Source organism: Pseudoalteromonas sp. H103 (genome assembly GCF_001469205.1).
In the GTDB taxonomy this organism is placed as follows: domain Bacteria; phylum Pseudomonadota; class Gammaproteobacteria; order Enterobacterales; family Alteromonadaceae; genus Pseudoalteromonas; species Pseudoalteromonas carrageenovora.
Window position 1 is genome coordinate 1 of sequence record NZ_LOFG01000005.1, and the last position, 115,343, is coordinate 115,343.

Here is a 115,343-nt window from a genome sequence, read left to right on the forward strand (position 1 = left end):
CAGTCGTTTCCAACTGTTGTCCCCCACCTCAAGGCATGTTCCCAAGCATTACTCACCCGTCCGCCGCTCGTCAGCAAAGTAGCAAGCTACTTTCTGTTACCGCTCGACTTGCATGTGTTAGGCCTGCCGCCAGCGTTCAATCTGAGCCATGATCAAACTCTTCAATTAAAAAGTTTTATGTCTTTCGACAGCTCAATGAATTCTGAATTTATTTAATATCTTTCGATATTGAATTGACTGTGCTGAATAACTACCTAAGTAATTATTCTGTTGGTCACTCAGTTTCAATTGAGACTCTAATTTGTTTGCCTCGCTACCTAAGTAGCTTGGCTGTTAGAACTCAATCTGTACGAGTGCCCACACAGATGATTGCTTTATATTGTTAAAGAACGTTGCGATTAAAGCGTTAAACTTTATCTCGCTAGGGCTGCGCATATTACGCTTTCCTATTTTTTTGTCAATACTTAATTTTGTTAAACTTGAAAGTTTTCAGAACTAAGTTTTACTCGACTCACTAAGTGGTTTGCTTGCCTCGCTAAGCGTTGCCTGCTCTGCCGTCTCAGTGGGGTCGCATTATAGGGAGATCCGAAAACAGATCAACCCTTTTTTGAAGAAAACCTGAAATAAATGACTGTTCGCTGAGTATTTGAACTAAACGCTCAAAAACACAACTAAAAGTAAGCTTTATTTATCTAATAACGTTATTTAACCTGAATTCTTGATGGTAAATCTATTACCTGTGCCTATCTGATAGGTGATTACTGTAAGAACTCTTGTCAGCTTATGAATTTATTGTGTTACGTGAATGCTAACGTTGGCGCTTATGCAATAGTGCTCTGAATCATCTAGTAATACAGCTGGATTTTGAGTGACTAGAGAATTAGGCCTAGTTAAATAGGTAATAGGTAATAGGTAATAGGTAATAGGTAAATATAATTATTTCAGAAATGTTATTTGTAAATTTTAGGCATTAAAAAGCCGAGCATAAGCTCGGCTTTTTGGTGTCTCTTTAAAGACTTACTCTGCAGACTGCGCGTCTTCTTGAACTTCTTCGTTTGTCGCTGGGCGACCTACTAGTTCAATATAAGCCATTGGTGCATTATCACCAGCACGGAAGCCACACTTAAGAATACGAGTGTAACCACCTGGACGATCCGCATTACGAGGACCGATTTCGCTGAACAATTTACCAACTACTTCATTATCACGCGTGCGAGCAAACGCTAAACGGCGATTTGCTACACTGTCAGTCTTAGCCAGTGTGATTAAAGGTTCAATTACACGGCGTAACTCTTTCGCTTTAGGCAAAGTAGTTTTGATGATTTCGTGTTTCACCAAAGAACTTGCCATATTGCTGAACATCGCTTTACGATGGCTACTGTTACGGTTTAATTGACGACCACTCTTACGATGGCGCATGACCCTATCCTTCTAACTAAACTAATATAGTGATTTAGATTATTCAGCTAGGCTTGCAGGCGGCCAATTTTCTAGGCGCATGCCTAGAGAAAGACCACGTGAAGCTAGCACGTCTTTTATTTCAGTTAGAGACTTCTTACCTAGATTAGGCGTTTTAAGAAGCTCAACTTCAGTGCGCTGAACTAAATCACCGATATATTGAATTTGCTCGGCTTTCAAACAGTTTGCTGAACGTACTGTTAGTTCAAGATCATCAACTGGACGAAGTAGAATAGGATCGAATTCTGGCTTCTCTTCTTTCTCTTCTGGCTCAGTTACATCACGTAAATCTACGAATGCATCTAATTGCTCAGCTAAGATAGTAGACGCACGGCGGATCGCTTCTTCAGGATCTAAAGTGCCGTTTGTTTCCATATCAATGATTAACTTGTCTAAGTCTGTACGTTGCTCAACACGGGCTGATTCAACCGAGTACGCAATACGTTCAACTGGGCTGAATGATGCATCAAGCAACAACCTACCAATTGGACGCTCATCGTCATCAGAGGATAAACGACTAGATGCCGGCACATAACCACGACCACGTTCAACACGAATACGCATGCTGATCTCGCTGTTGTTTGTCGTTAAATGACAAATAACGTGATCTGGATTAGCAATTGTTACATCGCCATCGTGCTGAATATCAGCCGCAGTCACAGGGCCTACACCAGATTTAGTCAGGGTCAGAAAAACTTCATCTTTGCCTTCTAACGTTACTGCTAAACCTTTAAGGTTTAATAGTATTTCAATGATGTCTTCTTGTACGCCTTCTTTCGCGCTGTACTCATGCAATACACCGTCGATTTCAACTTCAGTTACTGCACATCCAGGCATAGATGATAACAGTATACGGCGTAAGGCATTACCCAGAGTATGACCGAAGCCACGCTCTAGTGGTTCTAAAACTACTTTAGAACGCGTTGGGTTGATAGCGTCGATGTCGACTAACCTTGGTTTTAGAAATTCTGTAACAGAACCCTGCATTTTATCCTCTCTTAACTCTTAACTTTACTTAGAGTAAAGTTCGACGATTAGTTGTTCATTAATGTCCGCAGACAGATCTGAACGCTCAGGTAGACGCTTAAAGCTGCCTTCCAATTTCTTACCGTCAACTTCAACCCAAGTCGGCTTTTCACGTTGCTCAGCCAACTCTAGAGCAGCGATGATACGTGCTTGTGTTTTAGACTTCTCACGGATTACTACAGTATCTTCTGGAGTAATTACGTATGAAGGAATATTCACAACACGACCATTAACTAGAATCGCTTTGTGGCTTACTAACTGACGTGCTTCTGCACGTGTGCTAGCAAAACCCATGCGATATACAACATTGTCTAAACGTTGCTCTAAAAGCTGTAACAAGTTTTCACCTGTATTACCTTTAAGGCGAGCAGCTTCTTTGTAGTAGTTACGGAATTGCTTTTCTAATACACCGTAGATACGACGTACTTTTTGCTTTTCACGTAATTGTAAACCGTAATCAGATAAGCGACCTTTACGAGCGCCGTGCTGACCAGGTGCAGTCTCAAGTTTACACTTAGAGTCGATAGCTCTTACGCCGCTCTTAAGGAACAGGTCAGTACCTTCACGACGACTCAGCTTGAGCTTAGGGCCCAAATATCTTGCCATGTTATTTCTCCTAACCTATTGTTAAACGCGACGTTTCTTCGGTGGACGACAACCATTATGTGGTATTGGCGTCACGTCAGTAATGTTGGTAATACGGTAACCAGCAGCATTCAAAGCACGTACAGCAGATTCACGACCTGGACCTGGACCTTTGATGAAAACTTCTAGATTTTTTAAACCGTATTCTTGAGCAGCAGTACCTGCACGCTCTGCAGCAACCTGAGCAGCAAATGGTGTAGATTTACGTGAACCACGGAAACCTGAACCACCGGCAGTAGCCCATGATAGTGCATTACCTTGACGGTCGGTAATCGTTACAATAGTGTTGTTGAAAGACGCATGAACATGAGCCATACCATCAGCAACTTGCTTTTTAACCTTTTTACGACGAATTGGTGTCTTAGCCATAATACTATCCCCTTATCGCTTAATAGGCTTACGAGGACCCTTACGGGTACGCGCGTTAGTCTTTGTTCTTTGACCACGAAGTGGTAAAGAGCGACGGTGACGTAGGCCACGGAAACAACCAAGGTCCATAAGGCGCTTGATATTTAGAGTAACTTCACGACGAAGGTCACCTTCTACAGTGTACTTGCCAACTGCATCACGCAGTACGTCAAGAATTTCGTCTGAAAGTTCACCGATTTTTGTGGTTTCGGCGATACCAGTCGCTTCTAAGATAGCCTTAGAGCGAGTCTTACCTATGCCATAAATAGCTGTTAAACCAATAACTGCATGTTTATGATCAGGGACGTTAATGCCAGCGATACGGGCCACTAACACATCTCCTATATTTGAATTTGGTAATCATAAGTTTGAAAAGCCCGTAAGGATACTCAAACGAAGACCAAATCACAACTAAAAACACAGGCCGAGAAACCTCAGCCTGCACGACTGTTTACTTAGCCTTGCCTTTGCTTATGCTTAGGCTCACTGCAAATTACGCGTACTACACCAGCACGTTTAATAACTTTACAGTTACGGCATATTTTCTTAACGGAAGCACGTACTTTCATTGCTCAACTCCGTAAACTGACCTTATCGACCGTAGCCTTTAAGGTTCGCTTTTTTCAGCACAGAATCATACTGATGAGACATCAGGTGAGTCTGTACTTGTGCCATAAAGTCCATGATTACTACAACGATAATCAAAATTGATGTACCGCCGAAATAGAATGGCGTTTGCCATGCCATAGTCATGAATTCGGGCACCAGACAGATAAAGGTTATATACAAAGCACCTGCCAATGTCAGGCGTGTCATCACTTTATCAATGTATTTAGATGTCTGCTCACCTGGACGAATACCTGGGATAAATGCGCCAGATTTCTTCAGGTTATCTGCTGTTTCACGCGGGTTAAAAACCAACGCTGTATAGAAAAAGCAGAAGAAGATTATAGCCGCGGCTAGTACAAGTGAATACAACGGCTGACCTGGGGTCAACGTAGTTGCAACTGCTTGTAACACATCAGCGACCGGACCTTCACCCTGGCCGAACCAGCTGGCAATAGTACCAGGGAACAGAATTATACTGCTAGCGAAGATTGGTGGAATAACACCCGCCATGTTAACTTTTAGTGGTAAATGCGTGCTTTGAGCAGCAAATACTTGACGACCTTGTTGGCGTTTAGCGTAGTTAACAACGATACGACGTTGCCCACGTTCGAAAAACACTACAAGATAAGTAACAGCGAATACTATAACCGCAACCATCAACAGTACAAAAACATTCAAATCACCTTGGCGCGCCATTTCGGCTGTCGAACCAATAGCAGACGGCAGGTTAGCTACAATACCAACAAATATTAAAACTGAGATACCGTTACCGATACCGCGTTCTGTTATTTGTTCGCCCAACCACATAAGGAACATAGTACCAGTAACTAAACTCACCACTGCGGTGAAATAGAAACCCATACCAGGGTTAACAACTAACCCGTCCATCATGCCCGGTAAGCTAGTAGCAATACCGATTGATTGGATAGTAGCAAGCACAAGCGTGCCGTAGCGTGTGTACTGGCTAATTTTTTTACGCCCTTGCTCACCTTCTTTCTTAAGCTCTATAAACGGAGGATACATATGCGTTAATAGTTGCGTAATAATCGAAGCCGAGATATACGGCATAATACCCAGTGCTAACACTGAAGCTCGCTCAAGCGCACCACCGCTAAACATGTTGAACATCTCAACAATGGTGCCCTTTTGTTGCTCGAAGAAATCGGCAAGTACAGCGGCGTCAATCCCAGGGATTGGCACAAATGAACCTAGACGGTAAATAATGATAGCACCTAAAACGAATAGTAATCGACGCTTCAATTCCGAAAGTCCACTTTGTGCACTTTGTGTATCTTGACCTGGTTTAGCCATTAGTACTTCCTTAGTCTTCTACCTTGCCTCCGGCAGCTTCAATAGCTTCGCGAGCACCTTTAGAGGCTTTAAGGCCTTTAACGGTAACAGCGCGTGAAACTTCGCCAGATTTAACAACTTTAACGAACAGAACGTTCTTTTTAACTAGACCAGCTGCTTGTAACGCGCTTAGGTCTACCACATCGCCTTCAACTTTAGCGATTTCAAAAAGGTTTATTTCTGCAGATACTAAAGATTTGCGAGAAGTGAAACCAAATTTAGGTAGACGACGTTGCATAGGCATTTGACCGCCCTCAAAACCAACGCGTACTTTACCGCCAGAACGTGATTTTTGACCTTTGTGACCACGGCCACCAGTCTTACCAAGACCAGAACCGATACCACGACCAACACGTTTTGGAGCAGTTTTAGAACCTGCAGCAGGTGAAAGTGTATTCAAATGCATCGAATTAACCCTCTACCTTAACCATGTAAGAAACCTTGTTTATCATACCACGCACACATGCTGTGTCTTCTAACTCAACAGTGTGATTGATACGACGTAAACCAAGACCGCGTAATGTAGCTTTATGTTTCGGTAAACGACCGATAGAGCTTTTTACTTGTGTTACTTTTACAGTTTGATTTGCCATGGTTACCCCAGAATTTCGTCTACACGTAAGCCACGTTTTGCAGCGATTGACTGTGGAGAATTCATATTCTCAAGAGCCGAAATCGTTGCACGTACTACGTTGATTGGGTTAGTAGAACCGTAACATTTAGAAAGTACGTTCTGCACACCAGTAACTTCTAGTACTGCACGCATAGCACCACCTGCGATGATACCAGTACCTTCAGATGCTGGTTTCATGAACACTAGTGAGCCAGCATGACGTCCCTTAACAGGATGCTGTAATGTGTTGCCATTTAGGTCTACGTTGATCATGTTACGACGTGCTTTTTCCATTGCTTTTTGAATAGCAGCTGGAACTTCACGTGCTTTACCATAACCGAAACCTACTTTACCTGCGCCATCACCAACTACAGTTAGTGCAGTAAAGCTAAAGATACGACCACCTTTAACTACTTTAGACACACGGTTCACCGCGATTAGCTTTTCAGCTAGATCAGGCTGTTGTTGCTTTGCTTCTACGTTAGCCATAGTCTACTCCTAGAATTGCAAACCGGCTTCACGCGCAGCATCAGCTAGCGCCTTCACACGGCCGTGATATTTAAAGCCACTGCGATCAAAAGCAATCTTTTCGATGCCTTTGTCAGCCGCACGTTCAGCAACCGCTTTGCCAACTGCTTGCGCAGCTTCAACGTTACCGGTGCCTTTAACTGTTTCGCTAATAGCTTTCTCAACAGTAGAAGCAGCAGCCAGTACATTACCCTCAGCAGTAACTACTTGAGCATAAATGTGACGTGGCGTGCGGTGGATAACAAGACGCGTTGTGCCTTGTTCAATATAATTTCTACGAGTGCGTTTAGCACGACGTAGACGAGCTGTTTTTTTATCCATCGTCTTACCTTACTTCTTCTTAGCCTCTTTACGGCGTACATTCTCATCTGAATAACGAACACCTTTACCTTTATAAGGCTCAGGTTTACGGTATGCACGAATGTTAGCAGCTGTTTGACCAACTAACTGCTTATCTACGCCCTTAACTAGAACTTCTGTTTGGCTTGGAGTTTCAATCGTAATTCCTTCTGGAACTGCGAAATTAACTGGGTGCGAGAAACCAAGTGTTAAGTCTAAAACTTTACCCTTAGCTGCTGCACGGTAACCAACGCCTACTAACTGAAGTTTCTTCTCGTAACCTTCATGCGTACCAACAACCATGTTGTTGATTAGAGCGCGAGCAGTACCTGCTTGAGCCCATGCATTAGCTACGCCTTCACGAGGTAAAGTTGTAATAACGTTGTCGTTAACTTGTACTTCAACAGCGTTGTTGATAGTACGAGTAAGTTCACCGTTTTTGCCTTTAACTGTGATTTCCTGGCCTTTTAATGTAACTTCTACACCGGCAGGAACATTAATTGGTGCCTTTGCTATGCGAGACATAGTTCCCCTCCGATTAAGCTACAAAACCAATGATTTCACCACCAACACCAGCACTGCGTGCTGCGCGGTCTGTCATTAGGCCTTTAGAAGTTGATACGATAGCGATACCAAGACCACCCATTACCTTAGGTAATTGGTCACGTTTCTTATAGATACGTAGACCAGGGCGACTTACACGCTGGATATTTTCAATTACAGCTTTGCCTTCGAAGTACTTTAACTCGATTGAAAGCTCAGGTTTCGCTTCGCTGTTAACAGCGTAATCTGCGATGTAACCTTCGTCTTTTAGTACTTTAGCTAATGCTACTTTCAGCTTTGAAGTTGGCATCGTTACAGATACTTTCTTCGCTGATTGACCATTACGGATACGTGTAAACAAATCCGCGATAGGATCTTGCAAGCTCATAGTCTTACTCCCATGATTCTATTACCAGCTAGCCTTTTTAAGGCCAGGAATTTCACCGCGCATAGCTGCTTCGCGAACTTTAATACGGCTCATGCCGAATTTGCGAAGGAAACCATGTGGGCGGCCCGTAATGTTACAACGATTACGTTGACGTGCAGGGCTAGAATCACGAGGTAAAGCTTGTAGCTTAAGTACCGCGTCCCAACGATCATCTTCAGATGTATTAACATCACTGATGATAGCTTTTAGTGCCGCACGCTTTTCAGCATACTGAGCAACTAGTTTTGTGCGCTTTGCTTCGCGCGCTTTCATAGAATTCTTTGCCATAACCCTACCCTTATTTCTTAAATGGGAAGTTAAACGCTTCTAACAACGCACGGCCTTCCTCATCAGATTTCGCAGAAGTAGTGATAGTAATATCCATACCGCGTACACGGTCTACTTTATCGTAATCGATTTCTGGGAAGATGATTTGTTCACGTACGCCCATGCTGTAGTTACCACGTCCATCAAAAGACTTAGCACTTACGCCACGGAAGTCACGAATACGTGGGATAGCGATTGATACCAAACGCTCAAAAAAGTCCCACATACGCTCGCCGCGTAGGGTTACTTTACAACCAATTGGGTAACCTTCACGCACTTTGAAGCCAGCAACAGATTTGCGTGCTTTAGTGATTAGAGGTTTCTGACCAGAGATTGCTGCTAGATCCGCTACTGCGTTATCTAAAATCTTCTTGTCAGCTAGGGCTTCGCCCACGCCCATATTCAATGTGATCTTTTCGATCTGAGGGACTTGCATGACAGAGCTGAAACCAAACTTCTCTTGAAGTTCAGAAACTACTTTGTCTTTATATACTTCATGCAGTTTCGCCATCATTCTACTCCAACTATTAGATAGTTTTACCAGTAGATTTAAAGATACGTAATTTCTTACCATCTTCAATCTTGAAACCTACACGATCCGCTTTACCCGTTTCCGAGTTGAAGATCGCAACGTTTGATGCGTCCATTGACGCTTCTTTCTCAACAATGCCGCCAGCTTGGTTCAATTGAGGAACCGGCTTTTGGTGTTTCTTGATCAAGTTTATGCCTTCGACAAAGATTCGACCAGATTCAGTAACAACTGAAAGCACTTTTCCGCGCTTACCTTTGTCTTTACCTGCTAGTACGATTACTTCGTCATCACGACGTATTTTTGCTGCCATGATTGGCTCCTTACAGTACTTCTGGGGCTAGTGAAACGATTTTCATGAACTTATCATTACGAAGTTCACGAGTCACAGGGCCGAAAATACGTGTACCAATTGGCTGCAAGTTATCATTTAAGATAACAGCCGCGTTGCTGTCGAAACGGATCAGAGAACCATCTGGACGGCGAACACCTTTTCTGGTACGCACAACTACCGCGTTTTTAACATCACCTTTCTTCACTTTACCGCGAGGAATAGCTTCTTTTACAGAAACTTTAATGATGTCGCCAATCGCTGCGTAGCGACGGTGTGAACCACCAAGGACTTTTATACACTGCACTTTGCGAGCGCCGCTGTTATCAGCAACTTCCAGCTGAGTTTGCATTTGGATCATGTTAATGACCTCCGGTGTAGTAATTACAACGTGTCTAAAATTTGTTTAAAAATCAGACATTTCGATTAAATCCCATTCAAAAACAAACGAGTTGTCTCTTAAGGGCGGGCAATTGTACCAGCATTGAGGGGGTAACGATAGGTTATTTTTTAATTAATTTAATCTAGATGGGAATTAAAATTGAGTAATTACGGCTATGTAGCTATTTTACAGGTGGTTACAAAACAAACAAGGCGCAAAAGCGCCTTGTTTGTTTATTATTTACGTTTTTTAACCGAACAAACCTTTTAGTTTATCTTTTACCTTATCTTTAGCTTTCTCTTTTGCCTTTTCTTTGGCGTCATCTAGCTTTTGCTTTGCTTCATCTTTAAGCGCATTACTCACGTCTAATTTAATACCCACATCGTGGAATGGGCCTTTTATACGTAGAGGTATTTTAAAGCCAGTACTATCATCAGTAGTACCTTGCCCTTCAATAGAATCAACAATCCCTGTAACTAAGCGATAATCTACATTTGTTTTTGGTAAATCTACGTCGCCTTCACCAGAAATACGTATTAATGGGCTAATTAGTGAAAGGTCAGTATTGTTCCCCACACCATTAGTGAAATTAAAGCTACCTGTAAGCGCTGAGAAATCAGTTTGTTCTGATTCTTCAAAACCGGTATCTAACCCTTCGCTTACTGTACTTAAATTACCCGATATAAGCTCTTTTCCCTTACGTACCATTTCAGCTATGTTTGCGCCTTTTACAGCCCCATCAGCAAATTCAAAGCCTAACTTACCATTCAATGCAGTAATAAATGATTTTTGACTTTGCCCTGTGGTCGTCAAATTCCAATTTAATGAACCTTTGCCCATTAACTTATCGAATCCTCCTGCATCAGTTAATAATGGCTGTGCATCTATGCCTGACAAATCAAAATTAGTGGTTATTTTATAAGGTGTATTTTGCGCATTAATATTAATAACCCCTTTACCAGTGCCCTCATATGCAGAAAAGCTATCAAGGCTTAATTTAGCCACACTATTTTTGAGAGCCACTGTAAACTGGTTTGCCCCAAGCTCAATATCGTTAGCTTTTAAACCGCTTGAACGAATAACTACATTAGCATCAAGTGCATTTAATGCGCTCAAATCAATGCTAGTATCGTCCCACACAATTGGTTGAGCAGCAGTAGATTCTTCACTTACAGGTTCTTGCTGTTTTGCTACAGCTTCTGGTAGGTAAGGGTTTAAATCGAGCATGCCTAAGTCAATATCAGCGTTAACGGCCAATCGGCTTCCTAAATTAAGCTCACTCTTACCTTTTATTTCTAGCTCATCTAATGTAGCGATTAACTCTTCAAGGTTAAATGCCTCACCCGCAAGGTGCATTTTACCGTTAACACTAAAGGCGTTAAACGCGTTTTGTTTAGCATTTAAGTCTACGCCCTGCCATGCTGCAAGCTCTTTGACTGAGTCACCGCTGAGTGCCAGCTCACCCTTAATATCTTTTCCTTGCTGAGCAATGCTGCCATTAAACGTTAAATCGACTAAACGAGAGTCAAGGCTTTGCGTAACATCAAATGTAGCGCCTTCTATCGCTTTTGCCGGTGTATCTAGTGTTATATCAAGCTCAAAACGCTCTTGCATATAAGTGATCCCCCCCTTTACTTCTAATGTTTTACGAAGAGAAGGAAGTAAAATAGCCAGCTCTAAATCACTAATTTGCTGCTTAGCGCCTGTTTGCCCATCTAGGTAAGTAAACGTACCGCCATAAATAGCGACCTCACCCAGCTCTATATCAAAGTTCTCTGGTAGTTTAACAGCCTCACCTGATTGAGTTTGCTGTGTGGGCTGCTCTGCTACAGCATCAAATAATTGCCAATTAGCTTTACCGTTTTTATCGGTTTCTAATAAAATATTGGGTTCATTAATTACAAATTTATCAAGCTTAAACTCACCACCAAATAACGACATCCAAGGTATATGAACTGCTAGCTGCTGCATACTTGCCATGTCATCTCGCGAACCAGACTTCATGTTCGCAAAGTGCACGTCGTTAAGTTCTAACTTTAACGCAGGAAATACGCTAAGCGTTTTATCGCCATTTATAGTAAGTGTGCGGCCAGTTGTGCTTTCAACCTGCTGCGAAACTTTGTTAAAAATGGTATCAGTAGGAATTAAAAATGGCGCGGCAACAATTAATGCAATACAAAGTAGGAGTATTACACCAACAATTTTAAGTAAGGTCTTCATGATCATCCTTTCAAACGTGCAAATAATGTTCTTATCATAGCGAGTGTTAGCTTTAAAATCATTGTAGTTATAATAAAAAAGCGTTTTATGGCAATTTATTTACCTAAAAATGAATTTGTGCTGAAAAACGACTTAACTGACACATACAACTTTAAAAAAACGCAAGTTAATATCTATCGTACTTATTGAAGTTCTTCAACATTGCATACATTAATTTCTTAAGTATGATGCACGCCCCTGTTGCTATTGGTGTATTTACGCTAAAATGAAGCAGCTAAAAAATGTATCTAATCGGAGAGTCTTCAAAGCATGAAAAAACTGCTAATTTCACCGTCAAAAATGGCGCTAGGCGAGCAAGAAAGTCAAATTTACCAAAATATTTTGAAGCAAGCTTCAGAACTTAGCCTAAACCTAATGGCCGTGAAAGTAGAAAACCACCCAGAAGATTTTTTAGGTTGGTGCTACGAGTTACTGAGCGCAAGTAAAGATCGTATTAATTACGACTTGCTTGAAACGCCACAGCTCCCCATTTTAAAAAAGTTACACGATCAACTCATATCAGCAATTAGCTTTTTACAGGTTAAAACTTTACGCGTTGCGCCTTGGCCAGTAGTAAGTATGTTTGTAGAGCAACATAAAGAGCTTATTGCTCTTGAAGAACAGCTTCGTTTAACGAATTACATAAGCAGTATTCGCCAGCAATCACTAAAGGAAATGCTCCCTGAAGATTTACTTACCTTTAGTGGTAAGCATACATCTGCCCTAGACCCAAGTACGTATAACTTTGATGTTGAATGGTTCGCCTCAACTAAAAGCGCTAAGGGTTTTCATCAAATGCTAGCAGACTTACCTGGTGCATTTGATGATGCGCTAAGTAACATTCCTCTCGAAGGTGATGTAGAGCAAAATGACTACCAACAATTTGTTGTAGGTTACTTAAGTGCATTTAATGCCACTGATGAAAAGCCAACATTAGCGCCAGCTACTCGCTTGTTAGCTATGCGTCGCCCTGATGTATTTACCCCAATTAGTAATAGCCGACTTGATGCCCTATGTGGCGCACTTGGTATTACTAAATTAAATAATCGTGATTTTGAGCGCTACTGGCAAGATATTGTGCAAAGCATACACGCTATGTCGTGGTTTAAAATGGCGAGTGGTTCAAATGAATTAGAAACACAACTTGTGGGTATTAAAGCACTACTACCCTGCTTTTTTTACTACGCAGATAAAAGCACAGCCGATAGCTCTAACTACATAAAGTTACTGAGCAAGCCTAAGCGAAGCACATCAACTACTGGAAAGACGCAGCGTAGAGGCAAAGAATCTGCAGAGATTTTAGTAGATCGCGCCCTTGCCGCCGATGATATCCCTGAACATATTCGCACTAAGCGTGATTCAATTATTAGCGAAGTACAAAAAGGTCGCGGTGTAAACGAAACAATTAGCCTTATGCGCACTATATTTGGCTAAAAACTTCTAACCTAACTGTATTTATCTGGTGCAGTTAGGTTAATTTATGCACCAGCAGTGTGCGCAACACTTCCTTCCTCATAATACTACGCTTTAATAGAAAACCTTCAAGCATCTGTTTTATATAAATAAAAAACCATTTTAAAGATAATTTAATTGAGCTGGCACATACAGTGCAAATATACCGTTAGTTAAACAATAAAAAGCCGCCAGCCAAAAGGGTTGCGAATACATAATAAAAACCTTGGCGAGCAAAAAATCATATAACGGGAAATGGACATGTTAAAACTAAAAAAAACCATCGCTATTAGCGCAATAGCATTAATGGGTGCAACATCTTTAACGTCAACAGCTGTACATGCTGAAGTAACAGCAAACGCTGCGGCAACATCTAACTATTTATGGCGTGGACAAGAGCAAACTGGTGGAGATGCTGCTGTTTCTGGTGGTATTGATTACGCAAATGAGTCTGGCTTTTATGCTGGTACTTGGGTATCAAATGCTTCATGGGCCGACGAAATGACTTATGAGCTAGACCTATACGCTGGCTTTGGTGGCGATATTAATGAAACAGTTAGCTACGATGTAGGTTACATTTACTACGCATACCCAGATGCAGCGTCTGAAGCAGATGCTGATTTCTCTGAAATTTACGGTAGCATTAGTGTAGAAGGTTTTACCTTTGGCGCAGCAATACTTGCTACTTCAGCGGCTGATGGTGATGGTACTGACTTTGGTGATTCACTTTACTTAACTGCTGATTACGGTTTTGCTGTTGGCAGCAATGGTACAGAAATGGCTCTTCACTTAGGTCATTACTCTGGTGACTTTATTGGCGACGATAATATTATTGATTACGGCGTATCAATTTCAAAAGATGGCTTTACCTTTGGTGTATCTGATACCGACATGGACGAATCAGATGTTAAAGTTTACGTAGCATACGCAGTAGACTTTACGCTATAAAAAAGAATGTGTTACTTGCTGCAACACGAAGGGCCTTTTGGCCCTTTTCTCGTTTTAGGATAGCCTAAATACCCATAACGCCCTCTAAGGTTAGCAACTAATACGCTCAACTATACGTCTTGTTTAATCAATCACTATCTCCCTGCTGTTAAATCACTTACCTGTTATACCAACTCGCTTAATTGACTAATCTGTTTTGGGTAAGAGAAACGTGCCTAAACTAGACAAAAATTCGCTATTTAGTTGTTCTAAACCAGAGGTTTTAACGCAGCAAGCTGCCACGTTTAGCCCTGAAGTAATTAAGTATTATTGAGGGTTAGTGTTATACACATTAGGTAAAACAAAAAAGGCCGCACTAAATGCGGCCTTTAAGTTAGTAGCTAACCATTAAAACTTAGCTAGGTTGTTTTTACTGTCTTTATCTACAAGCTTAATGTACGGGTCTACCCCTGCGTACACTGGCTTTTCTTTTACTTTTAGCTCAATAGTATTAGTACCAGAGACTATTTGATGCTTTTGCGAGTAAATAACAAAGTCTTCAGCGAGTAGGTTTTCAGGGTCATCGCTAAATAATGCAATATCAATTAGCTCATCGAGTGGCTGCTCGGTTTCTTCACCTTGTCCATCGGCATGCTGCTTAGTTGCTTCAACGCTCAGTGTTACTGTATAAAAACCTTCGCTATCAACATCATCTGTAACCGACACTGCTTTCATTTCAAGCTCATAAAGCGTTATATATTTAAACTGATCATCAATAAAACGTTGTTCAGCTTGTGTTGCATCTCGCTTTAAATAACTAAGTAAATCAAGTGTGGTTGGGTATGGCGTTGCCTGGTATTTAAACTCATTCAAAAATGCTTTAAGTGCGGCATTTAAGCGCTCTTCACCTAAGCGGTCATACAAAGCCATCATCGCAACTGAGCCTTTATTGTAATGAAGATATTGTTGAGACTGCGTTTTATACAGCGGCATTTCTTCAAAGGCTTCGCCAGTACGGCCCATTAAGTATTTATCTAACTCGTACTTTAAGAATTTACGAAGCTTCTCGGCGCCAAAGCGTTTTTTTAGTACCATAAGCGCACTGTATTGGGAGAGCGATTCAGAAATAACGGCACTGCCCTCTACATTAGCCCCCGATACTTGATGCCCCCACCATTGGTGTGCAACTTCATGTGCGGTTACATAGTAAGGTAGGTCAACTTTACTCTCATCTCTTAAGTCTGTAATAAAGCCAATACTTTCTGAGTAAGGCACCGTATTAGCAAAACTTTGCGCAAACGAGCGATACTTAGGAAACTCAATAATACGAAGCTGCTTATGCTGATACGGCCCAAATGCTTGCGTGTAGTAATCTATTGAGTCTTGTACTGACTCAATCATACGGTCAACATTCCATGCATGATCTTTGTGGTAGTACACCTCAATGTTTACACCGTTGTGCTCAACCTTTTTACTTTCAAGCTCTGCCGAAAGCACAGAATAAAAGTTTATAATAGGGGCATCCATTTTATAAACAAAAGTACGTCGTCCGTCTTTTACACTCTCACTTTTTAAGTAACCAGGTGTAATAGCAAATTGTGACTCATCGGTGGTTACCGTTGCCTTATAGTTTATAAAGCCATTAGCAGGCCCAAACTCATTTTGCGTATAATAGCGGCTGTCGTCTAGTTTATGTGCGCGCTCAAGCTCGGGTAAATCGTGCTTACGGCGCTCATACTTATCCGCAATTTGAAAATACTTTTGATAACCAAAATTTGGTAATAATTCTCTATTATTTACAAATGTACCGTTGTGCACGAGTTGAGTATCAGATCCTCTATCAACAAAACCGTCGTGTTCACGAGAGACAGAAAGCTCACCTTCGCGTACTTCATTAGGCATTAGCGGTTGTTCAAACTCAAACCATACCATGTCAAAATCGGTCAAACGCTCAACTATTTTTCCGCCCGCCATTTTTACATCCCAGCTTTTAGATTGGCTAGGCTCGATAATTAACACACGGGTTATTGGCTCGTTTGCGGTATTGGTAAACTTAATTTTAGCCACGGCATTTAAAGCACGTTTTTTAGGGTAAATATCAATGTGTAAATCAACATCAGTTATTATAGGCAGTGGCAAGTCTTTGTATTGTGAGAACTCTTGCTCATACCTTACTTGTAGCGCTTCGTTATCATCACTTGTTACAAACTCGTTGATCACACGAGTGTTGTAATAAATGTTATAACCCGCGCCCACAAATACCAATAAACTTATAACGGCTGCAACCTGGCCTTTTAAAGACATGTTGTAACGCACTAAAGATAAACGCGTACGCAATGTTTGCGATGGACCACGGTGCCATAAAGAAAACCCTACAATAGCTAAAAACACACTCAATGCACCCCAATATAGGGTATACCAATGCGCGCCTTGTAAAAAATGCCCGTAACCGTTTATGTCTGAATACGGTACGCTGCTGCTTTGTGAAAAATGATACATATGATGCTCAAACCCGTAAGCACCCATTACCATTTGAGCAATGTAATACAGAATAAATAAACCCATACCTATGTATTTATTAGGGCTAATTATTTGTAAAAAGAACGCCAAAATAGCCATCATAATTAAAGGCAATAATGTAAGGTAACCCAACCTAAATAAGTACTGCCCAAGCTCTAGGTTAAATTGCCCCTTAAATAGTTGCACTGCAATGGTAAACATCATACCTACTAAATAAAGGCCACAAACCGCAGTGATTAGCGCAAGAATTTTAGATACCCAAAACACACTGTTATGCACTGGGTAGCTGTCAACAATATCACCCATACCACTGTGGCGTTCTCGCCAAACCAGCTCTGCGCTGTAATAAGCAATAATAATAAACATAAATATAGCGGAGGCGTTTTGAATAATGCCCACCATGTTTTGTGTGAGCGGCCAATCTGTTGTGCCATATGCGCCAATAGGCGCAAAAAGTGGTGCGAGTAACGTAATAATACTGACACCCGCTAAAATCATAAAAGGAGCACTTAATATAACCTGCTTAAGCTCAAATAAGCTGCGCATTACTAATTGTGATTGTGTATTGACCCCTTTTGACTTGTAATTTTTAGCGCTGCTAATAAGTGCTGCTTGTTTATTTTTTACAAACGTAGAGACACCAAATTGCTTTTTCTGTTTTTTAGTGACTACGCGATTACCTAACTTTCCGAGGCCAAAAAACATCGCTAAACTTATTGCCACCCATAAAATACGGTTAATTAAAAAATCGCCCGAAAGCGTTAACACTTCAGTATTTTTATCACTTACAGTCCAGTAACGGGTTAAGTCAATTAACGACCCTGTGCCAAATGGGTCTGCGTACACAACAATATTTCTAAACGCTAAATCGTCAAAATAGATACTCGCCAATTGGTAGGTTATATAAACCACCACGGCCGTTACATATACCGCCATCATGGTTTTAAAGTAAACCGCCACACTATTAAAAATAGCACTGAGCACCAATAAGCTTGGCACTGCTAAATATAAAAAAGGCGCTGCGTAATATATAAACTTATTAGGGCCTACTAGCTCACTATCAAGCCAGCCAACCAACAAACCAAATTGAGTTCCCAAAAACACGCCTAATGGCACAGTTAAAAAAACAACGAGCACAACCAAGTAAGCACCAAAAAAACGTCCTGATTGATAAGCAAGCGGGTTAACGGGCTTACTAAAGACCAGCTCATCCATTTTGGTCTCGCTGTTGCGAATCGCTGAGCTTGCAACAAAGTTAACCACTAAAAACATAGCAAGCGTACAAAAGGTAACCGTTAAAAGCATAATGGTATAAGGCGAGTTCATATGAACATTAGCCCCACCTAGCGGAAACTTACTACTGGAGCTTATAAAAAACGCCATAAAAAAGAAGATTAATGAGGTCACATAAAACGAAGGCTGACGCACAAAATAGCGCAGCTCAAACGCGAGCATATTAAAAAACATAGCGCCCCCTTATACTACTTGGCTGTTACGATGATTAAGCAATGTAGAAAAATACACATCTTCTAGGTTTGCACTGCTGAGTTCAAAACCTTCAGGGACTTCATTGGCTAATACATGTAATATGGTTTGCCCAGCAAATAAGCGTTTTGAAATAACAGGCAGTTGCGGTTCAAGCTCTAGCGCTTCTTCTTGGCTCATGGCTTTGCGCCAAATTTGCCCTTGGAGTTTATCGGTAAGGGCAATTGGGTTGCCCTCTAATAGTATTTTTCCGCCTGCCAGTACGGCCATGTTTGGGCAAAGCTCTGCTACGTCTTCAACTATGTGGGTCGATAATATAACGACTTTTTGCTCGCCTAAGCTTACTAACAAGTTATGAAAGCGATTTCGCTCTTCAGGGTCTAACCCTGCAGTTGGCTCATCAACGATTAGTAAATCAGGGTCGCCAAGTAAGGCTTGTGCAATACCAAAACGCTGGCGCATACCGCCCGAAAAGCCACTTACGGCTTTTGAGCGATGTTGATATAAATTAGTATGTGCAAGCAAGCCTTCCACCGACTCTTTACGCTCGCCTTTGTTATGAATGCCCTTCAAAACAGCCATGTGGTCCAGCAAGTCGTAAGCACTAACACGTGGGTATACACCAAAATCTTGCGGTAGATAACCTAAACGTTGACGCAGAGCCTGTGGGTCTTTAAAAACATCAATACCATCAAAAGTAATTGAACCCGAATCGGCAAATTGCAACGTGGAAATAGTGCGCATTAGTGATGATTTACCAGCGCCATTTGGACCAAGCAACCCAAACATCCCTTTTCCTATTGATAAATCAACACCTTGTAGTGCATGTACGCCATTATCGTAGGTTTTAGATAACCCTGTTATTGATAGCATTTTTACTTCCTTGAATTCTAATAGTTTTTTTATTGCGTTTTTATACCACATAAAAAAAAGGAACATAAGTTACCGCCTGGTTAATTTTGTAACAATAAATAAACAAGACAAGTAAAAATACTTGCCTAGCATTTATTCAGTCGGTATAAAAACCACACACACAATTTATAAGAAGCGTAAAGCCATGCAAAAACATCAAAGCCAACCACTAAACGACTTTATCGAATACCCTCACGATGAAATGCTAAAGCGTGCAAATGAGTTTTTACAAACTAGTCAGCGCCGCCATAGTATTCGCAGCTTTAGCGACCGTCCAGTACCTAAAAATATAATTGAAGCATGTATTAAAGCAGCTGGTACTGCGCCAAGTGGGGCCAATCACCAACCGTGGCATTTTGTGGCTATTAACAGTAGCGATGTAAAAAAACAAATAAGAGAGGCCGCCGAAAAACTAGAGCGTTCTTTTTACGAAGGCAGAGCAGGAGAAGAATGGCTCGATGCGCTAAAACCGTTAGGCACCGATGCTAGTAAACCTTATTTAGAACACGCGCCTTGGCTTATTGCTGTATTTAGTCAAAAAAAGGGCGGCGTAAACACCTATGATAAAAACACCAATTATTATGTGCATGAGTCTGTTGGCTTAGCTACCGGCTTTTTAATTCAAGCCTTGCATCGTTCGGGCTTAGCTACCCTTACCCATACTCCAAAACCAATGAGCTTTTTAACCGATATATGTAAGCGAGATAAAGACAACGAACGCCCTTACATGCTACTTATTGCAGGCTACCCAAGCGATGATGCAACAGTACCTGCCCATGCACTTGATAAAAAATCGCTTAATGAAATTGCGACCTTTATTTAGGGTCGTATTCAATAGCAAGCTTATCGCCGGGATTGAGCCCTGCGATAATATGCTGCCGCCCGTCTATAATGTCTCCTAAACGTATAAAGCGCCTTTGAATATTTTGGTTTTCTATAACGTACACCATATTTAACTCACCAAAATTATGCACTGCCTCTTCAGGCACTAATATACCTTGGTGCTTATTCAATGGTAAAACTAGCTGCGCATATAAACCAGGGATCAAACCTAACTGTAAATCAAAATCGAGCCTAACCAATAAGCTTCGTGCAGCTTTATCGGCCACGGGAATTATTTCACTTACTATCGCTTGGCTTTGAATATTTAAAGAAGGGAAAAAAACGGATAACCCATCCCCAGTTTTAAGCTTTACAGCTTGTCGCTCTCGTATGTTAAATTCTACTTGTAACTGAAGTGGGTTATAAAGTGCCATAAGTGCAGTACCTGGGGTTACAGTATCACCGGGCTCTGCTAATCGCTCTACCACTACACCAGCAATAGGCGCAGTAATTGACGTAAAGTTTAGTGCTATTTTAGCTTGCTCTTGCTGCTGCTCAGCTACAGCTAACTTAGCTGTTAAGGTATCAAATTTAGCTTGTGCATCATCGAGCTCACTTACCGACACCAACTTTTTATCACTCAATTCTTTTACGCGCGCAAGCTGGTTCTTTGCCTGAGTGAGAGAGGCTTGAATTGCACTGATTTGCGCCTTACTTTGTGTAACCTGTGCTTTAAAGTCATCTTGTTGCAGCGTAATAAGCACATCCCCCTTTGATACTCTGTTGCCGGCGCGTACGTTAAACTTTTCTATTTGCGCCATAACCCGTGAGGAAATTTGCGTATTTTGCTTTGCAATTACACTACCAGGTACACGCTCTACTAGCTGTATAGGTTCAAGTGCTACTGTTATTTGTTTACCACTATAGCTTTGCGCTTCAATATTTTTTAAACCCGCTGTTTGCTTTTGTGTAAAGCTTCCTGCCATATATAACACTGCAATAATGATCACAAATAAGGCAAACACTAAACCTAAAATTTTTGATTTACCCTGCATGAGTATTTTCCTCTGTATTTGCAAACACTAAATAGTAAACAAGGGGAACTACAAATAACGAAAATAATGTAGATGCCACAATGCCAAAAATAATAGCTATTGCTAGCCCACTAAAAACTGGATCGAGGGTAATCACTAAATTACCTAATAAAGTTGTGCCTGCAGTTAAAAGGACTGGGCGCATTCGGTGTGTGCCAGCCGCTATAAGCGCCTCTTTAATTACCATACCCTGTACGCGTGCTTGGTTTATAAACTCGACTAAAATAAGTGAATTACGAACCACAATACCAGCCAGTGCTATCATGCCTATCATCGCAGTGGCGGTAAATAAAACCGGCTCTGGGGCTTGTGCAATAGTGCGCTCACCAAACTGATTTAATAACCAAAACCCTGGCATAATACCAATTACCGTTAGTGGAATAGCCGACATTATAATTAACGATAAACTCACCGATTTCGTTTGTACGCGCAAAATAATAAAAATTGCGCTCAGTGCGAATGCAAATGCAATGCCCATATCTCTAAATACATCAATGGTTATACGCCACTCACCTTCGCCACTAAAGGTAACATTTGTACCCTGTGGTAATTGCCAAACAGCGGTCCCTCCGTTATTTAAAAAGTGCCTATTAGGCCAATCGTTTTGCAAAAATGATTCTTGGTTTGCATTAAAGTCTGAATTTACATCGGCAATAACAGCGGCAGGAGTACGACCATTTAACTCTGCAAAAACGTAAATCAAATCTCGTTGATCTTTTCTAACAATAGGCTTAGCAACCTCTAAATTGCTAAACTCACCCACTTCCGAGAGTGATACTAAAGGCCGCGCCGCACTTGTTAAGCCAAACTCACTACTGCTTTTAACTACATCCCTATCACCTCTAATTTGTAGAGCTAATAATTGTGAAAACTGATTTTTTTGCTGGTATGGAAGCTGTAAGTTAATAGCAACTGGCTTGGTTTCGCCGCTTACATACATAACACCTACTTCCATACCCTGCGATGCAATTTGTAAGCTTTGTACAATGTCTTGGGTTGATATTGCCGATAACGCAGCTTTACTTTTATCTGTAATAAATCGTTTTAGAGGTGCGCTTTGAGCTATTGAGGTATCTACTTCAACAACATGTGGCTCTTGCTGAAGTCGTTTAGCTACTTGCTGTGCGGCTAAAGTGTGCGTATTTGCATCAATAAATGGGTCTTTATAAACCTCGGCAACTAGAGTGCTTAATACTGGCGGGCCAGGAGGAACTTCAACCACTTTTATGTTTATACCATTAGCGGCTATAGGGCTTAGTTGTTTACGTAGTCGCATAACTACACCATGCGACTGCTGCTCGCGATCAGCTTTATCAAGTAGTAATACTCTAAGCTCTGCTAAGTTGCTAGCGTCTCTTCGGTAATAGCCTCGAACCATTGCGTTAAAGTCCATACTTGAAGGCTTACCTATGTAGGCAGCTATTTCGTCAACCTCATTCAGCTGCCATGTAAGTGCTTGCACTTGTTGAGTAAATGCAGCTGTTTGCTCTAAACTTGTGCCCTCTGGCATGTCTATTAATACTTGAACTTCATTTTTGTTGTCAAAGGGTAAAAGCTTAAGTGGGACTAAGCGTAATACAGGTAATAATGCACTAATAATAAAGAGCAATAGCGTGATCCAGAGTACCCACTTAGCACGGGTTTTAGTATGTAATAAGGGCGTGAGTACACGTGTATAAATACTTACTTTATCTGCTGTTAAAGGCTTGCCGCTGTTTGGCTTTAAGAGTTTAATTGCAAGCCAAGGGGTGACTAAAAATGCCACCAAAGTAGACACCATTACACTTATTGGCACATTAAACGCCATCGGTGCCATGTACGGCCCCATCATTCCACTTATAAAAGCTAAAGGTATAAAAGCAAACATAATAGTCAGCGTAGACATTAATAACGGTGTACGAATTTCGCTGATTGCCGCCACAATATTGCTTTTTTTATCACCTTTTTTATTTATAAAGCGGCTCATGTTATCGATGCCAGTAATAGGGTCATCAACTAGCAAACCAAGTGATAAAATAAGTGCAAATAAGGTCACGCGGTTAATGCTATAGCCAAATACATAATCAAGCGAAAGCGTAATCCCATAACAAATAGGTACCGCAAGGCCCACTACAATAGCCGCACGCCAGCCTAAAAATACACCTACAAATAATACAACTGTAAATACCGCAAATACTAAGCTAGAGGTTAAGTTATTTACCTTTTCGTTAGCTGTTTTTCCGTAATCTCTTAATACCGTGTAATCAATTTCATTTGGTAATAAAGTACTTTTAAGTTGCGCCATTGCGCTATGTACATTATCAGCAACTGTAACAGCGTTAGCACCCTCTTGTTTGGCCACACTCATTGTTACCATAGGTAAACTTTGATGTTTATTTGATTGGGCTAACCATTGATAATTAGTAGGCTCAGTGGGGCCATCAATTACGTTTGCTATATCACTTATGTATACACTTTTACCATTAACAACATTAACGATAAGCTGTTCAATGGCTGTTTTATTTCTAAGTACATCACCCGCTTGCAGTATTATTTGTTGTTGCCCATCAATAACACTACCTACTTGCGCCAACTGATTAGAGGCTTGCAATGCAAAGTAGACGTCGCTTAATGTAGTTTGGTGCGCCGCTAATGCAGCTGCGTTTAGGTTTATAGTTAAAGCCCGTTCGCGCCCAGCTATTACTTTAACCTCACTAGTGCTAAGTATACGCTGGAGGTTATTTGCTATCTCATTAGCAAAACGTGTGAGTTCATAGTCGCTATAAAGTTTTGGATCTTTACTGTACAGCCCAAGCATAATAATAGGCACATCATTCACTTCCACCGGGCGCACTTGCCAACTACTTATAATAGGGGCCATTGTATGTTCATAGCTATAAAGCTTTGCATATGTATCGAGTATGGCTTGCTCTCGGTTATGGCCAACTTTAAAACGAAGTGTTACTACTGCACCATTAGTTTGAGTAGTAGAGTAAATATGTTTAACGCCTCGCAATTGCGCTAGTAACTTTTCAAGCGGCTCGGTAGCTAAGCGTGCCACTTCGGGGGCTTCTACATTTGGGGTAGATAAGTAAATATCGAGCATGGGCACCACAATTTGTGGCTCTTCTTCACGGGCTGTTTGCTTTAGCGCAAATAACCCGAGCACAACCGATAACACAAAAATAATGACCGGCAAACGGCCACTCAAACTACTTTTTACTGCGTTATCAATTATGCTCACAAGTATTAATCCTTACAAAACAAGCCATATAACATGCCGAGTAATTGCACCGCATTATCGTCAATAACCCGGTAATAAATGGTTTGGCTTTCGCGGCGAGTAGCCACTATTTTAGCTTTCCTAAGTGCAGCTAAATGTTGAGAAAGTGCCGATTGTGCCAAGGGTACAGCCTCGTTTAGTTGCGATACGCTCATTTCTGTATCTTGCAATGAACATAAAATCATTAAGCGATTTTTATTAGCCAAAATTTTTAATAGCTGTTCGGCTTGCGCTACATTGCCAGCCATTGCCGTAAAGTCGATGTTCATAACATGCTCTTATTATAAGAAGTGAATAAAGTATAAATATATATATTAGAAATGTCTAATATTAGAATTTACTAATGTAATAAAAAACAATATAGTAATTAAAAGTCAACACGAGCGGCTACAGTTAATTTTGGCTATCTGAATACTTATACCTTTAGTGACGAACGAAATATGCCTAACTATTTTTACTACACTAAAGTATATGTAATCAGCCTCTAGCTATAGGCGCTCAATGATCAAACTACTACGCAATTTGGCGTTAAGGAACGAACACATGCTTACCTCAATCCCTGATTTATTAAAAGTTATCACGCCTAACCAGCGCCGCATTGATGCAGCTCAAGCAAAGCAAGAGCTTGAGCAAAATAAAGGGCTGCTTATTGATGTGCGCGAACCTGCTGAGCATGCCAATGTAGCTGCGGTTGGGGCAATTAATATTCCTCGCGGATTACTTGAAATGAAGCTAATGGAAATAGAAAAAGACGCAGCCCGCCCTATTTACTTGCATTGTGCCAGCGGTGCGCGCGCCACATTAAGCGCAGAAGCACTAACTCGCGTTGGCTACGAAAACGTAACGGTTATTACTTGTAATGTAGAAAAAGTGCATGAGGTCTTTTAAGTTAAAATTAGCTAGGCGGTCAGTCATGATCGCCGCAACTTTGTTTACACAGCGATTTACTTAAAAGCATCTAACAATCGCCATTACTCTTTTCATCCCCCTATATATAATATTTTTAGTCCGCTTCAAAAAATGTCGAAAAGCTGCGCTACTTTTCAAATACCACATTAACTGAATCTAAACAGTACAACCTTTATTGCTCTTGATGTAAAAAGTACTTATTAACAAGATTGACTATTAGTATTTGAGCTGCCAAGGTTTAACCGAAAAAGGTACGAAATTAACATCTAAGGAAAGAGAAATAAATGAAATGTTTAATCACATTTGTAGCCTTGTTGCTTATGTTTGCAAATATTGCAGAAGCAAATGATAACAACGTTACTTTATTTATGTGCGAGGGCTGTAATTACGATGAAGCCTATCAGTTAGCAAAAGATAACCCCCCATTAACTCAATGCTACTCATCAGACCCAAACGAAATAATCACAATTGATAATCAGGTATGCTACACAACGCCTAAAAAGGTTATAGTTGCAGATTTACTTGGTAAAGAGCATTTTGCATTTATGGTTAGGCATCATAATCAAGGCTCAAGTAAGCTTTATCTTAATAAATATGCTGAATCGATATCTTTGAACACCAATGATAAAACCGCAATATTAAGGTTAAAAACAACTTTTAAAAATTTCTCTACATTTTTAAAAGAAATGCAGACAGAGATAAGTGCATCACCGCTCAAAGTGAGTCAATATACTTCACTTAATATGACTAGTCCAAATACGGCAGACAGCTGCCCTCCACATATAACCGATGCAGTAAAAGCAGTACTTGAAGGACGAACCGCATCCCAATTACAGAATAGGCTAAACAATAAAGCTAAAACTGATTTTAAATACCCAGAACGCTTTTTTCTTGCTAAGGAATTTAGTAGTGAAGGTTTTTCAATTGGTGTAGGCGGAATTTTGTACCAAGGCACTTGGGGAAAAGTAAGTAAGAACTTCAATACACGCGTACGTTTTACTCAAAACCAAGAAGCTCCCCTGAGTGGTACAAGTCAGTACAACGTCGTTTTCTCAGTAAAGTGGATTAAAGAATTTGGTGCACTTAGCGTATCAGTGAACCCCTATTTAACTTATTTAGATGGGATTACCTTAAACCAGCTTAAAACAACATCGATTAATACTGTGGACCAATGCCTTCAAGATGCTTTAGATCAAACACTACCATCAAACACCTCTCCACCTAGCTCTGGAGGTGGTGACGGCTGGGATAATCAAGTTTGCGAAAAACATTATTATATCAATGAAGTAAAAATACTTACAATTAAGGTATCTTGTTAAATCTTCTATAATCATTTCGCTAAATGACGGGTAGCAATAACTACCTGTCATTCAAGCTTTAATAATTAAACACGCCCCTTTTTTCTTCTATTTCTTTACTAAAGCTATTAAATCTCTTACTTTTTCTCATCTAATAACGTGCTTAACATTTGCTCGATATTTTTTACGCTATAAGTAAGTGCGCGTATTAGCTCTAATTGATTTTTCGGGCTTTCTGCATTTGAAAACTTTGCCGGTGCTTGCGCAGCTAAGTTATCTTTTTGCTCAAGTATGGCTTCTCTAAACTCACTGGCGTTTACAACACCAAGTAATGACACCAATGCACCATGACCAGATTGCCCGGCGGTTTCAAAGCTTAAGCGGTATAAGCCAAATAAACGCATAAGAGGCCCTTGGCTCAGCCCAACATCGGTTATTTTTTCAAGTGGTATCGATTTTTCTTCTTTAAATAAAATACCGCGTTTAACAACCAGTTTTTGCGTGAGTAATTGCGCCGACATAGCCGCTAAAATTTTACCTGCCACCAGCCAAACAATAATTAACACCACAGGTATGAGCGGAATAGTCACCAAGGCTAAGGCGCTAAAAAGGCATGCCGTAGTCATCCAGTATTGCTTCACTTTGGGATCAAAGCTGGCACTTTTTAAAATAGGGTTGCTCATTGGTTTATCCTCATACCCATTTTATTAAATCTAGGGAGTGTGTCTTTATTGATTGAGATAGTTAAACACGCTTACTGTATTAAACTTACGTGATCAACGGCTTCAATGCAATTTAGCCACTTACATGCAAATATACTTTCACACACTCTATTACAAACACCAACAGTAAATATAGCTACACTAAAGCCTATTAGTTTTGAGATGCACTTAAATTGTCTCAGCAATTTATCTTTTTACTTATTTAACACCTAAGGCTTTTAATGAACACTTATATTAAAAACTCAATACGGATATTAGTTGGCACTCTAACGCTTTGTAGTATTGCTGCTCAGGCTGAGTCGCAGTTTTCATTAGGGGGCGGCGTTATTTCTACCAGCTCCCCTTATGCGGGAACCGACAGTGAAACACTTTTTTTACCTATCATTACCTATGAAGGTGAAAGACTTAGTTTTAGAGGTTTGTCACTTGATTATAAATTAGTGGAGGAGCAAGGTTTTAATTGGTCATTAGTTTTAGAGCCTGGCGATAACTTTGATACCTCAGATTCAAACCTTGCAGCCATTAAAGCCTTAGACGACAGAAAACTGCCTCTTTATGCTGGCACTAAGGTTAGCTACTCTGCAGGTTTTGGTAAAATAAGTGCAAGTGCTACTCATGATGTAATAGGCCACGGTGATGGCGCTAAATTTAAAACCAATTACAGCTACCCAATTAAGTTATCTAAGCAATTAATGCTTACTCCTTCTGTGGGTATTGAGCTAAATAGCAGTGATGTATCTAACTATTATTATGGTGTAGCAACCGGTGAATCTACCACCTATGCGCCTTACGAACTTGGTTCTACAGTAAACTACAATGCGGGTTTATTTTTGATGTATTACATTAATAAAAACTGGAACGTAAACGCTATGGTTAACTATCAACAGCTCGATTCTGACATTGAAGACTCACCCATTATTGATACCGATAACACTACTACCGTTATGATGTCGGTTAACTATCGTTTTTAATATTATTAGCGTGTGACAAATATTTACACGCTAATAATTACTTTAACAGCAAGGGCAATAAATATAATTCCTAGTATTTTATCAAGCCATGGGTTTTGCTTGGTAAAACCCAAGCGGTTTTTTGAAACCTCTGTCAGTAACGCCACCAGTAAATACCAGCCGGTATCAATTACAAATACCGTTAAGCACATAATAATACCAATGCTTAAAGTAAGGTTTTGCGGGTCTATAAATTGCGAAAACAACGCTAAAAAGAAAATAGCGAGTTTTGGATTTAAAAACGCAATGGCAAAGCCATCTTGTAATGCTTTAGCTGCACTTACCTCACTTTTATGTATTTCAAGTTCGTCATTACTTGGTTTTGCTAGCAATATTTTTATGCCTAAATACGCCAAATAGGCCGCACCTAAGTAAACGAGTATTTGATAAACTGTTGGAAACTGCGTCATTAAAGCGCCTAACCCTAATAACGATGCACCGGCATACAAGCCAACGCCAGTGCCATGACTGAGTGCGGCAAGCATACCGTTTTTCATACTGCCGTTAAGTGAGTGCTTTAAAACCACCGCCAAACTTGGCCCTGGCGACATTGCGCCCATCATGCAAATAGCCGCTAGGCTTAACCATACTGAAAATGTCATTTAAAGCTCGTCAGTTTCAATAAGTAACGTATAGCCGTGCACTTGCCCATAAAAACCTGCCAATGGCACTGCGTTTAACACTTTCCAACCATCTTGGTTTAATTCCTGTATGCGATCATTCAGTGCGGCTATATCTACGCCACCCAAAAAACGAGTCTTTCTAAATTCGATTACTTTTTGCATCTTAATCCTTGTGTAACTTATAACGTGTATTCAAAATCGTAGTAGTGAATCCCTTGCTCAATACGTATTTTCATACTGCCCATTAACCCTTCTAGCTCATGAGTGCCTGAGTCGGGAATTACGTTTAAAATTAGGCTATCTTGGCCTTTATCCATAGTACCAAAATGCTGCAATACAAAGCTGCCTTTTTTGCCTTCAAGTTCGCCTATTACTTGCTCTATAGCAACATAACCGGCACTGCCTTGCGTGGGTGTCATGGCGCTTAGCATTTCGCCTTGGCTGGTGGCATTTAAGCTACCTTTAAAAGTTTTATCTATCGACATACGCCCTAAATTAATACCATTTTGGCCGCTTGCGTAGCCTTCTATAGGGGCTAGGTTTACATTAAATTCTCCACTTACGGTTGCTGTAGTCATAACGTTTCCTTATTGAGGCTAATATTTAAAAGTATTGATTTTTATTATCTTAGTGCCATATCTATACCTTAACATTTAAAAAGAATCCACTATGTCAAAAACAACACCTAAGCCCGAAAAAGCCGCCTTTAGTAGTTTATTACCTATTTTTGCGTTTATTAAACCGTATAAATGGATGGTAGTAGCGGCGCTTGCTGCCCTTTTAGTCACAGCAGGTGTTAACTTATCATTAGGGCAAGGCGTTAAATTTGTCATAGATCATGGCTTTATCGCAGGCTCCCAAGCCCAGTTACAACAAGCTGTATTGGTACTTATTGGTTTGATTAGCTTATTAGCCGTGGGCACGTTTAGCCGCTTTTATTTAATGTCGTGGATTGGCGAACGAGTCAGTAACGATATTCGCAAAGCCGTGTTTAATCGCATTGTTACCTTGCACCCAAGCTACTTTGAAGAAAACCGCAGTGGCGAGCTTATGTCGCGTTTAACAACCGACACCACTTTATTGCAATCGATTATTGGCTCATCGTTTTCTATGGCACTGCGTAGCGCATTAATGTTGGTGGGCGGCTTAGTAATGCTGTTAGTTACTAACTTAAAGCTTACCCTTGTCGTTGTTGCTTGTGTGCCGCTGGTATTAGTACCCATGATGGTATTTGGTAAAAAGGTGCGAAAACTTGCAAGTTCTAGCCAAGATGCAATAGCCGACATAAGCACCTATGCCGGCGAGATCATTCAAAACATTAAAGTAGTACAAAGCTATAGCCATGAAGCGCAAGAGCAGCACGCTTTTGCACTTGAAACCGAAAAAGCCTTTAGTGTGGCCAAAAGCCGTATTAAGCAACGCTCATTTTTAATTGCAGCGGTCATATTTTTAACTTTTAGCGCTATTAGCGCAATGCTTTGGGTAGGCGGTAGTGACGTATTGGCAGGTACTATGACTGGCGGTGAGCTAGGCGCCTTTGTGTTTTACGCTATTATGGTGGCTATGTCGGTGGCAACCGTTGCAGAGGTTTACGGCGAGCTGCAACGTGCAGCAGGTGCTGCGGCGCGCTTACTAGAGCTACTTGCAGTTAAAAGCGAAATAGAAAACCCAATCACTTCACAAGACGATAAGCTATTAGTAAACACTAATAGCCCGGCTATCGAACTTGAAAACATTAGCTTTAACTACCCATCTCGCCCCGATGTAAGCGCCCTTAACAAAATAAGCTTAACTATAGAGCAAGGTAAAACCGTTGCCATTGTTGGCCCCTCTGGCGCAGGTAAAACTACGTTATTTGAATTACTACAGCGCTTTTACGATCCAGCAAATGGCGCGATTAAATTTAATGATGTAAACATTAAAGACTTATCGCTTAATACCCTCAGAGGTAAAATGGGCATGGTGGCTCAAAACCCTATTTTATTTAGTTCAGACGTAATGCATAACATTCGTTACGGCAACCCAAATGCCACTGACGAGCAAGTATACGCCGCTGCAAAACATGCCCATGCTGATGAATTTATTAAACAATTACCGCAAGGTTATAATAGCTTTTTAGGTGAGCAAGGGGTAAGGCTATCGGGTGGGCAAAAGCAGCGAATTGTACTGGCGCGCGCTATTTTAAAAGACCCTGAAATACTGCTTTTAGATGAAGCGACCAGCGCACTTGATGCGCAAAGTGAGCATCATGTACAAGCGGCGCTTGAGCACTTAATGCAAAATCGCACCACGTTAATTATTGCCCATAGGCTAGCAACGGTTAAGCATGCAGATGTAATTGTAGTAATGGAAAATGGGGAGATAAAAGCAACAGGGAGCCACCAGCAATTGCTAGCAAGCTCCCCTTTGTATCAGCGTCTTTGTGAATTGCAGTTCAACAAAAATTAATCTTCAGTGTTTGGCACTATTTGAATTTCTACACGGCGGTTTTGAGCACGGCCATTTGCGCTATCGTTAGTCGCAATTGGACGTGTTTCGCCATAACCCATAGTACTTACACGCTCAGCCATAATTTGCTGATTAACTAAGTAGTTTTTAACGCTTTGAGCACGCTCACGCGATAGGTTCATGTTGTAGCTATCTTTACCTGTGCTATCTGTGTGGCCTTCAATACTTAGGTACGTTTTTTCGTATTTGTTCATCACTTTAGCAATCGCATCTAAGGTGTCGTTAAAGCCAGACGAAATATAAGATTGATCAGTCGCAAAGGTAATATTAGATGGCATAACTAAACGCAGGTTATCGCCTTCGCGTACAACTTCAACACCCGAGCCTGCAAGTTCATCACGAAATGCTTCTTCTTGCTTATCCATGTAATTACCAACTGCAGCGCCAGCTAGTGCGCCAATGGCTGCGCCTATAAAAATACGCTTATCTTTATGGTTACTTGTTGCTTTGCCTAATACGCCACCGGCTGCTGCGCCAATAGCCGCGCCTTTGCCGGTATTATTCATTTCACAGCCGCTTAGTAATACTGCGATAACTGATGCACTTATTAGTGATTTAGTTAATGTCATGATGATGTCCTGTTCGTTCTAGAATTACCAAGAGTATGCAAATACATCTATGAACAAACTATGAAGTGTCTGTTAATTTTTAAGTAAAATTAACTTTAGCAACGCATAAAGCGGTAAACTCAGCAGTGTGTTTTTAATAAAAATGTCATACTAGTTTGTGACAATTTAATGAATTTTGAAAAAGGACTCTAGCTCAATGTTATTAGCTATTTTTAGGCAGTTTTTTTTGCTTGGGTGTATGAGCTTTGGTGGCCCAGCCGCACATTTAGGCTATTTTAAACGCCATTTTGTAGATACATTAAACTGGCTAACCAACACTCGTTATGCCCAGCTTATTAGCTTAAGCCAAGCTCTTCCAGGGCCAGGCTCTAGCCAAGTAAGCTTTGCTATTGGTGTAGAGCGAGCGGGCGTACTTGGCGGAATAGCTGCGTTTATTGGTTTTACACTGCCTTCATTTTTAATTATGGTGCTACTTGCTATTAGTGCGCATCAGTTTGATGCCGTTTACTTTGCAATTATTGCCGGTTTAAAGCTATTTGCAGTGGTAATTGTTGCCGATGCCACGCTAAGTATGGCTAAAAGCTTTTGTACAAGCATTACTTTAAAGTTACTTGCAGTACTAAGTACGCTTGCCTTAATACTATTGCCAATGATGGGCACCCAAATCGCTATTTTAGTAATTGCTGCAACAATAGGCGCGGTTTGGCCTTTATTAAAATTAAACACAAGTGCGGCGCAAACAAGTGATTCCAAAAACACTGTAAATTGGCTTCCACTAGGCTTATTTGCTTTATTGCTGTGTATTAGTTTTATTCCTTTAGGGCGAGAATTTGCTTTGTTTACCCCTTTTTACCAAGCGGGTGCCATGGTATTTGGTGGCGGACATGTTGTGCTTCCTGTTCTGCAGGCAGGTGTACCAGCACTCAGTGATGAGCAGTTTTTAAGTGCCTACGCCAGCGCTCAAGCTGTACCTGGACCAATGTTTACAATAGCTACTTACCTAGGCGCGCAACTCACTTCAGAGCAACCCTTAATAGGGGCCATAGCTGCAACCCTACTTATTTTTACACCGGGTTTTTTATTAATGCTGGCGTTTCAAAAAAGCTGGTTAAACCTGGCAAGTAAACCTCGCTTTGCAAGCTCTATTGCTGCGCTTAACGCTGCCGTAGTGGGCTTTTTAGCGGCGGCTTTGTACTCACCTATTTGGACATCGGCCGTTCACAACCTATGGCAGGTTGCACTGGTTATTGCTGCTTTTGCATGGCTAAGATTTAAAAAGCCACCTATTTGGTGGCTCTTAGCTTTATTTATTGCTGTGGGCCTTGCTCAGCACTATTTGCCACTACTTTGAACGTAGGCTTATCTGTTTGTTGAGCGTTAGGTTGGCTTAATTGCCCACTTACGCTCTGATATGCTCTAAGGCCAAACACCGGCAGTACCGCAAGCAAGTGGTCCATAATTTCGGCTTGTAAGTGCTCATAAGAAATCCAGCGTTTATCTTCGCTAAAGCAGTAAAACTCAATAGGTAAGCCATGGTTTAATGGCTGAAGCTCTCGTACCATTAACGTGAGCGATGTATTAATTTTATTATGTTGCTTTAAGTAACCCTCTGCGTAACGACGAAATAGACCTAAGTTAGAGACCGGATCAGGTAATGACGCAACACGTATATACTCATGCAGCGGAATAGCCGCATCTATTTGCTTTCTAAACTCGTCGCTTACTAAACAAATGCTATGCATGTCTATGTTTAGTGAGCGCTTGATACGTCTACCGCCTGATTCTTGCATTCCACGCCAGTTTTTAAACGAACCCGCAACCAGCATATAAGTAGGAATAGTAGTAATGGTGTTATCCCAGTTGCGCACTTTTACAGTATTTAAACCTAAATCTATAACCTCACCATCTGCGCCATAGTTTTCTACTTGGATCCAATCACCGTAAGTAACTAAGCGATTTGCCGCAATTTGAATACTCGCTACAAAGCCTAAAATAGTGTCTTTAAATACTAATAAGGTAACAGCGGCTATTGCACCAAAACCAGAGAGAATATACGTAGGTGATTTTTCAAGTACGATACTCACTATTAATATTGCACATACAATAAACGTAATAAGTTTTACGACTTGTAGTAAGCCCTGAATAGGCACTTCGCGTGCAAAATCTAGCTGGTTATAAATAGCACCAGCTATACTCACTATACTGCTAAAAATAAAGCCTACGTGAATAATCAGTATGCCTTGCCCAATCGTTTTTAAAATTTCGGCGGTTAGCTCATTGACTGGGTACACGCTATCAAAGGTTGCTAAAAAAAGTACACTACATAGCATACCTGCAATACGTTTATTGAGTTTATTAAGCAACGGGGAGAGTAAACCAATACGCTCAGGAGATAACTTAGTAACAACCTTTTGAATTCCCGGAAGCATCAATCGGCGTGTAAATAAATACACAATTAATAATGATAAAATGCCAATTGAAGCTGCCGTAATTGAGCTAAGAAAATTAGCATCGGGGACTTTTTCAAACCAAGGGGCAATTAAATCCTGAAGGTGTGTGTTGGTCATAGTGTTTCAATTTCCTTACTGACTTGTGGTTCAGGTAAATCTTGTTGAGCATAAATGCCGGTGAGCTGCCTATCTTTAGCAACCCATAGCTCATTAACGTACTTTTGAAAATCGCTTCTAAATGCTTTGTCGTGTTGATAGCTGCCTAGCATTTGCTCATTGATAGGTGTCACATCAATAGAGACATAAATTGAATTAAGCTCACCTGTTAAAATATTACGACACACATGGCTGGTTTTACCGCTGTACACTACGCTCGAATTTAACATAGCGTCAAATTGTTCACCCAGTACCTCAAGCGCAAAGGCGATGCCACCAGCTTTAGGTTTAAGCAAATGTTTAAAAGGACTTTGCTGACTTGTATGTTTTGCTGGTGTGTAGCGGGTGCCTTCTACAAAATTGATTATTGTAGTGGGGTTTCGTCTAAAATTACGGCAACTATGTTTTGTACGCTCAACATCTAAACCTTTAAGTTTTGGGTTTTTAGCGAGCTGTGCTTTACTCACGCGCTTCATAAATGGCATGCCCATAGCCCATGCACCTGAGCCAATAAAAGGCACATACTTTAATTCATCTTTTAAAAAAAACTTTGGGGCAGGTAATTTATGCAATGAGCTAAGTACGGCTATATCTAACCAGCTCATATGATTACAAATAAGTAAGTACCAACTTTGCACGTTTAAATCGCCATTTATATTTACTTCAATATTAGGGCAACCTAACCATAAGCCAAACCTATTACCATTACACCAACCACGATAAACACGGTGTAAAATAGTATTTATTACACCCAAAGGGAGCAGCATTTTAACCAGCCCAAACAGTAGCACTAAGGTGCCAAAAATAATCACATTAGAGAACAATACACAGCCTACAATTAAGCCATTAAGCCAATTTGGTAACCACTTTTTTAGCATAACTGTAAGCTCATTATATTTGCCTTATTATTTATGGTTTTGCTCAAGCTGCTGTAGCGTTTGCTCTTTTTCTTCCCATAAACGGTTTAGTTCACTTTGAAAGCCCACTCTAAATTCAGAGTCGCCAGTGTAATCACCAATTAGTTCTTCGCTTACTGGGCGTATATCTACGTGTACGTTAATTTGCTTCACTTTACCACCTGCAAAATCCATAAACGTAGGTATGCCATCTGGGTAATGTATGGTTACGTTAACCACTTTAGAAATTTGCTCACCCATCGCCTGCATTACAAATGCAATACCGCCCGCCTTTGGTTTTAACAAATGTGGGAAAGGGCTACTTTGACGCGCATGTTTTTGCTCTGTAAAACGAGTACCCTCTACAAAGTTAACAACGCTTACTGGCATTTCTTTAAATTTTTCGCAGGCTTTACGGGTTGTTTCTAGGTCTTTACCACGTAATTTAGGGTTCTTTTTTAACTGACTTTTACTGGTGCGAGTCATAAATGGAAAATCGAGCGCCCACCAACACAAACCTAAAATTGGCACGTAAATAAGCTCTTTTTTCAAAAAGAAGTTTAAAAATGGAATTTTGCGATTAAACACTCGCTGTAGTACTAAAATATCTACCCAGCTTTGGTGATTGGCAATGACTAAATACCAATCTTTAAGTTTGGTTTCTTCAAGGCCAGTTACATTAATTTTAGTGGGTGTAAAAAGGCTCTGATTTAAGCTATTAAACGACACCCAAATAGTGGCACATTGCTTAGCAACCCAACTTAAAAGTTTTTGTAAGGGTTTGATAGGAATTAACTTTAATAACCCACAAACAAAAATGGGCACAAACCAAATAAGCGTGTTTATTGTGTAAAAAATAATACTAAATACACTGCGAATAACTGACATTACTTCCATTCCTTTAAACAGTGCGCAGCAACTAATACTGCGCTTATATTTACGTATAAATTAATCTTCAAAATAGGTATAGCCTTCAAGGCCTGCATTAAGCTCTGCTAAATATCCCTCTTTGCATTGCTCGGATACAGTTAACTTATTAACCTGATAAGCAAAGTTATCCGCCAAAATGGCGCTATCATAGTCAACAAACTTTAATACATCCTTAACGCTATCACCTTTAATGGCATTGGTTAATACATAACCTTCATCATTTAGCTCAACATGTACTGAGTCGGTATCACCAAATAGGTTATGTAAATCACCTAAAATCTCTTGGTACGCACCCACCATAAACATAGCAATGTGGTATTGCTCGCCGGGTTTGTACTCAGGAATAGGTAGGCTGGTTTCTATACCTGCACCTTCTACGTATTCACGAATTTGTCCGTCAGAATCACAGGTTATATCTTGAATAATTGCGCGCTGAGTTAAAGGCTGATTTAGGCTTTCTATTGGCATAATCGGAAATAACTGCTGAATGCCCCAAACATCAGGTAACGATTGAAACAGTGAAAAGTTAACAAACAGTTTATCAGCAAGCTTTTCGTTTAAATCGTCGAGTACTTCGCGGTGTGCGCGGGCATTATTGCTAAGCGATGCACGTACGCGATGTAAAATAGTAAAGTATAACTGCTCTATTTTTGCCCACTCTAACATGCTTACTAAACCATGCACGTATTGATCGTGTGCTTCGCTAAATAGGTGCATCGCATCGTGATAAATTTCCAGCGCCATACGCGGGTTTAATCGTTGTAAACACTGCCACATTTCATCAAGTACTAGGGCACTATTTTCAATAGGTGGCTCTGGGTTTAAATGATTAGGTGCTTTTTCTACATCAATTACATCAGTAATTAACACAGCGTGATGAGCCGTTAAAGCGCGGCCCGACTCAGTAATAATGGCCGGGTGTGCAAGGTTATGTTGGTCGCACACTTCAGCAAAGGCATTTACTACGTTACGTGCGTACTCTTCTACTGTGTAGTTCATCGAGCACGCACTGCGAGAGCCTGAGCCTTCGTAATCAACGCCTAAACCACCACCGACATCAACCGTATTAAGTGGCACACCTAACTGAGTAAGTTCCGCAAAGTGACGCGCACATTCGCGCAGGGCGCGGTGTATGTCACGTATATTGGCAATTTGAGAGCCAATATGAAAATGCACCATTTGCATTAAATGCAACTTATTATGCTGCTTAAGTACTTCAACAGCACTAAGCACTTGCCCTGCAGTTAAACCAAACTTACCTTTTTCACCACCGGTATTTTGCCACTTACCTTTACCCACTGAGTTTAAGCGAATACGAATACCAATAGCAGGCTCTATGCCTAAGTTGTCTATTTCTTCAAGTAAGGTAGTGAGTTCTGATAGTTTTTCTACCACTATTTTAACGCTGTGCCCCATAGCTTGACCAATACACGCTAAACGCAAAAACTCACTGTCTTTATAGCCATTACAGACAATAGTAATTGGCTCTTTTGCAACGCCTAAAATAGCCATAAGCTCCGGCTTTGAGCCAGCTTCAAGGCCTACTAAACCACTAGGATGGGCAAGTAACTTACTTACCACAGAGCGTTGCTGGTTTACTTTTATTGGGTATACACAAGTATATTTACCTTGGTATTCACGGCTGCTTTGCGCAAGCGTAAAAGCATTGGTAAGTGTATCAACGCGGTTTTTTAAAATATCAGTAAAGCGTACAAGTACAGGCAAGGTTAAACCTTGTTGTTTAAACTGCTCTGTTAATTGTGTTAAAGAAATAGCGCTTTTGGTTTGGTCACCATCTGGGTAGGCTACCAACTCGCCTTGTGCGTTTATATCAAAATAACCATCACTCCAATGAGCAACGTTATAAGTAGCGCGTGCTGTTTCTAAACCCCAGGTCATGGCAACTCTTCTTTAGTCAATTTAGCTATAAAGGCGCATTTTAATACGTCAGTACTGGCTAGGCTAACAAAAATTGAACTTTCACTCACCCCTAGCTAACTTTATTCGTTAAATAGGTTAAAATTTCATTGAGCAAAACGACAAGCACTGGCAGAATTGCCCCTTTTTCATACTCAACCAAAAAAGTGTAAAAGCAACTATGGCAAATTTAGATCAAAGTAAGTGGTTTACTGAAATTAGCGACCGCGATGGCAGCGCATTTTCATTACGTATTAACAAAAAGCTAGACGAAAAACAGTCTCCTTTTCAAAAAGTAGAAATGTTCGAAACCACAGACTTTGGTAATTTAATGATCATCGACGGCTGTACAATGGTTACAACCCGCGAAAACTTTTTTTACCATGAGATGATCAGCCACCCTGCACTTTTAGCGCACCCGAATCCTAAAAACGTAGTGATTATAGGCGGCGGCGACTGCGGTACATTACGCGAAGTATTAAAACACCCAGGTGTAGAAACCGTAACGCAAATAGATATAGACGAAGTAGTCACGCAAATGTCGTTAAAGTACTTCCCAGAACTTTGCGAATCAAACAACGACCCTCGTGCTAATGTTATGTTTGACGACGGCATTAAATATATGCGTGAAGCCGCTGGAGAGTCTATCGATGTTGTTATTGTTGATGGCACAGACCCAGTAGGCCCAGGTGAAGGTTTATTTAACCATGCGTTTTACACAAGTTGCCTAAATGCACTTCGCCCAGGCGGTATTTTAGTACAGCAAAGTGAATCGCCACTTATGCACATGCCATTGTTAGTTGAAATGCGTGAAGCTATGTTAAGTGTAGGATTTAATGATTTACAAACACTGCCATTCCCACAACCAATTTACCCAAGCGGTTTATGGTCAGTAACACTTGCTCGTAAATCAGAGACATTTAACGGCTTTAGAGAAGACGGCGCAGCACAAATAGCCGAGCAAAGTGAATACTACAACAGCGGTATTCACCATGGTGCACTAGCTACACCTAACTACATGAAACGCGCGTTTGATAAAAAGTAATGCTAATGCACTTTAGGCTTTGTTGACTTTCCAGGGTTAAAATTGCATTAAAAAAGGGACTTTTAAAGTCCCTTTTTATTTTTATAATGACGATTCAAGCAGAACCCTAGCTAGCAAATAATATAAGTACAATTATATTTCAAAACCTTAAAGAGTTATCTAACCAGATAATCAGCTTATTTAAACTTTAAATCGATGCACTAAGTGATTTAACTCATCAGTCAATTGTTCCATTTTTTTAGATACATCTTCAGTAGTTCGAGCAAGCGCTCCCCCTTCTAAAGTTTGATCGTTTAATGATGATAGGTTTTGACTTATTTCATCTGCAACCGTTGTCTGCTCTTCAGTCGCTTGCGCTGTTTGCATCGCCATATCATTTACTTTAGTAGACGAGCTTTGCATTGCATTAAGCACATCATTAGTTTGACTAAACGAGCCAACCGCATCATCTGCAAATTGCTTGCCTTCATCTATCGCTTTAATTGATTGTTCTACGCTCGTTGCAAATTGCTCTATCATTTTTTGAATATCGTTTGTGCTAACTTGCGTGCGTGTAGCCAATGTTCTTACTTCATCTGCTACCACAGCAAAACCTCTGCCATATTCACCAGCTCGCGCGGCTTCAATAGCAGCATTAAGCGCCAGTAGGTTTGTTTGCTCTGCAATGGCACGAATAACCTCAAGTACTTTGGCAATGTTATCAGAGCTTTGTTGTAGCTCTGTAGAGCGCGCCATAGCTTGCTCCATATTTTGCGACAAAGAAATAATACGAGAACTAGAGTGCGCAACCGCTGTTAATCCTTGCTGAGCTAAATTTAACGATTTATCAGCTTCTGTTGATGATTGCTGAGCAACACCTGCAACTTCTCTACTTGCTACACTCATCTCATGCACTGCACTTACTATCGACTCAGAAGCTTGGCTGAGCGTTTGATTTACCGCATTGTTTTTATTTGCAACCTGACTTAACTCACCACCTAATTCACTTAGCTCTTTTGATTGCTCTAAAATATCGCGAATTAATTGCTGTAAGTTGTCGAGAAAACGATTGAACTGCGTTGCAAGTTCAGAAAACTCATCTTTAGACGTTATAGCGATCCTACCAGTTAAATCGCCATCACCAGAGGCTATATCGTTAATACGAGAAGTTACATAGTTAATTTGCTGTGTTAATTGCTTAGGAATAAAGTAACTAAACCAACACGCCACCAATAAAATTAATATCACAAAAATAAGCATAGTTAACTTAGTTGAGGCAATTGTGTCTGATAGTTTTTGAACTTCTTCAACCGATGTTTGCTCTGCTAATTCACCGGCTTGATCAAGCGTAGCTCTTAATTCGTCAAATGCTTTTTCTGATTGAGACCGTTTTTTTAGATTTGTCTTATCATTCATATAGGCCAGTGAAGCGCTTAACCAAGTATTATAAGCACCATCAAAACCGCGAAGCCCATTTATAGCTTTTGGATAATCCGATAACAAAGCTAAGTACTGATCTAATCTTTGCGTTACTTGTTCAGTATTTTCTTTATGCTCTTGCAAATAAGCTTCTTTATTGTCGTTATGTGCGACTAAATTTAACTCAGCAACCTTTGCTTGATACAAATCCCTGTCGGCACTCAAAGCAAGAGACACAGCCTTAATAAATTTATCCGATTGCAAATCTAATGCATTTTTTTGTAAGTTAATTAAGTATGAATACCCAATAATTAACGACAAGATAGCAATACCTAAAATAACAATAGGAAAAGAGACTTTGACGCGGATACTATTCAAATTCATTAATTACTCCAAAAAAAATCATATTTAATACTTTCCTTTTTGATAATAAATCTAGTTTATAAAACCTAAAATCGCCATTGAACGTTTAGCATAATTTGCTGCTGCGATATGCGCTGTGCAAAGCCGCTGGCGGCTCTATTTTTTATAAAACTTTTAAGCGCAGAGCCTTCAACACCTAATTGCCAACTATTACTGAGCTGGTAGCGCCACGTTGCGGTTACCCCCTCCCCATGGCTGGTATTAGGATCAAACGCAGTGGCGTCGTTATCTGTCACTTTAAAGTAATCATAGCGTACTGAAACTCGATGCTTACCTTCTTTATGGCTTAGCATTAAGTAATGGCTGTAAAACGCATTATCAATTAGAGCATTCGCACCCATTTCGGTTTCACCATTGAGCACCTGTGCTATAAAGCGAGTTTTGCTATTAAATTTATATAGCCAGGCAACGCTCGTAAAGCGAGTGTCCCATGCATACTGCCCAGAGCTATAATTTACGGTACTGGGATCGCCGTTATTATCGTAGTAATAAACACGAAATTGCGATTTTTTTAAGTAATCCCAATGTACACCTGCATAATAGCCAAATCGCCCATCTACTTCTTCAAAGGGCAAAACACGGCCCGATTGCCAGCGTAAATCAAACTCATTTAATGAGGCTATAGGGCCAATGTTAACCCCTTCATTAAATGTGGTTTGTCTATCGTGCAATGCAAAGCCACGCCAAGCGAGTAAAGTACCGGTAGGATCATTGCCTTTAAACGTAGCGCCTACAAAGCTAAAACTATGCTTAGAATTAAAGCGTTTAGCTGGGCGTTTAAGAGTTGCTTCGATACCAACGGTACGTAACTCTTCGCCTATCCAGCTATTAATGGCTGAGTTTGTGTAGTTATAAGGAGAGGTCCAGCCAATATCGGGGTTTTCAAGCGACATGAGCGGATAAAAACCACCACCGCGCACATGCCATTTGTACTTACTATCAGTAAGAGGCTGATACTTAATATAAGCTTGTGTTAAACCTAAGCCAACATCAGGATCCTGATTTAAATTTAATACCCCATGAGCCGACCAACTAGATGCTAAATCAACATTAAAATCTAAAATCCCTTGCGATAAAATAAGCTCATCACTTTTTGTATCATGGCGATAGAGACCAACTCCACCATCTTGAAAGCTTGTATTATCATCACCTTGTACAGCTCTAACTTGTATCAAACCTTTAACCTGCGCATGTAGCGCAGCACTAAAAAATAAAATACTAACTAAAAATACAAACGTTAAAGTGCGATTAATAATCATCAAATTCATCCGTTGCAAAATCAATTTGCGCGGCTACTTCCTGTTTAACTTTATATTCAAGCGATTCCGTACCTACAATCACATCTTTAGTTTCAACATTACTTATATCACTAAACCCTGAATGCCAAACACTTAACGTATATTCGCCCGCGCCGGTCTGTAAATTAGCCTTACCGTTTTCATCTGTAATTGCAAACACAGTGCTATCGACGACCACTATATAACCTAGCATCCAATCGTGAATATTACAGCCAAGCTCAACCACACCCGTTTGGTCAAAAATAATCGGTGCTTTTGGCTGCTCTTTATATAGCTTTAATTCAAATGTTTTTGCTTTAGAAAATGAATAAACGTGGTGCATGATAGAATCCGCATTTGGAAATTCTACTTTTGCATTTTGCGGAACAACTAATATTCGCGGAATAAACTCTCTATTCTGTTGGCTCATTGCATAAGGAGCTTCAGGCGCGGTAATCTCAGTAGAACCGCTAGCAGTTAACCACACAACGGCATTAGCTAAGGGCTCATTACTTGAATTTTTTATCGTTATATTGGCGGTAAAGCCCTGAGCACTGGCACATAATAAAAATACATAAACTAAAACTTTGATCATATTAGTCGTCGCTATTATCAATTTATTTACATTATAGACCGAAGAAGTCGTTAAATTCTTTCTATTTTTTAAAACATTGAATACGTATGTAATCAGTCGTATTAATAGCCAACAGTCATTATCCTTAAATTTCACCACCGACTCATCTAAGGACACACAATGAGAATACCAGCACTTGTGCTTTTAGCCTTTGCTAGCAACAGCTACGCACAAACGGTAGAGCTAAAATCGCCAGACACACAAATAACGGTCATCATTTCTGATGAAAACACCACACCAAGCTACTCAATAGAATTTAAAAATAATCCTGTTATAAATAAATCACTGCTTGGATTTGAATTTAAGACTCAAGCTGCGTTTAGTGATGGCTTTAAAATTAAAGATATCAAGCAGCAAAGCGTAGACTCACAGTGGCAACAGCCATGGGGAGAGCGCCAAACAGTCACAGATAAACATAACGAAGTAGCTGTTACCTTTACAAAAAAAGAATCTAACTCAGGCACTTATACTATTCGTTTTCGCGCATTTAATAGTGGTGTAGGCTTTAGATACGAAGTACCTAAACAAGCAGGCTTTGAGCAAACATATATAACTAAAGAACTAACTGAGTTTGCAATAAATGATAGTCAAAATGCTAAAGCTTGGTGGATCCCCGCTCGTGGTTGGAACCGTTATGAGTACGTTTACAACACCACCGCGCTTAACGAAGCGGCGTTAGCCCACACACCATTTACGTTTAAAACAAATGATGGCACTCACGTAAGCATTCATGAAGCTGCCCTTGTTGATTACGCAGGTATGGTACTAAATCAGCGCCGCCCAGGTACGTTTACGGCTGATTTAACACCCTGGTCAGACGGTATTGGGGTTAAAAAACAAGGTGCGTTTAATACTCCTTGGCGTACCATTCAAATTGCCGATAGCGCCGTGGGTTTAGTTAATTCAGACATTATATTAAATTTAAATGAGCCTAATAAACTCGGTGATGTCTCGTGGGTAAAACCAGGAAAATACGTAGGTATTTGGTGGGGCATGCACATAAACACACAAACCTGGGGCAGCGGTAAAAAACACGGAGCTACAACACAAACCACTAAGTACTACATGGACTTTGCGGCTGAGTACGGATTTGACGGTGTGCTAGTAGAAGGTTGGAATGAAGGCTGGGACGGGGATTGGTATTTTAACGGTGATGTATTTAATTTTACAAAGCCTTACGATGACTTTGACATAAAAGCCCTCACTCAATACGGCAAACAAAAAGACGTACAACTCATTGGTCATCACGAAACATCAGGTAATGTAAGTAATTACCATGACCAAATGGAAGATGCTTTTGCCCTTTACGAAAAATCAAACGTAAGCCAAGTTAAAACAGGTTACGTAGCCGATGGCGGTAATATAAAACGTATAGACAAAAACGGTATTGCACGCCATGAATGGCATGATGGCCAATTTATGGTTAACGAATATTTATACAACGTAAAGCTGGCTGCTAAACATAAAATTAGCATAAACACCCACGAGCCTATTAAAGATACTGGCCTGCGCCGTACCTACCCTAATTGGATTGCGCGCGAAGGTGCACGTGGGCAAGAGTATAATGCATGGGGGTCGCCTCCTAACCCACCTGAACACGTACCAATGCTTGCTTTTACACGTATGCTTTCTGGCCCTATGGACTTTACACCGGGTATTTTTGATATGAGCTTTAATGGTTTAGGGGATGATACAAATCGCCCACAAACCACGCTTGCAAAACAGCTTGCGCTTTATGTTGTGCTATATAGTCCGATTCAAATGGCTGCTGATTTACCTAAAAATTATTTAGCTAAGCCTGACGCATTTCAATTTATACAAGACGTACCTACAGATTGGCAGCAAAGTATTGCCCTTGATGGCGAAGTGGGTGACTTTATTGTATTTGCTCGTAAAGAGCGAAAACGCGACAAATACACAGGTAATGATTGGTACTTAGGCGCCGTAACTGACGAAAAAGCCCGTACTATTGAAGTAAAACTCGACTTTTTAGAGCAAGGTAAAAAGTTTGAAGCGCAAATTTATCAAGACGGTAAAAACGCAGAGTGGAAAAATAATCCATATGATTTAAATATCGAAAAGCGCGTAGTCACCACAAACGATAAACTAACGCTTAAACTAGCTACCAGCGGTGGCACAGCCATTCGCTTTAAAGCACTTTAAGTAATTGAGTAAGTAACTCTGCACAGTTTACTGTGCAGAGTTAAGCGCCTTAATCGGTAAATAAATTTGTGCACTTAAGCCACCCTCAGAGCGGTTTTCTAATTTCACTTTACCGTCGTGCATATCAATAATGCGTTTAATAATGGCAAGGCCTAACCCACTGCCTTCGCTGCCACGCGCTGCATCCCCTTGCTTAAAAGGTTCAAATACAGATTCAAGCTCGCTTTCAGGTATACCAGGACCCTTATCGTTAACTGCAATAACTACGTATTTTTTATTTGAATTAAAGTAACTCAGGACTTCAATATCATCCTCAGAGTAACGCAATGCATTACCTATCATATTTGTAATTACGCGCTTAATAGCCACAGAGCTCAATGGAATTTTGCCTATGCTTGGGTTGCTCTTAAATATGATTGTGCGCTGGTGTTGTAGCTCTGAATGGACAACCTCAGCAACTAAGGCATTTATATCTTCGCAGGCGAGTTCTTCACGCTTATGGTGGCGTAAGTACTCAATAAACTGATCGATAATACCGTTCATGTCTTCTATGTCGTAAATAATACCTTCACGAAGGTAATCATCTTCATCAACCATCATCTCAGTTGCAAGGCGAATACGGGTAAGTGGCGTGCGTAAATCGTGAGATACGCCAGCCATTAATAAGCGGCGGTCGTTTTCAAGAGCGGCGATACCGCGCGACATTTGATTAAATGCACGAGTAACTTCAATTACTTCGGTTGAGCCTTCTTCATCAAGCTTAGAGCTAAAGTCGCCTTTGCCTACCTTTACCGCAGCTTGTTGTAGTGCTTTTAACGGACGGTTTAAGTGCCTAGCAAATAACCAGCCACCTAAAACACTTAAAAAGCCGATGCTTGATAAGTAGAAAGTTAAAAACTCGAGGTTGTTTTCTTGATAGCCTGATAGCGGCACTTTTACCCAATAGCCTGGTGCTTGCGGAGCTTCTACCCAATATATTAATGGATCGGTTTGGCTAATACGCACTCGTGCAGAGCCATTTAATTGCTCAGACATACTACGTGAAAGCATTGAATACTCGCGAGTTTGACCAAGCCCTTGGCGCATTGCTTCGCGTTGAGTCATTACCTCAATTCCGGTAATTTCAAAAAACTTAGCCGACACTTCGTCGTTAATTTCGACCCCATCTTCCCAATCAATAAATACTGTTTTAATTTGCTTTGCGAGCATTAAATTAACTTGCTCTATAGTGGGTTTTACAACATAAAAGCTCACCGTAACATACGACACAATTTGATTTATTAGCAGCAAAGCGGCCACTAAAAAAACGGTTTGTCCAAATGCACTACGCGGAAAAAATCCCATATAAATTACTTTTCACCGTCAGGAACAAACACGTAACCTAAACCCCAAACGGTTTGAATATAGCGTGGATTAGCCGCATCTACTTCAATCATGCGGCGAAGTCGTGATACTTGTACATCAATGCTGCGCTCAAGCGCACTGTAATCACGCCCGCGAGCAAGATTCATTAATTTGTCGCGGCTAAGTGGCTCTCTTGGGTGCGAGACCAAAGCTTTTAACACTGCAAACTCGCCGCTGGTTAGTGATATAGTTTTATCGCCTTCGCTCATTTCGCGTGTTGCCAAATTAAGTGTAAATTTACCGAAAGCTATTAAGTTTTCTTCAGCAGCTGGCGCACCGGGAACCTCTTTTGCTCGACGGCGTAAAATAGCTTTAATACGCGCTAATAATTCGCGTGGGTTAAATGGTTTTGGAATGTAGTCATCGGCACCAAGCTCAAGGCCAATAATGCGGTCTACTTCATCGCCCTTTGCAGTAAGCATAACAATAGGAATTTCGTTTTCTTTTTGACGTAAGCGGCGGCAAATAGATAAGCCGTCTTCGCCTGGGAGCATTAAATCGAGAACCATTAAGTGAAAGTTTTCACGTTCAATGAGTCTATCCATTTGCTCTGAGTTTGCAGCCGTCCTAACAATAAAGCCTTGCTCTACTAAATAACGCTCTAGCAGGCTGCGCAAGCGCATGTCATCATCGACAACCAATACTTTTGTGGTTTCGTGTCCCATAATCTCTTTCTTATTTTTATCTCCAATTAATAGTTAATATAAATGAAAAACTTAATAATCAAAAACTAATTACAAGTCTAGATTGTTACTGAACATTTCAAAGCTATATTATTAAAGTTTACGCTCGACAAATTTTGGCAAGTTTAATAACGTGCACACCATTAGAGTTAATAAAGAATTCATCATGAAAACAAACTTAGTGACCCGTGAAGGGTATTTGCAACTGCAGCAAGAGCACGACCATTTATGGAACGTAAAGCGCCCTGAAGTAACCAAAATTGTAAGTTGGGCAGCAAGCTTAGGTGATCGCTCTGAAAATGCAGACTATCAATACAATAAGCGTTTACTTCGCCAAATTGACCGCCGCGTACGGTACTTGCGAAAGCGTATTCCTGATTTAAAAATCATCGACTACTCTCCCGTTCAAGATGGAAAAGTATTTTTTGGCGCATGGGTAGAAATAGAAAACGAACAAGGTGAAATTAAAAAGTTCAGAATTGTAGGCCCTGATGAAATTTACGATCGTAAAGATTACATATCAATCGATTCACCGATGGCTCGCGCACTTATTAAAAAGCAAGTAGATGACGACTTTGAAGTAGTTACACCTCAAGGTAAAAAGCAGTGGTATGTGAATAGTATTGAATATCAAAAATAAAGCCCAATAACAGTAGTTATCAATAAAAACTTTGATTCAGATCATATTAACTTTTTATTGTGTATTCTATTTGAGTAGGATATAAGAGAGTTAATCAGGTTACTTGGTTAATCTGAATTTTTTAAGGTAATGGCCATGTCAAACGTAGTACAGCGCATATTAAATAATGCCGTATTGTTTGCACTTTTAATGAGTGTAAGTTTGTCGTTGCATGCCAATACCACTGAAGTAAACATTGATAGCGCTAAGCTAGCTAACCACTTTATTGCTTGTGATGTTCCTGACCAAGCTAACCTCGATCTTGACGTAGACTCTCACGTTAATGCATTTACCTTTAGGGCGCTTCAACCACTTCCTAATGTCGTAAACTCTTTTTATAAGAGCACTAATTTAAACAGACCTTTTAGCACTGCATACCAACGCGGACCACCTAGCTATTTAATTTAATTCATTATTTTACAACTTAATTAAATTTTATAACGACTAAGGTGACTATTATGTCTAACTTTAAAGAATTACGTACCCTAAATGTATCTCACGGTGTTATTGCAAGCACATTTGCAGACGATCAACCATTAATTGACTTATCATCACCTGCGTTAAAAATGGTAAATAACTTTACCCATAAAACGCCAATTCGTGCTCAGTACGGAACAACGATAACTGAAGCACTAAAACAAGTAAGTGCACAACAATCAGACTTTGTTTTAGTCACTGATGAAAATCAAAAATTAATTGGGCTGGTTTCTAGTGCTGATTTACAAAGCTCTAAAATCACTATTATTGCCCAGCGTTTAAATACACCAAAAAGCGAAGTGAGCTTACGCGACATCATGACCCCTATTAGTAAACTTACAGGTGTAAGCATGCAAAGCTTAAGCTACGCATGTATTGGTGATGCGCTTCAAACAATGGAGCACCAAGGCACAATGTTTTTATTGGTAACAACAGCCAGCAGCGAAATTTGCGGCTTAATTTCAGCTCGCCAAATAGCTAAAACATTACACATACCAGTACATATTACGCCAATAGCCCACTCTTTCAGTGAAGTATTAGAAAACATTGAGCACCCTCACTAGGGCGCTCTTTTAACCGCAGTAATTTACTCCCAACCCAACCATCTTAAAGCAAGTAAAATAGCTTGCTTTAAGAGCTTTTTATTACTACCTCCTGTGATATTATTCAAGCAATTAACGACGCCAGTAACACGCTTCTGGTCTTATTTTATTGTATAAAAAGGTTTTTGCATGAGCGATATCTCTGCACGTTTAGCCTCAGAGCTAAATGCACAGCAGCAACAGGTTGTTGCAGCAACAAAGTTACTTGATGAAGGCGCAACTGTTCCTTTTATTGCACGTTACCGTAAAGAAATCACTGGTGGATTAGATGACACCCAACTGCGTCTTTTAGAGCAACGCTTGTCGTACTTACGAGAACTTGAAGAGCGCCGTGGTTTTATTTTATCGACGATAGAATCGCAAAATAAACTCACCGCCGAGCTAAGCGCCGATATTGCCAGCGCACAAAGTAAAACAGAGCTTGAAGATTTATACTTACCTTATAAAGCTAAGCGCCGTACTAAAGGCCAAATAGCAATTGAAGCTGGTTTAGAGCCTCTTGCCGATGCACTATTTAACGATGCAAATTTAAACCCAGAGCAACAAGCTGAACAATTTGTAAATGCCGAGAAAGGCATTGCAGATACCAAAGCAGCACTTGATGGCGCTAAATTTATTTTAATGGAGCGCTTTGCCGAAGACGCTAAATTGCTTGCTAAATTTAGAAGTTACATAAGCCAAAACGGCGCTATAGAAAGCGCTCTTATTAAAGGACAAGAACAAGCTGGCGCTAAGTACCGAGATTACTTTGAGCATCAAGAAGCCCTTAAAAAAGTTCCTTCTCACCGTGCACTAGCTATGTTGCGCGCTCGTAACGAAGGTATTCTACAGTTAAATGTAAACCCAGAGCCTAACTCAGAAAATTCAGCGCAACTATGCGCACAAATGATTGCCGAGCATTACCGCTTAGACATTAAATATAAAGCTGCAAGCGAGTGGCTTTTAAATGTTGTGCAATGGGCATGGAAAATTAAACTCGGCTTACACCTTGAGAATGAGTTTTTAGCAGCAATGCGCGAAAAAGCAGAAACTGGCGCTATTGATGTATTTGCTAAAAACTTAAAAGACTTATTGATGGCGGCTCCAGCAGGCCCGCGAACTACTTTAGGGCTCGATCCTGGCTTACGAACAGGCTGTAAAATTGCCGTTGTAGATAGCACAGGTAAATTGCTTGCCACACAAACTATTTTCCCTCATGCGCCACAAAATCATTGGGATAAATCACTTCGCACATTAGAACAACTCTGTCGTCAACATAAAGTAGAGCTGATTGCGATCGGTAATGGCACGGCTTCTCGCGAATCAGATAAATTAGTTGCCGAACTAATTAAAGCCAATACCGAGCTTAAAATTAATAAAATTATGGTGAGCGAAGCAGGTGCATCGGTTTACTCAGCCTCTGAATTTGCTGCTAACGAATTTCCAGATTTAGATGTTTCTATACGTGGTGCTGTATCTATTGCTCGTCGCTTACAAGACCCTCTTGCTGAACTTGTTAAAATTGAGCCAAAATCAATTGGTGTAGGCCAATATCAACACGATGTGTCACAAAGTCAATTGGGGCAAACGCTAACAGCCGTAGTTGAGGACTGTGTAAACTCAGTAGGTGTAGATTTAAATATGGCCTCAGTGCCATTACTTACTCGTGTGTCTGGCTTAAACAAAACACTAGCGCAAAACATTGTTAATTACCGCGATACTAACGGCGTATTTACTAAGCGCAGTGAACTTAAAAAAGTTGAACGTTTAGGGCCAAAAGCCTTTGAACAAGCAGCCGGCTTTTTACGTATCAATAATGGAAGTGACCCTCTAGATAATTCATCTGTTCACCCTGAGGCTTACCCAATTGTTAAACGTATTTGTGAGCGTAATAGCCTTGATGTAAGCAGCTTAATTGGTAACAGTGACTTTTTAACTAAACTTGCGGCTAACGATTACACCGACGAGAAATTTGGTTTACCAACAGTGACTGATATCATTAGTGAGCTTGATAAACCTGGTCGCGATCCGCGTCCTGAGTTTAAAACTGCTGAATTTAAAGCGGGCGTTGAAAAAATTAGCGACCTTAAACCAGGTATGATTTTAGAAGGTGTTGTATCTAACGTTGCTAACTTTGGTGCGTTTGTTGATGTAGGCGTTCATCAAGATGGCCTTGTACATATTTCAGCTATTACTAATAAGTTTATATCAGACCCTCGCGAAGTAGTAAAAGCTGGCGACATTGTAAAAGTAAAAGTAGTTGAAGTAGACGCAGCTCGTAAACGTATTAGCTTTACTATGCGCTTAGATGACGACATAGACACAAGTAATAAACCCGCTGCTGCTCCTCAAAAACAACGTAACAGCAACTCACAGCAACCTCGCACAGCTAAGCCAAAACGCGATAATGGCAATGCGATGATGGGTAATGCATTTGCAGATGCATTTGCAGATGCATTTGCTAACGCAAAAACTAAAAAGTAAACGCTGTTAACTTACTAAACTAAAAAAGCCGCTAATGCGGCTTTTTTATTATTTATATTGTTTTAATGCTAACTAACCTAAACCTAATCAACCATACGCCGAAAAGCCACTTTCATTTTGTGGAGAGCTCGTCATTTGATAAAAATTAGCAATACGACCGGCTCGTGCGTCTACTTCAGGATCGCGTGATTGCTCTGTATTAGTATCGCTTTGTGATTCTGCTGTGCTGGTTTCGTTTGATGAGAGTTTAGTGCTTTGCTCACTTTCTTCAGTTTGCTCTTCTTTAGGAGCTGAAAGTTCAGCTTGGGCAGCCGCCATTTTTTGTGTTGCATCGGCAGCTATGGCTCTGTCTGCACTTGATGGCTCTGCTGGGGCAAGTGCCGCTGCACGTACCGTTTGCATTTTATCTATTGTCGCTTGCGGATCATCTGGGATTTCAGATACATCAATTTGTACCTCACCGCCAATAGCGTAATTTGTGCCATCTGGACCGCGCTGGTATTCATAACTAGGAGAGCCAGCATACTGCCCCCCTACAGAGGCGTGCGCTTGCTCATGAACTCGCACTTCGGTATCGCGCGCTTTCAGTTCTTTTATTTGTTGTTGCTCTTGTTCGAGCTGTTGCTCTTCTTGCTCAGTTTCTTGTTGAGACGCTTCTTGCTCGGCCTCTTGATCAGCACTCTCTGAATTTTCTGAATTGCCTTCACGCTGATCAATTGCTTTATCGTCAGCTAGTTTACCGGTAGCATCATAAGTCGATACATCACTATTACTGCCTGGAAGTTTAGCTTTTTCAGCGTCGCTTTGAGCTTTAGTTTCAGTATTGCTTGCGCTACTTGAAGCTGGAGCAGGAATAACTTCCCGAAGTTGATTGTCGCGCCGTGCAGATTCCGTATAAACATTTGCGGTGTTTATATTGATTGACGGAAATGGCGTGACAATATTCATTATTGCTACACTTTAATATCTATTAACGTGCCTAATACGTCATCGGCCGTCTGAATAGACTGCGTATTAGCTTTGGCGTTAAACTCTTCCACTTTTAAATTTACAAGAGCTTCGTCAACACGCGCGGGCTGTGCAACGGGTGCGGTAACCGCTTCTTCTGGGCGTGCGGCTGTTAGCTGACGCTGCTGCGCTAATTGCGCATCATCTTGCTGCTCTATGCTGGCACGGTTAATCTCAGCGCTTGCCTTTTCTATACCTTGGCTTGCACGATTAAACCCTTCAACACCACTATTAAATACAGATCCTATTGGCATAATAAAACCTCCACCAACTAAACATTGTTTAATTATCGCTCAGGTTATATACAAAATAAAGCTTTAAACAACGTTAATATTTTCTCTATTTTAAAGCATTGATTTAACGGTAGATAAAAACTCATCTTTATGAGAAATAAACGGCGCATGTGAAGATTTATCTAGCACCTCGTATTCAAAGTCAGTATTTAGTGCTGCCATTTTACTAACCGCTTTATAAGGCACCAATGCATCTAACCGGCCAAATATAGCTTTAATAGGCACAGTGCAATGTGCAAATAAATCACGTAAATCGTCATTTTGTAAAATTTCTAAACCAGCACTCAATGCTTCACTTTTTGGTGCGTTGTACTGATTTAGTAATTGTTTAAGCTGTTTTATATCATCACGCGCCGACTCGCTACCCATTGCTTGAATGGCTAAAAAGCGCTCTATTGTTTTTTCTCGATGGTTAACTAACTGATCTTTAAACTGCGCCAATACATTTGCTTTTATTCCCGGCCAATTATCTGACTCAGCAAAAAAAGGGGTTGAGGCAATTAAAATTACTTTTGATACTTTTTCTGGCCAATGCTTAGCAATATAAAGAGCAAATAAGCCACCTAACGACCAGCCCATTAAAATAGAATGTGGCTTTAGCTGCTCACTTAAAAGCGCTGCCGCATCATGTAAAGTATAGGGCGTTGGGCAAACAGAACTATTACCAAATCCAGGTAAATCAAGACTACGTACATTTGCTGAATATAAAGACTCTAGCTCAGGCTTTATTAATTGCCAAACGCCTTGGTTCATTCCCCATCCGTGCAATAGCACTAACTCATTTTGCATATTTACCAAACCTTTACCAAACTTAGGCTCATCATAGCGTTTAAAAAGGCGATTGCAATGCGAAGGTTGTATCAATGAAACAGACGGTTTTAAATTGGTTATTTCCTTCATACTGCGTGCAATGTCAAAGCCCTATTACTGCTAATTTAGGGTTATGTAGTTTTTGCCTTGAAGACTTGCCATTATTTGATTTTACAGCTCATAAAAACTTACTGCATCGACCTGATATTGTTGAAATGTTTCCTAATTGTGAGTTTGATATTTTATTTGCTTGTGCGTTTTATCAAACACCTTTTGAACACTGGCTTAAACGGCTAAAATTTAATAACCAAATTCATTATAAAAAGGCATTACAACAAATCATTGAAAAGCAGCTCAAGCAGTTTTTTGAGCAAAGCCCTACTCTGCCAGATTTCTTTATTATTTTACCGTTACATAAAAGTCGATTTGTTACTCGTGGTTTTAATCAAGTAAGCCAAGTGTGGCAACCTTTATTGATTAAAGTTGCACCTCTAAATAACAGCCTTATTCGCAATAAAAAAACGCAAGCGCAATCTGAACTTTCAAAAGCTAAGCGAGTTAAAAATTTAAAAAATGCCTTTGTTTGTACACAAGATATGAGCGGTAAAACAATTGCTATTATTGATGATGTTATGACAACAGGCGCTACACTTAATGCTGCTACACAGGCTTTAAAACAAGCGGGCGCTAAACATGTGTGGGCATTTACCACCTGTTTAACGCCGCTTTAATTATTTCAATTAAAAACGAGCTCTTACGCCTAAACTAACTGAGCGTCCAGGTAAAGGGGCTTCGTCTTTTAAGTACGATGAATGCACACGCCCTTCTTGATCAGTTAAGTTATCGCCTTTTATATAAATGGTCATATCTACATCGCCTAAATCTAGGTAATAATTAGCTGAGGCCGATAGCATGGTATAACCTTTTGTTGAAGTTTCGTTATCCGCTATTTTGTCTTGTTTAGCGTTACGAATGACTTCGACTTCGGTGTGCCAATTTCCATATTCATAATGTACTGACGAGCCCACTCTCATTGGTGGTATTCTTGGTACATTACCGCCTGAGTCTAATTTAGCGCGCGTATAATCGGTAAACACTTCTAAGCGCCAATCATCGTTTAAATGCCAATCTACCTGCGCTTCATATCCATATAAACGAGCGTCTTGCTGTGCAAACAACACGACAGGCAAGCCATCAGCTTCGTCGTCAGGTTCACCTGAAACAGCCACTTGGTTTTCGTAATCGACTGAGGAAATAAAAGCACCATCACTGATAACTAAATCAGTGAAGCTTTCAAAAACATAGTCACTAATATCATTATTAAAGATGCTAACGTTAGCGTTCCATGTATCACCGGTATATCTATATGTAAGGTCTAAATTATTTGAAACCTCTTTACCCATACTTTCATTAGATTGAACAACACTATATTGACCGGCGTTGTTACTAAGCTCAAATCCACCGCCAACTTCGTAAGTACCAGAGCCAATATGAGGCCCATATGCATATATTTCTGAAGCTGAAGGTGCACGCTGTGAATATGCGTAATTAAAAGCTAATGAGTGTCTATCATTGATACTCCATACAACACCAGCAGAACCTGAAACCGCGTCATAATCTTTATCGTTAAACGAAACTGAGTTGGACGAACTAAGGGCTGTAAAAAAGTCATTGTCTACATTATGTGTTGACTGCTCAACACGAGTACCTACTTGCCACAATAGCGAGCCTACTTTTTTCTCTTCCATTAAAAATGCAGCAATGCTGTCTGTTTTGGTTGGAGGCGTAAATGCTTCTTCACCAATCGCTTCAAAATCGCTATGGTTATAATGTAAGCCCACAATCCCTTTCCAGCCATAAACAGGTGCATGCTCAGCCCACAACCTTGACTCTATACTTTCGTTTTTAAAAGTTGTGCCAATTTCAGCCCCTTCAATTTCAGAGTGCTCATAATCGGTATAAGCGTTTTGCCAATGCACTGCTTGTATAAAGCCATCTAAATTATTCCAATCCACTACGCCTTGATAGCGATCTTGGTTAAGCTTTATAAATACGCCCTCTTCACCCGGTAAGCCATAGTCAGAGTCCATATGCCCATACGAAAAAGCAACGCGCATATCATCAGTTATCCAGCCTGCGCCTAGGTTATAGCCACTTGCGTCAATATCTGAGTTTGCAAGTGTTACTTCCACCTTCTTCATCAATATCTGCTGGTACAGGGATTTTGTAATCATCGGTTTTACGGGTATATCCATCAATATGAAAAGCAAAATCACCGGAACCTGCGTTTAAATCTGTTGAAAGAGTTTTAGCATCTGCAACATTATCGTACTGCGCAAATACTTCACCACTTACGCCTTCTTGCCTTTGCGTGGGTAAGCGGTTATCAACCACATTTACTACTCCGCCAATAGCACCACTGCCGTATAAAAGCGTAGCTGGGCCTCTTAAAACCTCAATTTGGGTGGCTGTAGATGTTTCGGTTGAAACCTGATGATCTGGCCCTACACGCGATGCATCTGATGCACCTAAACCATTTTGAACCACTTTAATTCTTGGTCCATCTAAGCCTCTAATAATAGGGCTACTTGCCACAGGTCCGTAATAAGAGCTGTGTACCCCGGGTACACTTTTTAACGTATCGCCTAAGGTTGCAGCTTGATTTTGATCTAACTCTTCGCCGCTTAAAATTGTTACAGGAGTGCTTGACTCAAGCACTGTACGCTTTATTGGCGACGCTGTAATTAAGACTCTTTCAATGGCTGTTTCGTCTTTTTGAAGGTTTTTTCATCGGCATACGCCGTGCTACTCATTGCTGCTAATAAAGCGATTACTAAAGGTGAATAGTTACTTTTCATTTTGTTATCTCTAAAGTACACAATAAAACACACTCGTTATTATTAAGAGTGCTAAGGATGTTTTAACTGATGAACTTAACCAGATCTCTGAATCATAAATTTATTTTGCGCACTGAAAAGCCCTCGCTAGCAAAATAATTTAAATATCAACACTACTTTAATTGGTTAGAAGTCGCTTAAATAGAGATCTGGTTAATTTAAGATAACAGTTGGAGGGTCTCTGTTTCCTGCAATAGCCACAAATTCACTGTAAAAGTGCTGACTACTAAATTGTATTGCAGAAAAATTATCTGTGCTTAGCGCAAACAGGCTTACTTTGGCAGGTATAGAATGTTCTAAATCAAGGGAGCTTAAGCACAGCTCACATTCTTGCTCAGTTTTTAAGGCATGTGCAGTATCGTGCCATACAGAAAAAACACTGAACAACAAAAAAAACACCGCACTGTAGTTTAATAGTGCTTTGTGGTTTCTAAGTGAATGTAAAACAGATGCTTGCATAATGGATATACTATAACGTTACTATAAGGTGTGTCGATAGAATAATTTATTATTTATACGCACAATAAACCTGTTAAGCATTATAAATATAGGCACTTAACAGGTTGTATAGCTATGCTTTAAAGCTAGCCCAAGGCCCAGTAATGGCGAGCGTTTTAGTTGGTGAGTATACATTTACAAATAAAGTAGTTCCGTCGGGTGAAAAACAAGCGCCGGCAAGTTCTGTTTGCTCAGCTAAACGCGCAAACGTATACACCTCTCCGGTGGGTGTAACACCGCGTAAATGGTTATCTACTATATCTGTATATTGGTCTTCACAAACAATAAGGTGTCCATTAGGTGCAACAGTTAGGTTATCACCAAAGTTAAATAATGACTCGTCTTCGCTTTCTACAAATAATTCTATTTTACCTGGTGAAGAACTTTCATTATTAGCACCTTCAAATTCCGATGGCTGATATTTCATTACTTGGCCAAGCTGCTTTTTACCGCCGTTAGTGCAGCAAAAATAAAGCTCGTTATTGCCCCAGTGTATACCTTCTCCACGGGCAAACAGTGCAGCTCCTTGTTTGTAACCTCTTATTCTTAAATCATCTTTTAGGCTCTGTGGATCATCTAAGTCAATCCACTCAACTTCCATTTTTGTGTGTTTAAGCATTGCAGTTTCACTCCAATTTCGGGTATCAAACTGAGCGTGTTTTTTAATGACCATAGCCTGCAACTGGCCACCTTTATTAAGTTTGCCATATTCATTAGGAATAAAACGATAAAATAAACTATCACCCCTATCCTCAGTAAGATAAACAATGCCTGTACGTGGATCTATTGCAACGGCCTCATGATTAAATCGGCCCATTGCAACAAGTGGTTCTGGTTTTACCAAACCTTTTGCCTTAGCAGGTACTTCAAATATATAACCATGAGATTTGCCTAATCCATCGACCTGACTAGCGACTGTTTCTTCACAAGTAAGCCAACTACCCCATGGAGTAATACCACCAGAGCAATTGCGTATTGTTCCACATAAGGATAAGTATTCTTGCTCTTTTTTATGCTCTTTAATATTGTAAATTATATGGCTCGTGCCACCAGGTAACGCCACGCCATCTTCAAATTCATCATACGCTAACGGTGTTTTATGCGATTGAATACTAGTTGCTGCGTGCTTAATATTTTTAGGTGAAAGTTCATGGTTACGAACTAACGCTACAGTGTCATCGTCAAGTGCAATACAGCCCATGCCATCGGCCTTATCTGGTACATTTAAGCCATCATCCATAGTATCGCCCAATTGAGAAATAACCTTGTAGCTAAAACCAGCAGGTAAATCGAGTAGTTTTTTTGTATCAGGAATTAAACCACCGTATGCATATACGCTATCTACTAAGTTAGCTAAAGTAACTTTACCAAATGCGCTTTTAGAAAGGCCGATAAATGCAAGCGTACCTGCACTTAAAAGAAACTGTCTTCTGGAAACCATAATTAAACCTATAGCGATAATGCTTTTTAAAAGAGGGTAGATAGTAAATTAAAATGACGGACTAAAATGCATCTGTATTGTAAATTCATAGAAATGTCATATTTAAAACTAACCACAAATGTATAAAACTCTGTGGCTTAAAACAGGCCTTAACAGCCTGTTTTAAATATAAATAGTATTAGCCGCCATTAACTCTAAAGGTATGACCAAAAAACAAAGCGTTACTAAGTAAGCGGCTTGTACCATACCAGTACCCTCTAAACACAGGGTCATCGGTCATGCCAATAACAGTACCGCGCCCGTATGAATGTGCTATTAGCCCTGCACCACCTGCAACTTGCTCTACATTTACAGCATCGGTAAAACCAGCTAGTAAAGGCTTTTTGGTATAGGTGAGTATATTTACAAATGGCGCCTGTGAAGCTTCGAGCAACCAAGTGCTATTTTTAAATACAGGCAGTGTTTCGCGCTTGAGCGAAAAAGTAAGTGGGTGTGTTAAATCAACATTTGTATTAAAAATAGCTCCCGCAATACGTTGACGCCCAGCGAGGTGATCTTTATCTGCGTAGTTTAACCCTTGCGTATTAAACGCACTTGCTACATCTTGACGCGATAAGTAGCTGGCTTTTAATAATTGCTGATCAGCTAAAAATTTTGCGCCACCTTTGTGGCCCCAAATAACACCGCCTTTTCTTACCCATGTTTTTATAGCTACTTTTTCGGCATCTGAGAGACTGCTGTAGTTACCATGAGCCAATACTATATGGCTGTAATTACTGAGCTCAACAGTACTTAAACGCTGCATTTCTACTATAGTTGGCGCCACACCTACAAAACGGTCTAGGTAATACCATACTTCTCCCGCTTCGTATTGGCTTATGCCTTTTCCGCCTATTAACAACACTTTTGGCTCGTTCACTACTGCCATTGTACGAGAGCCTAAATCTGCGCCTTCGCTTGTAAGGCCTGAAGTAATAGGTTTAATAGCGATGCCAAACTCATTTTGTGCATTGTTTAACAGGCTAACCCAGTCTTTATTTGTTTGCAGCCCTGCTGGTACAATAATACTGCCCGAATCAAATTTCACTTCGCCTGAAGGTGTTTTAGCTTTTAATGGGCTTAATGCAACACGCGCTTTTATGCCTTGCTTTAAAAGACTATTTAGCATTTTTGGCGCTAGGTAGTCATCCCACGAAAAACCAAACGCATAGCCTTGTTTTAATGCAGCAAAAGAAGGTTTAACTGCTTTTTTCCATGCTGTATTAGCAATTTTTAAGCCCCAGCTACTTTTTACTTCAGCAAACGGTAAATTAAATGCATGAGCAAGCGTCCACCCAGACACATCGTAAAATGTATTGTCGGCAAAGTTTTTTTGCTCGCTAAAAATAGCTTTTATTAAACGATATTGTGGTTGAGCTAAAGGTATAAAATAGCTATTAGTGGTAAAATTTTTACCTTTGGCTTTAAGTGGTTTTGTTAGTGCAAACGCATCTATTTGGTGCTGCTTTAACAGCCCTAAAAAGTGCTTAATGCGGGTGTTGTCTTTTTCACCTTCAACTACGTAGCCTTCAAAGCTCTCTTCTTTTGCTAAATCAATTGCTTGATTATAAAACTGAGCTTGGTACTCAAGTAATGCCACGCGGTTATCTACAGCTGCTTTAAAGGTCGATAGACTCGTTAAAAGCTGATTTTTAATAGTAAAAGGAAAAGTAAGCGTACCGTTTATGGTTTCTTGTACATGCCCGCGCGAGCTGGCTTGTTCAAATAAAATACCTACACCGCCGTTTACATCGGGGTAGGTTGAACCTTTTCCGTAATAAAAATCGTCAAAGCTTTCTTCTGTAAAATAAAGTGCGTTATTTTCATCAAGTGTTTTTGCATGATAGTTTGCGATGGCTTTAGTTAAACTAACATTTTCATCCGGTGTTATTGGGTGCTTACGACTAGGAATACCCGGCTGAAAAAAGTAGCTACTGTTAGGCCCCATTTCATGAAAATCGGTTAAAATATTAGGCTTCCAAGTATGAAACTTTGCAATACGCGCACGTGATTCTGGGTGCTGTAGTAATAGCCAATCGCGGTTTAAATCAAACCAGTAATGATTAGTGCGGCTACTAGGCCAACCTTCAACATGTTCACGGGTTTTAGGATCGCTCGATAAGTTCATACCTCGGTTGCTGTTTGCCCAATTAGCAAAACGAGCTAAGCCGTCGGGGTTAAGCGAAGGGTCGAGTAAAATAACGGTACTGTTTAGTAACTCTTCTATTTCAGCACCTTGTGCGGCTGCTAAATAATAAGCCACCAGCAAAGCTGAATTACTACCAGATGACTCGTTACCATGCACACTGTAGCCCATCCATACAACGCTAGGTGGCACTTGTGAATTTGTTTTGTTGCTTGTTTTATTATCTAGGCGTGCTAAATGATCTTGACGAATTTGCTCTATTTTTGTGAGCTTATCAGCGGCAGTAATGGTTAGCATAACTAGCGGGCGCTGCTCATGTGTACGGCCAATAACTTCAAAATTTATTCTATCGCTTTTATCAGCAAGTATTTCCATATAACGCACGAGTTGGTCGTGCCTTACATGCCATTGCCCAACTTCATAACCAAGCACTTGTTCAGGCGTAGGAATTGCTGGGTCAAATTTTACATCTTGTTCAAAATAGTACGAAAGTGGTTTTGCCATACTTGAAAAGCTAAGCATTGCCACCATTATTGTTATTATCCACCGCATATAAATCACTCTAAAAATGTTTGTTATTTGCACGCTAGCATTGCTTAAAATAGATGCCAACTTTTTACGCTCAACACTAGCCGCAACACGATGAGCGGAGTATGATATGCAGTATCCGAGTAATTTAGTCAAGTATAGACGGTTTTATGATTTCTATTTCCGAAACAGCACAAGCGCATTTTGCTAAACTTTTAGCAGATCAATCACAGCAAACCAATATTCGTGTGTTTGTTGTAAACCCTGGTACATCACAAGCGGAGTGTGGTGTTTCTTATTGTCCAGAAGACGCTGTTGAAGACAGTGACATTCGCTTAAACTTTAATGGTTTTGATGCCGTTGTAGATACAGAAAGTGCACCTTTTTTAGAAGAAGCTGAAATTGATTTTGTTACCGACAAAATGGGCACTCAATTAACGCTAAAAGCACCTAATGCTAAAGCACGTAAAATTGGCGAAGACGCTACATTAAACGAACGTGTACAACACATGCTTGAAACAGAAGTAAACCCACAACTTGCTAACCATGGTGGTCAAGTAAGCCTTGTTGAAATTACAGCCGCAGGTATTGCTGTACTTCAGTTTGGAGGTGGTTGTAATGGGTGCTCTATGATCGATGTAACGCTAAAAGAAGGCATCGAAAAAGAGATGATAGCTAAGTTTGAAGAAATCACTGGTGTTGCCGATATTACAGAGCACCAAGCAGGCGATCACTCTTACTATTAAGCACTATTGATGCTAAAGCAGCTTATTTATCGCTTAGGAAGCAATCCTAAGCTGAGCTTAAAGCGCTTTTTTCGCGGCTTAGCACTGTTTGTGCTAGCCGTGATTTTTATATCTATTGGGTACTATACCCACTTCAGTTTACAAATTATCGGCATTGTTATTTTAACCCCTGCACTTTTCTTTGCTGCTTGGGGCTATAGCGGTATTTTTGCCAATCGCTTTTCTCAGGTTTTAAAAGATATGGGGCCTAAAAATCACGACCCTGACCTGTGGAAGTAAGCTTAATCCAACAGTTGATTATTTGCTTTTAAGCGCTGATACTTAATAATTAATGTAACTCCACGCATTAACATAAAGCAGCTCATTGCAAGCCATAGTCCATTGTTTTGCCAATCAATAAATACCCAAAACACACCATAAAAACCTACTCCAGCAGAAAGTATCATACTGTTACGCATATTTTTAGCTCGTGTTAAGCCTACAAATACGCCGTCAAACAAAAAGCAGCTCATCGCTAAAATAGGCAATACAATTACCCAAGGTAAATAGTGAGTAGCCTCTTGTATTACTTCTGGTACATTAGTTAAAAGCTTGATTATAGTGCTGCCAAATAATGCAAAAAAGGCACTGTATAAAATGCCAAAAAGCATTCCCCAAAATACACTAATTTTAACCCACATCCTTATTTTTTTAACGCTTTGTTGGCCCTTCGCCTGCCCTACCTTTGCCTCTGCGGCATACGCAATTCCATCTAGGGCAAAGCTCACCAACATTAAAAAGTTGAGTAAAACAGCATTGGCCGCTAATGTGGTTTCGCCAATACGCGCCGCGTAAAATGTCATAAAGCTAAAACATACTTGCAGTATTAAAGAGCGAATAAATATATCGCGGTTTAAACTTAGTAACTCAGCCATTTTGCTAATACTAAGCCAATGCGGCGTGCTTAATTCGATCCCTTGTTTTTTGGCTAGTTTTACAACCAAAATTAAGGCAAATGCTAAAGCAGTATAATCGGCAATAAGTGATGCCCACGCAGCCCCTGCAACCGCCCAATCTAAGTACACAACAAAGTAAATATCAAGCACGATATTAGTTATATTAGTCACTAATAAAAGATAAAATGGCCCTCTGCCATAGTGCACACCAAGCATCCAACCGAGTAACACTAAATTACATAATGCTGCTGGAGCACTAAAAATTCGAATGCTAAAGTACTGATAGGCTTGAATAAGTACATCGTTATGCGCAGCTGAAAGATAAGCTATAGCGTGTTTTATTAAGGGGGATAACACAATTAATAACACAGCAACTGCACTTGCAAGCAATAAGCTTCGTTTAAGTAAAGCAGCAAGCTGAGTTAAATCGTTTTTTCCATATGCTTGAGCAACCAGTCCCGTGGTACTCATTCTTAAAAAACCAGCGAGCCAGAATAAAATAGAAATAACAGCGGAGCCTAAGGCAATACCCGCTAAGTAATGAGCGCTACCTAAGTGGCCTATTACGGCGGTATCAACAATTCCTAACAATGGCACTGTGATATTTGATAGTATCATCGGACCCGCTAACAACAGCAAGCTTTTATGGTGTGCCTTATTATGTATAAGAAATTGTTTCATTTAGTATTATTTATCCTCATTAGTGTATCTGTACGTGCTCAAGCAGCCGTAATTTTACAGTATCATCATGTTAGCGAAACTCTACCCGCTGTAACAAGCGTTAGTGCAAATACATTTACTAAGCATTTGAGTTATTTAAAAGAGCATGACTTTAAGGTTATTGCGCTTAATGAGTTGATTAGTGCTCTAGAGCAAGGTGAAACCCTGCCCGATAAAACCGTTGCCATTACTTTTGATGATGGCTACAACAATAACTACGAACAAGCAGCGCCTATTTTAGAAAAGTTTGGCTACCCATACACTATTTTTGTAAACCCAAAATTAATAGATGAAGGCATGAGCTACGTTATGGGTTGGGATAAACTAAGAGAACTCGCTAAAAAAGGCGCTTTGATTGCTAATCACAGTGGGCAACACGATTACTTACATCGCAAGCTTGAAAACGAAACAAATGCTCAGTGGCGCTCTCGTATTAAAAAAGACATTCTAGATTCGCAAAAACGCATAAAAGAAGAAACCGGACAAGATTATAAATACTTAGCCTATCCGTATGGTGAGTTTAATAACGAGCTACAAGCACTGGTAACAGAGCTCGGCTTTATTGGTATTGGCCAGCACTCAGGGGCGGTAAATAAAGATTCTAACTTTAGCCGTTTACCGCGTTTTCCGGCATCTGGTTTTTATAGTAAATTAGAAACACTTATTACTAAGCTTAATTCACGAGCTTTTAATATTACTAAACTAACTTACAAAGACAGCGTGACAGAGCAAAACCCACCTATGCTTACGGTGACGTTTAATATGGGTGATTTTCATAAAAGCCAATTTGCTTGTTACGTATCAAGCGTAGGCCAAGCAGATTTAAACTGGATCAGTGAAAGCACAGTAGAAATAACCTCACCAAAAGTACTTAATAAAGGCCGTTCACGCTTTAATTGTACTGCGCCTTCTATTTCAAACCCAGGAAGTTACTTTTGGTTTTCACAACCATGGGTTATCGAAAACGCTAAACCTTAATAGCTTGGCTTAAAAGGCGCTGGGTAACTTTATCTAGCGCTACGACTTCGTTTTCAGCCCCAATATCAATTGCTGCCTTAGGCATTCCCCACACAACCGATGAATACTCATCTTGCGCCATTGTATATGCCCCGCTTTGCTTTAAACCAAGTAAGCCTTTCGCACCATCACTTCCCATGCCAGTGAGTATTGCCGCAACTACGTTTTTTGCACCTGTTTGTATTAATGAGTTAAATAAAACATCTACCGCAGGTTTATGCCTATTTACGGGCTCGTTATCATCAAGCTGGCAATATAAACCCACCCCTCGCTTAACAATACTCAAGTGTAATCCACCAGGAGCAATATAGGCGTTGCCTGCTGTTAGCTTATCCCCTTGTTCTGCTTCTTTCACATTTATGGTGCATGTACGATCCATTCTTTGCGCAAAAGAAGCACTAAAGCCTGGAGGGATATGCTGCGTAATAACAATGGGTGGGCAGTTTTTTGGCATTTTAATTAACACCTCTTTAATAGCCTCTGTACCACCGGTAGATGCTCCTATTGCAATGACCTTGTTCAACAAAAACTGCGTGTTAGCTGCAATAGGCTCATTAGATATAGGCTTTTTAAAACCTCTTACCCTTGCACCTGCAGCGACTCTTACTTTTTGTTGTACTAAAGCACTGTAATGGCTCATGTGTTCTTTAACATTAACGGTGGGTTTAGCTATAAAATCTACTGCACCGAGCTCTAATGCCTCTAACGTAATAGGTGAACCTTTTTTTGTTAAAGTAGAAATCATCACTACGGGCATTGGCCTGAGCCGCATTAAATTTTTTAAAAAACTAATACCATCCATTTTTGGCATTTCAACATCAAGAGTCAGCACATCAGGGTTAAGCTTTTTTATCATTTCCCGCGCTTCGTAAGGATCCTCAGCACAACCTACAACTTTTATGTCGTTAGCTTGGCCTAAAATCTCGGTAAGTAACTGCCTAATTAATGGAGAGTCATCAATTATTAATACTTTTATCATATGCACCCCTAAAACAGTTCAATATCTGTTTTTTTATCTTGCTGTTGAAGATTTTGTAAGTATTTAACTTCGCGTTTTTCAATTGTATTGTTATGAAGATTTTTAAGTTTTTTTACGTGCACTTTACCAGTATGCGGATGAAAAAAAATTTTCCTAGGCCAAGGTCCACCCATATCATGAGCAACTAAATTAAGCGCTTCTTCTTTTATGTAGGCATTCGCAAAACTTATATTACCCAACCCAATATCTGTCATCGCACTTATTATTCGCCCGCCACCAAAGAGTTTAATTTTTAAATTTTTGCGTGATCCGCCATTTTTGAGTACTTCGTTAATTAAATACTCCATAGCCCAATTGCCGTATCGCCCGCTTAAGCTATGCGCACCTTCTACATGCTCACCTTTTTTTACCGGCAACATAAAGTGATTAACGCCACCAATTCCTAATTTTTCATCGTATACACATGCCGCAATACAAGAGCCTAAAACGGTTGATATCAGTTCATTATTTTTTGATACATAAAACTCACCCGGTAAAATTTTAGCGACCACGCTTTCTCGCCCAGAGTCCCAATAACGCTTTATATGCTCAAACCCAGGAAGAACCCCTTTAAACTGTGCGTGCATCGGCGGCCTTTTGGTACATAGTTTTGCCTAAATTTTTAAACTCAGTATGCTCTTTGCCCATGGTTTCTGAGTGACCTAAAAATAAATGCCCATGTGGAGCGAGTATTTTTGCATAACGTTTAAATAATAAATCTTTAGTGTCTTTATCAAAGTAAATAACAACGTTACGGCATAAAATTAAATCAAAGGGCCCTTTCATTGGCCAATCTTGTAATAAATTTAAGCGTTTAAAAGAAATTAACTGCTGTAGCTTTGGTTTAACCTTATAGCTTTCGCCATCTTTACTTTTTAAAAACCAACGCTTTAACAACGCATCATCTAACCCATTTACATTAGCCGCGCTATAGACACCTGTATGTGCTTTTTTAAGTACATTAGAGTCTAGGTCTGTCGCTAAAATCTTAACGTCCCAGTTGCTAGGAAATAACTCATGTAACGCCATTGCTAGGCTATATGGCTCTTCTCCTGTTGAGCATCCAGCCGACCAAATTCGTACTCGTCGACTGTTTTTATTTTGTACTAACAAAGCGGGGACTAATTGTTTTTTTAGATAATCAAAGTGATGGGATTCACGAAAAAATGAAGTTAAGTTAGTTGTTAACGCATTAATAAATGCATCAAACTCCTGATCTTTATGGCTATTTAAATAAGCTAAATAAGTACTAAAATCTGTTAGTTTTCTTTCTCGTATGCGCCGTGCAATACGTGAGTACACCATTTCACGCTTATGCTCACCAAGCACAATACCGCATGCGTTATACACTAAAGCGGCAATTTCTTTAAAGTCGCGCTCAGTAAATAAAAACTCTTTCATTGGCTACTCTCAAATACAGAACAAGCGGCGCTTAGCGCAATTAATTACGCTAAGCTAAGTATATTTAACAAGCGCTTTGAATAATAAATCCCTTAATCAAAGCTCAGGTTATTTACTAAAACTCCTCCCACTCTTCAGCCGAATCTACAAAGTTTTCGCCTCGTGGTTTACTTCGGCTAAAGCTACTTTGCGGTTGCTGTGTTAAAGCAGGCGTACTCATGGTTGATGACACCAATGGTATGTCTTGCTGCCCTAACGAAAAGAAGTGAAGGAGTCTGCGCATTTCGTTTGCTTGCTCGGCCATAGACTCACCAGCTGCAGATGCCTCTTCTACAAGTGCAGCGTTTTGTTGAGTCATTTCATCCATTTGAGAAATAGCTTTGTTCACTTGCTCAATACCTGCGCTTTGCTCCTCTGATGCTTCGGTAATATCAGAAATCATTTGCGTAACACGCTGTACTGAAACAACAATTTCTTTAAGTGTTGCACCTGACTCATTAACTAACTGAGACCCATCGGCGACTTTCCCTACACTATCTCTTATTAACTCTTTAATTTCTTTAGCGGCCCCTGCTGAGCGCTGTGCTAAGTTACGAACTTCACCTGCCACTACGGCAAAACCACGGCCTTGCTCGCCCGCTCTTGCTGCCTCAACGGCAGCGTTAAGTGCTAACAAATTAGTTTGAAATGCAATTTCGTCAATCACACCAATAATGTCTGCGATTTTTTTACTCGACTCGTTTATTGCCGACATGCTAGTCACAGCGCGGTTTACAACCTCGCCGCCTTGTATTGCCTTTTCACAAGTCTCTTCTGCTAAATCGTTCGCTACTTTTGCGTTATCGGCATTTTGGCGAACTGTGCTGGTCATTTCTTCCATACTCGATGCTGTTTCTTCAAGTGACGAAGCTTGCTCTTCAGTACGTTGACTTAAATCAGCATTCCCTTGTGATATTTCCTCTGCACCACTTGCTACAAGTGTTGCTGAAGAATTTATGCGATTGATTACTTCCGTTAGTTTATCTGCGGTTGTATTTGCATCGCGTTTTAGCTTATCAAATGAGCCTTTGTACTCACTTTCTATACGTTTTGATAAATCACCACTTGCCATCGCATCAAGCATATTTGCGGTATCAGCAACTGCATCATCAACAATTTTAACTAGGCTATTTAACCCTTTCGCTAAACGTAAGAAAAATCCGCTTTTATCAGCTTCAATTACTCGCGTATCCAGCTCCCCATTTCCAGCGGCTACAATGAGTTCTGCAATCTCTTTTTCAATAGCCACTTCATCAGTTCTATCTTCCCACTCAACCACTGTGCCTATGCGTTCGTTTTCGGGAGTCAAAATAGGGTTAGCTACCAAGCCAAATGTACGTCCACCAACAAGTATTTCTGCTTTGTAAGTAGTTGTTAACTTATCAAGTAGGCTTTGCTGATGTGCAGGGTTTTTATGAAAAATATCAATATTTTGTTTAAGTAAGTTTGTACTGTCGAAATTAGGCAGATCTTTGCGTAAATCATTTTCTGCTGCACTCATCATATTTTTAACGGCTTGATTCATATAAACAATAACGTTTGATGCATCAGCAATCATGGTATTAGTTGCAACGGTATCAAGCGCTTGGCGTACACGTAGATTTTCTTGGGCTTCGCTGCGTTCTTGCTCTGCTTTTGCAACACTTTGCGTTATATCTTCCCACTCAACAATAGTTCCTAAGCGCTCTCCTTCATGGCTTACCCAAGGAGAGGCAATAAGGGTAAATATAAGCCCCGCTAATCTTAGCTCTGCTTTATGCGGTTGTTCTAAATTTTTTAATAAGTCACGCTGATGTGATGGGTGTTTATGAAAATCATCAACGCATGTACCAATTAAGCTATCTACAGCAAAATTAGGTAATACCGTTTGCAAGTCTTTCTCTCTGGCTTTAAGCATTGAATGAACGCGATCATTCACAAATACTATATTAAGATCTTTATCTGCAATCATTACATTTGCTTGACATACTTTTAATGCACTGGCTAAATCGGCCGCTTTTCGAGAAGCTTTTTCTAGCTCTTTTTGCTCAGTAATATCTGATGCGTATTTTATAACTTTGAATGGTTTGCCGTTCATATCGTAAATAGGGTTGTACGATGCTTGAATCCAAACTTCTTGTCCTTGTTTACCTATTCTTAAATACTCGCCAGAATCAAACTCGCCTTGCGCTAACTTATCCCAAAATGCTTTATATTCATTACTATTAGCGTATTCAGGTTCTACAAATAAACGATGATGTTTACCTTTTATTTCATTAAGTTGATAGCCTAAGGTATTTAAAAAGTTATCATTGGCATCAATAATAGTGCCATCTAAATTAAACTCTATAACTGCCTGAGACTTACTAATAGCATTAATTTGCCCAGCAGCTTCTGCCGTTACTAACTTTTGCTTAGTGATATCTGTGGCAAACTTTACAACTTTAAGTATTTGGCCGCTCTCATCAACAATGGGGTTATAGGTTGCTTGAATCCAAACCTCTTTATTACCTTTAGCGTTGCGTTTAAATTCATCAGAAATAAATTCACCATTGCGTAGACGCTGCCAAAAGTTTTTATAGTCGTTACTTTGCGCCTCATCTGGGTCTACAAATAAAGAATGGTGCTGGCCTTGGACCTCTTCAAGCCTGTAGCCCATTGCACTTAAAAAATTAGAATTTGCAGTAATTATTTGTCCGTTAGGTTCAAACTCAATCACCGCTAATGATTTATTTAACGCATCGACAATTAAATCATTACTGGATTTTGACTGCTTTGGATTACTAAACCACCCCATGCCCATCACCACCTTTAAGTTATTTTTTATTACTATATTTAGTTTTGACTAACTAAATATTCATTGTTTTTTGCAAATCGATTAATGCGATCATTTTCTCGCCCACATTAACCAAACCAGCTACGTACTCGCAGCTATTCGACTCAGATAAACTAGGTACTGCTTTTGCGTCCTGCTCTGCAATGCTGTAAACATCAGACACCGCATCAACCGCAATTCCCATAATTTTACTGCCTTGTTCAAACTCAATTTTTACAACAATAACAACCGTTAATGAGCCATATTCCGCACTTGAAAGACCAAAACGTAACCGTAAATCTATTATGGGTACTATTGTGCCGCGTAAATTAATTACGCCTTTTACAAAATCAGGAGAGTTTGGTAGTTCGGTTATTTCTTCCCAACTACGAATTTCTTGAACAGTTAAAATATCAACGCCATATTCTTCATCAGCCATGATAAAGGTTAAAAATTGTTTGATTCCCTGCTCTTGCTGCAGGCTTAGTGCATTATTTAGCTCGCTTTTTTCAGCGTTCATTGAGCCTCCACAGCTATATGCTGATCAATAATAAGCTCTTGGCTTCCTGGCTTTTTCAGGCCTGATAGCTTTATTAAACCGCTTATATCTACAATTAGTGACACGCGCCCGTCACCTAAAATAGTGGCGCCAGATACACCATCAACCTTGTGGTAATTTGCCTCTAAGCTTTTAATAACAACTTGCTGCTGAGAGAGTAAATCGTCTACAAGTAAGCCCACTTTTTGATTATCTGTTTCAACAACAACAAGGAGAGTTTTATCTAAAGATTCAATGGCATTTTGATGATTAAAAATATCGTATAATCTTAAAATTGGAATGTATTCGTCGCGCAGCCTAAGTACATCAAGGTTTTTACCTACTCGGCTTACTTTTGTAATATCAATTTGCAGTGATTCAACAATAGAAATGAGTGGAATAATGTAAGTATGCTTAGCTACTTTAACGAGCTGCCCATCTAAAATAGCGAGTGTAAGGGGTAAACGTATCGTAAATGTAGAGCCAACGCCTGGGGCTGAGGTAACCTCAACAGAGCCATTTAAAGACTGAATATTTCGTTTAACAACATCCATCCCTACACCACGACCAGATAAGTCACTTACCTCGTCCATCGTTGAAAAACCAGGCATAAAAATTAGTTCGTTTACTTCATCATCACTTAAAATGCTATCGGCTGTAATTAGCTCATTAGCAATCGCTTTTTCCCTAATTTTTTTAGTATTGAGTCCTTGGCCATCATCCATAATTTCAATAACGATGTTACCGCCTTGATGAAACGCATTTAAAGTAACAGTGCCCACAGGATCTTTCCCCGCTGCAACTCTTTGCTCAACAGTTTCCAGGCCGTGATCGAGTGAATTTCTAACCAAGTGAACCATAGGATCTGATATTTTTTCCATGACCGTTTTATCAAGTTCCGTTTGCTCACCTATAAGCTTAAGCTCGACCTGCTTATTGAGCTTTTGTGCAATATCGCGAACCAAGCGAGGAAAACGACTAAAAACAAAGTTAATCGGCAGCATACGAATTCGCATAACGTTTTCTTGTAAGTCGCGAGTGTTATGTGCAAGTTGTGCAAGCCCTTCTTGAAGTGAGGTAATTGTGGCGGGTGTTATTTCTTGCTCACTTAGCTGATTAAGCATGGCTTGGGTAATAACCAGCTCACCAACCATATTTATTAGCGAATCAACCTTATCGATTCCTACTCTTATTGAGGTTGACTCAGGCGTCGTTGCAGGCTTTTTATCATTACTTTGAGCCTTAGGCTTTGCTGGAGCGGGTGTAGGTTGAGTAGTGCTCGACTCTTCATTTTTTGAAGTACACTCATCGCTCACAACTGATTGTTTAACATTATTGCTTTGTAGGTCGTCGGTAAATAGGCCGCCACACAGCTCAATGCTTATATCTGCGTCATCTTCTACCCACTCAAATACCTCATTTATTGCTTTTTTATCTTTGGCTGTATTTAAAAAAAAGCGCCAATGCAAAAAACATTCATCGCTGCTCAACTCTGTTATATCGGGTACTTCATCATAAAATACATGTGTTTCTAATTCGCCTAACTCAGCCAGCTCGCTGATCATAAATAATGGCTCATTACCGGTTTTAAAAAGGTGCTGGTACGGCTTAAAATCTATTTGGTAAGTATTACTGCCGGTATCTTTAGCACCGGCTAGTTGCACAGATGCTTCTGCGTCACTATTTATTTCAAGCACTTGTTCAAACTGTAAGCGTAATGCATTGGCTTCATTTAAATCAGGCTCTTGCTCGCTTTGTAATGCAGCAAGCAACCCTCGTAAACAGTCAACTGCTTTAAGAAGTAAATTAACATGCTCGGTACTTAGCTCACGCTCCCCTTGGCGTATTTGATCAAGTAGTGTTTCAAGCACGTGAGTAAAGTCGGCAACGGAGGTAAAACCAAACGTGCCACTGCCGCCTTTTATTGAGTGTGCGGCTCTAAAAATCGTGTTTATAGTTTCTAAGTCTTCCTCACCTGGCACCAAATTTAAAAGCTCGGCCTCCATGGTATCTAGGCCTTCAAAACTCTCTTCAAAGAAAACTTCAAAAAATTGACTTAAATCTATGCTCACACTGCGCTCCCTAGCGAATAACCTTTTTAATTACCGCTAACAACTGATCAGGGTTAAAAGGTTTTACAATCCAACCTGTAGCACCTGCGGCTTTTCCCTCTACTTTTTTATCAAGTCCAGACTCTGTTGTGAGCATAAGCAATGGCGTAAATTTATAATTAGGTAAGGTGCGCAGCTCTCTTATTAATGTAATACCGTCCATAATAGGCATGTTTACATCGGATATTACCGCATCAAAATCTTGCTGCTTTGCAATTGCTAAAGCTTCGCTACCATCTTTTGCTTCGGTTACATCAAACCCTGCTGTTTTTAGGGTAAAACTCACCATTTGACGCATTGATGCAGAATCATCAACCGCTAAAATTCTTTTCATATAAACCTCTAATCTTTACTTTCGAGTATTAAATATTGACTTAAACCGAGTTGATTAACGGTATGCGTTAACGCTTCGCTGCTGCCAACCCAAATTATTTTATGATGGATGGTTTGCAGGTGTTTTTGTAGGGAACATAAAAGTTGAATTGAAGCAGTGTCAGCAGATCTAACATCACTAACGTCAATGCAAATATCATCATTGCAATTGAGTTCTTGGAGTAAATCTTGATGTAGAGTCTCAACTTGCGTGATGGCAAGTTCACTGGGTAGCTTTAGCATTTTTTTGGGACTTTCCCTGTCAATTCAATTCATAACAAAAGCTTAGACCTAGTTATTGAAATTGCCATAAAAGGGTAAAAAAAAATTATAATACCAATTCGCTTAATTAAGTGATCTATTTTGAGGGTGGAAAAACGTGTTGATAGGTAGGCAAAAAATTCGCTATTTAGTTGTTCTAAATGAGAGTTTTTTAACGCAGATAGCGATACGTTTAGCCCCGCAAAATGATTAAGTATTATTGCGGATTGGTATAAATGCATTAAAAATACAAAAAAGGAGCATAAAGCTCCTTTAAAATTCATTAAAAGTTAAAAACTAGTTTTTAGAGTAGTCAGCTATTTTTATAAACTCTTCTGTTAATTGTGAGGCATTGATTAACGGTACGCTGCCTTGTTTAAATTCAGGCTTAAAAATAGCTCTTACAGCACCGTTTTGATCAACCAGTGCCACAGATGCGCTATGATCAACTGCATATTCTGATTCGTTAGAATCGCTTATAGCGTAAATTAAGCCAAGCTCCCTTACTAAAGGAAATAGGTCTTTATGGGGACCTGATACAGCTAAAAAGTCAGGATTAAAATAATCTATATAAGCTTTTCGTTTTTGTGCTGTATCTCGCTTAGGGTCGACCGACATAAACCAAATTTGTAGCGGGTAATCGTTGTGCAAATTTTTATAAACATTGTTTAGCTTCACAAGGGTCAATGGGCAAATATCGGGGCAACTTGTATAACCTAAAAATACTAAATTCCATTGCCCTAAAAACTGCGCTTTAGTAACTAACTCTCCATTTTGATTATTGAGCTTAAAGTCCGACAGTGGTTTTGCGGTTTCGTAAACTAACGCATCTACATCAGGGGGGCTATTTTTATCTGAACAGGCTGATAAAAATAGCATTAAAACAATACTAAAACAGAGCTTTAATCGCATCATAAAGGGAGCCATTTATCTATAAATAATACGACAAAGAGTACCATTAAATGAATGATTGAAAAATGAAATAAGTCCATAGCAGTTTCATCGTTTCCGGCAACTTTTAACTTAACGGCTTTGTATATGAATACTGCATTTAATGCACAAGCTCCAATTAAATATATTAATCCCGACATACCAATTAAGTAAGGTAATACACATACAACGGCCAGTAAAACAGAATAGGCAACCACACATGTTTTACAAAAATCTATTCCGTGAGTAACAGGTAACATGGGTATTTTAGCTCGTTCATAATCACTTTTACGGGCTATCGCAAGCGCCCAGAAGTGCGGTGGTGTCCAGGTAAAAATAATCATTACAAGTAACCATGGAGCGGCTGCCATTTGGTCTGTTTCAGACACCCAACCAAGCAACGGAGGCATAGCGCCCGCTAAACCACCAATAACAATATTTTGCGGAGTGACACGTTTTAAAAATGAAGTATACACAAAGGCATAGCCAACCAATGCAAATAAAGTCAATATTGCGGTCAGTGTATTTGCCCACACCATCAGCATAATAAAACCTGCTACGCCAATAGCAGCTGCAAAACTAAGTGCGTGGGTCTTACTCAAACGCCCTTTAGCAACAGGACGATGACGCGTACGCGCCATTTTTGAGTCTATCTCGCTGTCAACAACGTGATTGATCACCGCAGCTGCCGCAGATAGTAAACCAATACCTAATAAACTCGTAAATTGTACAGCTATGCCTCTACCTACATCTGGAGCCAGCGCTAAGCCTACCCAAGCTGTTAATACGAGCATAGCCACAACCTTAAATTTGCTGATAGCTAAGTAATCTTGCAGTAAATTATAAGTACGATTAATTAAAGGTAGCGAGCTCTCGCCTTGTAGTGCTTTTTTATCAATTGTAAGTGCCATAACAATTCCCCCTTTATGTGCGTGACTTTAGGTAGTAACACAACCTAACCATTGTTAATAATAGTATGGCAGCCATTAAATTGTGCGCCAGTGCTACCCCTAACGGAAAGTGCCAATGCACCACCGCAAGCCCTAAACTTATCTGACAAAGTAAGGCAACAAGTACGCTAACCACACAATTTTTTATTTTTTGAGAGTATGCTTGGCTGTATATTCGCCACATTATAAAAGCTAAAACAACACACGTTACAAGCGCCCAAATACGATGCAATAAATGTATAGACATACGCGCTTGTTGCGACAACACACCAAACTCGTAATTACTGTGCTCAAGGGGTAACTGAAATACACTACTGAGCGAAAATGGTTGAGCGTAGCTACACAAAGGTAAACCATTACAATGCGGTGCCGCATAATTTGCAGCAAGCCAACCGCCAAGCGCTATTTGAATAATGAGCACACCTAGCGCGACTAGACTCAAGCTAAAATACCTTTTTGCGCCGCTGTCTCCACCCATTATAGGTTTGGCTGTTAAGCGTAAATACAAAAGTGTAATTAGCGATAAAATACTAAAGCCACCTAATAAATGGCCCATCACAATAAGTGGCTGTAAGTTCATGGTTACAGTCCACATTCCAAGTGCGGCCTGAAATACTACAAGTAAAAGTAAAGCCAGAGGCAACTTAACGGGTGTGGTTGGATATTGGCGCTTTAAAAAGGCCAATATAAACAAACCTAAAATAAGTAAACCTAAGGCACCTGCAAAATAACGATGGATCATTTCTTTCCACGCTTTTGCGGTTTCAAACATCATGTCGGGGTAGCTTTGCGTAGCGAGTGCTATATCAGCTTCATGTTTTGGGACGGTTAAAAAACCATAACAGCCGGGCCAGTCTGGGCAACCAAGGCCTGCATCACTTAGTCGGGTGTAGGCACCCAATGCCACTACAACTAAAGCAAGTAAGCCTGTTATTAATACATAGTTTTTATAATTTTTATACATTAAATACTCCAACTTAAGTAAGCTTAGCAATTAGCTCGAACGAGAATAATTAAGTAATTTTTTTAGATCTTTTAATAAACCTTTTTGTACTAAACGGTTTTCTTGTGGCTGCGTTTTAAAAGGATATTCAAGAACTACAAGCCCCATATGATCGATTAAATACAAGCTGGCTGGCTTTAAATTTTGTTGGCCGCTTATCATTTTCCAAGGCAGTTTTTTATCATTAACGATCCCCATCACCGCCATATCGACCTTGCCTTGGTTTTTACCCAATGCCACATATAAATTATCTAGCGCACTTAGTTGTTCATTACATGCACTGTTACACTCTGCGGAGTAATTTAGAGCAATCGTCCACTGTTTGGGGTTGTTTTTTTGCCAATTAGTAAGCTTTACTTCTTGTTTTAAAAACTCACCATGATTTGTTATCGCCGCTGGTAACCAATCAAATTTAAGCGCACCATACGCTAGAGCTAGTGGTATGGCGCAGCAGATTACAAATAATAAAAGTGGTTTATTTTTCATTGTGTGTCCTTTTTTTACTAGCAAAAACAGCCACGAATACACAAGCAATGGCGATTAAAAACCACTGTACGGCGTAGGCATGATGTTTTTGCGGGCTCATAACAACAGCTTTATAATGAGGAGTAGCTAATTCATCCCCTTCACCTTGCCTATAAGCCATATAGTTAACGAGTTTTTGCTTACTTGTTTTGCTTAGCTTATTAAGGTCAATATTTTGAATTCTAATATTGGAGGGAGCAGCTTCGCGTTCAAGCGTAAAGCCACTGAGGTTGTTCTCTTTTATTTGTGCGATTAATGTAAAGCGCTTAGTAGGAAGCTTTATTTTTGGTAATTCACTTCGAGATAACGGAGCCTTAACCCAGCCAAGGTTTACCAAAATAGTGTGGGAGTCATCTGCTGGTTTAAACAATACTAATAAGTCGTATCCGACTTGCCCGTTATAAACTTGATTATCTAACAGCCAATATTGCTCTTGAATAAATGCCCCAGTTAATTCAACCAACACCCCTGTTTTATTCCAGTTGGATGGTAAATTAGTAAGTTGCTGCCAACTCATAACACCTTGGGTTTGCAATTTTTCAATAGCCGTTAACTGCTGCTGTTTTTGCTCAGCTCTTTGTAGCTGCCAAAACCCTAAGCGCACACAAATAAGTACCACAACCGCCACCATACAAAGTGTGATTATTGAGCTAAGCTTTTGTTTGTGCCATAAAACTAACTGCATAAGGTTCAACCCAGTGATTATTAAAATTATTATCGTACTGTTGTTATTGTTTATACTTTTTAACTTATTTAGAGCTTTATTTATTATGGTATCGGGTAAAACAAATGGACGGCCTATGTCTCACTTTTTAGGCCGCCGCGTGATATTTTCGGTTGTTGTATTAATTATGGTAATTGCCGCACTTAAATTTGGCTTTATTAAAGCTAATAATTCCCCAATAAATGCTACAGCACATATACAAATACAAATAAACATAGCCATACCACATCTACAAAATGCCAGTACCAAGCAGCAGCTTGAAATGCAAAATGCTTATCTTTAGTAAAGTGCCCTTTTAATATTCGTAAAAAAATAACCAGCAACAGTACAGTGCCAAGGGTTACATGCATGCCATGAAAACCAGTCAATAAAAAGAACGTATTACCGTAAACACCGGCATCAAGCGTTAAATTTAAATCGTTATAGGCGTGTATATACTCCTCAACTTGCAAAGCCAAAAAGCAAACACCTAATAAAATAGTTGCCCCTAGAAATACTTTAAGTGTCGTACGTTTATTGTTTTCCATTGCTACGTGGGCAAAATGCAAAGTAACCGATGAAGCGAGTAATATAAGCGTATTAATAAGCGGTAGGCCTTGCCAACCCATAGCTTGAGTTGTATCCCCTGCTGGCGTTGTCACTAGCGGCCAAACCGCTTCAAAAGTGGGCCACAAAACCTCGTTAGTCATCGCATTATTGCCAGCCCCACCTAACCAAGGCACAGATAGTATTCGGGCGTAAAATAAAGCGCCAAAAAAGGCCATAAAAAACATTACTTCAGAAAAAATAAACCAGCTCATACCTTGTCTGAACGAACGATCCATTTGCGCTGAATATAAGCCTTGATCGGACTCAGTAATTACATTTTTAAACCAGCTATAAAGCATGTATAAAAGCACGGCAATACCAACGTATAGCAAGTAAACGCCGCTCCCACCTCCTTCTTTTGAGGCACTCATAACCGTTAATGCAGCACCTACCGCAATAAAAAATAAAGCAATAGCGCCCACTATTGGCCACGGGCTTTGCTCTGGTACGTAGTAATTTTCATATTCTTGATTCATGTTACTTGCTCCTAGTTTTACACTAGACATGCAGGCTAGTTATTGCTCGCTACTAGCTGCTCACTAATATCAAATACGGTGTACGATAAAGTTAGCTCTTCTATATCGGTTGGTAATGCGGTATCGACATAAAAAAGTAGTTTAAACTCAAGTTCCTCCCCTGCTTTTAGCGGTTGCTGATCAAAGCAAAAACAGGCAATTTTATGTAAATACTTAGCCGCTTTACCGGGAGAAACCGAGGGCACAGCTTGCATTACTTTATCGAGGTTACTGTTATTTTTAGCGCTAAACATTACCTCACGCATAGCACCGGGTTTAACAGCAACACTGTATTCTTTTGACTTAACAACAAATGGCGCGCCACTATGCGCATGGGTTGTAAAACTCACCCCTATTTCTCGGTTTTGAGTAACCTGTGTACTTAGCTTTGCTTGCTCAAGCGATGGCTTACCATTTAGACCTGTTACATCGCAAAATACGTCGTATAAGGGCACTAAGGCAAAAGCAAAAGCAAACATACCTATGCAAATAAGTACTAAGCGTTTAAGTAGCGGCGCGTGAGTCATTACTTAATTTCCGGTGGTGTAGAAAAGGTATGATACGGCGCTGGAGATTCAACTTCCCACTCTAAACCTTCGGCACCATCCCACACTTTTGCAGGCACTTTATCGCCACCTCGGGCGCACTTAATTACCACGGCCACAAATAAAAGCTGCGATAAACCAAATGCAAACCCACCAATACTAATAATGGCGTTAAAATCGGCAAACTGCAGAGCGTAATCTGGAATACGCCTGGGCATACCGGCAAGCCCTACAAAATGCATAGGAAAAAACAGTACATTTACACTGACAAGCGATAGCCAAAAATGCCATTTAGCCAAGGTAATATTAAACATATTACCGGTCCATTTAGGCAGCCAGTAATAAGCACCCGCCATTATCGAAAAGATGGCCCCGGTTACTAATACATAGTGAAAATGCGCCACCACAAAGTACGTATCATGATACTGAAAATCAGCAGGTGTAATGGCTAACATCAACCCAGAAAAGCCTCCTAAGGTAAACAGCACAATAAAGGCAATACTAAATAGCATGGGGACTTCAAAGCTAATTGAGCCTTTCCACATGGTCGCTACCCAGTTAAATACTTTTACTCCAGTTGGCACCGATATAAGCATCGTTGCGTACATAAAAAATAACTCGCCAGCCACCGGCATACCTGTGGTAAACATATGGTGAGCCCATACAATAAAACTAAGTAGCGCAATGGATGAGGTGGCGTACACCATGGACGCATAACCAAATAGTTTTTTACGTGAAAAGGTAGGTACTATGGTCGATATAATGCCAAAAGCTGGCAAAATCATGATGTATACTTCAGGGTGACCAAAAAACCAAAATATGTGCTGAAACATAACCGGGTCACCACCGCCGGCCGCATCAAAAAAGCTAGTAGCAAAGTATTTATCAGTGAGTACCATGGTCACAGCTCCCGCAAGTACAGGCATAACAGCAATTAACAAAAATGCAGTTATTAGCCATGTCCACACGAATAACGGAAGCTTCATCCATGTCATACCCGGAGCACGTAAATTAACTATGGTCACAATTACATTGATTGCCCCCATAATTGAGCTGATACCCATAATATGAACGGCAAATACAAACAACGCAGTATTATCGTTACTGTAAGTAGTTGAAAGAGGAGCGTAAAAAGTCCAGCCGAATGCAGGCCCACCGCCAGGCATAAATAAAGAAGCCAGCAGGATTAAAAATGCGAAGGGTAATATCCAAAAGCTCCAGTTATTCATTCTTGGTAGTGCCATATCTGGCGCACCAATCATTAATGGCACCATCCAGTTAGCAAGGCCAGTAAAGGCTGGCATAACCGCACCAAATACCATAATCAAGCCATGTACAGTGGTCATTTGATTAAAAAAATGAGGCTCAACTAGCTGTAACCCAGGTTGAAATAATTCGGCCCTAATGACCATAGCCATAGCGCCGCCAATTAAAAACATAGTCAGCGAAAAAATTAAATATAAGCTGCCAATATCTTTATGATTGGTTGTATATAACCAGCGCTTAAAGCCTTTTGCAGGATGATGACCGTGGTGAGCTTCATTGGCGTTAGATTGTTCTACTATGCTACTCATTAGTTCGCCTCCCCATCAGCATCAAGTGCTGCCTGAATCTCACTAGGTTGAATTACATCACCCGTATCGTTACCCCACGCATTGCGTTTGTAGGTAATGACTGCCGCAAGTTGTTTGATTGATAGTTGTTTAGCAAAAGCTTGCATTGCAGTACCAGGGCGACCATGGATCACAATATCAATGTGATCTTTTATATCACCAAGCACAATGGGGCTGCCTTTAAGTGCAGGAAATACGCCCGGTAAGCCCATGCCCGTTGGCTGATGACACGCGGCGCAACTTGCCATATACACTTGCTCGCCTAAAGTCATTAACTCTTCTTTAGGCAACGTTTGATCAAGCAGAGCTGCATCGGCTAATGCCGCTTTTTGCTTTGCTTGTTTTGAATCAGCAAGCCAAGCATTAAAATCTTCCTGCGATTTTGCCTCAACCACCACTGGCATAAAGCCATGATCTTTACCGCACAGCTCAGCGCACTGTCCTCGGTAAATACCTTCTTCGTTAATGTTGGTCCATGTTTCGTTTATGAAGCCGGGGTTTGCATCTTTTTTAACAGCAAAGTCAGGTACCCACCAAGAGTGAATAACGTCATCTGAGGTCATTAAAAAACGTACTTTTTGATTAATTGGCAGCACTAATGGCTTATCAACTTCAAGCAAATAATTTGGATTTTTATCTGCAAGGTTGGCTATTTCATCTTGAGGGGTAGATAAAATTGAGTAAAACGCGACATCCTCACCCATGTATTCGTAATGCCACTTCCACTGCGAACCCGTAATTTTAATGGTTAAATCAGCTTTGCTGGCATCTTCCATTGCAATAAGTGTTTTAGTGGCAGGGATTGCCATGGCAATTAAGATAACAAATGGAATGGCAGTCCAAAGTATTTCTACTTTAGTACTTTCATGAAATTGGGCAGGTACTGCCCCTTTAGATTTACGGTGATGAATAAGTGCCCAAAACATAATTGCGAACACTATCACCCCAATCACACAACATATTAAAAATATGGTCATGTGTAGCTGATATACATTATTGCTTATATCGGTTACGCCTTTGCGCATATTGTATTGGCTATTTGCCATTACATGCTGCGGAAAAACAATCAATACAAACCACAAGGTAGAGGTCAGTTTACCCATGTGACGGCTCCTTTGATGCTATTGCGAGTGCAAAGCGAAGAGGCATACGGCTTAAACGCCTATTCGTTATTTTTATTATTTAACCAATCTTATTTGTTTCAATTGGTATTGCTGTGCCAACAAAGAGTTTGTGTATATTGTGTGTTCTCAAAACTAAAAGCTGTGAGTTATTGTTAGCCCAGCAAATTAATAATTAGCTAAAAAACATACAACAAGCAAGTTTCAGTATAAAAAACAAACAAGTTGTATTTTAAAATTAGCCTTAATTACACCAACATAAATACAAATTTAATAATCAAAAAACGAGAAAAAATAGGGGGTGTATCACATAAAAGAAGAGTTAAGTACGAGTGCAAAAAAGTTTACAGCTTAAATAACTATATAGCTGTTTTAGTATTGCTAAAAGGTGAGTTTTTAAAACAAAAATGCACACTAAAAAGTGCGCATTTATAAATTTACTATCTAATATAGGCTAGAAATTACATCCAATCGGCGTTTCTAATTACGCCTACTGCTAAGCCTTCAATATTAAAAGACTCATTTTCAAGGTCTACTTCTATTGGCGTAAACTCTTCGTTTTCGGCGTGTAATAATACTTTGCGGCCTGCTTTTTCTAAGCGTTTTACGGTTACATCTTCATCTACTCGTGCAACCACAACTTGGCCGTTTTCAGCAGTTTGAGTGCGATGTACAGCCAGTAAATCGCCATCCATAATACCAATATCTTTCATACTCATGCCATTTACACGAAGTAAAAAATCGGCGGCTGGTTTAAACATTAAAGGGTCTATTTTGCAATGGCTCTCAACATGTTCTTGCGCCAAAATAGGTGAGCCTGCAGCAACACGCCCTATAAGAGGTAAGCCTAATTGCTCTGGCTCTTCTTCTTCAATTAATTGAATGCCACGGCTTGCACCTGGCTTCATCTTAATTACACCCTTTTTAGCAAGCGCTTTTAAGTGTTCTTCTGCTGCATTAGCACTTTTAAAACCTAATGTTTGCGCTATTTCGGCACGTGTAGGAGGCATACCAGTGTCTTTAATAAAAACTTTAATGAGTTCTAGTATTTGAGCTTGGCGTTTCGTTAATGGTCGCATACAACTGGTTTTCCATACAGTACATTTAACTGTGAGTATATACAGTTAAATAAAAATCGCAAATTTAAATTCTGCTTTAAAATAGCTAAACTAAAAGCATATGTGTACATTTTAGGTATTTATAAAATTCACATTTATAAAGTGCAATAAACTTGGTTTTAATTCAAAGGAGTAATTATGAGTATTTGGCACCAACCCATCACTTTAGAGCTTTGCAAACAGTTAGAGGAAGGCATTAACGGCCAAGGCACATTAATGAAAACCATGAGTATTGAAGTCACAGAAATTGGTGACGATTACCTAGTTGCTACTATGCCAGCAATTCCTGAGCATCATAATCCTATGGGTATGGTTCACGGTGGTGCAAATGTAGTACTTGCTGAAACAGTAGCAAGCTATGCTGCTAATTTTGTTGTCGATTTTACAAAGTTTTATTGTGTAGGGCAGGAAATTAGCGCAAGCCATTTAAAAGCATCTCGCAATGGTACTTTAACTGCAACCGCTAGGGCTTTTCATATAGGTAAACGTAGTTCTGTGTGGGAAATAAAAATAACAAATAGTCGCAATGAGCTATGCTGCGTATCAAAAATGACCGCAGCAGTTGTAGAGCGCAGGTAATTACTTCTTTTTATTTTTCGATAGGATAAATTGTAATTTCCATACCTGCACCAATCGCAGATATACGGAGCAGTGTGTCTGCATGTAGGGCTTGGTTAAAGCACTTAGGTGACGTGCCCGATTCAAAGCCAATATCAAACGTTCTTCGCGAGCAGCTTAGCCATTGTTTAAGCGCATTACGTGAACACGACTCAATAAGCTCGCACAAGTGGTTAATAGCTTTATCTGGTGTTGATATTTCACCTGAGGCTTCAATACGCGCAAGTTGACGATATTCGTCTTTATCATAATGCAAAACCGTCGCGTTTTTCTTTAAGTCTGCCACTAAGGCGCTAATATCATGTTTAGACTCAAGCTCTAGATCTACATTTAAAAATTGAATTTCCGACATTGTCTGCTTTTTACCCTCTTATAGTTTCATCGCAAACTTTAACGCAGTTTTACTTTTATACCAAATTAACAAAGCAGTAATCCTTGCTTTATCTTCATAAATGCACTTTTTAACGCTTTTGGCACCTAACTTGCTCGTTTTAATTAAGCTGGCTTAATTGCTTAGTTTTACAATTAAACAATGAAATTAATACACACACTGTGTAAGTAACGATTTTTAAGGAGCATTAAAATGGTAGATCATGGTCCACAAATTAAAAACGACGATCAGTACGATGCACTTCGCGATGAGGGCATGAGTAAACAAAAAGCAGCACGTATTGCCAATAGCAATACCCATAAAACAGCAGTTAAAGGCGGCAAAGCCTCTCAGTATGAGCAACGTACAAAAAAACAGTTATACGACAAAGCAAAAGAGGTGGGCATTAGCGGGCGATCTAAAATGAACAAACAAGAGCTAATAAATGCCCTGCGTGAAAGCTAAAATTAACTAAAATCTATTGATGTCATTAAAGCCTCATATTTATAAACTTATGAAAAACTGCGACAAAATGCCGCAGCAAAAGCGTGGGAAGCTATAATAAACTAACGCTAAAAATAATAAGAAGATAAATATGAGCAAAAAAATATTTAAGCGTGCACGCAAATTACATAAGTGGCTAGGCTATTTACTTGCCTTACAAATTTTAGCTTGGCTTTTAGGCGGCTTAGTTATGAGCGCTATTCCACTTGACTATGTGCACGGCAAACACCTTACTAAACGCACACTTACAAACCCATTTACACAAGCAGACTACCCTGCATCACTCGATGATATTACTTCACAAATGGCTAACCCCACTCAAATAATATTTGAAAACTTTTTAACTACTCCCCTTATTACTGTTATCAATAATACCGAACAGCAAAGCTTTAATGGTTTAACGGGTCGCCCTTTTGAACCACCCACTAAAATACAAATTACCGCTAATGCGCAGGCTCATTTACTCATCGACGCTAAGCCAATTAGTACAACGCTTTTAAAACAAGGTACTCGAGAGGTCGGATACAAAACAAATGTGTGGCAAGTACAATTTAACGACACCTTTAATACCACGCTGTATTTAAATGCGATTAACGGCAAAGTAATTACTGTTCGCAGCACTCTATGGCGTATATTCGACTTTTTTTGGATGCTGCACATAATGGATTACGACGAGCGAGAAGATTTTAACAACCCGTTACTAATCAGCTTTGCAGCCACCAGCGTGCTATTTTGTTTATGCGGTATGTTGCTACTTTTGCAAAACTTAAGGCTTAAAAGGATTTTTAAATAGGTTTATATTTTAATTTCAAGGCTTTAAACTAGCGCCTCCTGTAGTTCACGTATGTGATGGATATGCTTAAATTTATTTTAGCCTTTGTGGCTTGTTGTATTTGTTTTTCGGCATCGAGTGAAGAATTCACCCGTTTTTCAACGGCTAAAAGACACTTAATTAAAACCCTGCCTAATAACGCCAAAAGCCTCTACTGCGGCTGCGACATTAAAAAACAAGGTAAAAAACTAGTGCCAGATCCAACGAGTTGTGGTTATGTGCCTCGTAATACATTTACCCGCTCAGGCAAAGTAAACCAGCGCGCTTTACGTATTGAATGGGAGCATATAGTGCCCGCGTGGGAGTTTGGCCACCAGCTACAATGCTGGCAAGACGGCGGACGCAAAAACTGCCGAAAGGTCAGTGCTAAATTTAGGAAAATGGAAGCCGACATAAACAACTTAGCCCCCGCTATTGGCGAAATTAACGCAGATCGCTCTAACTATCGCTTTGGTATGCTTAGCGAAAACGCCACACAATATGGCCGCTGCGAAGTAAAAGTTAACTTTAAACAACGCGTAGTAGAGCCACCATTTTATGCCCGTAAGCGCATTGCCGACACCTACGCTTATATGAAAAAAACATACGGTTTAAAAATATCAAACAAACAACAAAAGCTATTTGATGCGTGGCAAAGACAAGCGTTTGCTAATAAAAGTAGCGCAAGCAAGCTCTAAAAAGCCTGGTTTGTACACTCATTTACATAAATCAGGGCCAAATACGTTGAATAAATAGGCGGGTGTTGTAGTATTTTAAACAACTTATTTACAAAAAGTAGTTTTGTATGTTTAAAAATAATAAAGCATCACTCGCTATTATTGCTGCACTTTCAGGCCTAACGCTTGCTGGCTGTGGCGGTGGTAGCAGCATGGATACAACACCAGACCCAGTAGTCACCCCCCCTGCTAGTTCAGCCCCAACTTGGACTGCTGGAGTATTTGAGCCATCGGATGATTTAAAAAACTTTTGCGAAACACCGCGCACAGGTAACGATCCGTTTAATAATAATGAGCCTTACCCAGACCAAGCAGGCTCAGCACTTGACGAAAAACTTTGGCTTCGCTCGTGGAGTGACGAAACCTACCTTTGGTATGACGAAATTACCGATAACGACCCTGAGTCTTTCGATACGGTAGCTGAGTACTTTGCTCAGCTAAAAACCGAAGAACTGACTGACTCAGGCGATAAAAAGGATAACTTTCATTTTTCAGAGCCTTCTGAAGATTACTTTCAAGAAGCGCAATCGGGTGTTACCTCAGGTTATGGCATAAATTGGGCATTTATAGGCGACTCAGCCGATAGAATTTTGCGTGTTGCTTACCTTGAAGATGACTCACCAGCGAGCCAAATAGGCTTTCAACGAGGCGATACCGTACTTGAAGTTGATGGTGTAAGTATAAATACCAACACACAAGCTGGCGTAGATACCCTAAACGAAGGTTTATTTAGTCCCACTAATGGCGATTCGCATACCATAGTTGTGCGCAGTAACGATGGCGCTGAAAAAACCTTTAACGTAACTGCTGGCAACATAGAGCAAACGCCTGTCCAAAACGTTAAAACCATTACCACTGCAAATGGCACAAACGTAGGTTATATGCAGTTTAATAGCCATATAGGGGTTGCCCAGGAAGGTTTAATTGCTGCGGTTAATAAATTTAAAACCGATAACGTAGAAGAGCTTGTTATCGACTTTAGATATAACGGAGGCGGTTTATTAGCGCTTTCTTCGCAGCTTGCCTACATGGTAGCTGGCAGTGCAAATGTGCAAAATCGTATTTATTATCAAACCCAGCAAAACGATAAACAACCCGTTGAATCGCCTTTTCCATTTATAGATGAAGAGATTGATTACTCAACCTTTTTTAGCACTGGTGAAAGCCTACCCGATTTAAACCTATCTAAGGTGTATGTGCTTAGTACGTCGGGCACTTGCTCAGCCTCAGAGGCGTTTATAAATGGCTTAAAAGGCATTGACGCAGAGGTAGTGCTCATTGGCGACACAACCTGTGGCAAACCATACGGCTTTACTCCAACTCATAACTGCGCAACAACCTATTACACGATTCAATTTAGTGGTGTAAACAGTAAAGGATTTGGTGAATATGCAGCAGGCTTTACGCCAACGCCTACACCGCAGTTTGATGCTGATGTAAAAGGCTGTGTAGTTAGTGACGACTTTGATAATCAATTAGGCGATCCAAACGAAGGGATACTCTCTACTACGCTTTATCATATTGATAATAACGGCACGTGCCCTGTTAGCACCGCCTCTGCAAGTATTAAAACGCAAGTACAAAGCGCTGCTGGCGATAGCAAGCAACTATTACCTTTAAACGCACCTGATAACTTTAACCGTGGCAATATGGATTTAACATGGCCTACGTTAAATAAGGATAAGTAATGACAAAGCTAGTGGCAGTATTAACATTATTATTTATTGGAGGCTGTAACAGTATGAATAATGCCACTGCTAAGCCTGCGCTACTAACAGAGGTAAACCCAGGCGTTATAGCTACGCTGCAACAAGCGATTATAAAAGCTAAAGGTGGCAAGCTAGTTACGCTGGCCGACACTGTTTTTACTAAACGCAGCGAGCTTTTACTAAGCCATGGAAGTAAAGATTCAAATGGCATGCCCATAATGGGCGCGCATAATATAAAGTCTGAAAAATTTGTTTTACAAATAATCGGCAAGCAGTGCGTGCTTTATTATCCTAAAAAAGATATGTCTATTGAGCTTAAAAAAGTAAGTTGTAAAGCGCAATAAAATACTATTAAAAAGGCACACAGCATTAATACTGTGTGTCTTTATCATTTTTCACTTGGTTTATAAGTCTTGATGCGGACCAAACACTTCGTAATGAATATGCTCGTTTTTAACGCCTAGTGCCAGTAACTGGCTTTTCACAAACGCCATAAACCCAGCGGGGCCACATAAGTAAAAATCGCCATTTGTAAGAGGTAACTGTGTTTTTATGGCCGTTAAATCCATTAGCCCAGTAAAATCAGCCCCATCACTGCTTTGATTAAACCACGTTATAGTTTGCAAGCTGTTATAAGCCGTACTTAATTCATTTAAATAGTGTGCAAACGAGTGCTGCTGCGTATTTTCGCACGCATGTAAATACATAATATTTTGTTTAGGGTTATCGCTTAATAGCGTTTCGAGCATCGCAAGCATTGGCGTTTGCCCAACACCAGCTGAAATAAGTACTGCTGGGTTTGTGTTATTACGTAAAAAGAAATCTCCTGCAGGCGGGTATAGTTCAACTATGCCACCTTGTGTTAGTGAGTGTAAATAATTAGATACCACACCAGGCTTTGGCTGTAGCTCTTTTTTAACACTAATACGGTAGTTTTTACCGTTACTTTTTTGCGAAATAGAATACTGGCGAATTTCTTCATATTCAGCGCCCTCTGGCTTAACTTTAATACCTAAATATTGGCCAGGTTTATGGGTAATAACCGCTTCGCCATCTACAGGCGTAAGTGTAAAGCTTGTTACTAGCTCAGATTCAACTTGCTTGTTGGTTATTTCAAATTGGCGAGTACCCACCCAACCACCCAGTGTGCTTTTACTGTGTTCATACAAAGCCGCTTCTTCGGTAATACAAATATCAGCAAGCAGTGCGTAAGCTTCACGCCATGCGTATTCTACATCTGGCGTAAACTGCTCTGGTATTAGCTCTTTTAAGGTGCCAATTAAATGAGCACCAACAATGGGGTAGTGCTCTGGTAAAATATTTAAACTGGTGTGCTTATGGTTAATGCGCGCTAATGCCTCTTTTAACACCGCTAAGTTATCAATATTTTGGGCGTATGCCGCTAAGGCGTTAAACAAAGCAAATTGCTGGCGGCCGGTGTCTTGATTCGCCATATTAAAAATATTTTTAAGCTCTGGGTTATGGCTAAACAAACGCTTATAAAAGTGATCGGTAACAACCGTGCCGGCTTGCGCTAATAACGGAACGGTGCTTTTAACAATCTCAATGGTTTTATCAGATAACATAATGTATTCCTGTAGGTAAACTAACCACGACGCCCATCAACACGACGCCGCGTTAATATAGGTGTGCAGTAAATTAAAAATAACAAAAAAGCCACTAACCACAGCAAAGCACTTATCTGCCAAGCAAAGTGTGGCCCAATAATTAAGGGGAGTATTGAGCGAGTAATAGCTGCCACCAGCACAAGCGCAAAAGCAACAGATACATAATTAGGGGTGCTAAGCGTACGCCCTGTATGACCAAGCGATACACGGGTCATCATGGCTAAAATCATCATCCCTATTGTGCCAATAGTGATAAGGTGGAGCGCATCTTTGAAGGGTATTCCGCTTGTGTAAAAGCTAAATGCAATCATCATTAAGCCAACACCTAAAGCAAGATAAGAAAAATGCAAAGACCATAATAAAGGCACTTTTAGCACTTTTGCGTCCCACCAAAACCCTGATCGAATTAAGTGAAGCGCAGCAACTATTGCAACAATTAGTGCAGGGCTAATTGAGCTTAAAAATAACTTACTGATAAAAAATAAAGTAATTGCCAATATTGATAAATACAGCAGTGCTTTATCAATTTTAGGAGTGCGTGTTTGCTCGCTAAGCAATAAACCTTTAGCAGTAAAAAAGGGAAGCACCCTTCCTGCAACAATGCCTACCAGTAAGCTAATAACGAGTACGGCGGTGTCAACCACAGCCAAAGCAAGCTGCAGGTTGTTATTTAAAGCAAGTAGTAAATAAAGTGTATTGAGGGCGCACAACACACTTAAAATAGCTAAAAATTGATAGTTATTTTTACTGCGTGCTTTTAATAGCATATTAGCCAGCGCAGCAATTGCACCTATCCACCATGCTAGCTGCAGCACAATAACAGCCAATAAATTAATATTGGCAAAATCTGGTAGCACAATAAAAAAAGCTAAACGAGCAATTACCCATATTAAAGTAAGTAGCATAAGTGCTTTGCCACTTATACTTCCAACGCCCGTCCATGTTTGTGCCGCCGTAAGTAAAAAACCTACAGCAACCACTCCTGCAAAGCCAAACAGCATTTCATGAGCGTGCCAAAGTGTAGCTGGCATGGTTAAGTGCCAACTAGCATGGCCCGTTAAAATAAGTAACCAATACCCTATCGAAAAAAATGCCAGCAAACCGCCTGCTAAAAAGTAAGGTCTAAATGCAAGCATCCATAACGGCCATTTAGTTACTTGATGGATAGCTATGTGCGCTGGCATTGGCTCGGTTAAATTTAGTGGGCGCATTAGCGTACTTCCTGCCCTAAACCATGTTGAGCAACACAACGCAGCACATAACTAACTTTTAAAATAGCTGCCACTACAATAGTGCTCATATGTGCTGATATTTGTACCTGCATCGAAAAGTACTCTGCATAGGGGTAGCTAATTAAAATACTTACAACTATACAAATAACGCTTAACCCTAATACGGCATTAGCAGTAAATAAAAGCGATTCAAAAAATGAGCCTAGCTCAACATTGTTGCTTACATTATTTATTGTAAATGTGTTCATAACTACCTCAGTAACCATTAACGTTACTTAGCTATTACACATACTGTGCCAATAAAATAAAGTGCTACTATTCAACAGCTTAAATATAAGCACTTTACAAAATGAGTCTTTATGACCTACTCTATTTTAAATCATAAAAACACGTATAGGTCATTTTGACATGAACCAGCAATTCAACCTCACCCAAGTAGCTTTAGAGCTTGCCCAAAGCACCCTGCACGAGCACAGTTTTGATCAATTACTGGCAACGGTTGAGCGTGTAATACCTAGCGATGCCAGTGCATTGCTTGTCGTGCAGGGCGAGCAACTTAAGCCCTTAGCCATTAAAGGCCTGATGCCCGACAGCCTTGGCAGGCGTTTTAAAATAGCAGAGCACCCTCGCCTTAAGGCTATTTGTAGTGCTAGCCACGCGTTACAATTTGCACACGACTGCTCACTGCCCGACCCATACGACGGCCTATTGCTGGCTAAAACAGGCAATATTCCTGTGCATGCCTGTTTAGGCTTACCCCTTTACGATAAAAATGCACTACTTGGTGTACTCACGTTTGATAGCCTTAACGCAAATGCCTTTAGCAGTATCAGCATGGATACGCTAAGCACCTTACAAACGCTGTGTAGTGCACATTTTAAAACGGCCCTGGAGCTTGCCCACTACAAACACCATGCGCAGCATTCGAGTGCACTTGTGCAAGAGTTAACGCGTGATGCACTTACTCGCGATGGCGGTGAAATAATTGGCCAAAGCCCAGTAATACAAACGCTTAAAAATGAAATAAAACTAGTCGCAGCCTCTAACTTTAGTGTATTAGTTTTAGGAGAGACAGGCGTAGGAAAAGAGCTAGTAGCGCGCAATATTCACTTAAATTCTGCACGTAAAGATCAGCCCCTTATTCACTTAAATTGTGCCTCACTTCCCGAAAATCTCGCAGAGAGTGAATTTTTTGGCCATGCCAAAGGCGCTTTTACTGGCGCACAAAATGCCCGCCAAGGTAAGTTTCAGCTAGCTGATGGCGGCACATTATTTTTAGACGAAATTGGCGAGCTGCCATTAGCAATGCAAAGTAAATTATTACGTGTGTTACAAAGTGGTGAAATTCAAACCGTTGGTGAAGACACACCAAAATACGTAGATGTTCGAGTAGTCGCTGCCACAAATCGTGATTTAAAACATGAGGTAGCACAAGGTCGCTTTAGAGCCGATTTATATCACCGGCTAAGTGTTTACCCTATTACCGTGCCGCCACTTAATAAACGTGAGCACGACATAACCCTACTTGCTGGTTATTTTATTGAGCAAACAGCCCGTAAATTAGGTATTAAACAATTAAAGCTAAGCACTGAAGCGCAAGCATTGCTTAACCAATACAGTTGGCCTGGTAATGTACGCGAGCTTGAACATGTTATTAGCCGCAGCGCATTAAAGGCTAAGCAAAGCCAATGGCAAAACCCTATAGTTACGATTACAAGCGAGCACTGCGATTTAACCCCACAGCTAAGTAATACAGTACAAGTTAACACGCAAAACACCATTCACACTGCCTGGAATCAGCCATTAAAGCAGGCCGTTGAATCTTTACAATTTACAGTTATAACCGAGCAACTAAAGCAGCATAATTATAACTGGGCAGCAACTGCAAGAGTGCTGGAACTCGACAGAGCAAACCTTGTACGCCTCGCTAAGCGTTTAGGTATTGAGGTTAAAAAAACTATTTAAGGGTTTGAGGCTTATTAAAATGCGCTTTTAATAAGCCTGCAAAAGCTTGTACTTTCGCGGTGCGATGCACTAGATGATGTGTTACAAGCCAAACATCGGTGGGCCAACTAAGCTCACTATGTAAAATAGGTACTAAATCATTATATTGGGCTGCTACCCCATGCTGTAAACCGCCTATGCCTAAGCCTTTAATTATGGCCCGTGTTGCTTCGGAGGTTTCTGAAACCCGTAACTTTATTTGCTGCGCCGGAATATGCTTATCGGCCCACTCAAAATAAGGAACTCGTGCATTAAAACCCGCTACACCCGATACAAAGTTATGATGCTGTAAGTCACTCAATGTTTTAGGCGTGCCATACTTATTAATGTAGCGTTTGTTGGCGTACAAGCTTGATGTAAGTTGGGTTAAATGCTGAGCTATATAATCCCCTTCATCTGGCCTTGGCCCTGCGCGCACTGCAATATGTGCTTGCCCATGATCGAGCCTTAACCGCTTTTGTTCTAAAATAACTTCAAGCTGTACTTGAGGGTGTAAAGCCTGAAACTCTTCGCAAACATCGCCCAGTACATCCATAAACCCACTTACCGTAGTAAGTAATAAGCTTCCACGTAAAGTACTGTCGGCAGCGGCAATATCGTTATGTAATTGCTCAAGTGATGAATCTATAGTTTGCGCTGTAGTAAATAATTTAGCGCCTATTTCAGTTACTTTATAACCCCGGGCATGGCGATGAAATAAACGCGTATCTAAGTTTTTTTCAAGGCTATTAATACGTCTGAGTACTGTACTGTGGTGCACATTTAAAACCTCTGCGGCAGCCGTTAGCGTACCAAGCCTTGCAACTTCAAATGCTACTTTTACATCTTGCCAATCATCAAACTTTATTGCCATGCTAACTGCTCGCCACTTATGTGCATATATGCACATAAGTGTTGCGTTTATTCGGGTTTTCTACAAGTAAAAATTTGCTACATTAAATGTGTAACTTAAACATAAAAAGGCCAACACCATGTCAGCACCAAAAATTATTGCCCTTGCGGGTAGCTTGCGTACACAAAGCTTTAATCAAAAACTAATTAACGAAGCAGCTCGTTTTGCCCTGCAAACAGGTGCCGAAGTAGAAGTAATTAAACTCGCGGATTTAGATTTACCTATTTTTAGCGAAGATATTGAAGCGCAAGGCACACCAGCCGATGCCCAACTTTTAAAAGATAAGTTACGCGCTGCCGATGGTATTTTGCTAGCAAGCCCTGAGTACAATGGCTCTATTACTGCCGCACTTAAAAATGCAATTGATTGGGCGTCACGTACTGAGCAAGGCGCTGTGCCTGCATTTCGCAACAAAGTAGTGGCGTTATTTGCTACATCACCTGGTGGGCTTGGTGGGCTGCGCGGCTTAAACCATGTACGCGACATTTTAAGTGGCATTGGCTCATTAGTACTTGCCGATCAACTTGCTGTGCCTTCGGCATTTACGGTATTTGACGAAAACGGCCAAATCAGTGATCCAGCTACAGCAGAAAAGGTATCGGCACTTACTCAGCAGATTGTTTTAGTTACCAGTAAGCTAAGCTAATCTTACTTTGTCGCCGCTATTTTTGCGGCGATAAAATCAACATGTGTCACATATAGTAGCCCTGCTATTTTACGTATTACGTAGTCTTCTTGCGGGTCTATTTCATTGTCTGCATACGCCAAACGCCACAACAACTCTATTATTTCAATGCGCTGAGCCGCACTACAATGCTCATTAATTTGCTTCGAAAATTGAAAGTAATCTATAGACCCATCTAAACTATTAGCCGCATTGGTCGTTAACTCTTCTACCTCTGAATCAGTTAAATTAAAGTATTTTTTTAAGGTTACAGTCAGGGTGTGTTGTTCATTATGGTCAAGCTTAGTGTCGGCGCGCATTACTTCAATAAGTAATGCAGCCACAGCTGTTTTTAAATCGTGTGGCTCTATACTTGGCTCTTGATCATCGAATACTGCAAAAAGCTGTTTTATTTGTTTGAACATCACGTTATCCCTTTTTGGGTGTTAGACTGAATATAAAGAAATTGAACTTGTATGAGTAATTAATGGGTATTAAGTTCGCAAATTAAAGGATACATTTTTATGAAAGGATTAAATGCACCGCGCTTAGTAATTGGCAGCGCACTGGTAGCCCTTTCGAGCATTGGCACTGTATTTGCCGAAACTATCGAAAAAGAAAAATCATATGACTTTGATAATAAAGTGCATTATTACCAAACAAAAATTGGCGAAGACAATTATAAAATAGAAATACAATCAGACGATTACAAACACTTTGCTAATCAAAGTATGTTTTTACTGCGCCACGCAGACAGGCTATGCCGCGGCAGAACCTTTATGTTAAAAGTGCTTGAAGGCGTGCAAGAGTACGAACGTTTTCCTACTAAACCACGCGCTTATCAACCACCATTAAACGTTTTACTACAATGTGAAACACCCGAGAAAAAAGAAAAATAGTTTATTTTTCGTAGCCCCAAGGCGCTGCTGGTGGAGTAATTGGTTTAGTTAAATCAAAATCCACCTTAAACTCGCGCCCTTGGCGAATTAACCGATACGTAAATACCTCAGGATAAATATACATTTGCCATGTATTACCTGCCGACTGTGCAATACCTTGTGCTACAAATAATTCTTTAGAATATTGATCAGCTGGAAACGACTGCATTTGTGCAAAACCCGCATCAAGGGTATGACCGCCATACATAGTTGAAGCATCGTCGCTGCCATCTTCATGGCGATGATCGTGCTTTAAGCTCAAACCACTACCTGTTTTAGTAATGATCCACGTACGTGATGCATCATCACCTACATGAAATGGCACTTGCAGCTCGCTATCAGTACATTTGCGTACATGCATGATTAGTTTTTTATTATCAAATGAGCTTGGGCCTTTTGCGTTATCTACGCTTACTTTGCCCTCAAACGCTTTACCACAATGCGCGGCAATATTATTAAAAAACGCATCATGTGTTGGTATAGATACCAAGGGCGCTGGGCGCGCGATAGCCGCTGATGAGGCAAGTAATAACGTTGCTACCGTTAATAATTTCATAAAGTACTCTTATAATAGTTTTTTAATACCATAGCGGTTTAAGCTAAAAATGGGAAATAGCTGCGACAAGTGGCTTTTCTGATCTATTTTTCATTAATGTTAAAAGTGAATAATGGAAGTCTTGAAAAATCACCTCACCCCATATTCGCGAATAAACACCAAAATTTGTATTATCTTGCACAGTCGTTTTTAAAGTTAAAATCGTATTGCCGCTTTTATCTTCACTTAACGCATACCCACCGTAAAGAGGTGAAAAGTATTCGCCGCCTAGTTTTACATGTTTATCGAGTGCATCATCGGGAATAGCATCAGGGTCTATCTCAAATCTATAAAGCATCTGTTTATTTGGCTGCCAATCCGTAATCACTTCTTTAAATGCAACTCCTTTTTGCCATTTACTCGTTCTAACAGCCCCAACACCCGTAGCATTCATATTTGCCTCTAAAGGTTTAGGTACACCTATTAATTGGGTAAGCGAAAATGGCAATTCTTGTGGCTCTATGGTGCTTACATTTGCAAGCTGCTGCCACACACGGTTTATAGGCGCTTCAATAACTATAGAGTTGGTGACTTCGTACGTTTTTGATAAGTGTAAATAATTTACCTCAATAGGTGAGAGCAATACAGGAAGTAAAGCTATTGAAAGTAAAGGCCGGTTAGCGTTTTTTGTCTGACGTTGTTTAATAAAGCCTGCCAGTAAACCACCCATACTTGCAAAGAGCATAAAGGCAGGCAAAGCCATTGCCACACAAATACTGCCTTCCAGCAGTGTAATAACGCTTACAAGTAAAAAAACAAAAATTGGCTGCCAAGCAATTGTCACCATTTGCCTTTTAGTTAATGTTTTTGAGCTTTTAAATTCAAAGTGAATACGAATATAGCCAATTGCAACAGGCACTAAAAACATAAAGGAAATAGACACAAGGCTACTTAAATTATAAGTATCTAATAGCTCTACAAACAGCCGCATAAATATGCCGTAAAGCGTACCGAGTAAAATACCAATTGATTTAGGGGATTGAATTTGCATTATATTTCTTATTATTTGAGTAACCATTGAACCTAGCAGATGCACTATTTCAGTTCAATTAAAATACACAGACTACTACTTAGACTAAAGGATAACAGCTCTGCTTTTATAATGTTTTATCTACTTAGAACAAGCAAAAAAAACACATAAGCATCTGATTTATAATCAAATAAAATTAAATTCATTTTATAAATAAAACTACCAACTCGCAGGTTTAGCGTTAAATAAAGCCATACACGACCTTTTGCCTATACATTCCTGAGTAAAAGCTGATCTACCCTGCTCCTTTACTATTCATTTGCTTTAACAAAAGCCGTATTAATAAATAAGCAACGAGTAACAGGAGGGACTATGTCAGTAACCCCAAAGGGTAACGAGCCAGAAAAAACAAGCGCATCGCACGTAGATGATGCCAACAGCTATCAAAATAAGTATAAACCAAGTTCAGAGTTTAATACCCGTGACGAATATTTAGAGCACGAGCTGCAAATTATGCAGCCTAAGCGCTGGCGGCCTAATTTACCATTTAGAGACTACCGCTTTGAATTTGAAGACACGATTCCAGCTATGGCGGGCACCATTGGTAAAGTAGTTATGGTGGGGGCTATTGCCGCTACTTTTGCAGCGCCACTAGGTTTAAGTGATGCGTTTGTTTTAGAGAACGTACGCTATGAACTACTCATTGTTTCTATTTTTATTATTTTGTTTTCGGGCTTTATTTTACCCACGGCTAACTTAGCCGGTACTCACGGCCCACTTATTCCTCTTATTCCTATTGTGGTTGCCGCTGGCGGCCACCCTATGGCGTTTGGCTTACTCATTGGTGCCTTTGGCTTTATTTTAGCGATAACCAAAGGAGGGAGTTTGCTGGCTCGCTTAACCAGTAAGGGGGTGTGCGGGGGCTTACTCATATACTTAGGCTTTATTGGTACTATTTCGCAGGTTAAAAAGCTATTTGCATGGGCTGAGGCCATCGATATGGCGCACATAGCATTCATTGTTATTTTGGCCACCATTTTATTATATGCGTTACTTGAGCATTTTAAAAAGCGCTGGCTAGCTGTGCCGCTTAGCTGCCTTATTGGCGGTGTGGTTGCATTTGCACTCGGTGCCCCGTTTGAATTTAATACGGCACCGGGCTTACCAAATATGAACCCAGCTTATTGGTGGGGAGAAGACACAGGTTGGATGCTTGGCCTACCGACGCTTGAAAGCTTTGTGGTTGTACTGCCGTTTGCAGTATTAGCAGTGGCTATGTGGTCACCGGATTTTTTAGGGCATCAAGTTTTTCAAAAAATTAGTTACCCACAACGTACTGAAAAAGTACAAATGAACATAGACGATACCATGCTAAGCGCATCAGTTAGACAAACCTTTGGTTCACTTGCTGGTGGTGCTAACTTTACCTCATCGTGGGGGACTTACATTGTACCTGCTGCGATTGCTAAACGTCCTATTCCAGCGGGCGCCATTTTAACAGCCGTATTTTGTATTATTGCGGGTTTATGGGGTTACCCAATGGATTTAGCCATTTGGCAACCAGTGCTTTGTGTTGCGCTTATTGTTGGTGTGTTTATTCCGCTGCTTGAGGCGGGTATGGAAATGACACGCGAAGGTAAAACAACGCAATCGGCCGCAATAGTGGTATTTGCGTCAAGCTTGGTTAACCCTGCTTTTGGTTGGTCACTAACTATGCTGCTTGATAACTTAGGCTTAATTGGCTGTAAAGAGCGCAGTGCTAATTTAACTAAAATGAGCCGCTGGGTTATTCCGCTAATTATGTTTGTGGTTTTAACTACCGTTATGGCTATTGTTGGTATGCTGCCAGGTATACCTGCGCTAATGGCTGATTTTAGACATTAATTTAGGATATAAAAAAGCGCGGCTGATATACTCAGCCGCGCTTTGTTTTCATATGTAATTTAATTATTTAGCATTACTGCCAAGGGCGCTCAGCAGCAAGTTGTTTTTCAAACGTATCAATTTGTGGATTTAGCGTTTCGGTCACACCAATAAAATCTAAGCCACTTAATAAACGTTCCTTTACGTCTTTACGAATATCAAAACTAATTGGCGCAAATTTATCGCTTGTTAGAGTTTGGTTTTCAAGATCAATTTGAATGTTTATATCGTCGTGCTGCTCGCTAAGTACAAACAATTGCTCAAGCGTGTCGGCTGGTAGCGCAATGGCTAGCATTTGGTTGTTACCACAGTTATTAAAGAAAATATCAGCAAAGCTTTCTGCTAAAATTACTTCAAAACCATATTGCTTAAGTGCCCACGGTGCATGCTCACGTGATGAGCCACACCCAAAGTTGTCGCGGGTTAATAATATTTGTGCGCCTTGGTAGCACGGGCGGTTTAAAATAAAATCAGGGTTTGGTTCGCCGTTTTCTAGGTAACGCCAATCGTAAAACAGTGCTGCATCAAAGCCATCACGGCTAGTAGATGTTAAAAACTGCTTAGGAATGATCTGGTCTGTATCTACATTGTTTTTATCAAGTGGGACCATTAAGCCACTAAAAAATACGCTCATTAGGCTTCTCCTCTTATATCAACAAAGTGACCATGTATTGCAGCAGCGGCTGCCATTGCAGGGCTCACTAAATGCGTACGCCCGCCACGGCCTTGGCGGCCTTCAAAGTTACGGTTAGACGTAGATGCACAGCGTTTTCCTGCTTCTAAGCGGTCGTCGTTCATTGCTAAACACATAGAACAACCCGGCTCGCGCCATTCAAAACCTGCCGCTTTAAAAATATCGGCTAAACCTTCGTCTTCTGCTTGCTTTTTAACAAGACCAGAGCCTGGTACAATTAACGCCTCTATGCCAGCTACAACCTGCTTACCTTCAACAATTTTTGCCGCTGCACGTAAATCTTCAATACGGCTATTAGTACACGAACCAATGAAAACTGTATCTACTTTTGCGCTTGATAATTTATCGCCCGCTTTTAAATCCATGTATCTAAGTGCACTGCGTATAGCATCGGCTTTAATTAAATCTGGTTCTTGATCAGGATCTGGTATGCACTCATCAACGCCAATGACTTGCTCTGGGCTTGTGCCCCACGTAATTTGCGGCTGAATGTCGTTAGCTTCAAGTTCAACACTTAAGTCAAACTCAGCGCCTTCATCTGTTTTTAAGGTTTCCCAGTACTTAACCGCGGCGTCAAAGTCAGCGCCTTTAGGCGCAAATGGGCGGCCTTTTAAGTAATCATAGGTAATTTTATCTGATGCTATTAAACCCGCTTTAGCACCCATTTCAATGCTCATATTACATAGCGTCATGCGGGCTTCCATTGAAAGTGCTTCAATGCCTTCACCACAAAATTCAGCAACATAACCTGTACCGCCAGCTGTACCTAACTTACCAATAACCGCCATAATTAAATCTTTAGAGGTTACCGTGGGGCGTAGCACACCGTTAATTTGAATTTTTAACGATTTTGCCTTCTTTTGCTGTAGCGTTTGCGTTGCTAATACGTGCTCAACCTCAGACGTACCAATACCGTGCGCTAATGCGCCAAACGCACCATGCGTAGAGGTATGGCTATCACCACATACAATGGTAGTGCCAGGCAAGGTAATACCTTGCTCAGGCCCCATTACATGCACAATACCTTGGTTAATTGAGTTTAAATCGTAAAGTACAATGCCAAACTCTTTACAGTTTTTATCTAGTGCCATTAACTGGTTTTTAGATACTTCGCTTGCGGCATCAAGTGATCGGCTTTTAGTCGATACGTTATGATCCATCGTTGCAAAGGTTTTTTCTGGGCAACGTACTTTACGGTTTTTTTCACGTAGACCTGCAAAGGCCTGCGGTGATGTAACCTCATGCACTAAATGGCGGTCAATATAAAGTAAATCAGTTTGCTCGTTTATGCTGGCAACGGTATGTGCTTGCCAAATTTTGTCGTATAACGTTTGGGTCACTTGCTAATTCCCTACTTTGTTAAGTCGCAGCATAACGGTGCTGCGATTTATATATTAAATACGTGAAACGATGGCAGCTGCCACATCGCTTGTGCTGTATCCACCTTGTGGGTAGATATCTGGCGTGCCAACGCCTGCTTCTACGGCTTCGGCTACGGCTTTTTCAATGGTGCGCGCAGCTTCGTCTTGGCCTAATGAGTAACGTAGCATAAGTGCAGCACTTAAAATTTGTGCAATCGGGTTTGCAACGCCTTTGCCTGCAATATCTGGTGCTGAGCCACCGGCTGGCTCGTATAAACCAAAGCCCGATTGATTCAAGCTGGCCGATGGTAATAAGCCCATTGAGCCTGTGATCATCGCACACTCATCTGACAAAATATCACCAAATAAGTTATCGCAAAGTAGTACGTCAAACTGGCTAGGCTGTTTAACTAACTGCATAGCTGCGTTATCTACGTATATGTAATCTAGGCTTACTTCTGGGTAGTCTTTGCTTACTTCAGTAACGACTTCACGCCATAATACGCTTGATGCAAGTACGTTGGCTTTATCTACCGAGGTTACATGGTTACTACGTAATTTTGCCGCTTCAAAGGCAAAGCGGGCAATGCGTTCAATTTCTTTACGTGAGTATGTTTGTGTATCGAATGCGGCTTCTTCAGCGCCCTCTCCACTTCGGCCTTTTTCACCAAAGTAAATGCCGCCTGTAAGCTCGCGCACACATAAAATATCAAAGCCTTTTTCGCTAATATCTGCACGTAATGGCGATGCTGCACTAAGTGCGGGTAAAAGTTGCGCTGGGCGTAAGTTACAAAACAAACCAAAATGCTTACGAAGCGGTAAAAGCGATGCACGCTCAGGTTGCTCGTTTGGTGGTAGGTTTTCCCATTTAGGGCCACCTACTGAGCCAAATAAAATGGCATCGGCGTTTTCACACGCACTTAGCGTTTTTGGTGGTAATGCTTCACCAAATTCGTCAATGGCTGCGCCACCAATAGCATGATGCTGACGGTTCAGGGTAAAACCAAACTTATTGCTTACAGCATCAAGTACTTGCTCTGCTGCTGCCATTACTTCTGGGCCAATACCGTCGCCTGCTAATACGGCAACGCTGTAGTTTGTTTTACTCATCCTGCTTTCCTTTGTTGTTTTAAATCAGACACTTTTTGTGCACGATAAATTAAGTTGTAAACACGGATCATGGCGCGTACCGACGCCTCTACCACATCCGCAGCAATACCCGCACCGTGATAAGGGCGGCCATCGTATTTAGCAATAATGTTTACTTGACCAAGCGAGCTTGCGCCTTGGCCAGTGGCTTCTAAATTGTATTCAATCATTTCAACGCTCATACCAGTTAAGCGCTCAATAGCCGCAAATGAGGCTTCAACAGGGCCATTACCTGTAGCAGCTTCTTGTTTTGCTTCGCCATCAATTAACATCCCAATGGTAGAGCTGGCTACCGACTGTGAGTTAGACGCTGAGTTTACAAACTCTAATTGGTATTTTTCGTCTTTGTCGTTAATTTGATTAAAGTAAATCATGGCTTCAAGGTCGTAATCGTATACGGTACCTTTTTGATCAGCTAACGCTAAAAAGCTCTCGTATAAGCTGTCCATATCGTAGTCAGCTTTTTGATAACCTAACTCTTCTAAGCGGTGCTCAATAACATGGCGACCCGAACGCGAGGTCATATTTAATTGGTTATTTGGCACACCGACGCTTTCTGGCGACATAATCTCATAAGTATTTTGCGCTTTTAATACGCCATCTTGGTGAATGCCCGAGCTATGTGCAAAGGCGTTTTCGCCCACAATCGCTTTATTTGGCTGTACCGGCATATTGCATATTTTTGCCACCTGGCGAGATGCGCGATAAATTTCTTCGCTTTTAATATCAGTGTGTACTTTTAAGTGGTCTTTGCGCATTTTCATGATCATCGCCACTTCTTCAAGCGAGCAATTACCCGCACGCTCACCAATACCATTTATTGTACATTCAATTTGGCGAGCACCTGCTTGTACCGCAGCTACCGAGTTAGCCACAGCTAAACCTAAATCGTTATGACAATGTACACTCAAACGCGCTTTATCTATATTTGGCACGTTATTCATTAAATGGCGGATCATTGCAGCGTATTCGTCTGGCGTAACAAAGCCAACGGTATCTGGCAAGTTAATAGTAGAGGCACCCGCATTTATGGCCTGTTCAACAATTTTACATAAATCCCAATGCGGCGTTCGCCCTGCATCTTCACACGAAAACTCAACATCATCAGTGTAGTTACGCGCTAATTTAATTGATTTAACCGCCATTGCAGTTGCGTCATCTAGGCTCATGCGTAATTTATGTTCAAGGTGCAAAGGGCTTGTGGCAATAAAAGTATGAATACGGCTTTGCTGTGCTGTGCGAAGTGCTTCGCCACAGGCTTCAATGTCTTTAGCAACTGAACGTGCTAACCCACAAATAATCGGGCCTTTTACTTCGGTTGCAATACGTTGCACTGAGCGAAAATCAGCAGGGCTAGAAACCGGAAAACCCACTTCCATCACATCAACATTCAAGCGGCTAATAGTATGCGCTAACTGAATTTTATCGTCTTCTGTAAGGCTTGCTTTAAGTGCCTGCTCGCCATCACGTAAGGTGGTATCAAAAATCCATACTTTATCTTTGTCTTGCATAACTGCCCCTCATTCCTCTATTACCCAAATTTCAATCTATCCCAGCCGCGAGATAAAAAAAACCCCGCAATTGCGGGGTTTTTAATGTTTAACTCGATGCAAACACACTAATCCCCGCTCACTGACCATAGCAGTAAGAGGTTAAGTTTTAGTGTAATTAAACGAATATTTTGCATCTTGTTTCTTGTGTGTGTGTTCAGTGAGGCCTATTTTTAACATTACAGCGCAGTGGGTGCAAGCATAAATATTCCACACAACATATTTAAAACCGAAGCAAATAGAAATTTAAATCTAAAAAAAACCCATTTAAAGAATAAAAAAAACAAAAAACAGGTGCACTTATGCTTAATTTAATAAGCGCTTTAGAATACTCTGCTTATATTAACTTTTTGCTATTTTTTTAAGCTACGCTTCTTTATTTGTTTCTCTGATGTAATGCCCTGCACCGCGGGTAATATAACGCAGCTGCCAAATAACACGCTCAATTAATTCATCACGTTGCTGGCCTTCAATGTCGAGTGCTTCAGCGCCAGCATTAAATACCAGCGTAACCATGGCTTCGGCCTGAATATAAGCGTGGATTGAATCGCACTTGGTTTCGCTTTCTAAATAATGCGCAAGTTCTAAAATAAAGTGTTTTACTTCGCGTGCAACAGCGGCCCTAAAAGCTTTTGAGGTGCCAGAACGCTCGCGTAGTAGTAATCTAAATTGGTTACTAGAGTTATCAATAAACTCCATAAAGGTTACAACCGAAGTATTTATTACGCTGCCGCCACTGGCTATGCGTCTGCGGGCTTGGCGCATAAGCTGGCGAAGCGTTAAACCGGCTTCGTCGACCATTGTTAAGCCTAGCTCGTTCATGTCTTTAAAGTGGCGATAAAAAGAGGTGGGGGCAATACCTGCTTCACGCGCAACTTCGCGCAAACTTAAATTTGAAAAACTATGATCAGCACTTAGCTGATTAAATGCCGCCTCAATTAAGGCTTGTCGTGTTTTTTGCTTCTGTTGTGCTCTAACACCCGACATCCACAGCTCCCTGAGTAATTTTATATGAAGTTTTAATGATAATTAGCCTAATTGTCTAGTCTAATACTTGACGCCAAGAGATTGAAACACTATTTTAGCTTACAGTTGTACGCTGAGAGTAAATACGATGAATAAACCACCAATTATTTGGACGAACGTCCTGTTTTTTAGCCTAACCTTTTTGGCGGCTGTCACACTTGTACCTTGGTACGGCATTAGCTACGGATTTACCAGCGCACATTGGATTGCATTTGTAGGCTGCATGTTTTACGCGGGCCTATCTATCACTGCCGGATACCACAGATTATGGGCGCACAAAGCGTATAATGCACACCCTGCAGTTGAATTTATTTTTGCACTTGGTGGCGCTTTTGCTTTGCAAAACAGCGCACTACACTGGAGTAGCGATCATCGCATACACCACGGTCAAGTAGACGACCCAGTAAAAGACCCATACGCTGCCACAAACGGTTTTTGGTACAGCCACATAGGCTGGATGCTTCGTGATTACCAAGGCGATAGTTATAGCGACTATAGTAACTGCCGCGACTTACAACGCAATAAAATAGTGATGTGGCAACACAAACACTACTTAAAGCTTGCTATTGCTATGAACGTAGGCCTTCCACTAGCTCTTGGATTTTTAGTTGGCGATGTATGGGGCATGTTAATTTTAGCCGGCTTACTACGCTTAGTATTAAGCCAGCACTTTACTTTTTTTATTAATTCAGTTGCTCACATTTGGGGCTCACGCCCATACACTGAAAAAAATACAGCACGTGATAACGGCTTTTTAGCTTTATTTACTTATGGTGAGGGATATCATAACTTCCACCACATTTTTGCAAGCGACTACCGTAACGGTATTAAGTGGTTTCATTACGATCCAACCAAATGGATGATCCGCTCTTTAGCTGCTATTGGTTTAGCTAACAAATTAAAGCGCACTCCGGTTGAACGTATAGAAAAAGCAAAGGCCGAAACGCTAATGAGTAAAACGCAAACTCGCCTTGCAAAATTGCCTTTAGCCCAAGATAAGCTTACATTATTACAACAAGAGTACGATTTACTGCTGAAAAAACTGCAAAATTATTGTTCACTACAAAAACAAGTGTTAGAAGTTAAAAAAAATAACATGGCAAAGCAGTGTGAACAATCAGCATTAATGGCACAATACCATGAGTTGGAAGCCGCCTGGGAAAATCAAAAACAGGCATGGCTAGCACTTAATGCGAGGTTATTAAAAGCCTCTTTTAATTAATTTAGGAGTGGCTGTGGCCAAACAACCAGAACAAAAAAAAGTACCCGTGACATACCAATATGACGCAATAATTATTGGCACGGGTCCTGGCGGTGAAGGTACCGCTATGAACCTTTCAAAAAACGACAAAAAAGTAGCGGTTATTGAACGCCAAGAAACAGTAGGCGGCGGTTGTGTGCATTGGGGTACTATTCCTTCAAAAGCACTACGCCACTCGGTTAGTCGCTACATTGAATATAAAGCAAACCCGTTGTTTAATGTTGGCGAGCGCCCTAGCCGCTTAACGTTTCCTGATATTTTACGTCATGCAAGTTCGGTTATTTCAAAACAGTCTAATTTACGTAGTAGTTTTTACGATCGTAACCGCATTCATATGTTTCAAGGCGACGCGAGCTTTGTAGATAAGCATACTATTGAAGTTAAACGTAATGACGGTTCAACAGAGCGATTAACGGCTAAAACAATTGTAATCGCCACCGGCTCACGCCCTTATCGTCCACCAGAGGTAGACTTTAGCCATTCTCGTATTTACGAAAGTGACACTATACTCGGCCTTGAGCACGACCCACATCGCGTACTTATATACGGCGCGGGTGTTATTGGCTGTGAGTATGCTTCTATTTTTAAAGGCTTAGGTGCTAAAGTTGATTTAGTTAACACCCGCGACCGTTTACTTGCCTTTATGGATGCTGAAATATCAGATGCGCTAAGCTACCACTTTTGGAATAGCGGTATTGTTATTCGCCATAATGAAGAGTTTGATCGTATAGAAACACGTGATGACTGCGTTATTATGCATTTAAAATCGGGCAAGCGTGTAAAGGCTGACTGTATTTTATTTGCCAATGGTCGTACCGGTAATACTGATACACTGAACCTTGAAGCCATTGGCTTAAAAGCTGATAGCCGTGGCCAACTCAAAGTGAACGAAACATACCAAACAGAAATTGATAATGTTTACGCAGTAGGCGATGTTATTGGTTACCCAAGTCTTGCCAGCGCAGCGTTTGACCAAGGCCGTATAGCTGCTGATGCGATTGCCTGCGGTAACTGCGATGACCGCCTGATTATTGATATACCGGCAGGTATTTATACGATTCCAGAAATGAGCTCTGTAGGTAAAACAGAGCAAGAGCTTACAGCAGCTAAAGTACCTTATGAAGTTGGCCGTGCTCAGTTTAAACATTTGGCTCGCGCGCAAATTGCTGGTACTGAAGTAGGTAGCTTAAAAATATTATTCCACACCGAAACCAAAGAAGTACTTGGCGTACATTGCTTTGGTGAACGTGCCTCTGAAATTGTTCACATTGGCCAAGCCATTATGGAACAAAAAAATGGCGGCAATAATATCGATTACTTCGTAAATACCACATTTAACTACCCAACGATGGCTGAAGCCTACCGTGTTGCGGCACTAAATGGTTTAAACCGCTTATTTAAATAATTGTATTTGGATAAAGAAAAAAAAAGCCCGCTATTAAGCGGGCTTTTTTATCATTGATGCATAAAACACATTATTTGTGATATTTCGCACTTAATTCGTGCACTGCGTTGATAAATACACCGGCGTTTTCAGGATCTACATCTGGTGTGATACCGTGGCCTAAGTTAAACACGTGGCCATTACCTGCACCAAAGTCTTCTAAAATAGTGCCTACTTCTTGGCGTATACGATCTGGTGTACCGTGAAGCATTGACGGGTCCATATTACCTTGTAGTGCTACTTTATCGCCTACACGGCGTTTAGCATCGCTGATATTAATAGTCCAATCTAGACCTACTGCATCACAGCCTGTTGCTGCTATTGCTTCAATCCATTGGCCACCGTTTTTAGTAAACAGGGTCACTGGTACTTTACGACCATCGTATTCGCGAATTAAGCCATCTACAATTTTATGCATGTATTGCAATGAAAACTCGTTGTAATCGCGCGGGCTTAATACACCGCCCCACGAGTCAAATACCATTAGTGATTGTGCACCCGCTTTTACTTGCGCGTTTAAGTAATCAATAACCGAATCAGCGAGTTTATCTAGTAATAAATGAAGTGTTTGCGGCTCTGCAAACGCCATTTTTTTAATCTTACCAAATACTTTACTGCTACCGCCTTCAACCATGTATGTTGCAAGTGTCCACGGTGAACCCGAAAAACCAATTAATGGTACTTCACCTTTAAGTTCACGACGAATAGTACTTACTGCATTCATTACATAGCCAAGCTCGTCTGTAGGATCGAGTTTTGGAATTTTTTTAACATCAGCAAGTGACGAAATTGGGTTTTCAAACTTAGGACCTTCGCCAGTTTCAAAGTACAAACCTAAACCCATTGCGTCAGGAATGGTTAAAATATCGCTAAATAAAATAGCGGCATCTAACGGGTAACGACGAAGTGGTTGTAGTGTTACCTCACAGGCAAGTTCAGCATTACGGCACAGGCTCATAAAATCGCCCGCTTGTGCACGTGTAGCACGGTACTCTGGTAAATAGCGTCCTGCTTGGCGCATCATCCATACCGGGGTTACATCAACAGGTTGTTTTGCAAGTGCACGTAAATAACGGTCGTTTTTTAATTCGCTCATAGCGTAAATGATCCTAAGGCTTATAGAAATTGTGCAAGATTGTACCACCATATCCATCGCCCCTCTATTGCTTAAGAGCGAAAAGACAACTTCCTGGTGCGAGATCACGTTTTGTTGCTATATTAGTCTGCTTTGATTACTAAATAAGCAAAAAGAACTAACAATAAAAACTTTTTGTTAATATGTTTGCAACATTACAAAAACCTTGTTATTGTTTGTCCCGCGTTAACAAAAACAACAATAAAAATCTTAAAACAATAAAAATAAAAGTTTTAAAATAATAACAATAAAAATTATCTCATAAAAATAAGAAAGCTTGTATAAACAAGTCACTGAAAGAAATTAGACCACCTTAACTGGTGGTTTTTTCTTGCCTGCAATAAAATTTCCCCGCCGGAATAACTTTTTAAAAACACAACCCTCTAGAAGGCTACTTTACTTGTTGATATACGCGCTAATTAAATATATCTTGATGTATATAAACCGATTATATTTTAATTAAAAAGACCAACCCAGCTAGGAGAACAATTATGCTGACGCGTGTAGAAAAAGCTCAACAAAAATGGGGTGGTAGTCACACAGTAATTGATAAATGGCTTAACGAACGCCAAGAACTTATTGTGTTGTATTGCAAGATTGCAGGCTTTTCGCCGTACGATAAAAAAGACCATGCGTTACCTGAGCCGCAAGTTATTGAGTCTTTTTGCCAACTTTTAATGGATTACCTATCGGCAGGCCATTTTGAAGTGTATGACGATATTGCAAAAGCATGTGAAAAAAAGGGTTTGCAAAGCCAAGAACTGGCAAATTCTATTTACCCGCGTATTTCTAGCACAACCGATGTTGCACTGGATTTTAATGATAAATACGCCGAAGTAGATAAAGAAGACTTATTAGCAGACTTCGATAAAGATTTATCAGTTATTGGTGAGGCACTTGAAGCTCGTTTTGCGCTTGAAGATGAGCTGATTGATAACTTGTTTTCTAATCACTAAGATTAATTAAGCACATTAAAAAAGGGACCTTAGGTCCCTTTTTTATTTGTACAATAAACTTATTATTGTGCAGGTGCTTCTTCGTTTTGAATTTCAAGTAATTCAACTTCAAATACTAATGTTGAATTAGCAGGAATTTTACCTAAATCGCGATCGCCATAAGCAAGTTCAGAAGGAATAGTGAACTTGTACTTAGAACCTACAGACATAAGCTGTAAACCTTCAGTCCAACCAGCAATTACACGGTTAAGAGGGAAAGTTGTAGGCTCGTTACGAGCGTATGAACTATCGAACTCAGTGCCGTCTAATAGAGTACCTTTGTAGTGAACTTTAACTACATCAGTTGCTACTGGCTTTTCACCGTCGCCTTCGCTAAGTACTTCGTACTGAAGACCAGACTCAGTTACTGTAACGCCTTCTTTTTTAGCATTTTCTTCTAGGTATTTTTTACCTGCTTCTTTGCTTTTTTCAGACTCTACTTTTGCTTTTGCTTCTTGCTTAGTACGCACTGATGTATCTAGCTCGGTAAGTACTTCACGAATTTTTTCTTCGTCAATTTTTGCATTACCAGCAAGCGCATCTTCAAAACCACGAATTAAAAGTGCTTGGTCTAGTTCAATACCAATTTCTGATTTGTCTGCAAGATCTTTATTTAAAAAGTTACCTACAGATGCACCAATACCGTATGCTTGTTGCTGTTCTACAGTGTCTAATTTAACTTCAGCTTGTTCTTTTTTTGCTTCTTGATTACAAGCTGTAAGCGCTAAAACTGACGCTGCAATCAATGACAATCTAATCGTCTTTTTCATTTTAAATCTCCGACACACTTTGCAGTTGTCATTTTAATGTATTATTACTAGTTAAAGATTAACGGCCCACATGATAGGCTGCTTGTTTAATGACTAAATTTCACGTTGTTAGCTAAACTAAAAACATATCCAGTGATTAGACAAACAACCTAGGCCTTAAACGTGACCTAGTCTAACCTCTCAATCACGAAGAGTTAAGGGGAAATACCTGTAATATGTCGATATTTCGTACTTTTTTAATCGTATTTAGCTGTTTTTTAGCTATCGCCTGTACCGAAAAAAATCAGCAGGCTGTAGCAAGTTACGAACACGCCGCACAAGGTGCGTTTTCGTCAGCGCTTTCTAACGATGGTAAATACAGTTTGATCTCCTCTATCAACCATGGGGTCGCACTGTGGGATAATCAACAGCAGGTATTAAAATACCAGTGGTATCAGCAGCAATCGCAAGACAGTTTAGTTTATGCCGTTGCTATAGCGTTTGACAACAGCGTGGCTGTTACCGCAGAAAAAACCACCTTTGCCGTATGGGATATAACCACAGGCAAAAATAAAGGTTACTACGAAATACAAAAAGCCAGTATTCGTGATATCGCTATTAGTAACCAAGGTCGTAGTGTTTTATACGGCCGTAGTGATGGCGTTGTGGTTTTTATAAACCTCGAAACAGGACGTCGTATCGAATTTTTAGGCCATCAAGATAAAGTAAACACTGTTGATTTATCACCTAACGGGCGCTATGCATTAAGCGGCTCTAACGATTACGTTGCTTATTTTTGGGACACACGTACAGGGCAAGTAATTCATCGTTTTAATCACCCTACTCGTGTTACCCAAGTAACGCTTGACCCTCAAGGTCGCTATGCATTTACCGCAGATAGTATGAAGCAAGCACATGTATGGAAGCTGACTACAGGTGACCTTGTGAGTAAACTGGCGTATATTGCGCGTCAGAAAATTTTTACTGCGGTACGCTTTAATGAGCAAGGTACATTGCTTGCTACGGGCTCGCCTAATAAGCGTGTTGATTTATGGCAATTACCCAGCGGTGAAAAAATTCAAACTTGGCAAGTAACGCCGCGCGAAGGCAGTAAGCCTAAATCGGCAGTGGTGTTAGATGTAACGTTTATACAAAACGGCAAGTCGTTGTTAACCGAGAGCTCAAGCGGTATCGCTGAGCGCTTTATTATACGAGAAGATAATGAACACAATTGAACATCGCTTAATGGAACTTGAAGCCAAAGTGGCTTTTCAAGACGAAACGATTGATATATTAAATGATGAGCTAAAAGCGCACCAACAGCAGCTTGCAAAAATGAAGCGTCAAACTGAGCTACTAGCAGAAAAGCTAAAAGAGTCGCAGCAGCCATCGTTAATGTCGCAAATGCAAGAGCCTCCGCCGCCACATTACTAAAGTGGGTAAAAATAAAAACCGGGTTAATCGCCCGGTTTAAACACACCAATTACTTGTTCAAATTGGCGAGTTGACGCCTGAACAGCATTATCGGGTTGCGACATTTTATGCCCACACTCAACACACTCTACTTTTTCAACATCATGTTCTCTGTATAGCATCATAGTATCCATGGCTTTACACTCAGGGCACGATGCACCAGCAATAAATCGCTTCTTTTGTCTCACAACATTTTTCCTGTGGTTTGAACTGTGGCTATTTTATCGTATAACTTCACCTGTTGATACGCTTGATAAGCGCATTAAGTTCTATGGTATGATAGGGGCAACTTAACAAGGGCACAGCAAAGTAACGCATTCATGATCCAAATCTCAGAAATAGAACTACTTCGTGGCGGTAAAGCCTTATTAAAAAATGCATCAGCCACTTTATTTCCAGAACATAAAGTTGGCCTTGTAGGAGCCAATGGCTGCGGAAAATCAACGTTATTTGGTTTATTAAAATCAGAACTACAGTTAGACGCCGGCAGCTGCAGCATCCCTAAAGATTGGTCTATCTCCTCTGTTAAGCAAGAAACTCCAGCACTTGAAATAAGTGCACTTGATTATGTACTGCAAGGGCATCCTGAATATTACGCATTGCGTATTGCCCTACGTGAAGCAGAGCGAACAAACGATGGCGATACACAAGCCAAAGTGCATATTCAACTAGAAAACATAAAAGGTTATAGCATTGAGTCAACTGCGGGCGAGCTATTACACGGCTTAGGCTTTGCCAATAATCAAATAGAAAACCCCGTTAGTGCGTTTTCAGGCGGTTGGCGCATGCGTTTAAACCTTGCTCAAGCACTAATTCGTGATGCCGATTTACTGCTACTTGATGAACCAACTAACCACCTTGATTTAGATGCAGTATATTGGCTTGAGCGCTTTTTACGCGCCTACACAGGCACCCTTGTACTTATATCGCATGACCGTGAGTTTTTAGATGCAGTGGTTGATCAAATTTGGCATGTAGATAAGCAACTTATTAATGTTTACAAAGGCAACTACTCGCAATTTGAGCGCCAAAAAGCAGAACGCTTACTACAACAGCAAGCTATGTTTGACAAGCAGCAAGAGCAAATTGCACACCTTGAGCAGTTTATTACGCGCTTTAAAGCAAAAGCCAGTAAAGCCAAACAAGCACAAAGCCGCGTAAAAGCCCTAGAGCGTATGGAAAAGCTAGCTCCTGCTCATGCCGACTCACCGTTTAACTTTGAATTTGCAGAGCCTACAGCCCTTCCAAACCCACTTATGAGCTTAGATAAAGCGAAAGCGGGTTATGGTGAAGTCACTATTTTAAATAATATAGAGCTAAACCTTGTACCAGGTAGCCGAATTGCTTTACTTGGTAGAAATGGCGCAGGTAAATCAACGCTAATTAAACTACTCTCTGGTGATTTAGAGCCACAAGCAGGTAAGGTTGTGCAGCATTATGGTTTAAATATTGGTTACTTTGCGCAGCATCAACTTGAATCGCTTGATTTAAAAGCCAGCGCGATTACACATTTACAACGTTTAAACCCAAAAGCTACTGAACAATCACTACGTGACTTTTTAGGTGGCTTTGCCTTTATTGGTGATAAAGCTCTAGAGCCAGTAGCGCCCTTTTCGGGCGGTGAAAAAGCACGTTTAGTCCTTGCTATGCTGGTATATCAAAAGCCTAACTTACTACTGCTTGATGAGCCTACAAACCACCTTGATTTAGAAATGCGCCATGCACTTGTCATGGCACTACAAGGTTTTGAAGGCGCAATGGTTACCGTATCGCACGACCGCCATATGCTTAAAAACACCGCTGATGAGTTTTATTTAGTAGATGATGGCAAAGTAACTCAATTTGGCTACGATTTAGATGCCTATTATCAGTGGTTACTAAATGCTAATAAAGAAGCCGTTAAAGCCCAGCAAAATGATGAGCCTAAAGCTAACTCAGGTATTAACCGAAAAGAGCAGAAACGCTTAGAAGCCGAATTTAGAAAAGCCATTCAACCGCTTAAAAAGCAAATTGAAAAGCTTGAAAAGCAACTAGACAAATACTCCGCAGAGCTTAGCGAAGTAGAAGTGGCCCTTGGCGATAACGAACTCTACAACGACGACAATAAAGCCCAGTTAAAAGAGCTAATTGCTAAGCAAGCAACGCTCACACCTAAACTTAACGACATTGAAGAAGAGCTCCTTATGGCGCTTGAAGAAATGGAAGAAAAAGAACAGGCTTTTACCGATGAACTTGCTCAATAGCGACCGTTTTTGGCAATTTGCGTGCACCTTGTACGCAAAGCCTGGGCAACAACAAACCTTGCTGGCACTACAAAACCAGCAAGGTAAAAACGTTAATCTGTGTTTATTATTACTGTATTTAGACTCACTTAAACTAAGTATCAATGCCGAGCAGCTCAGTACTTTAATAGAGTCAATTGACGAATTTGATACGCAAGCACTTAATCCACTGCGCTCTGCGCGTAGCTATTTAAAAGCAAATCAGGAGACGATTGCTGACTACACAAAAATACGTGAAGAGTTATTAAGCGCAGAGTTAAAGCTTGAAAAACAGCAGCAGCAAATACTGATTGATACAGCGAATAAATTTGAACTTTTAGAGGTCGTGAAGCCAAATAATATTGAGCTGTATGTGAAAGCCACTTAGGCGGTCAGTTTTTATACTCTCTTCTAATGCTCATTCTTTTCTCTTTGTATAAAAGATTTTTAAGCCGATTGATTATAAAAGACCTATAGGTGCTGCAGTAACTAACTAGCCCCTAAAACATGATCTACATCAACTTTACTTGGTTACTTTTTCCACTTAGGAAAATTATTTGATCTCGATCATGTTACACCTTGCAAACTCACTCTATGATTAATCCATCAACTGAACGAGGAGATTAATCATGAACGTATTCTTTAGAGACTTTTTTAGCGACCCAGTTTTATTTATGTCTTTTGGGATTTTAGGCGTAGTGATTTCTCTTTGCCTATTTTACGCTTTTTACTTTATTAAAAAGATTAGCGAGGCTGAAGTTCCCGAGCATCATTAAGCACGACGCACAAAGCGCCTACTCAGGTTACTGATTAGGCGCTTTTTATTTTATAAAGCGAAAAATTTGATACACTAGCTTTTCGTTTAATACAAAGTGCGTAGTACAAACATGATCTCTCAGTTCAAACCAGCATGGTGGATGACCAATCGTCACGTTCAGACCATAATGCCGCGTTTTTTCCGCCCATTTCACCATACTCGCTACGAACTTGAGCAGCTTGATACACCTGATGGTGACTTTATCGAGCTTGCTTGGTCGCTTCCACATAACGAAACAGCTCCACTTGCCGTTGTTTTACATGGTCTTGAAGGCAACATAAATAGCTTTTATGCCAAAGGCATGATGAAGGCCTTAAAAAAACAAGGTTATGCAGTAGTGCTTATGCACTTTAGAAACTGCTCAACTGAAGTAAATCGCCTTCCGCGCGCATATCACAGTGGTGATACAGCAGATTTAGCTTTTTTTATTGACCATTTACGCCAACAATTTCCAACTCGCCCAATTATGGCCGTAGGGTTTTCGCTAGGTGGCAATGTGCTGGCTAAATACTTAGGTGAAGAACGCGAAACATGCCCATTAAGTGCAGCAGCGGTAGTATCGGCACCTTATGACTTATCCTCTTCAAGCGATGTTATTCGTAAAAGCTTAGGTAAAATTTACCAAAAATATCTGCTCGATAGAATGAAAAAGTCAATGCAACGCAAATTGCCGCAAATAAAGCAGCAAATACCGATTACTACCGACCAACTAATGGAAATTGACGATTTATTAGAGTTTGATAACCAGCTAACGGCACCATTACATGGCTTTGAAAACGCACACGATTACTACCGTAAAGCCAGCGCTATGCCCTACTTAAAACATATTGCTGTACCTACCTTAATCATTCATGCGAAAGACGACCCAATGCTGTCGATTAAAGCAGTGCCTAACAAGCAAGATGTGAGTGAAGATGTTACCCTGTGCGTCTCAGAGAAAGGCGGACACGTAGGTTTTATTAGCGGTAACAACCCTTTTAAACCTGTATTTTGGTTAGAGAAAGCCGTGCCGTATTATTTTGGCCAACACATATTAAATAAAGCGAGTAACAAGCAGTAATGATTATCCCTTTTGAACAACTCGATAAAGACACTCTTTATAATT

At 40.4% G+C, this 115,343-nt stretch carries 117 protein-coding genes, 1 rRNA gene and 1 pseudogene (1 of these 119 running past the window's edge); 39 read left to right on the forward strand and 80 right to left on the reverse strand.

The annotated features are described in order from the left end of the window. The 19 genes from ATS74_RS05200 to ATS74_RS05290 form a co-directional block, all read right to left on the reverse strand. A 16S ribosomal RNA gene (locus ATS74_RS05200) occupies window positions 1-168 on the reverse strand; the annotation flags it as partial. A gap of 849 nt (window positions 169-1,017) precedes the next feature. Further along, complete coding sequence (gene rplQ / locus ATS74_RS05205) at window positions 1,018-1,419, reverse strand: 50S ribosomal protein L17 (RefSeq protein ID WP_058547890.1); 402 nt, start codon at window positions 1,417-1,419, stop codon at window positions 1,018-1,020. Between the two features lie 39 nt (window positions 1,420-1,458). Next, complete coding sequence (locus tag ATS74_RS05210) at window positions 1,459-2,445, reverse strand: DNA-directed RNA polymerase subunit alpha (protein ID WP_058547891.1); 987 nt, start codon at window positions 2,443-2,445, stop codon at window positions 1,459-1,461. Between the two features lie 24 nt (window positions 2,446-2,469). Further along, window positions 2,470-3,090, reverse strand: a complete 621-nt coding sequence (gene rpsD, locus ATS74_RS05215) for a 30S ribosomal protein S4 (RefSeq protein ID WP_002959461.1) — start codon at window positions 3,088-3,090, stop codon at window positions 2,470-2,472. 21 nt (window positions 3,091-3,111) lie between these two features. Continuing rightward, window positions 3,112-3,498, reverse strand: coding sequence for a 30S ribosomal protein S11 (rpsK, locus tag ATS74_RS05220; protein ID WP_002959471.1), 387 nt, complete (start codon window positions 3,496-3,498; stop codon window positions 3,112-3,114). A 12-nt stretch (window positions 3,499-3,510) separates the two neighbouring features. Continuing rightward, on the reverse strand, window positions 3,511-3,867 hold the full coding sequence (gene rpsM / locus ATS74_RS05225) for a 30S ribosomal protein S13 (protein WP_058547892.1): 357 nt from the start codon (window positions 3,865-3,867) through the stop codon (window positions 3,511-3,513). A 125-nt stretch (window positions 3,868-3,992) separates the two neighbouring features. Continuing rightward, on the reverse strand, window positions 3,993-4,106 hold the full coding sequence (gene rpmJ, locus ATS74_RS05230; protein ID WP_002959476.1) for a 50S ribosomal protein L36: 114 nt from the start codon (window positions 4,104-4,106) through the stop codon (window positions 3,993-3,995). Window positions 4,107-4,128: 22 nt separating this feature from the next. Further along, complete coding sequence (gene secY, locus ATS74_RS05235) at window positions 4,129-5,457, reverse strand: preprotein translocase subunit SecY (protein ID WP_058547893.1); 1,329 nt, start codon at window positions 5,455-5,457, stop codon at window positions 4,129-4,131. 10 nt (window positions 5,458-5,467) lie between these two features. Further along, window positions 5,468-5,902 (reverse strand): 50S ribosomal protein L15, encoded by a 435-nt coding sequence (gene rplO / locus ATS74_RS05240; protein WP_002959480.1) that lies wholly within the window; start codon window positions 5,900-5,902, stop codon window positions 5,468-5,470. Window positions 5,903-5,906: 4 nt separating this feature from the next. Then, on the reverse strand, window positions 5,907-6,089 hold the full coding sequence (rpmD, locus tag ATS74_RS05245; protein WP_002959482.1) for a 50S ribosomal protein L30: 183 nt from the start codon (window positions 6,087-6,089) through the stop codon (window positions 5,907-5,909). A 2-nt stretch (window positions 6,090-6,091) separates the two neighbouring features. Continuing rightward, window positions 6,092-6,598, reverse strand: a complete 507-nt coding sequence (gene rpsE / locus ATS74_RS05250; protein ID WP_002959485.1) for a 30S ribosomal protein S5 — start codon at window positions 6,596-6,598, stop codon at window positions 6,092-6,094. Window positions 6,599-6,607: 9 nt separating this feature from the next. Next, window positions 6,608-6,958 carry a 50S ribosomal protein L18 gene (gene rplR, locus ATS74_RS05255; RefSeq protein WP_058547894.1) on the reverse strand — a complete coding sequence of 117 codons (351 nt, stop codon included), beginning with the start codon at window positions 6,956-6,958 and terminating at the stop codon, window positions 6,608-6,610. A gap of 9 nt (window positions 6,959-6,967) precedes the next feature. Further along, entirely contained in the window at window positions 6,968-7,501 is a 534-nt protein-coding gene (rplF, locus tag ATS74_RS05260) for a 50S ribosomal protein L6 (RefSeq protein WP_008115390.1), read from the reverse strand. A gap of 13 nt (window positions 7,502-7,514) precedes the next feature. Beyond that, entirely contained in the window at window positions 7,515-7,907 is a 393-nt protein-coding gene (rpsH, locus tag ATS74_RS05265) for a 30S ribosomal protein S8 (protein WP_058547895.1), read from the reverse strand. A 21-nt stretch (window positions 7,908-7,928) separates the two neighbouring features. Continuing rightward, window positions 7,929-8,234, reverse strand: coding sequence for a 30S ribosomal protein S14 (rpsN, locus tag ATS74_RS05270; protein ID WP_006794245.1), 306 nt, complete (start codon window positions 8,232-8,234; stop codon window positions 7,929-7,931). A gap of 10 nt (window positions 8,235-8,244) precedes the next feature. Then, on the reverse strand, window positions 8,245-8,784 hold the full coding sequence (rplE, locus tag ATS74_RS05275; protein WP_058547987.1) for a 50S ribosomal protein L5: 540 nt from the start codon (window positions 8,782-8,784) through the stop codon (window positions 8,245-8,247). 16 nt (window positions 8,785-8,800) lie between these two features. Continuing rightward, the gene (gene rplX / locus ATS74_RS05280) at window positions 8,801-9,115 is read right to left on the reverse strand and encodes a 50S ribosomal protein L24 (RefSeq protein ID WP_054206416.1); all 315 of its coding nucleotides are present in this window, start codon (window positions 9,113-9,115) and stop codon (window positions 8,801-8,803) included. 10 nt (window positions 9,116-9,125) lie between these two features. After that, window positions 9,126-9,494, reverse strand: a complete 369-nt coding sequence (gene rplN, locus ATS74_RS05285) for a 50S ribosomal protein L14 (RefSeq protein WP_002959498.1) — start codon at window positions 9,492-9,494, stop codon at window positions 9,126-9,128. Window positions 9,495-9,764: 270 nt separating this feature from the next. Continuing rightward, window positions 9,765-11,735, reverse strand: a complete 1,971-nt coding sequence (locus ATS74_RS05290; RefSeq protein ID WP_058547896.1) for an AsmA family protein — start codon at window positions 11,733-11,735, stop codon at window positions 9,765-9,767. Between the two features lie 309 nt (window positions 11,736-12,044). Between ATS74_RS05290 and ATS74_RS05295 the strand changes: the two genes are divergently transcribed. Both ATS74_RS05295 and ATS74_RS05300 read left to right on the forward strand, forming a co-directional pair. Next, window positions 12,045-13,208, forward strand: a complete 1,164-nt coding sequence (locus ATS74_RS05295) for a hypothetical protein (RefSeq protein WP_058547897.1) — start codon at window positions 12,045-12,047, stop codon at window positions 13,206-13,208. Window positions 13,209-13,487: 279 nt separating this feature from the next. Further along, window positions 13,488-14,174 (forward strand): TorF family putative porin, encoded by a 687-nt coding sequence (locus ATS74_RS05300; protein ID WP_058547898.1) that lies wholly within the window; start codon window positions 13,488-13,490, stop codon window positions 14,172-14,174. A gap of 387 nt (window positions 14,175-14,561) precedes the next feature. On the opposite strand, the gene ATS74_RS05305 is transcribed toward ATS74_RS05300, so the two are convergent. Together ATS74_RS05305 and ATS74_RS05310 are read right to left on the reverse strand one after the other, a co-directional pair. After that, entirely contained in the window at window positions 14,562-18,140 is a 3,579-nt protein-coding gene (locus tag ATS74_RS05305) for an ABC transporter permease/M1 family aminopeptidase (RefSeq protein WP_058547899.1), read from the reverse strand. A gap of 9 nt (window positions 18,141-18,149) precedes the next feature. After that, window positions 18,150-19,031 (reverse strand): ABC transporter ATP-binding protein, encoded by an 882-nt coding sequence (locus ATS74_RS05310; RefSeq protein ID WP_058547988.1) that lies wholly within the window; start codon window positions 19,029-19,031, stop codon window positions 18,150-18,152. Between the two features lie 184 nt (window positions 19,032-19,215). Between ATS74_RS05310 and ATS74_RS05315 the strand changes: the two genes are divergently transcribed. Continuing rightward, window positions 19,216-19,893, forward strand: a complete 678-nt coding sequence (locus ATS74_RS05315; protein ID WP_058547900.1) for a nitroreductase family protein — start codon at window positions 19,216-19,218, stop codon at window positions 19,891-19,893. Here the strand turns inward: ATS74_RS05315 and ATS74_RS05320 are convergent. From ATS74_RS05320 to ATS74_RS05330, 3 genes are read right to left on the reverse strand one after another with little or no spacing between them, the layout of a single operon-like run. Next, a complete protein-coding gene (locus ATS74_RS05320; protein ID WP_058547901.1) occupies window positions 19,886-20,947 on the reverse strand; it encodes an efflux RND transporter periplasmic adaptor subunit in 1,062 nt (353 codons plus the stop codon). The genes ATS74_RS05315 and ATS74_RS05320 overlap by 8 nt on opposite strands. After that, complete coding sequence (locus ATS74_RS05325; RefSeq protein ID WP_058547902.1) at window positions 20,937-24,209, reverse strand: efflux RND transporter permease subunit; 3,273 nt, start codon at window positions 24,207-24,209, stop codon at window positions 20,937-20,939. The genes ATS74_RS05320 and ATS74_RS05325 overlap by 11 nt, the downstream gene beginning before the upstream one ends. 5 nt (window positions 24,210-24,214) lie before the next feature. Then, window positions 24,215-24,517 carry an ArsR/SmtB family transcription factor gene (locus ATS74_RS05330; RefSeq protein WP_058547903.1) on the reverse strand — a complete coding sequence of 101 codons (303 nt, stop codon included), beginning with the start codon at window positions 24,515-24,517 and terminating at the stop codon, window positions 24,215-24,217. 274 nt (window positions 24,518-24,791) lie between these two features. On the opposite strand from ATS74_RS05330, the gene ATS74_RS05335 reads away from it, so the two are divergent. Next, window positions 24,792-25,136: a rhodanese-like domain-containing protein gene (locus ATS74_RS05335; protein WP_058547904.1), complete on the forward strand. Its 345-nt coding sequence runs from the start codon at window positions 24,792-24,794 to the stop codon at window positions 25,134-25,136. A gap of 305 nt (window positions 25,137-25,441) precedes the next feature. Then, window positions 25,442-26,476 (forward strand): hypothetical protein, encoded by a 1,035-nt coding sequence (locus ATS74_RS05340; RefSeq protein WP_058547905.1) that lies wholly within the window; start codon window positions 25,442-25,444, stop codon window positions 26,474-26,476. Between the two features lie 116 nt (window positions 26,477-26,592). Here ATS74_RS05340 and ATS74_RS05345 read toward each other — a convergent pair whose 3' ends face one another. Next, window positions 26,593-27,138, reverse strand: a complete 546-nt coding sequence (locus tag ATS74_RS05345; RefSeq protein ID WP_058547906.1) for a PH domain-containing protein — start codon at window positions 27,136-27,138, stop codon at window positions 26,593-26,595. 260 nt (window positions 27,139-27,398) lie between these two features. On the opposite strand from ATS74_RS05345, the gene ATS74_RS05350 reads away from it, so the two are divergent. Further along, a complete protein-coding gene (locus ATS74_RS05350; protein WP_058547907.1) occupies window positions 27,399-28,148 on the forward strand; it encodes a MipA/OmpV family protein in 750 nt (249 codons plus the stop codon). 23 nt (window positions 28,149-28,171) lie between these two features. Here ATS74_RS05350 and ATS74_RS05355 read toward each other — a convergent pair whose 3' ends face one another. Genes ATS74_RS05355 through ATS74_RS05365 form a run of 3 tightly spaced genes read right to left on the reverse strand, consistent with a single transcriptional unit; the run spans window position 28,172 to window position 29,388 of the window. Next, a complete protein-coding gene (locus tag ATS74_RS05355) occupies window positions 28,172-28,789 on the reverse strand; it encodes a LysE family translocator (RefSeq protein WP_058547908.1) in 618 nt (205 codons plus the stop codon). Beyond that, complete coding sequence (locus tag ATS74_RS05360) at window positions 28,790-28,972, reverse strand: hypothetical protein (protein ID WP_058547909.1); 183 nt, start codon at window positions 28,970-28,972, stop codon at window positions 28,790-28,792. It abuts the gene before it with no gap. 17 nt (window positions 28,973-28,989) lie between these two features. After that, on the reverse strand, window positions 28,990-29,388 hold the full coding sequence (locus ATS74_RS05365; protein WP_058547910.1) for a DUF3224 domain-containing protein: 399 nt from the start codon (window positions 29,386-29,388) through the stop codon (window positions 28,990-28,992). Between the two features lie 91 nt (window positions 29,389-29,479). On the opposite strand from ATS74_RS05365, the gene ATS74_RS05370 reads away from it, so the two are divergent. Further along, entirely contained in the window at window positions 29,480-31,258 is a 1,779-nt protein-coding gene (locus tag ATS74_RS05370) for an ABC transporter transmembrane domain-containing protein (RefSeq protein WP_058547911.1), read from the forward strand. On the opposite strand, the gene ATS74_RS05375 is transcribed toward ATS74_RS05370, so the two are convergent. Continuing rightward, window positions 31,255-31,887, reverse strand: a complete 633-nt coding sequence (locus tag ATS74_RS05375; RefSeq protein ID WP_058547912.1) for an OmpA family protein — start codon at window positions 31,885-31,887, stop codon at window positions 31,255-31,257. The two genes, ATS74_RS05370 and ATS74_RS05375, sit on opposite strands and share 4 nt — an antisense overlap. A 196-nt stretch (window positions 31,888-32,083) precedes the next feature. On the opposite strand from ATS74_RS05375, the gene chrA reads away from it, so the two are divergent. After that, entirely contained in the window at window positions 32,084-33,238 is a 1,155-nt protein-coding gene (gene chrA, locus ATS74_RS05380; RefSeq protein ID WP_058547913.1) for a chromate efflux transporter, read from the forward strand. On the opposite strand, the gene ATS74_RS05385 is transcribed toward chrA, so the two are convergent. The 4 genes from ATS74_RS05385 to speA are packed head-to-tail and all read right to left on the reverse strand — an operon-like array spanning window position 33,195 to window position 38,218. Beyond that, a complete protein-coding gene (locus ATS74_RS05385; RefSeq protein ID WP_058547914.1) occupies window positions 33,195-34,454 on the reverse strand; it encodes a mechanosensitive ion channel family protein in 1,260 nt (419 codons plus the stop codon). The genes chrA and ATS74_RS05385 overlap by 44 nt on opposite strands. Continuing rightward, window positions 34,451-35,371: an acetyltransferase gene (locus ATS74_RS05390; RefSeq protein ID WP_058547915.1), complete on the reverse strand. Its 921-nt coding sequence runs from the start codon at window positions 35,369-35,371 to the stop codon at window positions 34,451-34,453. The genes ATS74_RS05385 and ATS74_RS05390 overlap by 4 nt, the downstream gene beginning before the upstream one ends. 27 nt (window positions 35,372-35,398) lie before the next feature. Beyond that, entirely contained in the window at window positions 35,399-36,277 is an 879-nt protein-coding gene (locus tag ATS74_RS05395; protein WP_058547916.1) for an acyltransferase, read from the reverse strand. Window positions 36,278-36,337: 60 nt separating this feature from the next. Next, entirely contained in the window at window positions 36,338-38,218 is a 1,881-nt protein-coding gene (gene speA / locus ATS74_RS05400; protein WP_058547917.1) for a biosynthetic arginine decarboxylase, read from the reverse strand. Between the two features lie 199 nt (window positions 38,219-38,417). On the opposite strand from speA, the gene speE reads away from it, so the two are divergent. After that, the gene (gene speE, locus ATS74_RS05405) at window positions 38,418-39,281 is read left to right on the forward strand and encodes a polyamine aminopropyltransferase (protein WP_058547918.1); all 864 of its coding nucleotides are present in this window, start codon (window positions 38,418-38,420) and stop codon (window positions 39,279-39,281) included. A gap of 180 nt (window positions 39,282-39,461) precedes the next feature. On the opposite strand, the gene ATS74_RS05410 is transcribed toward speE, so the two are convergent. The 3 genes from ATS74_RS05410 to ATS74_RS05420 form a co-directional block, all read right to left on the reverse strand. Then, window positions 39,462-41,063: a methyl-accepting chemotaxis protein gene (locus ATS74_RS05410; RefSeq protein ID WP_058547919.1), complete on the reverse strand. Its 1,602-nt coding sequence runs from the start codon at window positions 41,061-41,063 to the stop codon at window positions 39,462-39,464. Window positions 41,064-41,128: 65 nt separating this feature from the next. Continuing rightward, window positions 41,129-42,361, reverse strand: coding sequence for a hypothetical protein (locus ATS74_RS05415; protein WP_058547920.1), 1,233 nt, complete (start codon window positions 42,359-42,361; stop codon window positions 41,129-41,131). Next, the gene (locus ATS74_RS05420; RefSeq protein WP_058547921.1) at window positions 42,351-42,974 is read right to left on the reverse strand and encodes a methylamine utilization protein; all 624 of its coding nucleotides are present in this window, start codon (window positions 42,972-42,974) and stop codon (window positions 42,351-42,353) included. The genes ATS74_RS05415 and ATS74_RS05420 overlap by 11 nt, the downstream gene beginning before the upstream one ends. Before the next feature lie 159 nt (window positions 42,975-43,133). Between ATS74_RS05420 and ATS74_RS05425 the strand changes: the two genes are divergently transcribed. Further along, window positions 43,134-45,176: a glycoside hydrolase family 97 protein gene (locus ATS74_RS05425; protein ID WP_058547922.1), complete on the forward strand. Its 2,043-nt coding sequence runs from the start codon at window positions 43,134-43,136 to the stop codon at window positions 45,174-45,176. 27 nt (window positions 45,177-45,203) lie between these two features. On the opposite strand, the gene envZ is transcribed toward ATS74_RS05425, so the two are convergent. Beyond that, a complete protein-coding gene (gene envZ, locus ATS74_RS05430; RefSeq protein WP_058547923.1) occupies window positions 45,204-46,520 on the reverse strand; it encodes a two-component system sensor histidine kinase EnvZ in 1,317 nt (438 codons plus the stop codon). Between the two features lie 5 nt (window positions 46,521-46,525). Next, window positions 46,526-47,245, reverse strand: coding sequence for an osmolarity response regulator transcription factor OmpR (gene ompR, locus ATS74_RS05435; RefSeq protein ID WP_058547924.1), 720 nt, complete (start codon window positions 47,243-47,245; stop codon window positions 46,526-46,528). A 184-nt stretch (window positions 47,246-47,429) separates the two neighbouring features. Between ompR and greB the strand changes: the two genes are divergently transcribed. The 4 genes from greB (at window position 47,430) to ATS74_RS05455 (ending at window position 51,484) form a co-directional block, all read left to right on the forward strand. Next, the gene (gene greB, locus ATS74_RS05440; protein ID WP_058547925.1) at window positions 47,430-47,903 is read left to right on the forward strand and encodes a transcription elongation factor GreB; all 474 of its coding nucleotides are present in this window, start codon (window positions 47,430-47,432) and stop codon (window positions 47,901-47,903) included. Between the two features lie 135 nt (window positions 47,904-48,038). After that, on the forward strand, window positions 48,039-48,350 hold the full coding sequence (locus ATS74_RS05445) for a hypothetical protein (RefSeq protein ID WP_058547926.1): 312 nt from the start codon (window positions 48,039-48,041) through the stop codon (window positions 48,348-48,350). Between the two features lie 50 nt (window positions 48,351-48,400). Beyond that, window positions 48,401-48,982: a CBS domain-containing protein gene (locus tag ATS74_RS05450; RefSeq protein ID WP_058547927.1), complete on the forward strand. Its 582-nt coding sequence runs from the start codon at window positions 48,401-48,403 to the stop codon at window positions 48,980-48,982. A gap of 168 nt (window positions 48,983-49,150) precedes the next feature. Next, window positions 49,151-51,484 (forward strand): Tex family protein, encoded by a 2,334-nt coding sequence (locus tag ATS74_RS05455; RefSeq protein WP_058547928.1) that lies wholly within the window; start codon window positions 49,151-49,153, stop codon window positions 51,482-51,484. An 87-nt stretch (window positions 51,485-51,571) separates the two neighbouring features. Here the strand turns inward: ATS74_RS05455 and ATS74_RS05460 are convergent, their stop codons facing one another. From ATS74_RS05460 to bioH, 3 genes are all read right to left on the reverse strand, one after another. Beyond that, the gene (locus ATS74_RS05460; protein ID WP_058547929.1) at window positions 51,572-52,432 is read right to left on the reverse strand and encodes a putative metalloprotease CJM1_0395 family protein; all 861 of its coding nucleotides are present in this window, start codon (window positions 52,430-52,432) and stop codon (window positions 51,572-51,574) included. A 5-nt stretch (window positions 52,433-52,437) separates the two neighbouring features. Next, complete coding sequence (locus tag ATS74_RS05465; RefSeq protein WP_058547930.1) at window positions 52,438-52,746, reverse strand: hypothetical protein; 309 nt, start codon at window positions 52,744-52,746, stop codon at window positions 52,438-52,440. Between the two features lie 90 nt (window positions 52,747-52,836). Then, window positions 52,837-53,574: a pimeloyl-ACP methyl ester esterase BioH gene (gene bioH, locus ATS74_RS05470; RefSeq protein ID WP_058547989.1), complete on the reverse strand. Its 738-nt coding sequence runs from the start codon at window positions 53,572-53,574 to the stop codon at window positions 52,837-52,839. A 74-nt stretch (window positions 53,575-53,648) separates the two neighbouring features. On the opposite strand from bioH, the gene ATS74_RS05475 reads away from it, so the two are divergent. Beyond that, window positions 53,649-54,326: a ComF family protein gene (locus ATS74_RS05475; protein ID WP_058547931.1), complete on the forward strand. Its 678-nt coding sequence runs from the start codon at window positions 53,649-53,651 to the stop codon at window positions 54,324-54,326. Window positions 54,327-54,335: 9 nt separating this feature from the next. Here ATS74_RS05475 and ATS74_RS05480 read toward each other — a convergent pair. The 4 genes and pseudogenes from ATS74_RS05480 to ATS74_RS05495 all read right to left on the reverse strand — a co-directional run bounded on the left by ATS74_RS05480 (window position 54,336) and on the right by ATS74_RS05495 (window position 61,168). Then, window positions 54,336-56,453: pseudogene (locus tag ATS74_RS05480) on the reverse strand (TonB-dependent receptor). A gap of 192 nt (window positions 56,454-56,645) precedes the next feature. Continuing rightward, window positions 56,646-56,951, reverse strand: a complete 306-nt coding sequence (locus tag ATS74_RS05485) for a hypothetical protein (protein ID WP_058547932.1) — start codon at window positions 56,949-56,951, stop codon at window positions 56,646-56,648. A 112-nt stretch (window positions 56,952-57,063) separates the two neighbouring features. Beyond that, on the reverse strand, window positions 57,064-58,431 hold the full coding sequence (locus tag ATS74_RS05490) for an alkaline phosphatase PhoX (protein ID WP_058547933.1): 1,368 nt from the start codon (window positions 58,429-58,431) through the stop codon (window positions 57,064-57,066). Between the two features lie 178 nt (window positions 58,432-58,609). After that, on the reverse strand, window positions 58,610-61,168 hold the full coding sequence (locus ATS74_RS05495) for a M14 metallopeptidase family protein (RefSeq protein ID WP_058547990.1): 2,559 nt from the start codon (window positions 61,166-61,168) through the stop codon (window positions 58,610-58,612). A gap of 146 nt (window positions 61,169-61,314) precedes the next feature. Here ATS74_RS05495 and nfuA point away from each other — a divergent pair, with 146 nt between their 5' ends. Continuing rightward, window positions 61,315-61,890: a Fe-S biogenesis protein NfuA gene (nfuA, locus tag ATS74_RS05500; protein WP_058547934.1), complete on the forward strand. Its 576-nt coding sequence runs from the start codon at window positions 61,315-61,317 to the stop codon at window positions 61,888-61,890. Window positions 61,891-61,899: 9 nt separating this feature from the next. Further along, on the forward strand, window positions 61,900-62,169 hold the full coding sequence (locus ATS74_RS05505; protein WP_058547935.1) for a hypothetical protein: 270 nt from the start codon (window positions 61,900-61,902) through the stop codon (window positions 62,167-62,169). Between the two features lie 2 nt (window positions 62,170-62,171). On the opposite strand, the gene ATS74_RS05510 is transcribed toward ATS74_RS05505, so the two are convergent. Beyond that, on the reverse strand, window positions 62,172-63,506 hold the full coding sequence (locus ATS74_RS05510) for an MATE family efflux transporter (RefSeq protein WP_201023021.1): 1,335 nt from the start codon (window positions 63,504-63,506) through the stop codon (window positions 62,172-62,174). Here ATS74_RS05510 and ATS74_RS05515 point away from each other — a divergent pair. Continuing rightward, window positions 63,486-64,523 (forward strand): polysaccharide deacetylase family protein, encoded by a 1,038-nt coding sequence (locus ATS74_RS05515; RefSeq protein WP_058547991.1) that lies wholly within the window; start codon window positions 63,486-63,488, stop codon window positions 64,521-64,523. The two genes, ATS74_RS05510 and ATS74_RS05515, sit on opposite strands and share 21 nt — an antisense overlap. Here ATS74_RS05515 and ATS74_RS05520 read toward each other — a convergent pair. From ATS74_RS05520 to ATS74_RS05585, 13 genes are all read right to left on the reverse strand, one after another. Beyond that, a complete protein-coding gene (locus ATS74_RS05520) occupies window positions 64,513-65,541 on the reverse strand; it encodes a protein-glutamate methylesterase/protein-glutamine glutaminase (RefSeq protein ID WP_058547937.1) in 1,029 nt (342 codons plus the stop codon). The genes ATS74_RS05515 and ATS74_RS05520 overlap by 11 nt on opposite strands. An 8-nt stretch (window positions 65,542-65,549) precedes the next feature. Beyond that, window positions 65,550-66,167: a chemoreceptor glutamine deamidase CheD gene (cheD, locus tag ATS74_RS05525; RefSeq protein ID WP_058547938.1), complete on the reverse strand. Its 618-nt coding sequence runs from the start codon at window positions 66,165-66,167 to the stop codon at window positions 65,550-65,552. After that, window positions 66,151-66,981 (reverse strand): CheR family methyltransferase, encoded by an 831-nt coding sequence (locus ATS74_RS05530; protein ID WP_058547939.1) that lies wholly within the window; start codon window positions 66,979-66,981, stop codon window positions 66,151-66,153. Before ATS74_RS05530 ends, cheD begins: the two co-directional genes overlap by 17 nt. A 115-nt stretch (window positions 66,982-67,096) precedes the next feature. Beyond that, on the reverse strand, window positions 67,097-69,796 hold the full coding sequence (locus ATS74_RS05535; RefSeq protein WP_058547992.1) for a methyl-accepting chemotaxis protein: 2,700 nt from the start codon (window positions 69,794-69,796) through the stop codon (window positions 67,097-67,099). A 52-nt stretch (window positions 69,797-69,848) separates the two neighbouring features. Beyond that, window positions 69,849-70,334: a chemotaxis protein CheW gene (locus tag ATS74_RS05540; protein ID WP_058547940.1), complete on the reverse strand. Its 486-nt coding sequence runs from the start codon at window positions 70,332-70,334 to the stop codon at window positions 69,849-69,851. Beyond that, window positions 70,331-72,424: a chemotaxis protein CheA gene (locus ATS74_RS05545; RefSeq protein ID WP_058547941.1), complete on the reverse strand. Its 2,094-nt coding sequence runs from the start codon at window positions 72,422-72,424 to the stop codon at window positions 70,331-70,333. Before ATS74_RS05545 ends, ATS74_RS05540 begins: the two co-directional genes overlap by 4 nt. A gap of 10 nt (window positions 72,425-72,434) precedes the next feature. Continuing rightward, window positions 72,435-72,797, reverse strand: coding sequence for a response regulator (locus ATS74_RS05550; protein ID WP_058547942.1), 363 nt, complete (start codon window positions 72,795-72,797; stop codon window positions 72,435-72,437). Between the two features lie 8 nt (window positions 72,798-72,805). Next, complete coding sequence (locus tag ATS74_RS05555; protein WP_058547943.1) at window positions 72,806-73,078, reverse strand: STAS domain-containing protein; 273 nt, start codon at window positions 73,076-73,078, stop codon at window positions 72,806-72,808. Window positions 73,079-73,393: 315 nt separating this feature from the next. Next, entirely contained in the window at window positions 73,394-74,011 is a 618-nt protein-coding gene (locus ATS74_RS05565) for an SCO family protein (RefSeq protein ID WP_152996106.1), read from the reverse strand. Beyond that, complete coding sequence (gene cyoE / locus ATS74_RS05570) at window positions 74,008-74,937, reverse strand: heme o synthase (protein WP_058547945.1); 930 nt, start codon at window positions 74,935-74,937, stop codon at window positions 74,008-74,010. Before cyoE ends, ATS74_RS05565 begins: the two co-directional genes overlap by 4 nt. Window positions 74,938-74,950: 13 nt before the next feature. Then, window positions 74,951-75,940 (reverse strand): COX15/CtaA family protein, encoded by a 990-nt coding sequence (locus tag ATS74_RS05575; protein ID WP_058547946.1) that lies wholly within the window; start codon window positions 75,938-75,940, stop codon window positions 74,951-74,953. A gap of 30 nt (window positions 75,941-75,970) precedes the next feature. Continuing rightward, the gene (locus tag ATS74_RS05580) at window positions 75,971-76,465 is read right to left on the reverse strand and encodes a hypothetical protein (RefSeq protein WP_058547947.1); all 495 of its coding nucleotides are present in this window, start codon (window positions 76,463-76,465) and stop codon (window positions 75,971-75,973) included. After that, window positions 76,455-77,189, reverse strand: a complete 735-nt coding sequence (locus ATS74_RS05585; protein WP_058547948.1) for an SURF1 family protein — start codon at window positions 77,187-77,189, stop codon at window positions 76,455-76,457. The genes ATS74_RS05580 and ATS74_RS05585 overlap by 11 nt, the downstream gene beginning before the upstream one ends. A gap of 13 nt (window positions 77,190-77,202) precedes the next feature. Here ATS74_RS05585 and ATS74_RS20200 point away from each other — a divergent pair, with 13 nt between their 5' ends. Continuing rightward, window positions 77,203-77,511: a DUF2909 domain-containing protein gene (locus ATS74_RS20200; protein ID WP_082660565.1), complete on the forward strand. Its 309-nt coding sequence runs from the start codon at window positions 77,203-77,205 to the stop codon at window positions 77,509-77,511. Here ATS74_RS20200 and ATS74_RS05590 read toward each other — a convergent pair. The 5 genes from ATS74_RS05590 to lexA all read right to left on the reverse strand — a co-directional run bounded on the left by ATS74_RS05590 (window position 77,414) and on the right by lexA (window position 82,689). Beyond that, the gene (locus ATS74_RS05590) at window positions 77,414-78,292 is read right to left on the reverse strand and encodes a cytochrome c oxidase subunit 3 (RefSeq protein WP_058547949.1); all 879 of its coding nucleotides are present in this window, start codon (window positions 78,290-78,292) and stop codon (window positions 77,414-77,416) included. The two genes, ATS74_RS20200 and ATS74_RS05590, sit on opposite strands and share 98 nt — an antisense overlap. A gap of 35 nt (window positions 78,293-78,327) precedes the next feature. Continuing rightward, complete coding sequence (locus ATS74_RS05595; RefSeq protein ID WP_058547950.1) at window positions 78,328-78,858, reverse strand: cytochrome c oxidase assembly protein; 531 nt, start codon at window positions 78,856-78,858, stop codon at window positions 78,328-78,330. Further along, window positions 78,858-80,450: a cytochrome c oxidase subunit I gene (gene ctaD, locus ATS74_RS05600; protein ID WP_058547951.1), complete on the reverse strand. Its 1,593-nt coding sequence runs from the start codon at window positions 80,448-80,450 to the stop codon at window positions 78,858-78,860. The genes ATS74_RS05595 and ctaD overlap by 1 nt, the downstream gene beginning before the upstream one ends. Further along, complete coding sequence (gene coxB, locus ATS74_RS05605) at window positions 80,450-81,592, reverse strand: cytochrome c oxidase subunit II (RefSeq protein WP_058547952.1); 1,143 nt, start codon at window positions 81,590-81,592, stop codon at window positions 80,450-80,452. The genes ctaD and coxB overlap by 1 nt, the downstream gene beginning before the upstream one ends. A 479-nt stretch (window positions 81,593-82,071) precedes the next feature. Then, complete coding sequence (lexA, locus tag ATS74_RS05615) at window positions 82,072-82,689, reverse strand: transcriptional repressor LexA (protein WP_058547954.1); 618 nt, start codon at window positions 82,687-82,689, stop codon at window positions 82,072-82,074. 177 nt (window positions 82,690-82,866) lie between these two features. Here lexA and ATS74_RS05620 point away from each other — a divergent pair, with 177 nt between their 5' ends. After that, window positions 82,867-83,307 carry a PaaI family thioesterase gene (locus ATS74_RS05620; RefSeq protein ID WP_058547955.1) on the forward strand — a complete coding sequence of 147 codons (441 nt, stop codon included), beginning with the start codon at window positions 82,867-82,869 and terminating at the stop codon, window positions 83,305-83,307. 10 nt (window positions 83,308-83,317) lie between these two features. Here ATS74_RS05620 and ATS74_RS05625 read toward each other — a convergent pair whose 3' ends face one another. Next, window positions 83,318-83,698: a hypothetical protein gene (locus ATS74_RS05625; RefSeq protein WP_058547956.1), complete on the reverse strand. Its 381-nt coding sequence runs from the start codon at window positions 83,696-83,698 to the stop codon at window positions 83,318-83,320. A 231-nt stretch (window positions 83,699-83,929) separates the two neighbouring features. Here ATS74_RS05625 and ATS74_RS05630 point away from each other — a divergent pair, with 231 nt between their 5' ends. The 5 genes from ATS74_RS05630 to ATS74_RS05650 all read left to right on the forward strand — a co-directional run bounded on the left by ATS74_RS05630 (window position 83,930) and on the right by ATS74_RS05650 (window position 87,821). Next, window positions 83,930-84,181, forward strand: coding sequence for a DUF7218 family protein (locus ATS74_RS05630; protein ID WP_058547957.1), 252 nt, complete (start codon window positions 83,930-83,932; stop codon window positions 84,179-84,181). 130 nt (window positions 84,182-84,311) lie between these two features. Then, window positions 84,312-85,013, forward strand: a complete 702-nt coding sequence (locus tag ATS74_RS05635) for a hypothetical protein (RefSeq protein ID WP_058547958.1) — start codon at window positions 84,312-84,314, stop codon at window positions 85,011-85,013. Between the two features lie 56 nt (window positions 85,014-85,069). Further along, window positions 85,070-85,729 (forward strand): endonuclease, encoded by a 660-nt coding sequence (locus ATS74_RS05640; protein WP_058547959.1) that lies wholly within the window; start codon window positions 85,070-85,072, stop codon window positions 85,727-85,729. Window positions 85,730-85,836: 107 nt separating this feature from the next. Then, window positions 85,837-87,456 carry a S41 family peptidase gene (locus ATS74_RS05645; RefSeq protein ID WP_058547960.1) on the forward strand — a complete coding sequence of 540 codons (1,620 nt, stop codon included), beginning with the start codon at window positions 85,837-85,839 and terminating at the stop codon, window positions 87,454-87,456. Further along, window positions 87,456-87,821, forward strand: a complete 366-nt coding sequence (locus tag ATS74_RS05650; protein WP_058547961.1) for a hypothetical protein — start codon at window positions 87,456-87,458, stop codon at window positions 87,819-87,821. Before ATS74_RS05645 ends, ATS74_RS05650 begins: the two co-directional genes overlap by 1 nt. Window positions 87,822-87,881: 60 nt before the next feature. Here the strand turns inward: ATS74_RS05650 and hmpA are convergent, their stop codons facing one another. The 3 genes from hmpA to ATS74_RS05665 are packed head-to-tail and all read right to left on the reverse strand — an operon-like array spanning window position 87,882 to window position 90,585. Next, a complete protein-coding gene (gene hmpA, locus ATS74_RS05655) occupies window positions 87,882-89,063 on the reverse strand; it encodes an NO-inducible flavohemoprotein (protein WP_058547962.1) in 1,182 nt (393 codons plus the stop codon). 20 nt (window positions 89,064-89,083) lie between these two features. Next, window positions 89,084-90,316: an NnrS family protein gene (locus ATS74_RS05660; protein WP_058547963.1), complete on the reverse strand. Its 1,233-nt coding sequence runs from the start codon at window positions 90,314-90,316 to the stop codon at window positions 89,084-89,086. Next, complete coding sequence (locus tag ATS74_RS05665) at window positions 90,316-90,585, reverse strand: hypothetical protein (RefSeq protein WP_058547994.1); 270 nt, start codon at window positions 90,583-90,585, stop codon at window positions 90,316-90,318. Before ATS74_RS05665 ends, ATS74_RS05660 begins: the two co-directional genes overlap by 1 nt. A gap of 160 nt (window positions 90,586-90,745) precedes the next feature. On the opposite strand from ATS74_RS05665, the gene norR reads away from it, so the two are divergent. Next, window positions 90,746-92,302, forward strand: a complete 1,557-nt coding sequence (norR, locus tag ATS74_RS05670; RefSeq protein WP_058547964.1) for a nitric oxide reductase transcriptional regulator NorR — start codon at window positions 90,746-90,748, stop codon at window positions 92,300-92,302. On the opposite strand, the gene ATS74_RS05675 is transcribed toward norR, so the two are convergent. Next, window positions 92,295-93,194 carry a LysR family transcriptional regulator gene (locus tag ATS74_RS05675; protein ID WP_058547965.1) on the reverse strand — a complete coding sequence of 300 codons (900 nt, stop codon included), beginning with the start codon at window positions 93,192-93,194 and terminating at the stop codon, window positions 92,295-92,297. The two genes, norR and ATS74_RS05675, sit on opposite strands and share 8 nt — an antisense overlap. A gap of 118 nt (window positions 93,195-93,312) precedes the next feature. Between ATS74_RS05675 and ATS74_RS05680 the strand changes: the two genes are divergently transcribed. After that, on the forward strand, window positions 93,313-93,879 hold the full coding sequence (locus ATS74_RS05680; protein WP_058547966.1) for an NADPH-dependent FMN reductase: 567 nt from the start codon (window positions 93,313-93,315) through the stop codon (window positions 93,877-93,879). 2 nt (window positions 93,880-93,881) lie between these two features. Here ATS74_RS05680 and ATS74_RS05685 read toward each other — a convergent pair whose 3' ends face one another. After that, window positions 93,882-94,322 carry a tellurite resistance TerB family protein gene (locus ATS74_RS05685; protein WP_058547967.1) on the reverse strand — a complete coding sequence of 147 codons (441 nt, stop codon included), beginning with the start codon at window positions 94,320-94,322 and terminating at the stop codon, window positions 93,882-93,884. A gap of 99 nt (window positions 94,323-94,421) precedes the next feature. On the opposite strand from ATS74_RS05685, the gene ATS74_RS05690 reads away from it, so the two are divergent. Continuing rightward, the gene (locus tag ATS74_RS05690) at window positions 94,422-94,796 is read left to right on the forward strand and encodes a hypothetical protein (RefSeq protein ID WP_058547968.1); all 375 of its coding nucleotides are present in this window, start codon (window positions 94,422-94,424) and stop codon (window positions 94,794-94,796) included. A 1-nt stretch (window position 94,797) separates the two neighbouring features. On the opposite strand, the gene ATS74_RS05695 is transcribed toward ATS74_RS05690, so the two are convergent. Further along, window positions 94,798-95,391: a hypothetical protein gene (locus ATS74_RS05695; protein WP_058547969.1), complete on the reverse strand. Its 594-nt coding sequence runs from the start codon at window positions 95,389-95,391 to the stop codon at window positions 94,798-94,800. A gap of 43 nt (window positions 95,392-95,434) precedes the next feature. Then, window positions 95,435-96,421, reverse strand: coding sequence for a hypothetical protein (locus ATS74_RS05700; protein ID WP_058547970.1), 987 nt, complete (start codon window positions 96,419-96,421; stop codon window positions 95,435-95,437). Window positions 96,422-96,772: 351 nt separating this feature from the next. Here ATS74_RS05700 and ATS74_RS05705 point away from each other — a divergent pair, with 351 nt between their 5' ends. Beyond that, window positions 96,773-98,284, forward strand: a complete 1,512-nt coding sequence (locus ATS74_RS05705) for a DUF3360 family protein (RefSeq protein ID WP_058547971.1) — start codon at window positions 96,773-96,775, stop codon at window positions 98,282-98,284. A gap of 73 nt (window positions 98,285-98,357) precedes the next feature. Here the strand turns inward: ATS74_RS05705 and leuD are convergent, their stop codons facing one another. The 5 genes from leuD to fabR all read right to left on the reverse strand — a co-directional run bounded on the left by leuD (window position 98,358) and on the right by fabR (window position 104,064). Then, window positions 98,358-98,957, reverse strand: coding sequence for a 3-isopropylmalate dehydratase small subunit (leuD, locus tag ATS74_RS05710; protein ID WP_058547972.1), 600 nt, complete (start codon window positions 98,955-98,957; stop codon window positions 98,358-98,360). Then, window positions 98,957-100,357 (reverse strand): 3-isopropylmalate dehydratase large subunit, encoded by a 1,401-nt coding sequence (gene leuC / locus ATS74_RS05715; RefSeq protein ID WP_058547973.1) that lies wholly within the window; start codon window positions 100,355-100,357, stop codon window positions 98,957-98,959. The genes leuD and leuC overlap by 1 nt, the downstream gene beginning before the upstream one ends. Window positions 100,358-100,411: 54 nt before the next feature. Further along, complete coding sequence (leuB, locus tag ATS74_RS05720; protein ID WP_004589388.1) at window positions 100,412-101,488, reverse strand: 3-isopropylmalate dehydrogenase; 1,077 nt, start codon at window positions 101,486-101,488, stop codon at window positions 100,412-100,414. Next, window positions 101,485-103,038: a 2-isopropylmalate synthase gene (gene leuA / locus ATS74_RS05725; protein ID WP_058547974.1), complete on the reverse strand. Its 1,554-nt coding sequence runs from the start codon at window positions 103,036-103,038 to the stop codon at window positions 101,485-101,487. Before leuA ends, leuB begins: the two co-directional genes overlap by 4 nt. A 405-nt stretch (window positions 103,039-103,443) precedes the next feature. After that, window positions 103,444-104,064 carry an HTH-type transcriptional repressor FabR gene (gene fabR / locus ATS74_RS05730; protein WP_058547975.1) on the reverse strand — a complete coding sequence of 207 codons (621 nt, stop codon included), beginning with the start codon at window positions 104,062-104,064 and terminating at the stop codon, window positions 103,444-103,446. 127 nt (window positions 104,065-104,191) lie between these two features. On the opposite strand from fabR, the gene ATS74_RS05735 reads away from it, so the two are divergent. Together ATS74_RS05735 and sthA are read left to right on the forward strand one after the other, a co-directional pair. Continuing rightward, window positions 104,192-105,325, forward strand: coding sequence for an acyl-CoA desaturase (locus ATS74_RS05735; protein WP_058547976.1), 1,134 nt, complete (start codon window positions 104,192-104,194; stop codon window positions 105,323-105,325). Between the two features lie 13 nt (window positions 105,326-105,338). Further along, window positions 105,339-106,769: a Si-specific NAD(P)(+) transhydrogenase gene (sthA, locus tag ATS74_RS05740; protein WP_171038424.1), complete on the forward strand. Its 1,431-nt coding sequence runs from the start codon at window positions 105,339-105,341 to the stop codon at window positions 106,767-106,769. A gap of 70 nt (window positions 106,770-106,839) precedes the next feature. Here the strand turns inward: sthA and hemE are convergent, their stop codons facing one another. Then, the gene (gene hemE / locus ATS74_RS05745) at window positions 106,840-107,904 is read right to left on the reverse strand and encodes a uroporphyrinogen decarboxylase (RefSeq protein WP_058547977.1); all 1,065 of its coding nucleotides are present in this window, start codon (window positions 107,902-107,904) and stop codon (window positions 106,840-106,842) included. Window positions 107,905-108,434: 530 nt separating this feature from the next. Here hemE and ATS74_RS05750 point away from each other — a divergent pair. Further along, on the forward strand, window positions 108,435-108,899 hold the full coding sequence (locus ATS74_RS05750) for an Rsd/AlgQ family anti-sigma factor (protein WP_058547978.1): 465 nt from the start codon (window positions 108,435-108,437) through the stop codon (window positions 108,897-108,899). Between the two features lie 62 nt (window positions 108,900-108,961). On the opposite strand, the gene fkpA is transcribed toward ATS74_RS05750, so the two are convergent. Then, window positions 108,962-109,708 (reverse strand): FKBP-type peptidyl-prolyl cis-trans isomerase, encoded by a 747-nt coding sequence (gene fkpA, locus ATS74_RS05755; protein WP_058547979.1) that lies wholly within the window; start codon window positions 109,706-109,708, stop codon window positions 108,962-108,964. A gap of 215 nt (window positions 109,709-109,923) precedes the next feature. Between fkpA and ATS74_RS05760 the strand changes: the two genes are divergently transcribed. Further along, a complete protein-coding gene (locus ATS74_RS05760) occupies window positions 109,924-110,922 on the forward strand; it encodes a WD40 repeat domain-containing protein (protein ID WP_058547980.1) in 999 nt (332 codons plus the stop codon). After that, window positions 110,909-111,121, forward strand: a complete 213-nt coding sequence (locus ATS74_RS05765) for a SlyX family protein (protein WP_058547981.1) — start codon at window positions 110,909-110,911, stop codon at window positions 111,119-111,121. The genes ATS74_RS05760 and ATS74_RS05765 overlap by 14 nt, the downstream gene beginning before the upstream one ends. A 23-nt stretch (window positions 111,122-111,144) precedes the next feature. On the opposite strand, the gene ATS74_RS05770 is transcribed toward ATS74_RS05765, so the two are convergent. Next, window positions 111,145-111,348, reverse strand: coding sequence for a YheV family putative zinc ribbon protein (locus ATS74_RS05770; RefSeq protein WP_058547982.1), 204 nt, complete (start codon window positions 111,346-111,348; stop codon window positions 111,145-111,147). 132 nt (window positions 111,349-111,480) lie between these two features. On the opposite strand from ATS74_RS05770, the gene ATS74_RS05775 reads away from it, so the two are divergent. From ATS74_RS05775 to ATS74_RS05790, 5 genes are all read left to right on the forward strand, one after another. Further along, on the forward strand, window positions 111,481-113,403 hold the full coding sequence (locus ATS74_RS05775) for an ATP-binding cassette domain-containing protein (RefSeq protein WP_058547983.1): 1,923 nt from the start codon (window positions 111,481-111,483) through the stop codon (window positions 113,401-113,403). After that, window positions 113,387-113,809, forward strand: a complete 423-nt coding sequence (locus ATS74_RS05780; protein WP_058547984.1) for a TIGR02444 family protein — start codon at window positions 113,387-113,389, stop codon at window positions 113,807-113,809. The genes ATS74_RS05775 and ATS74_RS05780 overlap by 17 nt, the downstream gene beginning before the upstream one ends. A gap of 241 nt (window positions 113,810-114,050) precedes the next feature. Further along, complete coding sequence (locus ATS74_RS19995) at window positions 114,051-114,197, forward strand: hypothetical protein (RefSeq protein WP_004589623.1); 147 nt, start codon at window positions 114,051-114,053, stop codon at window positions 114,195-114,197. Window positions 114,198-114,308: 111 nt separating this feature from the next. Then, window positions 114,309-115,298 (forward strand): hydrolase, encoded by a 990-nt coding sequence (locus tag ATS74_RS05785; RefSeq protein ID WP_058547985.1) that lies wholly within the window; start codon window positions 114,309-114,311, stop codon window positions 115,296-115,298. After that, window positions 115,298-115,343 carry the beginning of a YheU family protein gene (locus ATS74_RS05790; protein ID WP_058547986.1) on the forward strand. The gene runs 209 nt beyond the window's last position, so only the first 46 of its 255 coding nucleotides appear in the window; the start codon lies at window positions 115,298-115,300; the stop codon falls past the right edge of the window. Before ATS74_RS05785 ends, ATS74_RS05790 begins: the two co-directional genes overlap by 1 nt.

Coding starts and splice junctions, on each gene's coding strand:
- rplQ (WP_058547890.1), bottom strand. CDS start 1,419: ATGCGCCATCGTAAGAGTGGTCGTCAATTAAACCGTAACAGTAGCCAT.
- ATS74_RS05210 (WP_058547891.1), bottom strand. CDS start 2,445: ATGCAGGGTTCTGTTACAGAATTTCTAAAACCAAGGTTAGTCGACATC.
- rpsD (WP_002959461.1), bottom strand. CDS start 3,090: ATGGCAAGATATTTGGGCCCTAAGCTCAAGCTGAGTCGTCGTGAAGGT.
- rpsK (WP_002959471.1), bottom strand. CDS start 3,498: ATGGCTAAGACACCAATTCGTCGTAAAAAGGTTAAAAAGCAAGTTGCT.
- rpmJ (WP_002959476.1), bottom strand. CDS start 4,106: ATGAAAGTACGTGCTTCCGTTAAGAAAATATGCCGTAACTGTAAAGTT.
- secY (WP_058547893.1), bottom strand. CDS start 5,457: ATGGCTAAACCAGGTCAAGATACACAAAGTGCACAAAGTGGACTTTCG.
- rplO (WP_002959480.1), bottom strand. CDS start 5,902: ATGCATTTGAATACACTTTCACCTGCTGCAGGTTCTAAAACTGCTCCA.
- rpmD (WP_002959482.1), bottom strand. CDS start 6,089: ATGGCAAATCAAACTGTAAAAGTAACACAAGTAAAAAGCTCTATCGGT.
- rpsE (WP_002959485.1), bottom strand. CDS start 6,598: ATGGCTAACGTAGAAGCAAAGCAACAACAGCCTGATCTAGCTGAAAAG.
- rplR (WP_058547894.1), bottom strand. CDS start 6,958: ATGGATAAAAAAACAGCTCGTCTACGTCGTGCTAAACGCACTCGTAGA.
- rplF (WP_008115390.1), bottom strand. CDS start 7,501: ATGTCTCGCATAGCAAAGGCACCAATTAATGTTCCTGCCGGTGTAGAA.
- rpsH (WP_058547895.1), bottom strand. CDS start 7,907: ATGAGCTTGCAAGATCCTATCGCGGATTTGTTTACACGTATCCGTAAT.
- rpsN (WP_006794245.1), bottom strand. CDS start 8,234: ATGGCAAAGAATTCTATGAAAGCGCGCGAAGCAAAGCGCACAAAACTA.
- rplE (WP_058547987.1), bottom strand. CDS start 8,784: ATGGCGAAACTGCATGAAGTATATAAAGACAAAGTAGTTTCTGAACTT.
- rplX (WP_054206416.1), bottom strand. CDS start 9,115: ATGGCAGCAAAAATACGTCGTGATGACGAAGTAATCGTACTAGCAGGT.
- rplN (WP_002959498.1), bottom strand. CDS start 9,494: ATGATCCAAATGCAAACTCAGCTGGAAGTTGCTGATAACAGCGGCGCT.
- ATS74_RS05290 (WP_058547896.1), bottom strand. CDS start 11,735: ATGAAGACCTTACTTAAAATTGTTGGTGTAATACTCCTACTTTGTATT.
- ATS74_RS05295 (WP_058547897.1), top strand. CDS start 12,045: ATGAAAAAACTGCTAATTTCACCGTCAAAAATGGCGCTAGGCGAGCAA.
- ATS74_RS05300 (WP_058547898.1), top strand. CDS start 13,488: ATGTTAAAACTAAAAAAAACCATCGCTATTAGCGCAATAGCATTAATG.
- ATS74_RS05305 (WP_058547899.1), bottom strand. CDS start 18,140: ATGTTTTTTAATATGCTCGCGTTTGAGCTGCGCTATTTTGTGCGTCAG.
- ATS74_RS05310 (WP_058547988.1), bottom strand. CDS start 19,031: ATGCTATCAATAACAGGGTTATCTAAAACCTACGATAATGGCGTACAT.
- ATS74_RS05315 (WP_058547900.1), top strand. CDS start 19,216: ATGCAAAAACATCAAAGCCAACCACTAAACGACTTTATCGAATACCCT.
- ATS74_RS05320 (WP_058547901.1), bottom strand. CDS start 20,947: ATGCAGGGTAAATCAAAAATTTTAGGTTTAGTGTTTGCCTTATTTGTG.
- ATS74_RS05330 (WP_058547903.1), bottom strand. CDS start 24,517: ATGAACATCGACTTTACGGCAATGGCTGGCAATGTAGCGCAAGCCGAA.
- ATS74_RS05335 (WP_058547904.1), top strand. CDS start 24,792: ATGCTTACCTCAATCCCTGATTTATTAAAAGTTATCACGCCTAACCAG.
- ATS74_RS05340 (WP_058547905.1), top strand. CDS start 25,442: ATGAAATGTTTAATCACATTTGTAGCCTTGTTGCTTATGTTTGCAAAT.
- ATS74_RS05345 (WP_058547906.1), bottom strand. CDS start 27,138: ATGAGCAACCCTATTTTAAAAAGTGCCAGCTTTGATCCCAAAGTGAAG.
- ATS74_RS05350 (WP_058547907.1), top strand. CDS start 27,399: ATGAACACTTATATTAAAAACTCAATACGGATATTAGTTGGCACTCTA.
- ATS74_RS05355 (WP_058547908.1), bottom strand. CDS start 28,789: ATGACATTTTCAGTATGGTTAAGCCTAGCGGCTATTTGCATGATGGGC.
- ATS74_RS05360 (WP_058547909.1), bottom strand. CDS start 28,972: ATGCAAAAAGTAATCGAATTTAGAAAGACTCGTTTTTTGGGTGGCGTA.
- ATS74_RS05365 (WP_058547910.1), bottom strand. CDS start 29,388: ATGACTACAGCAACCGTAAGTGGAGAATTTAATGTAAACCTAGCCCCT.
- ATS74_RS05370 (WP_058547911.1), top strand. CDS start 29,480: ATGTCAAAAACAACACCTAAGCCCGAAAAAGCCGCCTTTAGTAGTTTA.
- ATS74_RS05375 (WP_058547912.1), bottom strand. CDS start 31,887: ATGACATTAACTAAATCACTAATAAGTGCATCAGTTATCGCAGTATTA.
- chrA (WP_058547913.1), top strand. CDS start 32,084: ATGTTATTAGCTATTTTTAGGCAGTTTTTTTTGCTTGGGTGTATGAGC.
- ATS74_RS05385 (WP_058547914.1), bottom strand. CDS start 34,454: ATGACCAACACACACCTTCAGGATTTAATTGCCCCTTGGTTTGAAAAA.
- ATS74_RS05390 (WP_058547915.1), bottom strand. CDS start 35,371: ATGCTAAAAAAGTGGTTACCAAATTGGCTTAATGGCTTAATTGTAGGC.
- ATS74_RS05395 (WP_058547916.1), bottom strand. CDS start 36,277: ATGTCAGTTATTCGCAGTGTATTTAGTATTATTTTTTACACAATAAAC.
- speA (WP_058547917.1), bottom strand. CDS start 38,218: ATGACCTGGGGTTTAGAAACAGCACGCGCTACTTATAACGTTGCTCAT.
- speE (WP_058547918.1), top strand. CDS start 38,418: ATGGCAAATTTAGATCAAAGTAAGTGGTTTACTGAAATTAGCGACCGC.
- ATS74_RS05410 (WP_058547919.1), bottom strand. CDS start 41,063: ATGAATTTGAATAGTATCCGCGTCAAAGTCTCTTTTCCTATTGTTATT.
- ATS74_RS05415 (WP_058547920.1), bottom strand. CDS start 42,361: ATGATTATTAATCGCACTTTAACGTTTGTATTTTTAGTTAGTATTTTA.
- ATS74_RS05420 (WP_058547921.1), bottom strand. CDS start 42,974: ATGATCAAAGTTTTAGTTTATGTATTTTTATTATGTGCCAGTGCTCAG.
- ATS74_RS05425 (WP_058547922.1), top strand. CDS start 43,134: ATGAGAATACCAGCACTTGTGCTTTTAGCCTTTGCTAGCAACAGCTAC.
- envZ (WP_058547923.1), bottom strand. CDS start 46,520: ATGGGATTTTTTCCGCGTAGTGCATTTGGACAAACCGTTTTTTTAGTG.
- ompR (WP_058547924.1), bottom strand. CDS start 47,245: ATGGGACACGAAACCACAAAAGTATTGGTTGTCGATGATGACATGCGC.
- greB (WP_058547925.1), top strand. CDS start 47,430: ATGAAAACAAACTTAGTGACCCGTGAAGGGTATTTGCAACTGCAGCAA.
- ATS74_RS05445 (WP_058547926.1), top strand. CDS start 48,039: ATGTCAAACGTAGTACAGCGCATATTAAATAATGCCGTATTGTTTGCA.
- ATS74_RS05450 (WP_058547927.1), top strand. CDS start 48,401: ATGTCTAACTTTAAAGAATTACGTACCCTAAATGTATCTCACGGTGTT.
- ATS74_RS05455 (WP_058547928.1), top strand. CDS start 49,151: ATGAGCGATATCTCTGCACGTTTAGCCTCAGAGCTAAATGCACAGCAG.
- ATS74_RS05460 (WP_058547929.1), bottom strand. CDS start 52,432: ATGAATATTGTCACGCCATTTCCGTCAATCAATATAAACACCGCAAAT.
- ATS74_RS05465 (WP_058547930.1), bottom strand. CDS start 52,746: ATGCCAATAGGATCTGTATTTAATAGTGGTGTTGAAGGGTTTAATCGT.
- bioH (WP_058547989.1), bottom strand. CDS start 53,574: ATGCAAAATGAGTTAGTGCTATTGCACGGATGGGGAATGAACCAAGGC.
- ATS74_RS05475 (WP_058547931.1), top strand. CDS start 53,649: ATGAAACAGACGGTTTTAAATTGGTTATTTCCTTCATACTGCGTGCAA.
- ATS74_RS05485 (WP_058547932.1), bottom strand. CDS start 56,951: ATGCAAGCATCTGTTTTACATTCACTTAGAAACCACAAAGCACTATTA.
- ATS74_RS05490 (WP_058547933.1), bottom strand. CDS start 58,431: ATGGTTTCCAGAAGACAGTTTCTTTTAAGTGCAGGTACGCTTGCATTT.
- ATS74_RS05495 (WP_058547990.1), bottom strand. CDS start 61,168: ATGCGGTGGATAATAACAATAATGGTGGCAATGCTTAGCTTTTCAAGT.
- nfuA (WP_058547934.1), top strand. CDS start 61,315: ATGATTTCTATTTCCGAAACAGCACAAGCGCATTTTGCTAAACTTTTA.
- ATS74_RS05505 (WP_058547935.1), top strand. CDS start 61,900: ATGCTAAAGCAGCTTATTTATCGCTTAGGAAGCAATCCTAAGCTGAGC.
- ATS74_RS05515 (WP_058547991.1), top strand. CDS start 63,486: ATGTATAAGAAATTGTTTCATTTAGTATTATTTATCCTCATTAGTGTA.
- ATS74_RS05510 (WP_201023021.1), bottom strand. CDS start 63,506: ATGAAACAATTTCTTATACATAATAAGGCACACCATAAAAGCTTGCTG.
- ATS74_RS05520 (WP_058547937.1), bottom strand. CDS start 65,541: ATGATAAAAGTATTAATAATTGATGACTCTCCATTAATTAGGCAGTTA.
- cheD (WP_058547938.1), bottom strand. CDS start 66,167: ATGCACGCACAGTTTAAAGGGGTTCTTCCTGGGTTTGAGCATATAAAG.
- ATS74_RS05530 (WP_058547939.1), bottom strand. CDS start 66,981: ATGAAAGAGTTTTTATTTACTGAGCGCGACTTTAAAGAAATTGCCGCT.
- ATS74_RS05535 (WP_058547992.1), bottom strand. CDS start 69,796: ATGGGGTGGTTTAGTAATCCAAAGCAGTCAAAATCCAGTAATGATTTA.
- ATS74_RS05540 (WP_058547940.1), bottom strand. CDS start 70,334: ATGAACGCTGAAAAAAGCGAGCTAAATAATGCACTAAGCCTGCAGCAA.
- ATS74_RS05550 (WP_058547942.1), bottom strand. CDS start 72,797: ATGAAAAGAATTTTAGCGGTTGATGATTCTGCATCAATGCGTCAAATG.
- ATS74_RS05555 (WP_058547943.1), bottom strand. CDS start 73,078: ATGCTAAAGCTACCCAGTGAACTTGCCATCACGCAAGTTGAGACTCTA.
- ATS74_RS05565 (WP_152996106.1), bottom strand. CDS start 74,011: ATGATGCGATTAAAGCTCTGTTTTAGTATTGTTTTAATGCTATTTTTA.
- cyoE (WP_058547945.1), bottom strand. CDS start 74,937: ATGGCACTTACAATTGATAAAAAAGCACTACAAGGCGAGAGCTCGCTA.
- ATS74_RS05575 (WP_058547946.1), bottom strand. CDS start 75,940: ATGTATAAAAATTATAAAAACTATGTATTAATAACAGGCTTACTTGCT.
- ATS74_RS05580 (WP_058547947.1), bottom strand. CDS start 76,465: ATGAAAAATAAACCACTTTTATTATTTGTAATCTGCTGCGCCATACCA.
- ATS74_RS05585 (WP_058547948.1), bottom strand. CDS start 77,189: ATGCAGTTAGTTTTATGGCACAAACAAAAGCTTAGCTCAATAATCACA.
- ATS74_RS05590 (WP_058547949.1), bottom strand. CDS start 78,292: ATGAATCAAGAATATGAAAATTACTACGTACCAGAGCAAAGCCCGTGG.
- ATS74_RS05595 (WP_058547950.1), bottom strand. CDS start 78,858: ATGACTCACGCGCCGCTACTTAAACGCTTAGTACTTATTTGCATAGGT.
- ctaD (WP_058547951.1), bottom strand. CDS start 80,450: ATGAGTAGCATAGTAGAACAATCTAACGCCAATGAAGCTCACCACGGT.
- coxB (WP_058547952.1), bottom strand. CDS start 81,592: ATGGGTAAACTGACCTCTACCTTGTGGTTTGTATTGATTGTTTTTCCG.
- lexA (WP_058547954.1), bottom strand. CDS start 82,689: ATGCGACCATTAACGAAACGCCAAGCTCAAATACTAGAACTCATTAAA.
- ATS74_RS05620 (WP_058547955.1), top strand. CDS start 82,867: ATGAGTATTTGGCACCAACCCATCACTTTAGAGCTTTGCAAACAGTTA.
- ATS74_RS05625 (WP_058547956.1), bottom strand. CDS start 83,698: ATGTCGGAAATTCAATTTTTAAATGTAGATCTAGAGCTTGAGTCTAAA.
- ATS74_RS05630 (WP_058547957.1), top strand. CDS start 83,930: ATGGTAGATCATGGTCCACAAATTAAAAACGACGATCAGTACGATGCA.
- ATS74_RS05635 (WP_058547958.1), top strand. CDS start 84,312: ATGAGCAAAAAAATATTTAAGCGTGCACGCAAATTACATAAGTGGCTA.
- ATS74_RS05640 (WP_058547959.1), top strand. CDS start 85,070: ATGGATATGCTTAAATTTATTTTAGCCTTTGTGGCTTGTTGTATTTGT.
- ATS74_RS05645 (WP_058547960.1), top strand. CDS start 85,837: ATGTTTAAAAATAATAAAGCATCACTCGCTATTATTGCTGCACTTTCA.
- ATS74_RS05650 (WP_058547961.1), top strand. CDS start 87,456: ATGACAAAGCTAGTGGCAGTATTAACATTATTATTTATTGGAGGCTGT.
- hmpA (WP_058547962.1), bottom strand. CDS start 89,063: ATGTTATCTGATAAAACCATTGAGATTGTTAAAAGCACCGTTCCGTTA.
- ATS74_RS05660 (WP_058547963.1), bottom strand. CDS start 90,316: ATGCGCCCACTAAATTTAACCGAGCCAATGCCAGCGCACATAGCTATC.
- ATS74_RS05665 (WP_058547994.1), bottom strand. CDS start 90,585: ATGAACACATTTACAATAAATAATGTAAGCAACAATGTTGAGCTAGGC.
- norR (WP_058547964.1), top strand. CDS start 90,746: ATGAACCAGCAATTCAACCTCACCCAAGTAGCTTTAGAGCTTGCCCAA.
- ATS74_RS05675 (WP_058547965.1), bottom strand. CDS start 93,194: ATGGCAATAAAGTTTGATGATTGGCAAGATGTAAAAGTAGCATTTGAA.
- ATS74_RS05680 (WP_058547966.1), top strand. CDS start 93,313: ATGTCAGCACCAAAAATTATTGCCCTTGCGGGTAGCTTGCGTACACAA.
- ATS74_RS05685 (WP_058547967.1), bottom strand. CDS start 94,322: ATGTTCAAACAAATAAAACAGCTTTTTGCAGTATTCGATGATCAAGAG.
- ATS74_RS05690 (WP_058547968.1), top strand. CDS start 94,422: ATGAAAGGATTAAATGCACCGCGCTTAGTAATTGGCAGCGCACTGGTA.
- ATS74_RS05695 (WP_058547969.1), bottom strand. CDS start 95,391: ATGAAATTATTAACGGTAGCAACGTTATTACTTGCCTCATCAGCGGCT.
- ATS74_RS05700 (WP_058547970.1), bottom strand. CDS start 96,421: ATGCAAATTCAATCCCCTAAATCAATTGGTATTTTACTCGGTACGCTT.
- ATS74_RS05705 (WP_058547971.1), top strand. CDS start 96,773: ATGTCAGTAACCCCAAAGGGTAACGAGCCAGAAAAAACAAGCGCATCG.
- leuD (WP_058547972.1), bottom strand. CDS start 98,957: ATGAGCGTATTTTTTAGTGGCTTAATGGTCCCACTTGATAAAAACAAT.
- leuB (WP_004589388.1), bottom strand. CDS start 101,488: ATGAGTAAAACAAACTACAGCGTTGCCGTATTAGCAGGCGACGGTATT.
- leuA (WP_058547974.1), bottom strand. CDS start 103,038: ATGCAAGACAAAGATAAAGTATGGATTTTTGATACCACCTTACGTGAT.
- fabR (WP_058547975.1), bottom strand. CDS start 104,064: ATGTCGGGTGTTAGAGCACAACAGAAGCAAAAAACACGACAAGCCTTA.
- ATS74_RS05735 (WP_058547976.1), top strand. CDS start 104,192: ATGAATAAACCACCAATTATTTGGACGAACGTCCTGTTTTTTAGCCTA.
- hemE (WP_058547977.1), bottom strand. CDS start 107,904: ATGAGCGAATTAAAAAACGACCGTTATTTACGTGCACTTGCAAAACAA.
- ATS74_RS05750 (WP_058547978.1), top strand. CDS start 108,435: ATGCTGACGCGTGTAGAAAAAGCTCAACAAAAATGGGGTGGTAGTCAC.
- fkpA (WP_058547979.1), bottom strand. CDS start 109,708: ATGAAAAAGACGATTAGATTGTCATTGATTGCAGCGTCAGTTTTAGCG.
- ATS74_RS05760 (WP_058547980.1), top strand. CDS start 109,924: ATGTCGATATTTCGTACTTTTTTAATCGTATTTAGCTGTTTTTTAGCT.
- ATS74_RS05765 (WP_058547981.1), top strand. CDS start 110,909: ATGAACACAATTGAACATCGCTTAATGGAACTTGAAGCCAAAGTGGCT.
- ATS74_RS05775 (WP_058547983.1), top strand. CDS start 111,481: ATGATCCAAATCTCAGAAATAGAACTACTTCGTGGCGGTAAAGCCTTA.
- ATS74_RS05780 (WP_058547984.1), top strand. CDS start 113,387: ATGAACTTGCTCAATAGCGACCGTTTTTGGCAATTTGCGTGCACCTTG.
- ATS74_RS19995 (WP_004589623.1), top strand. CDS start 114,051: ATGAACGTATTCTTTAGAGACTTTTTTAGCGACCCAGTTTTATTTATG.
- ATS74_RS05785 (WP_058547985.1), top strand. CDS start 114,309: ATGATCTCTCAGTTCAAACCAGCATGGTGGATGACCAATCGTCACGTT.